78 protein-coding genes and 5 tRNA genes (1 of these 83 running past the window's edge) are annotated in these 103162 nt (G+C 36.8%); 44 read left to right on the forward strand and 39 right to left on the reverse strand.

The window, feature by feature from the left end:
* Nucleotides 1–1155 carry the 3' portion of a CsgG/HfaB family protein gene (locus tag BUC06_RS10760; RefSeq protein ID WP_073333625.1) on the forward strand. 210 nt of this gene lie to the left of the window's left edge, so the window shows 1155 of its 1365 coding nt (coding positions 211–1365); its start codon lies off the left edge, out of view; the stop codon is at nt 1153–1155.
* Between the two features lie 11 nt (nt 1156–1166).
* Nucleotides 1167–2678, forward strand: coding sequence for a carboxypeptidase-like regulatory domain-containing protein (locus BUC06_RS10765; RefSeq protein ID WP_073333627.1), 1512 nt, complete (start codon nt 1167–1169; stop codon nt 2676–2678).
* A 189-nt stretch (nt 2679–2867) separates the two neighbouring features.
* On the opposite strand, the gene BUC06_RS10770 is transcribed toward BUC06_RS10765, so the two are convergent.
* The 6 genes from BUC06_RS10770 to BUC06_RS10795 form a co-directional block, all read right to left on the reverse strand.
* A complete protein-coding gene (locus BUC06_RS10770; protein ID WP_228423698.1) occupies nt 2868–3518 on the reverse strand; it encodes a response regulator transcription factor in 651 nt (216 codons plus the stop codon).
* Between the two features lie 225 nt (nt 3519–3743).
* Nucleotides 3744–4214 (reverse strand): OsmC family protein, encoded by a 471-nt coding sequence (locus BUC06_RS10775; protein WP_073333630.1) that lies wholly within the window; start codon nt 4212–4214, stop codon nt 3744–3746.
* A gap of 91 nt (nt 4215–4305) precedes the next feature.
* The gene (locus tag BUC06_RS10780) at nt 4306–5754 is read right to left on the reverse strand and encodes a T9SS type A sorting domain-containing protein (protein ID WP_073333634.1); all 1449 of its coding nucleotides are present in this window, start codon (nt 5752–5754) and stop codon (nt 4306–4308) included.
* A 73-nt stretch (nt 5755–5827) separates the two neighbouring features.
* On the reverse strand, nt 5828–7387 hold the full coding sequence (locus tag BUC06_RS10785; protein WP_073333637.1) for an Rne/Rng family ribonuclease: 1560 nt from the start codon (nt 7385–7387) through the stop codon (nt 5828–5830).
* 368 nt (nt 7388–7755) lie between these two features.
* Nucleotides 7756–8046, reverse strand: a complete 291-nt coding sequence (locus BUC06_RS10790; RefSeq protein WP_002984212.1) for an HU family DNA-binding protein — start codon at nt 8044–8046, stop codon at nt 7756–7758.
* Nucleotides 8047–8184: 138 nt separating this feature from the next.
* Nucleotides 8185–8856, reverse strand: coding sequence for a response regulator transcription factor (locus tag BUC06_RS10795; RefSeq protein ID WP_073333639.1), 672 nt, complete (start codon nt 8854–8856; stop codon nt 8185–8187).
* Between the two features lie 180 nt (nt 8857–9036).
* On the opposite strand from BUC06_RS10795, the gene tssO reads away from it, so the two are divergent.
* The 14 genes from tssO to polA all read left to right on the forward strand — a co-directional run bounded on the left by tssO (nt 9037) and on the right by polA (nt 28788).
* The gene (gene tssO, locus BUC06_RS10800) at nt 9037–9567 is read left to right on the forward strand and encodes a type VI secretion system TssO (RefSeq protein ID WP_073333642.1); all 531 of its coding nucleotides are present in this window, start codon (nt 9037–9039) and stop codon (nt 9565–9567) included.
* A 15-nt stretch (nt 9568–9582) separates the two neighbouring features.
* The gene (locus BUC06_RS10805; protein ID WP_073333644.1) at nt 9583–10107 is read left to right on the forward strand and encodes a type VI secretion system transmembrane protein TssO; all 525 of its coding nucleotides are present in this window, start codon (nt 9583–9585) and stop codon (nt 10105–10107) included.
* Between the two features lie 48 nt (nt 10108–10155).
* Nucleotides 10156–11064 (forward strand): PKD domain-containing protein, encoded by a 909-nt coding sequence (locus BUC06_RS10810; protein ID WP_073333647.1) that lies wholly within the window; start codon nt 10156–10158, stop codon nt 11062–11064.
* Nucleotides 11065–11110: 46 nt separating this feature from the next.
* Nucleotides 11111–13510 (forward strand): type VI secretion system protein TssR domain-containing protein, encoded by a 2400-nt coding sequence (tssR, locus tag BUC06_RS10815; RefSeq protein ID WP_073333651.1) that lies wholly within the window; start codon nt 11111–11113, stop codon nt 13508–13510.
* 524 nt (nt 13511–14034) lie between these two features.
* Nucleotides 14035–14436 carry a type VI secretion system tube protein TssD gene (tssD, locus tag BUC06_RS10820; RefSeq protein WP_073333653.1) on the forward strand — a complete coding sequence of 134 codons (402 nt, stop codon included), beginning with the start codon at nt 14035–14037 and terminating at the stop codon, nt 14434–14436.
* A gap of 380 nt (nt 14437–14816) precedes the next feature.
* Nucleotides 14817–17312 (forward strand): ATP-dependent Clp protease ATP-binding subunit, encoded by a 2496-nt coding sequence (locus BUC06_RS10825; RefSeq protein ID WP_073333656.1) that lies wholly within the window; start codon nt 14817–14819, stop codon nt 17310–17312.
* Between the two features lie 84 nt (nt 17313–17396).
* Nucleotides 17397–18266 carry a lytic transglycosylase domain-containing protein gene (locus BUC06_RS10830; RefSeq protein ID WP_073333658.1) on the forward strand — a complete coding sequence of 290 codons (870 nt, stop codon included), beginning with the start codon at nt 17397–17399 and terminating at the stop codon, nt 18264–18266.
* A gap of 352 nt (nt 18267–18618) precedes the next feature.
* Complete coding sequence (gene tssD, locus BUC06_RS10835) at nt 18619–19029, forward strand: type VI secretion system tube protein TssD (RefSeq protein WP_181876102.1); 411 nt, start codon at nt 18619–18621, stop codon at nt 19027–19029.
* Between the two features lie 285 nt (nt 19030–19314).
* Nucleotides 19315–21432 carry a type VI secretion system Vgr family protein gene (locus BUC06_RS10840; RefSeq protein ID WP_394363680.1) on the forward strand — a complete coding sequence of 706 codons (2118 nt, stop codon included), beginning with the start codon at nt 19315–19317 and terminating at the stop codon, nt 21430–21432.
* A gap of 3 nt (nt 21433–21435) precedes the next feature.
* Nucleotides 21436–22512, forward strand: a complete 1077-nt coding sequence (locus tag BUC06_RS10845) for a LysM peptidoglycan-binding domain-containing protein (RefSeq protein WP_073333668.1) — start codon at nt 21436–21438, stop codon at nt 22510–22512.
* A gap of 2 nt (nt 22513–22514) precedes the next feature.
* Nucleotides 22515–23198, forward strand: a complete 684-nt coding sequence (locus tag BUC06_RS10850; protein WP_073333670.1) for a hypothetical protein — start codon at nt 22515–22517, stop codon at nt 23196–23198.
* A 7-nt stretch (nt 23199–23205) separates the two neighbouring features.
* Complete coding sequence (locus tag BUC06_RS10855; protein WP_073333673.1) at nt 23206–24543, forward strand: hypothetical protein; 1338 nt, start codon at nt 23206–23208, stop codon at nt 24541–24543.
* Between the two features lie 709 nt (nt 24544–25252).
* The gene (tssD, locus tag BUC06_RS10860) at nt 25253–25660 is read left to right on the forward strand and encodes a type VI secretion system tube protein TssD (RefSeq protein ID WP_175550373.1); all 408 of its coding nucleotides are present in this window, start codon (nt 25253–25255) and stop codon (nt 25658–25660) included.
* Between the two features lie 293 nt (nt 25661–25953).
* On the forward strand, nt 25954–28788 hold the full coding sequence (gene polA, locus BUC06_RS10865; protein ID WP_073333675.1) for a DNA polymerase I: 2835 nt from the start codon (nt 25954–25956) through the stop codon (nt 28786–28788).
* A 292-nt stretch (nt 28789–29080) separates the two neighbouring features.
* Here polA and BUC06_RS10870 read toward each other — a convergent pair whose 3' ends face one another.
* From BUC06_RS10870 to BUC06_RS10900, 7 genes are all read right to left on the reverse strand, one after another.
* Nucleotides 29081–29815 carry a hypothetical protein gene (locus tag BUC06_RS10870; RefSeq protein ID WP_073333678.1) on the reverse strand — a complete coding sequence of 245 codons (735 nt, stop codon included), beginning with the start codon at nt 29813–29815 and terminating at the stop codon, nt 29081–29083.
* Nucleotides 29816–29867: 52 nt separating this feature from the next.
* A complete protein-coding gene (locus tag BUC06_RS10875; protein WP_073333680.1) occupies nt 29868–30089 on the reverse strand; it encodes a hypothetical protein in 222 nt (73 codons plus the stop codon).
* A 43-nt stretch (nt 30090–30132) separates the two neighbouring features.
* Nucleotides 30133–30873 (reverse strand): DUF6000 family protein, encoded by a 741-nt coding sequence (locus tag BUC06_RS10880; RefSeq protein WP_073333683.1) that lies wholly within the window; start codon nt 30871–30873, stop codon nt 30133–30135.
* A gap of 32 nt (nt 30874–30905) precedes the next feature.
* Nucleotides 30906–31523 carry an FEKKY domain-containing protein gene (locus BUC06_RS10885; RefSeq protein WP_073333686.1) on the reverse strand — a complete coding sequence of 206 codons (618 nt, stop codon included), beginning with the start codon at nt 31521–31523 and terminating at the stop codon, nt 30906–30908.
* 125 nt (nt 31524–31648) lie between these two features.
* On the reverse strand, nt 31649–32125 hold the full coding sequence (locus BUC06_RS10890; protein WP_073333688.1) for a hypothetical protein: 477 nt from the start codon (nt 32123–32125) through the stop codon (nt 31649–31651).
* Between the two features lie 127 nt (nt 32126–32252).
* A complete protein-coding gene (locus BUC06_RS10895; protein WP_083564051.1) occupies nt 32253–32651 on the reverse strand; it encodes an immunity 22 family protein in 399 nt (132 codons plus the stop codon).
* 27 nt (nt 32652–32678) lie between these two features.
* A complete protein-coding gene (locus BUC06_RS10900; protein ID WP_073333693.1) occupies nt 32679–33233 on the reverse strand; it encodes a YdeI/OmpD-associated family protein in 555 nt (184 codons plus the stop codon).
* 143 nt (nt 33234–33376) lie between these two features.
* Here BUC06_RS10900 and BUC06_RS10905 point away from each other — a divergent pair, with 143 nt between their 5' ends.
* Nucleotides 33377–34024, forward strand: coding sequence for an MgtC/SapB family protein (locus tag BUC06_RS10905; RefSeq protein ID WP_073333695.1), 648 nt, complete (start codon nt 33377–33379; stop codon nt 34022–34024).
* Between the two features lie 29 nt (nt 34025–34053).
* On the opposite strand, the gene BUC06_RS10910 is transcribed toward BUC06_RS10905, so the two are convergent.
* Entirely contained in the window at nt 34054–34542 is a 489-nt protein-coding gene (locus BUC06_RS10910) for a copper resistance protein NlpE (RefSeq protein ID WP_228423700.1), read from the reverse strand.
* 337 nt (nt 34543–34879) lie between these two features.
* On the opposite strand from BUC06_RS10910, the gene BUC06_RS10915 reads away from it, so the two are divergent.
* The 3 genes from BUC06_RS10915 (at nt 34880) to BUC06_RS10925 (ending at nt 39163) form a co-directional block, all read left to right on the forward strand.
* Entirely contained in the window at nt 34880–37018 is a 2139-nt protein-coding gene (locus BUC06_RS10915; RefSeq protein WP_083564052.1) for a S46 family peptidase, read from the forward strand.
* 70 nt (nt 37019–37088) lie between these two features.
* The gene (locus BUC06_RS10920; protein WP_073333699.1) at nt 37089–38087 is read left to right on the forward strand and encodes a polysaccharide deacetylase family protein; all 999 of its coding nucleotides are present in this window, start codon (nt 37089–37091) and stop codon (nt 38085–38087) included.
* Nucleotides 38084–39163 (forward strand): GNAT family N-acetyltransferase, encoded by a 1080-nt coding sequence (locus tag BUC06_RS10925; RefSeq protein WP_073333702.1) that lies wholly within the window; start codon nt 38084–38086, stop codon nt 39161–39163. Before BUC06_RS10920 ends, BUC06_RS10925 begins: the two co-directional genes overlap by 4 nt.
* A gap of 284 nt (nt 39164–39447) precedes the next feature.
* Here BUC06_RS10925 and BUC06_RS10930 read toward each other — a convergent pair whose 3' ends face one another.
* Nucleotides 39448–42315, reverse strand: a complete 2868-nt coding sequence (locus BUC06_RS10930; RefSeq protein ID WP_073333705.1) for a M16 family metallopeptidase — start codon at nt 42313–42315, stop codon at nt 39448–39450.
* Between the two features lie 291 nt (nt 42316–42606).
* On the opposite strand from BUC06_RS10930, the gene BUC06_RS10935 reads away from it, so the two are divergent.
* The 10 genes from BUC06_RS10935 to BUC06_RS10985 all read left to right on the forward strand — a co-directional run bounded on the left by BUC06_RS10935 (nt 42607) and on the right by BUC06_RS10985 (nt 56011).
* Complete coding sequence (locus BUC06_RS10935; RefSeq protein WP_073333854.1) at nt 42607–43932, forward strand: sigma-54-dependent transcriptional regulator; 1326 nt, start codon at nt 42607–42609, stop codon at nt 43930–43932.
* A gap of 595 nt (nt 43933–44527) precedes the next feature.
* Nucleotides 44528–46222, forward strand: a complete 1695-nt coding sequence (gene kdpA / locus BUC06_RS10940; protein ID WP_073333707.1) for a potassium-transporting ATPase subunit KdpA — start codon at nt 44528–44530, stop codon at nt 46220–46222.
* Between the two features lie 171 nt (nt 46223–46393).
* Nucleotides 46394–48433 carry a potassium-transporting ATPase subunit KdpB gene (gene kdpB, locus BUC06_RS10945; protein WP_073333710.1) on the forward strand — a complete coding sequence of 680 codons (2040 nt, stop codon included), beginning with the start codon at nt 46394–46396 and terminating at the stop codon, nt 48431–48433.
* Nucleotides 48434–48443: 10 nt separating this feature from the next.
* Nucleotides 48444–49001 carry a K(+)-transporting ATPase subunit C gene (gene kdpC, locus BUC06_RS10950; RefSeq protein WP_073333714.1) on the forward strand — a complete coding sequence of 186 codons (558 nt, stop codon included), beginning with the start codon at nt 48444–48446 and terminating at the stop codon, nt 48999–49001.
* Nucleotides 49002–49014: 13 nt separating this feature from the next.
* Complete coding sequence (locus tag BUC06_RS10955; RefSeq protein ID WP_185116979.1) at nt 49015–50103, forward strand: porin; 1089 nt, start codon at nt 49015–49017, stop codon at nt 50101–50103.
* Nucleotides 50104–50439: 336 nt separating this feature from the next.
* On the forward strand, nt 50440–51549 hold the full coding sequence (locus tag BUC06_RS10960) for a histidine kinase (protein WP_073333719.1): 1110 nt from the start codon (nt 50440–50442) through the stop codon (nt 51547–51549).
* Between the two features lie 5 nt (nt 51550–51554).
* The gene (locus BUC06_RS10965) at nt 51555–53270 is read left to right on the forward strand and encodes an ATP-binding protein (protein ID WP_073333722.1); all 1716 of its coding nucleotides are present in this window, start codon (nt 51555–51557) and stop codon (nt 53268–53270) included.
* Nucleotides 53271–53317: 47 nt separating this feature from the next.
* Nucleotides 53318–53554 carry a hypothetical protein gene (locus tag BUC06_RS10970; protein WP_073333724.1) on the forward strand — a complete coding sequence of 79 codons (237 nt, stop codon included), beginning with the start codon at nt 53318–53320 and terminating at the stop codon, nt 53552–53554.
* A 548-nt stretch (nt 53555–54102) separates the two neighbouring features.
* Nucleotides 54103–55542 carry a hypothetical protein gene (locus BUC06_RS10980; protein ID WP_073333730.1) on the forward strand — a complete coding sequence of 480 codons (1440 nt, stop codon included), beginning with the start codon at nt 54103–54105 and terminating at the stop codon, nt 55540–55542.
* 7 nt (nt 55543–55549) lie between these two features.
* A complete protein-coding gene (locus BUC06_RS10985) occupies nt 55550–56011 on the forward strand; it encodes an omptin family outer membrane protease (RefSeq protein ID WP_139263346.1) in 462 nt (153 codons plus the stop codon).
* 98 nt (nt 56012–56109) lie between these two features.
* On the opposite strand, the gene BUC06_RS10990 is transcribed toward BUC06_RS10985, so the two are convergent.
* The 3 genes from BUC06_RS10990 to ligA form a co-directional block, all read right to left on the reverse strand.
* Nucleotides 56110–58728, reverse strand: coding sequence for a DUF7619 domain-containing protein (locus BUC06_RS10990; RefSeq protein WP_073333736.1), 2619 nt, complete (start codon nt 58726–58728; stop codon nt 56110–56112).
* Nucleotides 58729–58935: 207 nt separating this feature from the next.
* Nucleotides 58936–59103, reverse strand: a complete 168-nt coding sequence (locus BUC06_RS24435; protein ID WP_083564055.1) for a T9SS type A sorting domain-containing protein — start codon at nt 59101–59103, stop codon at nt 58936–58938.
* A gap of 26 nt (nt 59104–59129) precedes the next feature.
* The gene (gene ligA, locus BUC06_RS11000; RefSeq protein ID WP_073333739.1) at nt 59130–61136 is read right to left on the reverse strand and encodes an NAD-dependent DNA ligase LigA; all 2007 of its coding nucleotides are present in this window, start codon (nt 61134–61136) and stop codon (nt 59130–59132) included.
* A gap of 329 nt (nt 61137–61465) precedes the next feature.
* Here ligA and BUC06_RS11005 point away from each other — a divergent pair, with 329 nt between their 5' ends.
* The 5 genes from BUC06_RS11005 (at nt 61466) to BUC06_RS11025 (ending at nt 68392) form a co-directional block, all read left to right on the forward strand.
* The gene (locus tag BUC06_RS11005) at nt 61466–64564 is read left to right on the forward strand and encodes a TonB-dependent receptor (protein WP_073333741.1); all 3099 of its coding nucleotides are present in this window, start codon (nt 61466–61468) and stop codon (nt 64562–64564) included.
* A gap of 62 nt (nt 64565–64626) precedes the next feature.
* On the forward strand, nt 64627–65373 hold the full coding sequence (locus BUC06_RS11010; RefSeq protein ID WP_073333744.1) for a glycerophosphodiester phosphodiesterase family protein: 747 nt from the start codon (nt 64627–64629) through the stop codon (nt 65371–65373).
* A gap of 307 nt (nt 65374–65680) precedes the next feature.
* Nucleotides 65681–66394, forward strand: a complete 714-nt coding sequence (locus BUC06_RS11015) for a 3-ketoacyl-ACP reductase (RefSeq protein WP_073333746.1) — start codon at nt 65681–65683, stop codon at nt 66392–66394.
* A gap of 310 nt (nt 66395–66704) precedes the next feature.
* Nucleotides 66705–67532 carry a 50S ribosomal protein L11 methyltransferase gene (prmA, locus tag BUC06_RS11020; protein ID WP_073333749.1) on the forward strand — a complete coding sequence of 276 codons (828 nt, stop codon included), beginning with the start codon at nt 66705–66707 and terminating at the stop codon, nt 67530–67532.
* A 17-nt stretch (nt 67533–67549) separates the two neighbouring features.
* Nucleotides 67550–68392: an SH3 domain-containing protein gene (locus BUC06_RS11025; RefSeq protein ID WP_073333859.1), complete on the forward strand. Its 843-nt coding sequence runs from the start codon at nt 67550–67552 to the stop codon at nt 68390–68392.
* A 585-nt stretch (nt 68393–68977) separates the two neighbouring features.
* Here the strand turns inward: BUC06_RS11025 and BUC06_RS11030 are convergent.
* Nucleotides 68978–69051: transfer RNA gene (locus tag BUC06_RS11030), tRNA-Arg, on the reverse strand.
* A 32-nt stretch (nt 69052–69083) separates the two neighbouring features.
* Nucleotides 69084–69158: transfer RNA gene (locus BUC06_RS11035), tRNA-Pro, on the reverse strand.
* Between the two features lie 581 nt (nt 69159–69739).
* On the opposite strand from BUC06_RS11035, the gene BUC06_RS11040 reads away from it, so the two are divergent.
* Genes BUC06_RS11040 through BUC06_RS11050 form a run of 3 tightly spaced genes read left to right on the forward strand, consistent with a single transcriptional unit; the run spans nt 69740 to nt 77016 of the window.
* Complete coding sequence (locus BUC06_RS11040) at nt 69740–70171, forward strand: hypothetical protein (protein WP_073333752.1); 432 nt, start codon at nt 69740–69742, stop codon at nt 70169–70171.
* 24 nt (nt 70172–70195) lie between these two features.
* On the forward strand, nt 70196–76630 hold the full coding sequence (locus BUC06_RS11045; RefSeq protein WP_083564053.1) for an RHS repeat-associated core domain-containing protein: 6435 nt from the start codon (nt 70196–70198) through the stop codon (nt 76628–76630).
* A gap of 2 nt (nt 76631–76632) precedes the next feature.
* Nucleotides 76633–77016: a hypothetical protein gene (locus tag BUC06_RS11050; protein ID WP_073333757.1), complete on the forward strand. Its 384-nt coding sequence runs from the start codon at nt 76633–76635 to the stop codon at nt 77014–77016.
* A 98-nt stretch (nt 77017–77114) separates the two neighbouring features.
* Here the strand turns inward: BUC06_RS11050 and BUC06_RS11055 are convergent, their stop codons facing one another.
* The 8 genes from BUC06_RS11055 to BUC06_RS11090 form a co-directional block, all read right to left on the reverse strand.
* Nucleotides 77115–77894, reverse strand: a complete 780-nt coding sequence (locus BUC06_RS11055) for an ABC transporter permease (protein ID WP_073333759.1) — start codon at nt 77892–77894, stop codon at nt 77115–77117.
* Nucleotides 77887–78789 (reverse strand): ABC transporter ATP-binding protein, encoded by a 903-nt coding sequence (locus tag BUC06_RS11060; protein WP_073333762.1) that lies wholly within the window; start codon nt 78787–78789, stop codon nt 77887–77889. The genes BUC06_RS11055 and BUC06_RS11060 overlap by 8 nt, the downstream gene beginning before the upstream one ends.
* Nucleotides 78789–80066, reverse strand: a complete 1278-nt coding sequence (locus tag BUC06_RS11065; RefSeq protein WP_073333765.1) for an erythromycin esterase family protein — start codon at nt 80064–80066, stop codon at nt 78789–78791. The genes BUC06_RS11060 and BUC06_RS11065 overlap by 1 nt, the downstream gene beginning before the upstream one ends.
* Before the next feature lie 999 nt (nt 80067–81065).
* Complete coding sequence (locus BUC06_RS11070; RefSeq protein ID WP_073333768.1) at nt 81066–81728, reverse strand: hypothetical protein; 663 nt, start codon at nt 81726–81728, stop codon at nt 81066–81068.
* 6 nt (nt 81729–81734) lie between these two features.
* Nucleotides 81735–82370: a hypothetical protein gene (locus tag BUC06_RS11075; RefSeq protein WP_073333772.1), complete on the reverse strand. Its 636-nt coding sequence runs from the start codon at nt 82368–82370 to the stop codon at nt 81735–81737.
* Nucleotides 82371–82380: 10 nt separating this feature from the next.
* On the reverse strand, nt 82381–83013 hold the full coding sequence (locus BUC06_RS11080) for a hypothetical protein (RefSeq protein WP_073333862.1): 633 nt from the start codon (nt 83011–83013) through the stop codon (nt 82381–82383).
* A 51-nt stretch (nt 83014–83064) separates the two neighbouring features.
* Nucleotides 83065–83400, reverse strand: a complete 336-nt coding sequence (locus BUC06_RS11085) for a transposase (RefSeq protein ID WP_073333779.1) — start codon at nt 83398–83400, stop codon at nt 83065–83067.
* A 191-nt stretch (nt 83401–83591) separates the two neighbouring features.
* Nucleotides 83592–83981, reverse strand: coding sequence for a helix-turn-helix domain-containing protein (locus tag BUC06_RS11090; RefSeq protein WP_228423702.1), 390 nt, complete (start codon nt 83979–83981; stop codon nt 83592–83594).
* Nucleotides 83982–84604: 623 nt separating this feature from the next.
* On the opposite strand from BUC06_RS11090, the gene BUC06_RS11095 reads away from it, so the two are divergent.
* Nucleotides 84605–85585: a helix-turn-helix domain-containing protein gene (locus tag BUC06_RS11095; RefSeq protein WP_167367415.1), complete on the forward strand. Its 981-nt coding sequence runs from the start codon at nt 84605–84607 to the stop codon at nt 85583–85585.
* A gap of 115 nt (nt 85586–85700) precedes the next feature.
* Here BUC06_RS11095 and BUC06_RS11100 read toward each other — a convergent pair whose 3' ends face one another.
* The 3 genes from BUC06_RS11100 to BUC06_RS11110 are packed head-to-tail and all read right to left on the reverse strand — an operon-like array spanning nt 85701 to nt 89661.
* Nucleotides 85701–86201, reverse strand: coding sequence for a hypothetical protein (locus BUC06_RS11100; RefSeq protein ID WP_073333788.1), 501 nt, complete (start codon nt 86199–86201; stop codon nt 85701–85703).
* Between the two features lie 20 nt (nt 86202–86221).
* Nucleotides 86222–89023 (reverse strand): DUF8202 domain-containing protein, encoded by a 2802-nt coding sequence (locus BUC06_RS11105; RefSeq protein ID WP_139263347.1) that lies wholly within the window; start codon nt 89021–89023, stop codon nt 86222–86224.
* 11 nt (nt 89024–89034) lie between these two features.
* Nucleotides 89035–89661, reverse strand: a complete 627-nt coding sequence (locus BUC06_RS11110; protein WP_139263348.1) for a hypothetical protein — start codon at nt 89659–89661, stop codon at nt 89035–89037.
* Between the two features lie 435 nt (nt 89662–90096).
* Here BUC06_RS11110 and BUC06_RS11115 point away from each other — a divergent pair, with 435 nt between their 5' ends.
* Nucleotides 90097–91116 (forward strand): helix-turn-helix domain-containing protein, encoded by a 1020-nt coding sequence (locus tag BUC06_RS11115; RefSeq protein WP_073333797.1) that lies wholly within the window; start codon nt 90097–90099, stop codon nt 91114–91116.
* Between the two features lie 598 nt (nt 91117–91714).
* Here the strand turns inward: BUC06_RS11115 and BUC06_RS11125 are convergent.
* From BUC06_RS11125 to BUC06_RS11135, 3 genes are all read right to left on the reverse strand, one after another.
* Nucleotides 91715–91788: transfer RNA gene (locus BUC06_RS11125), tRNA-Arg, on the reverse strand.
* Between the two features lie 32 nt (nt 91789–91820).
* Nucleotides 91821–91895, reverse strand: a tRNA-Pro gene (locus BUC06_RS11130).
* 31 nt (nt 91896–91926) lie between these two features.
* Nucleotides 91927–92011 (reverse strand) — tRNA-Ser (locus BUC06_RS11135).
* Between the two features lie 135 nt (nt 92012–92146).
* On the opposite strand from BUC06_RS11135, the gene BUC06_RS11140 reads away from it, so the two are divergent.
* The 4 genes from BUC06_RS11140 (at nt 92147) to BUC06_RS11155 (ending at nt 96727) form a co-directional block, all read left to right on the forward strand.
* Nucleotides 92147–93172, forward strand: coding sequence for an N-acetylmuramoyl-L-alanine amidase (locus BUC06_RS11140; protein ID WP_073333799.1), 1026 nt, complete (start codon nt 92147–92149; stop codon nt 93170–93172).
* A gap of 70 nt (nt 93173–93242) precedes the next feature.
* Nucleotides 93243–94643 (forward strand): aspartate ammonia-lyase, encoded by a 1401-nt coding sequence (gene aspA, locus BUC06_RS11145; protein WP_073333802.1) that lies wholly within the window; start codon nt 93243–93245, stop codon nt 94641–94643.
* Between the two features lie 90 nt (nt 94644–94733).
* On the forward strand, nt 94734–95588 hold the full coding sequence (locus BUC06_RS11150; protein ID WP_073333805.1) for a glycosyltransferase family 2 protein: 855 nt from the start codon (nt 94734–94736) through the stop codon (nt 95586–95588).
* 92 nt (nt 95589–95680) lie between these two features.
* A complete protein-coding gene (locus BUC06_RS11155; protein WP_073333807.1) occupies nt 95681–96727 on the forward strand; it encodes a hypothetical protein in 1047 nt (348 codons plus the stop codon).
* On the opposite strand, the gene BUC06_RS11160 is transcribed toward BUC06_RS11155, so the two are convergent.
* The 5 genes from BUC06_RS11160 to BUC06_RS11180 form a co-directional block, all read right to left on the reverse strand.
* Nucleotides 96720–98219, reverse strand: a complete 1500-nt coding sequence (locus BUC06_RS11160) for a lipopolysaccharide biosynthesis protein (protein ID WP_073333810.1) — start codon at nt 98217–98219, stop codon at nt 96720–96722. The genes BUC06_RS11155 and BUC06_RS11160 overlap by 8 nt on opposite strands.
* Nucleotides 98220–98228: 9 nt before the next feature.
* Nucleotides 98229–99023, reverse strand: coding sequence for an FkbM family methyltransferase (locus BUC06_RS11165; RefSeq protein WP_073333813.1), 795 nt, complete (start codon nt 99021–99023; stop codon nt 98229–98231).
* A gap of 524 nt (nt 99024–99547) precedes the next feature.
* Nucleotides 99548–100375 carry an N-acetylmuramidase domain-containing protein gene (locus tag BUC06_RS11170; RefSeq protein WP_073333815.1) on the reverse strand — a complete coding sequence of 276 codons (828 nt, stop codon included), beginning with the start codon at nt 100373–100375 and terminating at the stop codon, nt 99548–99550.
* A 187-nt stretch (nt 100376–100562) separates the two neighbouring features.
* Complete coding sequence (locus tag BUC06_RS11175) at nt 100563–102431, reverse strand: hypothetical protein (protein ID WP_073333818.1); 1869 nt, start codon at nt 102429–102431, stop codon at nt 100563–100565.
* Nucleotides 102432–102510: 79 nt separating this feature from the next.
* A complete protein-coding gene (locus BUC06_RS11180; RefSeq protein WP_073333820.1) occupies nt 102511–103038 on the reverse strand; it encodes a hypothetical protein in 528 nt (175 codons plus the stop codon).
* Nucleotides 103039–103162: the final 124 nt, after the last annotated feature.

Raw genomic sequence — 103162 nt, forward strand, 5'->3', positions numbered from 1 at the left:
TATAAACCGTCCGAAAACGGAAATAACTGGAGTACGGCAGTCCCACAAGGAACCACCACCATTTTGATTAAAGCACTTGAGGACAGTCGGTGGTTTATCCCCATTGAAAGAGAAAATATTGCCAATCTTTTAAACGAAAGACAGATCATCCGGTCCACAAGACAGGAGTACATGAAAGACGCTGATAAAAACAGTCAGGCCCTTCCCCCTCTTCTCTATGCAGGAATTCTTCTGGAAGGTGGGGTGATCTCTTATGATAGCAATGTCATGACCGGAGGTCTGGGAGCAAGATACTTCGGAATAGGAGCTTCTACCCAATACCGCCAGGACAGAATCACTATTTACCTTCGTGCCGTATCGACCCTTAACGGTGAAATTCTCAAAACCGTCTATATCTCTAAAACGATTCTTTCCACCAGTGTGAACGGAAGCTTTTTCAGATATATTGATACAGAAAGGCTGTTGGAAGCAGAAGTTGGGCTTACCCAAAATGAACCCGTTCAGCTTGCTGTCACTGAAGCGATTGAGAAAGCAGTAAGATCTCTGATTGTTGAAGGAATCAGGGATAAAATATGGGGAAAATCATCTGAAAACTTAACGGGTTACCAGAGTTTGATCAATGATTACAATAAAGAGCAGGAGGAAAATGTCGGAAGAACGGTAGGGAATAAATTTCCTGAGAACTACAGACAGAAAATTTCACTTTTTGCGAATATAGAATCCCAGAAGATCAAAGATGATTATGTGAATCCTAAAATGAATGTCGGTGGAAAAGTGGGTGTAAAATATTTTATCAACCCTAATTTCAATATTGAAGCCAGCGGCAGCTATTTCACTTTAGAGAATCAAAATATTATTAAAAAAAATTACATAGTTCCTGAACTCAATCTTGAATTTCTTTTGTTCCCGAAATACAGATTCAGTCCATACGTGTACGGTGGAATGGGAGCGATGTTTTCAAAATACAAACCTCAGTACAAAGGACAGGTGGGTGGCGGACTTGAATATATGATCGGGAATAATACTGCAATCCGTGCTTCATCACAGTATGATATAGGCTTTAAAGATGACTGGGAAGGTCTGGTAAATGGAAAAAGAAAAGATCAGGCACTCCGGTTTGCACTGGGAATCAATTTTTACCTTGGAAACCAATAAAAACATGAACTATGAAAACTTTAATCAAAATACTCAGCCTGTTGATCCTTACTTGTTATCTGTTTTCATGCAGTGAAGATCTTGTGGATCAGGCTCAGACAGGAACATTGAAAGGAAAGGTAGTAAAAAGAGGGACCAACGTGCCTATTTCTAATGTGAAAATTTTTACAGCACCTACCACACAGACGGTTTTCAGCGGGACAGACGGTACATTCGAAATTGCTGCCATGCCGCTTGGAAATTATTCTGTGAAAGCAGAACTGTCCGGCTATATTACCACTTTTCAGGGGGTTAATATGCAAACCCAAAATCAGGTAGTCACCGTGGTTTTTGAAATGGATGATGATGAATCACTTAATTCTCCTCCTTCCGCACCGCAGTTGCTTAGTCCGGTAGACAATGCGGTGAATCAGCCTTTGAGTGTTGAACTTACATGGACCGCTACAGATCCGGATACGGCTGATGTTTTAAAATATAGTTTAGCAATTAAAAATAACCTCGATACTCATGTGATTCAGGTTAATGATTTGACAGCGAAGCATTATTCGCTTTCAAATTTGAAGTTTGGTGTTAGTTACTTCTGGCAGGTGTCTGTTTCGGACGGCATTCACCCGCCAGTTTTAAGTTCTGTCGGCAAGTTTACCACCAACACCGTGCCTGCAAACCGGTATCATTATGCACAGAAACAGAACGGAAACTTTGTTATTTTATCAAGTGACGGGCAGGGAAACAGTTTTCAGCTCACCAATTCATCGTACAACAGCTGGCGACCACGCAAAAATAATAATGCGGGACTGATCGCATTTCTGCGAACTGAAGGCGGAAGTACTCATATCTTCACTGCAAATCCTGATGGATCCAATCCTTTTAAAGTAACGACAGTTCCGGCAGCGGGCTTTAATAATTATGAGATGGATTTTGCATGGAGTACCAACGGGCAGGAAATTCTTTATTCTAATTTTAATAAATTATATAGGATTAATAAGGACGGAAGTGGCCTTACCCAAGTATTTACCACTCCGGACGGCAGCATGATCTCCGAATGTGACTGGAGCTACGATGGCAGCAAGATCGCCTTAAAAACGAATGATTACAGCGGCTACCATACGAAGATCTATATTATTGATACGACAGGAAGTGTTTTGAAAACCATTCTGTCAGGATCTCCGGGAGCTTCAGGCGGACTGAATTTCTCTGTGGACGGGCAAATGCTTGTATATACGAGAGATACATCAGGATACCAGGACGGAAGTGGAAATTACCGGCAGCTTGATTCTCATATTTTTATCTATAATATGACCAATGATACGGTATTTGATATTTCTTCGGAAAGCGAAAAACCATTGGGAACCAACGATCTTGATCCCAGATTTTCCCCAAATAACGCCCAGATCATCTTTATGAATACTTCGAACGATAATATTTCCCAGAAAAATGTAATGGTGATTGATCTCAATACGACCATGACCGATCTTTCCAGAGTCTCTCTTTTTACCAATGGTGAAATGCCGGATTATGAGTAGAGCGTGCTGTGGGTTTGAGAGTAGGAGGGTTTAAAAGTTTGACGATACAAATAGTAAAATCTCCTTTGATCTTCTTAATTTCAACCTTAGTCTTATACTGAAATCTAAAATCTAATAAAAAAGCAATGATGAAAGAATCCAAACCTAAGGTTTGGATTCTTTTTGGAGTTCATCGAAATTGGTTTTTTATCAATCAATAATGTGGTTTTCTAAGGCGTATTTTACAATTCCTACGGAATTTTTTGCGTTTAATTTTAAAAGAATCCTTTTGCGGTGGGTTTCTACGGTATTGATGCTAATGAATAGTTTTTCACCAATATCTTTGCTGCTGAAACCGTCGCATATCAGTCTGAGGATTTCCATCTCTCTGCGCGTAAGCGGTTCTTTGATGTGAGGATTCGGTTTTCCTTCCTCACTGCTGATAAAGTTGATCATTCTTTCTTTTGCGTTGTCGCAGATGTAGATCTCATTCAGAAGCAGAACGTTTATTGATTTTACAAATTCATCGTATCTGCTGTTTTTATCAAGATAGCTTTTGATGCCTTTGTTAAAAAGCTTCCGGATCTCAGTCATATCGTAACTATTGCCTATGACAATAATTTTGATTTCTTTGTTGGTGGAGGTGATGTCTTCTACAAGTCTGAAAATATCGGTAAGCATCAGCATATTGGAGCTTATAACCAGAATTTCAGGGGGATCTTCTTTTAATTGTTCAAATAAGGTTTCATAAGAATTACAAATGTCAATCGTATTAAAAATTTTGCTTTGTGAGAGCAATTTTGATAAACCTTCTGTATAGAGTAGAGGCTCATCAAAAATGGTTAATCTTGGTTTCATCATGGTTAGTTTTGTTTATATAAAAATATAAAAAAAACTTTACATTTTACGTAATAATAATAATTAATTGCAATTTTTTACATAATAAATGATCGTAAAATTGAAATTTTATTGATTATTTGATAAATAAATCTCTTTGCGTGGAGTTTTAGATTGAATTTTTAGAGTTATCATAGTAAAACTGTATTATTAATGGGACTTTTTGTAAGATTAAATCTGTGTTTAAAATTATTTAACTGCCACAGTGGGGATATGTTTTACCGGAAAATTCACCGACCTGGCCATAAAACAAAACTGGTTAGCCTTATGATGGAGTTCTTTAGCTTTTTCAATCATTGATTCTTCTGTAACAGTAATGGCAGGATGAAGGGTAACTGATGTAAAATGCCCGCTTCCATCTGCCGTTTCAGTCATAATTCCGGTTGCTTCGTCTGTATAATCGGTGACAATGATCCCTTCTTCAGAACAAAAATGAAGGTACCACAGCATATGACAGGAAGAAAGGGAAGAAAGGAACAGATCTTCCGGATTGTGCTTGGTTTTATCTCCCCGGAATGCTGGGTCAGAAGAGCCTTCAATAGCCTCTTTATTTTCAATATTGATCGTATGACTCCTCTCATAGTTTTTGTAGCTGCTGGTACCGGTCCCCTTGTTTCCTATCCAATGGATGGTTGCTTTATAGTGGTGTTCTTTGCCCATTCTGTAATTTTTTGTTTAAGATTAAAAATAAAAAAGGTATTTACCAAAATTAAGTAAATACCTTTCCATAAGAACGAAGATTATCTTAAAACTAGTTCTTAATAAGTTTTTTTACGGTTGTTTTTCCGTTTTCGAATGTAACTTTTGCTACATAAGTTCCATTTAATATTTCTGAAAGATCTGTATTTTTCTCTTTTAAAGTTTTTACGAGTTTTCCATCGACGGAATAAATTTCTATTTTACTTACTTTTTCTTTTGTGCTGAAAGTCAAGTTCTGTTTAACCGGATTTTCAAAAGAAATATCAGTATTTGTTTTTGCAATATCTTTTGTGGATAATGCGGGGCTGTTTAAAAGATATTTAACGATAATTCCTGTGTTTGTAATGATATTATTGCTGTTAACAAACATCTCGGGATAGAATGAATCATAAATGTTGGAATCCAAATAATAGCCAAAACTGGAATCTACTAAACCATTTTGGGCTATTTTTGAAATAAAATATGAACCATTTGCTGTGATTACAGGACTATATCCAACAATATAATAATATCCATTTTTTTCAATCATATTTGAAATGGAGGTGCCTGTACCGAAGCTTGCATATAAGTTATTCGTAAAAGTATTATCAACCGTTCCATCCGGATTTATTTTTAAAACTCCATTAGTATTTATATTTTCTACGAAAATAAACTTATTATTACTGTCCATAAATACATGATCAGCGGTTCCGTACTGACCAAAACCGTTAGCATCTGCTAATGATACAACTCCATTATTTCCGAAACTGGTCATTGTTTGTCCATTCGAATCAAATTTTTGAATAAAATTATTGTTGAAACAGTTGATATTAGATTGATTATCAATGAATAAATCCATTCTGGAAAAGGTGCTCCCCTGTGTAGGTGTAACCCCGTTGTTTCCGAAAGCACTATCAATCGTCCCATTTGCATTTAACCTGTAAATTAGATGGCGGTTATAGTGTTCAGACATACTATTGCCATTGATCCCATGAATAATTATTTTTTCATTCTGTAAAAGAAATCCGAAAGCGTTATAGTTCTGACCACTATTAATTTGGGGAATTACCGAAATGCCACCTGTTCCGAAAGTAGGATCTAATTGTCCGTTGGGAAGCATTCTGTACACCGTTGCTCCTTCTGTTTCATTGAAACCAAAAATCAGCAATTTACCATCTGTCAGTCTTTTTATCTTGTTTAGGCTGATATGGTGAGGCAATTGAATTCTTCCATTGGTTCCAAATGATTGATTTACAATTCCGTCAGGTGTAAGTTTTAATACAAAAGATTCTCGGGGTACTGTAGTGAGAGACACATCACCGGTACTATAGGTTACATATATACTGTTATCAGAGCCTTGGACCATTGACCAAGAGTCAGGATAGTTATAATAGCCGGTACTGCTAATGTTGAAAGGGATTAAATATTCTCCATTTGAAGCGAAAGAGAAATCTTTAGAAATAATTTGTCCAAAAGCAGTCTGTACTGCAAGAAGCAGCACAAGAAATAAATTTTTTGTCATTGTGTATATGTGTTTTAAGACTGCAAATATAACAAAAAAACCTCCAGACAAGCCAGAGGTTTAAAATTTTGTGTTAATTAGAATATCCAATCAATTCTTCTTTTTTCGAATTGTAAATCTTGTATTCTAAATATTTGAAAGAATCCCGGGGAATAATGGTGACCCATTTTTTATACTTTATAAACCATTTCATCTGGATGCTTTTAATACCTTTTGTAAGGTAAGCTTCCACGAAAGGGTGTACATGCAGATAAAGCTTTCCTTTATCTTTCTGTATAATATTTCTTATGGTTTCTTCCATTCTTTCCACAACAACAATTGGAGCTGTGATTTCTCCGTCTTTGTTTGGGTTTTCTTCTTTGGTTTCGATCTGTTTTTCCGGTCGGTTTCTTTGTCTGGTAATCTGGATCAATCCAAATTTACTAGGAGGAAGAATTTTATGACGTGCTTTGTCACGTTTCATTTCTTCTTTCAAATGTTCAAACAAATCTCTTCTGTGATCAGGGTTTTGCATGTCGATAAAATCAATAACGATAATGCCACCCATGTCACGAAGACGCAATTGTCTTGCGATTTCTGTTGCCGCCATTTTGTTCACGTTCATAGCGTGTTCTTTATTGGCTGAGTTTCCGGTCGTGATATTATTTCCGGAGTTAACGTCTATGACATGAAGAGCTTCTGTGTGTTCGATAACTAGGTAAGCACCTTTTGAACTTGGAATATTAACGTGTTTTCCAAAACTCTGTTTGAGCTGTTTTTCAACGTTGTAATATTCGAGAAGAGGGATGTGGGAATTATAAAACTGAACAATATTCTTTTTTTCAGGAGCAATGACCTCCACATAGTTGGCCATTTCGTCTACCATCTGCTCATCATCGCAAATAATACTCACGAAATCCTGATTGAAATTGTCCCTTAAAATAGCTGAAGCTTTATCTTCTTCGCTTAAAACTCTGGCCGGAACCTTACTTTTCTGAATGTTTTTGAAAGTGCTTTCCCATTTCTGGATCAGCTGATTCATATCATTGTGAAGGTCTGCTACTTTTTTTCCTTCCGCGACCGTCCTTATAATCACTCCAAAACCTTCAGGCTTGATACTGTCAATAAGGGTTTTCAGTCTTTCTTTTTCCTCAGTGGTTCTGATTTTTTTGGAAATAGAGACTTTGTTGTCGAAAGGGATCAGGACCAGAAAACGTCCTGTCAAAGAAACCTGGGTAGAGATCCGGGGACCTTTTGTGGAAATGGGTTCTTTGGTGATTTGAAGCAGAACGAGATCATCTTTTACAATGACTTTTTCTACGGTTCCGTTTTTGTCTATTTCGGGCTGTATCTCGAAATTTTTTAAGCTTGAAGTGCTCTGTTTTTTAGAAATAGTATCTTTTAAAAACTTCTTATAGGTAAGATACTGTGGTCCCAGATCCTGATAATGCAGGAATGCATCCTTGTCATATCCTATATTAACGAATGCGGCATTCAGGTTTGGTGCCAGTTTTTTTACTCTTCCTACAAACAGATCTCCAACTATAAATTCGCTTTTGTCCTCTTGCTCATGAAGTTCACATAGTCTTCCGTCTTCCAGCAGTGCAATCTTTGTAAGATCATCTTCATGCGAAACTATTAGTTCTTTCTTCATTTTGTTATAAGATAAAAATTATTAAGATCATAGGGAACTGGCGTATTTTTTAGCAGATAAATAATATTAAATATAAGAATTTAGAATGAAATTGATACATCTTTTTAAAAAATATCTGCAAAAGCCCTTGTTTTCCACTGGGATCTTATACTTGCAAACAAAAATATAGTCAGTGATCTTTAAAAAATTAAAACCACCAACTATATTATTATATTGTAAATCTCGAGAAAAAGAGATTATTTTTTCTTATGTCTGTTCGCTCTTCTTCTTTTCTTTCTCTTGTGAGTTGCAACCTTGTGTCTTTTTCTTTTCTTTCCGCTTGGCATAATTTTAATTTTTTAGTAACTAGTTAATATTCAGTTAATGTTTTATTTTACTGCGACTTTAGTTTTTACTTTCTCAACAAAAGATTTTGAAGGTTTGAAAGCAGGAATGTTATGAGCAGGAATCTCAATTGCAGTGTTCTTAGAAATATTTCTTCCTGTTTTAGCAGCTCTTGTTTTAATGATAAAAGATCCAAAACCTCTCAGATAAACGTTATCCCCATTATACATAGAAGTCCTGATCTCCTGCATAAAAGCTTCTACAACTTTCTGTGTTTCATTCTTTTCTGTTCCCAACTTATTTGAGATGGTGTTTACCAATTCTGCCTTTGTCATTTCCTTTTTTAATTTTAAATTTTAGGTGTGCAAATTTAGTTAAAAAAATTGAATACTAGCAAATTAGTGGTAAAATATTTTTGTTTAAAGAGTTGGAGTTTTCATGTTGAGTCTATATTAATATTACATTAAATCACCCTACATGCTGGAATTGTAGTAGCCATTCTCCACACAGAAACGGATGAGATGCAGTTTTGTCTTCAGTCCCAGCTTTTCCGTAAGTCTGTTGATATAGGTATCAATGGTCCGTGTGCTTAAGTTTAATTTTTCTGCAATTTCCTTATTGCTATAGCCTTCATAACAGAATTTCATCAGCTGAATTTCAGTAGGAGAAAGCTCTTCCTGTCCTTTTTTTTGCCTTTCCATGTAGTTCTGCACTGCGAGCGGCTGCTGTTCCCATTCTTTAGAATACTGTTCGTAGTCGAAGCTTTCGGAAGCAATACTCCCTTTGATAATATCTTTGATGATCGTGCTCTTTTTCTGGCAGTAGTAAATATTGGGGATTTTGGAAAGAATTTCTGCCATATCTTCCTGATACGTGTTGGAATAAGTGACAATAGGCGTTTCCTCGTTGTTTTTCCGGATATATTTAATGGCCTCAATACCGCTTAACACCGGCATAAAGAGTTCTATGATAAACACATCCTCCTGTCTCCTGTAAATCCTGTTCACAAGCTCATGCCCGTTGTTACAGTCATTCAGAAGCATATAGAATGGATTTTCCATCAGCGTTTTGATCATGATCTTCTTAAAATAGAAGTCACTGTCTGCTATAGAAAACCGCACGGTGTTTGATAATAGTTTACTCACTTTTAATATCGATTTGGTATAAGATATTTAAAATTCAGAGGCCTAATTTATGAAAAACTTATTAAAGTGGAAATTAAACTTAGGTTAAATAGGGTTTTCCCCAAAATACCTTAGGGAAAATACGTATTGTACATAATTTTTTTTTTTTATATTTTCACTGGCCAAACAAATCGCAAACATATGTCTACTAACAGGGAAAAAAAATTAAACAAATCTGATGTCCGAATAGGTATTTGGAGGTTTATTCTGTCTTTTGCCGTTCTATCGGTAGTATCTTTTGTGTGTTTATTCCTCTTTTTCAAAAGCTACAGTATTCAGCGGGAAGGAATCACCAGACAGGCAGATGCGTATAAAGAACTGATGGCCCGAGGTGACGTTCTTAAGACGCAGGTAGATAACATCTACGAGCAGATGAACCAGCTTAATATTAACAAAGTACAGAACGATGTTTTCCTTAAAACCAGAATAATGGATGAGGTGAGAGAGGTGAAAAATATCATGGGTAAAGACAGTGTGGATAACTTTAAGCATTATGCTGTTCTGATGAAGCAGATAGAGCCGATGTTGAATTTAAAGGGAGATATTATAAAAGTTGAGTACAACAAAAAGACTGTCCTGAGAGATCTTGAAGAATGTATGGGGAAAGTAGGGAGAGCAAATGATCAGCTTAAAAAAGATCCTACAAGAAATTTTACGGGTAAACGAAGATAATAAAAAAGAAAACATATGCAGGGACACATTACATTATCCAAAAAAGAAAGGCATTATCAGTTTCTTTATTTAATACTGATGCTTTTAGCAGCGTTGATATTCCTTGGAATTATCTTCTTAAAAGGATACGAATCGCCATTCTCCGATGAAGATGTGCGGGGACTTCAGAGTCTTGAGCAGAAAGAAGCATTTGAACGTCAGCAAAAGATTCTGCAACCTGAAATGGACAGTACTTATGTCATGATCAGTAAAATTACAGATAAATCTCCGGAACCTTTTGTAGAAAACAATATCTTTAATGGCATTAATGGTCTGGCGAGTTATTTTCATGGTAATGATGTGATGGATATTCGTAAAGATGCCTACCCGCAGATCGCCAAATTCTATAAAATGTATTTTGAAGACAAGAAAGTTATTTCGACGACGACGGAAGATGTAAAAAAATTCGAGAAAGATGTGGAAGACTGCAGAATTGGTTTTAAGAATACACAAGACCGTCTTTATGAAAGAAACAATGCTATGAGAGAAAGAACTCAGTAATCAAAAAAATAAACATTAAAGGAATAAACACATCACAATCACTTAATTATGAATTATTTTCAAAAAAACAAAAAAAACATTATTATTGGTGTTATCGCGACGCTGCTCATTGCAGCCCTCGTCGCGTTATGGCTACAGAAAAAGGTCATTCATTCTGCCGATGATATTGTAGGAGTAGTCTATCCTTCCTCACTATCTGTAGGAGATACCCTATTATTTGAGGATAAAACCCAGTTCGCAAAAACCAAGAGATGGAATTTTGGGGACGGGAAAACTTCCGATCAAAACAGAGGCATCCACTTTTATGATAAACCGGGATATTATTCGGTGAGTTTGATCATTGACAACAAGTATACCAAAACTTTTCCTGTAATGGTTTCAGCCAGATACGTGAAGCCAAAAGACAGTGCTAAGATGGCAACGATCATAGAAGCTCCTGCACAGGCTATGCAGAATGAGAATGTACAGTTTCGTGCAGTTTCAGATGCGACTCAGTTTGCATGGAAGTTTGGTGAAACGGGAAATACGGATGCCAAAGAGAAGATGACCATCTACTCTTATAAAAAACCGGGTGATTACCGCGTGACATTATTTACCGAAGAAAGTCAGGAGCCAATTTATCACATGATCAAAATTCTTCCGGCCTACAACTCCCTTGAGCAAGATGAAGTGCCGGTAGAAGATTCTTATAAAAAAATTGATGACGATTTCAAATATCACCTGCAGCAGATTGCTAATGGAAACAGTTTTAATATGCATTACAACTACCTGCTGAGAACTTACCTTTGTAACAATGAAAATACGGTGGTAAAAGTGAGCGACAGTAAGGCTAATAACTTCTACATGTACTGCGCAGGACTTCAGTTTGATAAAAACGTAGTGATCCAGAGTGTAAAAGTGAACTTAGATGATAAGCAAAACTGTGTAACTAAAGTTGACATCAACCAAAGCAAATAATACGATCCGGATTTCCGGACCCCACCAATCATAAAAATAAAATAGGATGAAAAATAAATTTCCTCTAGCAGCATATTATATCGGATTATCAGTATTAATAACGAGCTGTCAGGTGAAGCTGCCATCTAAAAGGACCCCTGAACCATCACAATACGGACAGATAGAGAACTCCCCGGTAGTGAACGGATATCCTAAAAAGGCCGTTCCATGGATCGTTATTTCAGACCGGTCAAGAAATACGGCTTATCTTGATAAAAGCGACGAAAAGTCTTACAAAGAAGTTAAATTTCTGGAACCTTTAATGGTTCTTAAGAATAGAGATGGAATGGTAAAAGTGGCGGAATACATTCCCGATGCTTTAATGAAAAAAGTTTCCTCAAAATCTATTAAGACCTATGGATGGATTCCTGAATCCGATCTTCTTCTATGGAATAATTCTTTAAAAAGCGAAAAAACAGGATATCCTGTAAGAGTCGCTGTAGTTCCGAATAACAGTGAAGTCATTCGAAGTGCCGAGAGATACTACAAGAATGATTCTATTATGGTGTTCAACTCACCAAGTCTTATAGAAACAGCCAACGTTAAAATTCCAAACGGACAGATGGTGTATGTTTATAAGCAGGCAGAAAATAACAAGAGATTTTTGGTAGGTAAAAAACCTTCCATTGATATAGACAGCATCAGTACTAATCTTTACGGATGGGTAAATGCCAACGTTATCTCTGCATGGGGTGAACGTTCTGCCATTAAATTGAAAAATGACACCAAGGTTACTGAATCTGCATTGGGAATCCATGAAGGGTATCCGGGAGCGGCAGATGCAGAGAGCAGAACTGCAGTTTTGCTTACAGAAACTCATAAAAGGACACCTCTGGAAAATATTTATCCGGTAAATCTTGCTTTGGATGAAGCGCCAACCCCTGATTCCAAGACAAAATATTTTACTAATATTTTAGACTATAGTAAAAACTATATATTTAATGTGCTTGGTGAGAAGATTATTTTTGACCGTTACAGAGAGATCACAGAAAGAGATAAAAATATAAACATTGTTTTTGCCCTTGACGTAAGTGCTCCTAATGCGCCCTATGCGCCGATCGTAAAATCTCTTCTTCAGGATCTTCAGCTTAGGTTTGAAAAGCCCTCTTACTTCAGCGGGGTAAAATATGGGGTAGTTTTGTATAAAAACAATCCATGTGGAGAAAATGTTTTGGTTTCGAACTTAAGTACTGATTATAGCAAGATCACAACATTCATTACCGAAAAGACCAATGAAATGAACTGTGCAAGTAACAGCGGATATCAGCCCGTAGGTGAAGCCCTGTCAGCAGCAGGAAATCTTCTTTCCAATGTTCCGGATGAGACCAATATCGTGGTGACGGTAGGTACTTCTGCCAACCAGAGCGGAAACATGTACAGTGTCATCAGCTCTCTTACGCAGGCACAGGCAAGATTGATCATGTTCCAGACCAGCGCAAGGTCATCTGATACCTACAATGACTTTGTATTGATGGCTGAAAACGTAGTGACCAATACAGCAAAAAATATTGCAGAACTTAAAAAAGAGAAAATCATTAATCAAAGTGATGTTCTTACGAAAAATAACTTCAGTCTTATAGAAGGTGATGCCGGGTTCTTCTCATTGGATTATCCAAAGCAGAGTATGTCCCAGGGATTTGTTATTTTCCCTAAAAAGGGTGATGTTGCAATGCCAGGTTATCTGAAAAAATCTGTAGACAGCTTGATTGCACAGGTAACTTTAGACAATCAGACCATTGACAAATCGCTTAATGAATATTTCCACTCTTCAGTAGGAGCAGGAAGAACAGATGTGGATTTAAAGTACAAATACCTGTTCCCTGGTCTTACCAATCCGGTTTCTGCTGGAATTGCTGCACAGCTGATCAATTATGGAAACCCATTCCTGGTGAAAGGATATATCCCTAAAGATTTAAAAGATTATAAACCGGGAATAGAAAAAGGAATTCTTATTTCTGAAACAGAATACGATAACTTGAAGAATTTCTATTCTGAAGTTTATCTTAAAACTGAACCCAACAGAGCAGATTTCAGTCAATCCAGAGCGATTAAAGAATACATCAAGCTTCTGAAAAAATATAATCCAACCTTAAAATTCCTTGATAAATCTGAATTGTATGAGAAGCCAATGTCTTATGCTGTAGGAATAAGTACCGGTTTTGATAATTCTGAAGATGAACTGATGTCCAAATACAAGCTGAAAGGCTGGAAAAAATCAAAAATCGTCTTAAATGAAAGGGTAAGAAAGTACTTCAAAGACTACAAAGAATTGGCAGACAGAATGCTTTCCCACAGAAACGACCCAGCAGTGAAAATCCAGCAGAACGGACAAACATTCTATTGGCTTAATGAATACTTTATGCCAACTACACAGACCGTTGATGCACCGGAATACACAAAACACTAATCAATAATTTTTTATTATACGAAAAGCAGGAGTACAACTTCTGCTTTTTTGTTTTAGGTAAGAATGAGGATGGTAGATTTCAGACATCAGACATCAGACGTGAGATTTTTAAACAAAGGTTATTTGATGTTTACAATATTCAAAGACCCCGTAATCCGTTATTTCTTATTCTGCAAACACGAAAACATACAACACATCATAAAATTTATCAAACACTAAAATCCGGAACGCGTTAAACTTTTAAACAAAAATTAGAACCTTTATCTTCCGAAACACAGTCTATTTCTCATTTAAGTGTAAAATATCCTTTTATTCCTTTGATGACAGATAAAAGTAAAACGCCTGCTCATGACCTGTAAGCGGGATTTTTAAATCCAAAGTCGTAGAATTACTACAAAAAGTCGTAGAACTACTACAAATTCTGAGATTTATATTCAAATGCTTTCAGAATACAAATAAGCACTTTATATTTGTTAAACAATCACCACATCACAAAATATTAATAACTGTTAAAACTGAAAAGCATGGCAGGAAATTCAAGAGGAATCTTAAAATTCAATGGCGGAGAAGGACAGAAATTATTGAAACTGAAATACAGTGTATCCAGATCTACGGACGTTTCAGGACGTGTAGCATCGGATCCGTCTAATGCACTGATTAAAATTACAGTTGAAGCAACCGAAAAATCGGATATTCTGGAAAGTTTACTGAATGGAAAATACAAGCCTACAACAGGCGAAGTTACTTTCAATAAATCTCACGAGGAAGGGACACTGATCACCTTAAGCTGGGAAAATGGTTATGTCATCCAGCATCAGGTAAGTTTTGATGCTATAGACGAGAACAGCATGCTGATTAGTTTTGTCATAAGCGCAGAAACAATCGACTTTGGCAATTCCAAGTACAGCGGAGCATGGCCATCTTAAATAAGACACTATTACACATCAACATTCATAGAAAAAGATCGTCCCTTAAAAGACGGTCTTTTTTGCCTAAAGTTGGGTGTAAACAAAGAAGGAAAGAACAATAAGAAAGCAGAAAAAAATATGATATCAGATTAATTGATCTGAAATGATAGAAACAAATTTTTCTTTTTAGACATCTTCTAAAAAAAATATATCAGTTTAAAAAGTAATCAGACCAAAAACTTATTACTTCTCTAATCAAAGAATTAACTATCTTTAACCCTATATATTTTTGTATAAAAAAGATATATTTGTAAAAAATGTATCTTTCAACAGATAACACCAAATCATCTGAAACTACGATCAGGAACACAAACATATTAATATTAGAAAAATTATAAATGGGAGTACTAGTAACCAACGAAACAGTAAAACAGCTATTTCATATTGCTCAGTCGATAGCGAAGGAAAATTATAATGCAACGTATGGCGGCCCTCATATTTTACAGGCTTTAATGCACAAAGATATTGGTCTTAATGAATTCCTTAAAAGCATAGATAAAGATCCAGGCTACTTTTATGAGTGGGCAGATGTCCGCATTGAAGATTATCCAAAGACTGCCCACCTTCCCGATGAGGTACGTCAGGATGAGGCATTAGACACTCTTGTTGAGGAAGCAGACGATATCCGCTTAAAATTAGGTCTGGATGAGATCACACCCATCTGTATCCTTACGGCTATCGTAAAGCCACAGGTTGTTTTTTCACTGCAGCAATTGAAATCACTTCCGCTCAGAGAACATGAAATTTTTAATTTATACAGAAAAGATACTCCTTTCGCCGTATCTGAAGACGGTGATTTTTCCTCAATTTTTTCAAACGGATCAGATTTTACAGATTCATCATTTCCATCCATCAAAAGCTATTGTGTAGACAGAACTGCGCAAGCCAGGAAAGGAGATCTGGAAAATATCATAGGAAGAGACAAAGAACTCAGAATGCTTGTTGAAATCCTTTGCCGGAGAAGTAAGCCCAATGTAATCATTATCGGTGAGCCTGGTGTAGGAAAAACAGCTTTGGTAGAAGGTTTTGCTACTGAAATTACCAAAGGAAATGTTCCTGAAATGCTTAAAAATGCCACCCTTCTTGAACTGGATACAGGCGCATTATTGGCAGGAACATCCTACAAAGGCGAAATCGAAGACCGTCTTAAAAAAGTCATCAATGAATGTAAGAAAATTGAAAAAGCAGTTCTTTTCATTGATGAAATCCACACCCTTTTAGATCCCAAAGGAAGTATTGGGAATGTAGCCAACCTCCTGAAGCCTGAACTGGCAAGAGGAGAAATTACAGTAATCGGGGCTACAACACAGGAAGAATATAGAAAAATTATTGAACCGGAACAGGCGTTTAACCGTCGTTTTGAAGTATTAACAGTCAATGAACCGGATGAACAAACCTGCGTAAAGATGATCGATGTCCTTCTTGATGGTTACAAAAAACACCACGGAATCGAAGTAGAAAAAACATCTATTCCAGAGTGCGTACGTCTGGCAAAAAGATATGCAAAAGGTAAAAAACTGCCCGATGCAGCGATTGACCTGCTAGACAGAACCATGGCCGCCATTAAAATGCTGGACGAACTTTCAGAAAAAGAGCTGGCAAGCTGGAAAGAAACTTATGAAACTATTGTAAAAGAAGAATATACCGACACGAAAGATCAGGCTAATGAACTGATCTGGAATTATAATCTTCTTAGGGATAAAATAAGCCCAATTCTTTGGGGATCATTAAGTGAGCAGCCTACTATCGATAATTCTATGCCTGTTGATCAGATCCATAAAATCATCGATGACACGTATGCAGAGCTTTTACAGCACGCGGCCAAAAAAAGAGAAAAAGTAGATCGTCTGGAGCTGGCAGCAGTGATGGCGGCCAAAACCAATATTCCAATCGGGAAGATTCAGGCTCAGGAAAAAGAAAAACTTCTGAACATGGAATCTCTTCTATTGAACAGAGTAGTAGGTCAGGATCATGCTCTGAAAATCCTTTCGGATGCCATTGTTGAAAACCGAAGCGGACTTAATAAACCCGGACAGCCTATCGGATCATTTTTCCTTCTGGGACCTACCGGGACCGGAAAAACCGAGCTGGCCAAATCTATGGCAGAATTGCTTTTCAACGATGAGAAAGCCATGGTTCGTTTTGATATGTCTGAATTTAAAGAAGAACATTCAGCAGCATTATTATACGGAGCGCCTCCGGGATATGTAGGTTACGAAGAAGGAGGAATGTTGGTGAATAAGATCAGACAGCAACCCTACACCGTCGTTTTATTTGATGAAATCGAAAAAGCACACCATTCCGTTTTTGATGTATTTTTACAGATCATGGATGAAGGAAAGGTTCATGATAAATTAGGAAAAGAAGGAGATTTCAGCAATGCGATCATCTTATTTACTTCAAATATAGGAAGTGAAGAGATTGTCAAACAGTTTGAAGAAGGTAAAGTTCCCGAATCATCTTCGCTGATGCAGATTATGTCCAATTCAGGAAGATTCAGACCTGAGTTTTTAGCAAGAATCACAGAGATTATTCCCTTTGCACCGATTACGGAATCTATTGCAGAAAGAATTTTCAATATTCAGTTGAAATCACTCCATACCTCACTTACAAGATTAGGAATGAGCTTGAAAATTACAGACGAAGCCGTGAAAAATCTTGCATTGGGAGGCTTCAGCAGTAAATACGGAGCAAGACAGATTTCCGGAGTAATCCGTGCCCAACTGGCGAGACCGATTTCAAAGATGATCGTAAGAGAAGAAGTGAAATCCGGACAGACGCTTCATGTAGACTGGAACAGCGAAGAGGAAAAAATAAGCTGGAAAGTAGATTAACAATAAACAAAGAAAGCTGATCAGTACAAGGACCGCATGTCTTTCATCTTATGAGCTTTCTTTGAAAAAACATAATGAATTAAAATGAGAATCCTATTCAAAAATATCTTTACAGGATTGATGCTGGCAGGGAGTTTTATAATGGTGAAGGGACAGTTTCTTGCCGCCTCAGATACTTCTGAAAACAGTGTAAGAAAGTACAATAACATTATAAATTCCAATAAGGAAATCGTTGAATTTATCGAATATTCATTGGTGCAGAAAGGTCTGCCCAAACATTTGAGAAATCTGGCGCTCATTGAGTCACATTTTAACAGGAATATCACCTCGGGAGCCGGAGCGGTGGGCGTATGGCAGTTCATGACCGCCCATGCCAACCAATATGGACTTACAGAGCAGAACCGTACAGACGTCTATAAAAGTACCAAGACTGCAGTAGTTTCCCTGGCTAACCTGTACAGAAAGTATGGTGACTGGATTACTGTAGTAGCAGCCTATAACTGTGGCGAAGGAAATATTGCCAAAGCGATGGAGTCTGCAGGTTCGACCCAATATCATCTATTTTCCAAATACCTCCCTGGAGAAACAATCAATCACGTAAAAAAATATCTGAATGCATGCTATGCAACCGGTGAGCTGGAAAGTGTTTTAAACAACTATAATTCTTCCAGGCTTAATAAGGTTTTCTTTACCGAGGGAGGAAGTAGCAGGAATTCTGGTGTATCTCTGCAGGAAACAGAGATCAATGCAGGATTTAATCTGGACATCATTGCTAATGAATTGAACATTGGAATGAGTGAAATTCTTGCCTGGAATCCTGGCATTGTAGAAGAACTTCAGAAAAAAGGGGAGAGCCCTCTTTATCTTCCAACGGATCTTATGCCGGACTTTCTTTTGAGGAAAAATAAAATTCTAATACGTTCTATAAAAGAAGGAAATCGGGTACAACAATAAACCCAAAAAGTATAAATAAACTTATAGCCGTTACGTTAGTGACGGTTTTTTTTATGTCTTTATATTACTTGGTAAAACGTCGGGATTTGTTATAATTCTTTTTCTTTATTTCTCCTTATAGTGTAAAAAAAGTACGTAGAATTAGTGTTTTTTATTGTGTTAATCGTTTTTAATTCAGGTTTTTAGGTTTTGTTTTAAATCAAAAGTCGTAGAATTACTACATCAAATCGTAGAATTACTACAAATTTTCAAATTTATATTCAAAAGCTTTATTATCAAAATATGACGTTATATATTTGCTATGTAATCAATCACCAAATCACAAAATATTAACAATTAAAATTTACCAATCATGGCAGCAAATTCAAGAGGAATCTTAAAATTCAACAACGGAGGAGAACAAAAGTTATTAAAGCTTAATTACAGTGTTTCAAGATCTACAGACGTTTCAGGACGTGTAGCATCAGACCCTTCCAATGCTTTGATCAAAGTAACAGTGGAAGCTACTGAGAAATCTGATATCTTAGAAAGCCTATTGAACGGAAAGTATAAGCCTACTACAGGTGAAGTTACTTTCAACAAATCTCACGAAGAAGGTACATTAACTACCTTAAAGTGGGAAAACGGATATGTTATCCAACACGAAGTAGACTTCGACGCTGTAGACGAAAACAGCATGCTGATCAGCTTTGTCGTAAGCGCGGAAGTGATCACCCTTGGTAACTCTGAGTATCGTGGAATGTGGCCTTCAGACGGAAAATAATCTAAACAATCACCTTAGTAAAAATAAATTGGTACAGGATAGTGTATTCGCAGGAATATGCTATTCTGTTTTTGCTATTTTTAGCCAATTGAACCTCCAAAAAAACGAATCCTGTAGGAATTCTTATTTAATTTTTTTTTAAGAATTGAAAATGAATCTTCAAAAAAAATTGAACATCCTGAAGCGATTCAATACGGATTCCTAATTAAAAAAACACATAATATGTTCAAGGATGATCAATCGATAAAAGGACAAAGCTCTAAAGGCAGTGTCAAAAAAAATATAATGGCATCACAACAGCTTAAAAATGCTGAAAATAATGCCGTACAAAAAATAGACGAAAAGCTTCATAAAGCAGATGAAGCTGTAAAAAAGTCAGCAAAAAAGGCTCAGGAAATCTATTCCGGTACTGCCCAAAACTCAAAAATGTTCATGAACCAAACGCTGGTTCCGAATAATCCATCCATTACCGAAAATAAGGTCTGGGCAAAACAGCCCACCTCAAAAATACACAATGCTGCCGCCATTCCTGAAAGCTTAATTGCCGGAATCAACCGCGTTGTTATGCTTGATATTGTCATTGAAGGACAGATTATTAAACATTTCAAGCATTTTAAACTGGCTCAGAGTGCCTCAAGGCATCATGAATTCAGCCTGACCCTTGCTCATGATACTCTGGGAAGTCCGGAAAATCATAATCTGCAGGAAGCGCAGAATTTTTTAGGCAAAAGAATTACCGTAGTATTTCAATATAAAGATATTGAAGAAGGGCCCGAACGTAACTTTGTCGGGGTTATCACAGAAGTAGGTTTCAGTCAGGAAAAAGGGAATCTTGGAAATATCATCCTTACCGGATTCAGTCCTACGGTTTTGCTGGATGCGGCACCTCATATCCAGAGTTTCGGAGGTGGGCAGGAAGTGAGCTTAAACAGTATTGCCCATCATGTGATCAAAGAAGGTCTTGGATCAAATAAATTTGATTTCAGGGTAGATGCCCAGCATGGAAATGTTCCCTACAGCTCTCAATACGAAGAAACGCATTATAATTATCTGGCAAGAATTGCCGAAGCATACGGAGAACAGTTTTATTACGATGGTGAAGTACTGCATTTCGGGAAGCTTCCGCCACAGGAAAAACCGGTGATGCTTACTTATGGCAGCAGTGTAAGTGATATTGCTATCAAAATGAAAGCACAGCATGTAAGTCCAAGTTTTTACGGTTACAACAGCAGTAAAAATGAAAAGCTGACTACCGGAAGTTCAAAGATCAGTCATACTTCAGATATTGCCAAACGGGCTTATGAAATATCAGAGAGAACTTTTAAGACGCCCTCATTAAGAGTAGCCCCTATTAAAGCCACCTCTTTTATGGATATCGATGCATCGCAGAAAGGCACAGCAGGTAGTAAGGCATCGGAAGTTTTCATTACTTCAGGAACGACTACCGTTCCGTTCTTATATCCGGGATGTACTGCAGATATTGAAATGCGTAAAGCAGATAGCAGTGATACGGCCTATTTTACAAAATTAATGATCATTGGAGTTACCCATGAAGTGGATGCAAGAGGTTATTATGAAGGCACTTTTGAAGCTATTGCTGCAGACACCGGATTTATTCCCCGCCCGGAATTTGAAATTCCAAAAGCAGAACCTCAGTTTGCCAAAGTAATATCCAACAGCGATCCTTCAGATCAGGGCAGAGTGAAAGTACAGTTTGACTGGCAGGCAGGGCAGGATACTACCGAATTTATCCGCGTCATGTCTCCTGACGCCGGAAGCAGTGATAAAGTCAATAAAAACCGTGGTTTTATGTCTGTTCCTGAAGTAGGTGATCAGATCATCGTGAACTTTGTTCATCAGCATCCGGACCGTCCTTTTGTGATGGGAGGAATGTTTCATGGAGGGATTGGTGCCGGAGGTGGAGCCGGGAATAATGTGATGAGTTTTAGTGGAAGAAGTGGCGCAGAATTGAAATATGACAATGGAGCCGGATCTATGAATCTAAAGGATCAGGGAGGGGCTAATATGTTTTTTGATGGAGCGGGGAATGTAGTCCACAATGCAAATAATGACAGTACAAAAACAGTTGGTAACAATAAAACGGATAAAATTGGTAATAATAAAAAACTCGAAGTTGGATGTGACCATATAACAGATGTAGGAAATACGCATAAGGTGGAGGTAGGAAAAGAGCAAAGTATATTTACAATGGATAACGCAGGGGTTATAAATTTAACAGGAGTTGATAAAATAACACTTAAGGTAGGAAGTAGTGAGATTAAAATTACAGGTACTAAAATTACAATAACCAGTGCTGAGGTAGAAATAAAAGGAACCGGGACAGCAAAAGCAATTTTTAATGGAAGTACTACTATTACAGGAACATCTGTAGATATAAATTAAAAAATGGAGTTTATAAAATACGAAATACAAAAAGGTGATACTTTAAAATCTATTGCTGAAAAATATGATTTGGATGCAAATGAGATGAAGATATTTCATAACGAAAATTGTGGAATAACTGGAATAATTTTAAATGACGATTTACCGTTGCATCTCAAGTATATATTAATCAACAAAAATATAATACATCAAAAAAAGAAGAATAAGGCAAAGAGCGGAGAATTAGATTTTAATCAACAAGCTAGATATAGATGTGAGCAAATAAATACTTCTAAATTTAATAATAATTTGGTTCATTATGTTGAACAACACTTTCAATATCTTCTTAAACATAACCTTTCTCTTGAAACAGGATATGTTAAATTGGAGGATTATAACAAAGAAATTTCTCCCAAATTTTTAGAAGAAACATTTGATTTTATTGAGAAAACCGATAGAATTAAAAATAATGTATTGTTTAATCTGGATATTGAAACGGGTAAACCAAAACAAATTTTAAATAAAAAGGAGATTAATGATAACTGGTTATATTTTAAACAGAAGGAGTTTTATAATATACCTTTCATAAAAAAAATTGGAGAAACGAATAGGGGAGCTGTTGAAGAATTATTAGATATGGGAGATCAACAATTCTCATTATCAGCTAACAATGAGGAAGAGTATTGGAGAGACTTCTTTTATTTTTGTTGTTTTGATCAATATCTCTTTAAGGAAAGCCAGTGGGAAAACGTAAAATTTGATTTTATATCAACAATTGTTCCGCCAATAATTATTCCATTAAACTTAAGATATGATAAGATAGATGAGAATGATGGAATTGTTTCAATTAGGAAGGTAGCAGAATATGAAATGTCCGAAAAACTACTAACTGAAATTAGAAACAGATACGATGAACTTCATAGGGCAGTTGTTAAATATGATTTTACTGCATACAAGATTATTTTTCGATCAACTATAGAAATGAATACTAAGACCAAAACTATTAATAACGCAAGAGTTGTTTTAAAAGAAGAAATTTCTGATAACATTGAGAATGAATGTATATTTACAGTTAAGAAATTAGAAAATTTTACTCCATAAGTATGAATAATAAAGAGTTCCGATTTCAAGGTCTTGATGCTAAAACAGAGCTTAAATTGGCTTTAATGTTAATTTTTCCAAGTCTAATGATTATGTTTGGAATATTATATGGCAGTCATATTTTATTTCCTAAAATATCTTTTCTCATGCCGCTTCTTTTTGGAGCTACAACAACGGTAGGAATAAGCATTATTATCTTAAAACAATTAACTAATCTGGTCAGAGAAAAAGAATGGATTATAAATATAGATGATAAATTTTTAAATCTGAAATTCAGAGGTATTAATCATCATATTCAATTATCTGATATTAAAATAATCAAAAACTTGGGAAATATTGGATTGCGTTATCTGACAATTAAGACGAAAAATAATGTAATTAAAATAAGAGTAGGTAATACAGGCTTGGCACCATTCTCTAAGCAAAAAGATATAGATGAATTAGATGCATTTGTTCAATATTTAAAACCTTATATTGATAAGCATTTTAATGAAAAAGTGCTTAAAAATATTGTACAACCTAATATTATTCCAAATTTTGGAGTTTATGTAGTAAAAGAAGAAAAGATAAAATACTCAATAATAAATAGAATGAAACCTTGGCAAGTGGTGGTATTTATTTTAGGAATATTAGTCTTAATAATGATACTTTTTGTAAATATTATGGAATATATTTTTTTTAAATAATATAAATATGGCAGTTTACTTACCTGAAAATGTATTTGCAGTTTGTACAAATCAATTAAACTCAGACTATAAACAATTTAATCTGAGCGATAACAGACAATTTAAATCTGTGAAATTAGGTACTCAAAATAGAGTTTTTCTGGTTAAAATTGATAAAAAGTTATCAGAGGATTTTGAATGTAAAAGCGGTTGGAGTTCTGGTTTAGGAACTGTAGCTTTTGGAGGAGGAGTTATAGGAGGAATGCTTTTAGTAGCTGCAACTGCAGCAACTATTCCCGTCGCAGGATGGATCGTTGGAGGGGCAATTGCAATTGCAGCCATTGGATATGGCCTTTGGCAAATGAGTCAACGACCAACGTGTAGTGAAATGATTGGCTTTGAGGAAAGTCAGTGGAAAAATCATCATACGACAGTACATTTTGATAGTAATAAAGTTAAAAATAAAGATATGTATTTGGCATTGACAAAGAATTCAATGCTAGCATGTAAGGAGGGTGGGGTTTTATTACCTTTTATCAGCCGTACTTCTGCAAATAGCGCAGCATATAGCATTTCTCTAAATAATAACACTGAAAAATGGGTTAATATAGGTTCTGGACTTATTGCTGGGGTTTTGTTTGGTTTTAGTATGGGTACCAGTTTGCCTGTCGGAGGTTTATTAGGAGGAGCGAGGTCTCTATATGTAGCAAAACAAACTGCAATTTTTTTAGGTTTCTTACCGATTGGGTATTTTTTAATAAATCCTTTAGCTTCATCCACTGCCACATCAATTAATGCGGGAATAGGTGATGGTAGCTATGAAAATGTTAAAGGAGCAGGTGAAAGTACAACAAACTTAATTCAGCCAACCGATAGTTGGGATCCATATTCGGTAGCTATGGATGCTAAAGATATCCCGAATATTAAACAGCGAATGATTGACAATAAAGCAACAAAAAGTGATATTGCAAAATTTGAAACCGGAGTTGCTGAAGCACAGAGGCAAGGAACATATTCACTTAAAAATAATCCTGATCTTAAGGAAATAATAATCAGGATGAAAAATGGAGATTTTGGGAGTGTTCTTAAAGACAAAATCACTAATAAAAGTGGTAATTTAAGGGGAATGGTTAATGAGCGGAATGTTGGAAGTGCAGTCAATATTCATCATGAAAATGGTAAAGCTTCGATTAAAGCTAACACATTATTAAACATTGAAACTTCCGGAAAAGTAGCGGGAGGTATAATTACTCTAATAGCACCTTTTGTCAGCAGTTTTTTTGCAGAGAATGCCATAAGACTTGCTGCAGAAGATTTTTCAAATGATAATACAGATAGTATCGCGGTCAATGCAAATGATGCATGAATTTTAAGTAATTTCTATTAGGAAGTATCAATCTATCTGTAAATGTCAAAAAACATAAAGATAAAAAAATTGGCTATTCTTCATGAGCAATTTTTGTAGCTGTACTATCTTTTTAGTAAGTGAATTTTTCATTACAAAATGCTATCAGCCAGAAAATGTGACAAAGTATTTGCACCCATTTCATAGATCAAATGTGTTTCATATGATATTTATCAACTGTTTAAAAAAGGGGAAGTCTTCAAAAAAGGGGAAGTTTACCATATGAAGAAGAGAAAGGGGAAAATCTTAAGAAATTTCTGAAGTCAGCTCAAATGGAATTGCATTTTTCAATGATGAGAAAGAAAAATTATCAAAGTGTCTTTTGGTATTCCAACCAAGATTAATAATATAGATTGTGAGCTGGATATTCGATATAATTAATATTAAATAATTCCCGCTAGCATACCCTCTTTCTTATTTCTATTATTTCCCGTAATGGGGTAAAATAATAGTAATTAATGGTATTTTAGATAGGGTTAAACCTTTTATAAATAGGTAATTAAGATATTTTTTTAAATCAAAAGTCGTAGAATTACTATATCAAATCGTAGTATTACTACAATATTTCAGATTTACCTCTAAAAACTTTTTCTTTACCTGTATCGGGTCTATCTTTGTTCTGTAATCAATCACTAATCACAATATTATATAACAATTAAATACACCAATCATGGCAGCAAATTCAAGAGGAATCTTAAAATTCAACAACGGAGGAGAACAAAAATTATTAAAGCTTAATTATAGCGTATCAAGATCTACAGACGTTTCAGGACGTGTAGCATCAGATCCTTCAAACGCTTTGATCAAAGTAACAGTAGAAGCTACTGAAAAATCTGATATCTTGGAAAGTTTATTGAACGGAAAATATAAGCCTACAACAGGTGAAGTTACTTTCAATAAATCTCACGAAGAAGGTACATTAACGACTTTGAAGTGGGAAAACGGATATGTAATTCAACACGAAGTAGACTTCGATGCTATTGACAGCAACAGCATGTTGATCAGCTTTGTGATCAGTGCAGAGGTGATCACTCTGGGGAATTCTGAGTACCGTGGAATGTGGCCAGGAGGTCAATAATTAATAGACCCAAGTCTTTTAATAAAAAAATAACATCAAGACAGAATAGCAGAAATGCTGTTCTGTTTTTTTATGAAATGCGATGAATATGCGTTAAGATTTTAGAGACCAGATAACAGATATTAGACTTTTAAGCTATTGATTCAATATTTAGAATTGTAAAATAATAAACGCTGTATTCATTCACCCTAAACCCCTTGTACTCTCACACTCCAGAACACATCCCACATAATTCATCACTTATACCTCCTGAAAATATTCCTATTTTCTTATATTTGTTCATTATAGATATTATGGACGCAACACAAGATAAAAGACTCTTTCTTATCGATGCTTATGCAATGATTTTTAGAGGATATTACGCATTGATCAGGAATCCGAGGCTTACCAGTACAGGACTGGATACTTCTGCTATTTTCGGTTTTACCAACTCTTTGATAGAATTGATCAGAAGAGAAAAGCCATCCCATCTGGCGGTTGTTTTTGATGTAGGACAGGCCAGTGTAAGAACAGACGATTATTCAGACTACAAAGCCAACAGAAGCGAAACTCCTGAAGCGATCAAAATTGCTATTCCATACATTCACAGAATTCTTCAGGCGATGCATATCCCGATTTTAGGGGTCGAAGGTTACGAAGCAGATGACGTTATAGGAACCATTGCCTGCAAAGCAGAAAAAGAAGGCTATACCACTTTTATGGTGACGCCCGACAAAGATTTTGCTCAGTTGGTAACCGATAAAATCAAGATTTATAAACCCGGTTTAAAAGGTGGAGATATTGAGATCCTTGGAGTAGAAGAAGTAAAAGCAAAATACGAGATTGAAGATCCGAAGCAGGTCATCGATTTCCTTGCGATGATGGGTGATGCTGTGGATAATATCCCCGGACTGGATGGAGTAGGAGAGAAAACGGCGATGAAATTTCTTAAAGAATTCGGTAATATTGAAACCCTTTTACAGAATACGGATAAACTGAAAGGAAAACTGAAAGAAAAAGTAGAAGCCTCCGCTGAACGTGGAATTTTATCAAAAAAATTAGCCACCATTATCTGTGATGCCCCTGTAGAATTTCATCAGGAACAATATGATCTTGATACGCCGGATTTCGATAAAGTAAAAGAAGTTTTTGACGAAATTGAATTCAGAAGATTATATGAAAACCTTTACAGAGCTTTTGCTTCTGCTCCTGTAGAAACATTAATCGTGAGTGAAGTTGAAGTAACCCAAAAACCTTCAGGCGCAGAAATAAAAGGACAAGCCATGCAGCTTGACCTGTTTGCCAATTTTGAAGAGCTGGATCAGGCAACCTCTACAAAATCGACAATAGAACACAATGATCACCTGTACCAGTTTGTAGATAATCCTAAAGCACAGAAAGTTCTGGTCAACAATTTATTAAAACAGAAAGCAGTCTGTTTTGATACAGAAACCACATCACTGAACGAACTGGAAGCAGAGCTTGTAGGAATGAGTTTTTCTTATAAAAAAGGTCTGGCTTACTACATCCCTCTATCCGAGGACAAAGGCGAAGTCCTTCAGACTTTGGAAATCTTCAGACCATTTTTTGAAAAAGAAGATTTGCTGAAAATTGCCCACAATTTAAAATTCGATTATAAAATATTAAAACAGTACGATATTACGGTAAAAGGGGCCATGTTTGACACCATGATCGCCCATTATCTGCTGAATCCTGACGGAAGACACGGAATGGATTATCTTTCAGAAGTTTATCTGAATTATAAACCCGTTTCTATTGAAACCATTATCGGAAAGAAAGGTAAAAATCAGGGAACCTTCAGAGATGCGGACTTGAGAACACAGACCGATTATGCAGCGGAAGATGCGGATATTACCTTCCAGTTGTATGAACTCTTCGCGCCACAACTTAAAAAAGAAAATTTAGAAGACCTATTCTTCAATATAGAAATGCCGCTGATGGAGGTACTCGCTAAAATGGAATTGTCCGGAATTTCATTGGATGAAAAATGGCTGGCGCAGGAAAGTATCGATCTGGAAAATGATCTGAGACAACTGGAAACCACCATTTTTGAGATTTCTGGAGAAGAATTCAACATGAATTCACCAAAACAGCTTGGAGAAATCCTGTTTGAAAAAATGCAGCTGGATCCAAAAGCGAAGAAAACAAAAACCGGGCAATATGCTACTTCTGAAGATGTTCTTCAGAAACTTTCCTCGAAGCATGAGATCATCAAGCATATTCTGGAATACAGAACCTATCAGAAATTAAAGTCGACCTACGTGGATGCACTGCCTTCACAGATCGATAAGCAGGACAGCCGGGTTCATACCAATTTCTCACAGACTACGGCTGCTACGGGCCGTCTGGCGAGCGTAAATCCGAACCTTCAAAATATCCCGATCAGAACCCTTCGTGGACAGCAGATCAGAGGTGCTTTTGTTTCAGGAGAAGGGAAAAAGATCATTTCTGCCGATTACTCACAGATCGAACTTCGTTTGATCGCCGAGATTTCAGGAGAAGATAATATGATCAAAGCTTTCCAGGACGGAGAAGATATTCATGCCTCAACAGCGGCCAAACTATTTAAAATTCCGTTGGAAGAGGTTTCTAAAACCCAGAGAAGCCAGGCAAAGACGGTGAATTTTGGAATTATCTATGGACAGGGAGCCTTTGCTTTAGCGGAACAAACCGGATTATCGAGAACCGAAGCGAAACAGATGATTGAAGCCTATTTTGAGACCTATCCGAAACTAAAGGAATACATGGCCGAGCAGGTGAGCAAAGCCCGTCAGATAGGCTATGTTGAAACTATTTTAGGACGAAAACGTCATTTAAAAGATATCAATTCCAATAATTTCGTGGTAAGAGGTCATGCAGAAAGAAATGCCGTAAATGCACCGGTTCAGGGAAGTGCAGCAGATGTTGTAAAGCTTGCCATGATCAAAATTGATAAAGAACTGGAAGCCCAGCAGCTAAAAACCAAAATGCTTCTTCAGGTACATGACGAATTGGTGTTTGAATCTCCGATAGACGAGATTGAAATCGCTTCAAAACTGATTAAAACTGAAATGGAACGTGCTTTAGAAACGCAGGTGCCATTATTGGTAGAAGTGGGCGTCGGAAATAACTGGCTGGAAGCACATTAATAAAAATGTTACAGAGATAAAATAAGGTGAGTTTCCAAAAACTCACCTTATTTTTTGTCTTAATTTAGTAAAGCAATTTAAACAAAAAGAAGACTAAAAATTTAGCCTTCTCAACTTTTTGCACTTCGCATAAAGTCTTTGTAATCATTTTTCACCTCATTGATCTTACCTTCGTTTTGTGTCTGTCAAAAGAATTATGCATTCTAATGATGAGGTAATAAAGATATAAAAGAAAAACCTTCTGTGAAATACTACTTTTGGGGTAGTTTTTGATGAGAATGAAAGAAAATATTTATTCGTGAACTGCATCATAAGCTTTCCTTACCACATCATCCGGAGACATTTTTTCAAATAAATACCTTTCTTTTTTAAGGTGAATCGTTTTAGATTTCGAAGGCATTTCCTCTTCCATGGTATTTATGGTTTCATGGATCAGCTTTCCCTTCAGAGGCTCGTAATAGAGAGCAGAATGAGAACCTGCTCCCATATTATAGGTTTCGACATAAGTAAGAACCAGATCGCCATTCAGATACTTAAATCTGCTGAATTGATTTCCGTTAGGCCCAATATCATATAAATTAATGCTCAGACCTCCATTTTCAATCGAAATGTCTTCCGGATCATGCATTTTATAGCCAAATTCGTTGTATTCATAAGGGAAAACGGTGTCTGATATCTTATCAGCACGATACGTTTTATCCGTATTCCTTAATAAAATTATCATCTTTCTGTCAGCCAGTGTATCTTCTTTTTTTCTAATCACCAATGCCATATCACTCAGTCCGTCCTGATTGAGATCTCCTTCCGCATCATACTGGATTTCATATCCGTCCGGAACAAGATCAGATGGTTTTTTTCCAAACTGAATAGAGTTTGTGTGCTGTTCAGGGAGCAGGTTGCTTGCAGTATCTTTTTGAATATTTTTTTCTTTGGTAGTGTCTTTTTTCTGATCTGCATTGGGTTTTTCATCTTTTTTGCAGGAATACAGAAAAAGAAACAGAGCCAGTAGAGGAAATAATTTTTTCAATGTTTTTTTAGTTTTGTGTTTGGGTAAATTTAAGTTTTTTTCATAAAATATTTTAATAAGACCCTATCATTCTAATCATAGCAAGGTCATCCGTTGGTTTTAATCCGTAATAATGTTCCAGTTTTTTGAGTTTTCTATTGAGCATTTCGTCGGTATCAATAAATGATCGCTCAGTCATCAGATATTGTGGAATATCTATTTTTTCTTCCGTATCTGTTTTTTTGATTTTAGTAAAACTTAGAATACCATCAGTAGCGATAGAAACATCCTTCAAATGGTCAAAAAATATTTTTTGCTGCAGACTTGTATACTAGTCTTCAAAATTCTCTCAATTCTTTAAGCAGGTGAATTTGTTCTGTAATCCATTCCGTATCTAAATTATATTTGAATTTAAAATTATTTGTAGCCTTTAGAAATTCTTCAGCTTTAACTTTTCCTTCCTGCTGCTTAATAATTTCTGCAGTTTGTAAATTTCTTATTTTAGAGATTTCATGTCTGTCTTGCAGCATCTTTTCCCATTGAGTTAGGTGTTTTGAGTAGTTATTGGTTCCATTGATTCCATCGAGATATACCAGTGTTTCCATTACCCTTTCCTGATCAAAATAAAGTTGAGGTTTTTGTAAATAATAATCCAGATACTGATTCAGGTAGTCAATGGTTTTCTGATTATTATAAAAAGCAAAAACAAGTGCGTAAAGATCTCCGGCATAGCATACCTCACTCTTAAGTAGATGTACACCAATAATATCGATCTGATTTTCATAATTTTTTATGGCAGAAAGATATGCTCCAACCGTTCTTGTTCTCCAGTTAAAATCTCCGAGAAGTGCCAATGTAACTTCTTCAGTGATTTCATCTTTAAGTTGTTTCATATCTTCAATCCACGAACCTGAAGTATGCCGCATTTCCATATAGAACGGTAAGACCCATTGGTCAATGAATTCTTTACTCAATTCAAAATCATTTTTATGGCTTTTCAAGTGATCAAAATCAGATCGGTGCCTTACAGTAGCGCCTGCTGAGTGTAAATTGATTTCGTTTTGCCTGTTTTCGTTCATGTTTCAATACCTTTATTTATTTTGTAGAGCTCCTAATTTTTCTTCACATCATGGATTGTTTTTTCCATTCTTTCTTCCCAACCTTTTCCATTCCTTCTGTCAAGATAAGCATGGGTTAATTCACTATATCTTTCCTGAGCTTTTTGATCAATTTTATCAATGACACATCCCGTGTTTTTATAAATGATGCCGTATCTTTTAGCGATGCTATCTACCTTTCTAGTTGTTTTCTCATTGTCAACAGGAAGAGAGAAGCCACCTGTATATCTAATTACAATCTGACCTTTTCTAATATCTTTTTCAGCTTCCTTGGTATAATGATCCTCTTGATTTCTGAGCCCTGTTTTGTTCTTTATAAACCCATCTGCAGCGATGTAAACAAAAAAAGCAAGAGCCAGAGCATTTAAAAGCGGGAATACATTTAAAAATTTACTTTTAAAGTTTAATTTTTTAAAATCCAGACTGCTCACCAGATAAGAAGCCAATGCAGTTACCGCAAAAATGGCTGGCAGGTACTGGAGCTGACACTCTTGAATGATGTACCACAGATTAAACTGCATAGGATAATTTATAAAATAATATACTGCAATATACGCAGCAGTCAACAGCAGTATGACCGCTAAATTGATGATAATAAGTTTTTTGTACATATCAGACAACTTTATTACTATTTAAAAATAAGGTTTTCCGCCGATACTCAACAGATGAAAGGTTTTATTTTTTTAATATTTTGAACTTTAAAAAGCAGAGGAAGCAGGAGAAGAAATGTAGAATTTTATTCATGATTTACTTTCCTGTAAATGATCTCATCGTCTTTCAATCCATAGACAGAGCAATTTTCTGAAGTAAGATCTATAAGATCAAAAAACAGGTGAAAACTATAGGTATGTTCATTGAGCAGTTGAGTATATTGGATGGTTTCTTTGACAGGAATGGTATAAGTAAAAGTCTGCCCGGGTTTTAGTCTTACTGTACTTTTAATGCAGTCTTTGAAACAATCTACGTCAGCAGTATAGTTGATTTTGTTACCAACATTGGGACTGCTTTCTGTAATTTTGATAAGCTGCATTCTGTAAGGTGAGAAATCTTTGTTGATCTTAACTTTCTTATTACCTGCATTCGTGACAGAAAGCTCTACAATCCCCGTACTTTGAAGATTGGAGGTGGTAGATTCAAGTTTTAGGGTACATTTTTTCTGCCCTGAAACAAAAAATACATCCAATATCAGTACAATAAACAGAGCTTGTTTCATCAATAAATTATTAATCCTAAGATAGTTAAAAAAAATAAATAGTTGAAGTACCTAAAAACAGAAAAAGGACCACAAAAACCTTCAGCAGATTTTCGTAGTCCTTTATCGAAGCCCTTTTCAGAGAAGGCTAGATATTGTATTCGATCTCACCGATGTAGTAGAGGGCATACTCCTCTTCATTCACAGAAACAGGATTGGGAATGACGTTTTTCGTGCCGAAAATAATAGAATTGACCGGAGTTTCCAAACCAAGTTCATTGATTTTTTGTTCCACAATCGGAAGCCATTGATCCGCATAAGAATAATCTGTAAATTTTTCATAAATCCCTAAATTTTCATCTTCAAAACCATATTCCAGAAAATCATAGTCGAACCATTGTATTTTCTGTGATTCAGCAAATTTTGAGACGTAAAGGTCTTCATTTTCTTCTTCAATATAATAACTTTCATCTTCTTCAGCAAAATCATTAAAGTCATCTTCATTTTTAAAATATCCCAACCAAAAGTGTGAAATCTCTTTCTCCATAAATTATTTTTTAAGTATACCGTATGTTTATTTTATTCTTCTCGAATGTTCGCTTTCGTTAATGACTTTTTCAAGTCTCGATTGTCTTGTTTTTTCCTGTTGGGCACTCATCAGCCAATGAATGATGGTCCTTTTATAAGAAGCAGCCTGCTTTTCAAAAAATTCCCATGCATTAGGATGGGTTTTAAACGCTTTTTCATACGCAGAATCAAGAATAAGCTCTTTTTCATGCGAATAGATTCCCGTTTTATCCTCCTTTCTTGCTTCAAATGCTTTTTGCCCTTCTGGGGTCATAAGGCCGGCTTTCGTAAGCTCCTCAACTTTTTTAATGTTGATTATGCTCCAGTTACTATTGGGTTTTCTTGGGGTAAACCGGTTATAATAACTTTCCGCATCTATGGATCTTCTTACCCCATCGATCCACCCGAAACATAAAGCCTGATCTACAGACTCAGACCAGTTCAGGGAAGGTTTTCCACTGTTCTTTTTGTAAAATCCCACCAGGATTTCTTTTTCTTTCGAATGATTTTCTTCCAGCCACTTTCTGAATTCTTCCTTTGTTGAAAAAAAAATTGGTGCCATGGCGAATCTTAATTAATCATATTAAAATGTAATATTACAAAACTTTTCTTTTAAATGAGAATCTGAGAGTACAAAGTCAGGTTGTCAAAAAACGTGATCATAAACTTTTTTATCGTAATTTTATTCAGGTAAAATTGTATACCATGGAATTTCTTCAGGATCATTATGTGGTCCAAAACGAGCTGCTGCTGATATTGATCTCAGTTCTTCTGGGACTTTTGATTGGTGCAGAACGCGAATATCGGAATAAATCTGCAGGGCTCCGTACCTTTATTCTGGTATGTTTCGGATCTTGTCTGTTCACCATCCTTTCCATTAAAATAGGCGTGCAGAATCCTGACCGTCTTGCGGCCAATATTATTACCGGGATTGGTTTTCTGGGAGCAGGGGTTATTTTTAAAGGAGACAATAGAATAGAAGGAATTACAACGGCTACAACCATTTGGGCCACTGCTTCTATAGGAATGGCCATAGGTTCAGGATATGTCTACCTGTCCCTTCTTGGAACCGCGCTGGTACTCATTATTCTGAGTGCACTGATCTATCTTCAGAATTTTATAGACAGCAGCCATAAAATCAGGGAATACAGAATAACAGTGGTGAGTCCCGAAGATATTAACCATTGCGAAACGATATTTGATGAACATCACCTGAAACACATGATGCTTAAATTACAGTATACTCAGGGGAACCTCTCTGTAACCTGGAGGCTTACCGGAAATAATACAAAGCATGATGAGGTTATAAAAAGTCTCATCAATGATCCTAAAATCACAGCTTATCAATTTTAGAACAAAGCAAAAAATAAAGGCCGGAGCCTTTATTTTTTCTTGAAAATATAAAGATCCTTGTTGGGTCCGGTAATTTCCTTGCCATCCATATCAAGCTGTATAAGAATATTTTCTCCCACTTTATATTTGTAACTGGCCGTTTTTCCTTTTAATGTAATGGAGCTTCCTGAAGCATCCCATTCAAAACTTCCTTTATCTTGGTTTTTTGAATTTCTGTCGATATATTCTTCCGTTATGCTGAACGTTTTGTCATTGTTTAAAGTCAAAGAAGTCTTAATTCCCGGACAGTCTGCACAAGGAACAACGGCTTCATAAGTACCCGGCCAATCCAGAGCATTTTCCGAAGTGTCTCCTGCAGCAGTAGGCGTTGCTTTTGTAATACTGTCTGCCGGTGTTGTGCCGACAGTGGCAGAATCTGTGGTCGTATCAGTTGGGTCAGTCGTTTTTTCTTTTGGATTACACGATGCTAAAAAGAGAGCCGATGCAATGCCAAGAATAAGCATTTTGCTATTCATCATAATGAAGTAATTTAGATATATTAATAATAAGGTGCTTTATCAGGAACAAAAACTGAGCCAGTAGAAGGGTTGAGGGGTTTCGGAATGCAACATCTTAGAGTTTGAGAGTAGTAAGGTTTTAGAATGAATGAGTTCAGCGTTAATTATGCAGATGTACTATTCTAAAAAGTCCGGGAATTATTGAATCAATACCTTAAAGTCTCATATCTCATGTCTTATGTCCGGGATCTTAAATCATGGCTCTTGTTTCTGAAATCTTGATTTTTACCTCCATATTTCAACGGCCACGTAAGGCATATATATAATATTCTTTGTAAATTGGGGCAAAATTTTGATTATGACAAAAAAGATACTTTTATCCGTATTTATTTTGCCGGCTGTTATGGCTTTCGCACAACAATATGGAGGAATGTGGATTCCGACAGAGTTGAATGAGAAGGAAATGAAGGATTTGGGAATGAAGATCTCTGCCAAAGACATTTTCAATACCCAGAAGCCGAGCATAAAAGATGCTGTTGTCCAGTTTAACGGTGGATGTACTGCGGAGATCATTTCGCCTAAAGGATTGCTGCTTACCAACCACCACTGTGGATACGGGCAGATTCAGGCACATTCTACGGTTCAGAATGATCTTCTTTCCAATGGATTCTGGGCTAAGAATCCGGACGGAGAACTTCCTAATCCTGGCGTAAAAGTAGACTTCATTGTAGACATCAAAGAAGTGACGGATTTTATTTTGGAAGGAACAGACAACCTTGTGGAGCCTGAACTGACTAAAAAGATCAATAAAAATATCGAAGTTTATAAGAACTCTCAGAAAATAGAATCCTACCAGTCGATCATTGTAAAATCGATGTACTATGGTAACAAATTTTATGCGTTTACTACCGAGACCTACAAAGATATCCGTCTGGTTGGGGCACCGCCTCAAAGCATTGGGAAATTCGGTAGTGATACAGACAACTGGGTTTGGCCAAGACATACAGGAGATTTCTCTATGTTCAGAATTTATGCAGGGAAAGACAACAAACCTGCTGAATATTCAAAAGATAATATTCCTTACGTTCCGAAACATTATCTGCCGGTGTCTATCAAAGATAAAGCTGAAAACGATTTCACCTTCGTATTCGGATTCCCTGGGAAAACTACGGAATATCTTCCTGCAGTAGCGGTAGAGAAGATCATGAAAGATATTGATCCTGCAAGAATTGCTGTACGTGAGGTTGCGCTTAAAACATTAGACGAAAAAATGCGTACAGATAGCGAAACACGTATCAAATATGCTTCAAAATATGCTTCCGTAGCCAACTACTGGAAAAAATGGATTGGTGAAGTGGAAGGCTTGAAAAAGTCCAATGCCGTTGAGAAAAAAGTAATGTACGAAGGTTCTCTGGTGGCAAAAAACCATGAAATCAAAACGACTTTGGACCAGCTGAATAAACTGTACAATGACCAGGCTCCTTATGCCCTGAACAATGCCTATTATACAGAAGTTGTAAAAAATGCAGAAACCCTTAAACTTGCAGGAGATTACTACGATTATATAGCATCTGTAGAATCCGGGAAAATGGAAGAGAAAGAGCTTACCAAATTAAAATCAAAGGTAACCTCATTCTATAAAGATTACAGTGCAGAACTAGATGCAAAAGTAACAGCGAAATTACTCGCATTATACGTAAATAAAACCGCACCCCAATTCTTACCTGCAGGATTCAGCAAATATAAAGACGAAAACCAGAATATCCCGATGATCGAGGAGATGTCTAAAAATTCAATCGTCACAGGAAGATCACAGGTCAACGGAGCAGCTCTGACAGGAGATATTGAAAAAGCATTTTCTAATCAGGACAAACTGATCAAGACTTTGAAAAAAGATCCTGTTTATCAGCTGTATGCTTCTATGAAGGAAACCTACATGAAAACTGCAGATCCCCAGTTTACTTCTCTTCAGGGAAAAATTGATGACCTTCAGAAGAAATTCATGGCCCAGCAGATGGCAACGGATAAAGACAGAAAATTCTTCCCTGATGCCAACTCGACCCTTCGTGTTACCTACGGAAAAGTAAAAGGCTCTACGCCGAGAGATGCTGTTTCCTACGGTTACCAGACGCATCTTGCCGGAGTGATGGAAAAATATATTCCGGGAGATTATGAATTTGATGTGCCTAAAAAACTGATCGATCTTTACAATAAAAAAGATTACGGAAATTATAAAGACAAAACAGGAGATGTTCCGGTAGGATTTACGGCGACCAACCACACCACAGGAGGAAACTCAGGAAGCCCGGCCCTTGATGCTAACGGAAACCTTGTAGGACTTAACTTCGACAGACAGTGGGAGGGAACGATGAGTGACATTAACTATGACCCGCGTTTCAGCCGAAACATTATGGTAGATACCAAATACATTCTCTTCATTATCGAAAAATTTGCCGATTCAAAATGGCTTATCGACGAAATGAAGGTGGTTAAATAATACATAAAAGTAATACCTTTAAGAATCTATTTGAATATCATTTAAATAGATTCTTTTTTATTGTACAGAGATGAAAGATAAGATCATCAGTTTACTTGCTGCTTTCGAAACCGGAAACATAGGCCTATCTTTTCCTATGGAATATTGCCTGCCTGTTTATCATTGTGTTTCTGATGAAAATTTACCCCACATCAGACACATCATTCAATATAAAAATACAAAGCAGTTTGAAGAAGATCTGGATGGTCTTTCAAAACATTTCCAATGGGTAAGCTGGTCAGAATTCAAAGACTTTGTCAACGGAAATTTTAAGCCTCGAAAAAAGATTGCTCTGCTCACTTTTGATGATGGCTTCAGGGAGTTTTATGATACCGTAATTCCTATTCTGGAACGGAAAGGAATCTATGCCTGCAATTTTATAAATCCTGCTTTTATTGACAACCAAGAATTGATGTTCCGGTGTAAGGCCAGTTTAATCATTGACGAAATCGGAAAGGCCCAAAAGATAAATCCTGAAGTGTACAGGATATTGTCATTAGACAGTCCAACCAGAGAGCAGCTTAAACAGTACATATTGAACATTAATTATCATCAAAAGGATCTACTGGATAACCTCACCCAAAAATTTGAGATCGACTGTACAACCTACCTAAAAGAGTATCGTCCATATCTGACAACCGACCAGTTAAAAACACTCACTCAGAAAGGTTACGGAATCTCTTCCCATAGCTGGGATCATCCAAAATACCATGAATTATCCTTGCCGGAACAAATAAAAACTACAGAACGTACCTTCCATTATTTAAAGGAAAATAACCTGATGTATGATAGTTTTGCGTTTCCTTTCACCGATTTCGGAGTGAAAAAAGATTTTTTTGATGAGCTGTTTAAAAATGAAGATCTGTTCTGCTGTTTCGGAAGTGCGGGTGTAAAGTTCGACAGTGTCGAACGGCTTTTTCACAGGATTCCAATGGAAATGGGTGAAAGCGGAGAGCAAACTTTAAAAAAAGAAATCGCTTATTTCAGATTGAAGAAGATCATCAACAAAAATAAAATAGTGAGAAGATGACAGAGCTGAAGACATTGAATAAAAAAGAACTTGACGATTTTGTTACATCAGGTGATTTCAGAAATTTTGATTTTCTTCCCATATCAGAACACAGGGCAGAATCCCATATCAGAAACCTGAAAGCTTTAGATGATCAGACCCTTTTGGTCCTTGCATTTTATGACGGAAAGCTTGCAGGATATGTGGGATGTTTTCCCGATAATTATCTTATAGATGGGAAAATATTCCATTATGCGTGGTTAAGTACATTGTATGTGAGTGAAGAATTCCGTGGAAAAAGAATTGCAAAAACATTGCTGAATAAAATGTTTGCTGAATATGACGGAAATATCATTGCAACCGAATTCACCAAAGAAGCGGAAACCCTGTACAATAGGTTAGGCGTATTCGAATACGTTTTTCCAAAACCGGGGAAAAGATATTATTTCCGTTCAGACGCAACCCATATTATTCCTGAAAAAAAGCCGGAAATAAAATCATTAAAGCCTGTTTTTAAATGGGCAGATGCGGCAGCCAATTCTTTGATTGCCTTAAAAAACCTGACGATAAAAAAACCTGACTTCAGATTCGAAATTCTTGATCATATTGATACCGAAAGTTCTGAATTCATGTCCAAATTCCAGAGCAGACGAAATGCAGATGAGATCAATATATTTATAAAAAATCCGTGGGTGCTGCAAAGTAAAAGTAAAGAAGACAAATATTTGTTTTCAAGCCATGCTGAGGTCTTCAGGTATTTCTGGATTAAAATATATGACAAAAATAATACTTTAACAACATGTTCACTGCTGCTTTTAAGAGACGGCTATCTTAAAATTCCTTACCTCTTTTCTGAAACCGGTTTAGACCGTTTCACTGATTTCTTAAGCTATTTTATCGTTAAAAATAAAGTAAAAGCACTGACAAGTTATCAGCAGGAATTAAACAAAAAAATTAAACAGTCAAAAACATTTCCCAAAATCTACGAACGTGATTTTGAAAGAAGATACCTTTTTCACAAGCAGCTTATTGAGCATCTTCCGAAAGGATTTGATCCCAGGTATCAGGATGGTGATGGAGATTGTATGATGACGTAGACGGATCTTGAGTTGGAGAGTTTGAGCATTTTTGTGTTTGCGAGTAACTATGAGATCAGTGGAAAATAGTAAAGACAGGAAATTGTGAAGCCAAAGCAACCAGTAGCAGTAGAAATGTCCGGTCTCTCTTTTCTGCAATCTTTCTTCTTTAGTCTTTGTTCTTTGTTCTTTCTTCTTGTCTCTAAAATACGATCATCATTATAGTACTATAAAGAGTATGGGCTTCGATATCTGCCCTCTTTCAAAAAAAAAACCGCCTCAATAGCTGAAGCGGTCTTTATTGTTTAATGTCCGAAAATATCGTCCAGGCTTAACTCTTTGAACGGGCCCATCTCGTTGACGGCATCCATATCCAGGTTTTCTTTCTTACCGATAATGGCGGTATTAAAATGAATCGGTTTGATGTTTGTCTGGTAGAATTCTCTTACATCTTCAAATTTCAGAGTTTCGATCTGTGCGTAAATATCTTTTCTGAAATCATGATAGATGTTCAGTTTCTTCAATCGTAAGGTATTGAAAAATATATTGTTCCGGGTAATTCTGGTGGAAGCGATCTGTTTCAATGCTGCATTTCTGGCATTTTCAAACTGTATGGGAACTTCAGGAAGTTCCTCCATCAGTTCACTCATTGTACTTACGGCAATCTGAAGTTTATCCGGCTGTGTTCCGATATACGTTGTGATATAATCCGCATGTCCCAGTTCAGAGTTAGCAGCATAAGAAACATAGGCTGAATACGCTAAGCTTTTGCTTTCACGGATCTCCTGGAACACAATAGAAGAAAGTCCTCTTCCGAAATACTCATTGAAAACATTGATCTTTCCGAAGTTTGAAGTGTTCACCTCATAACCTCTTCCTACTTTGCTCATTTCCATCTGGACCATATCGTAATCCGTGAAATAGACGTTTCCGTTCGTTTCAGGTTCAGGATATTGTTTGGGTTCAGGAATCTGTAAACTTGCATTTTCTACATATTTTCCAATATACTGTTTAAAGTTTTCAAGTTTTTTCCCGTAGTAGAATAGTTGGTAAGGATAGTTGAAAAGTTGTTTCATCCGATTGGTAAATACCTCAGGACTGCTGCTTTCCAGTTCTTCCTTTGAAATGATATCCGTGTAACGCGAAAAACTACCCAGTTTTGTATAGTTGGTAAGGGCAGTCATGATTCTGTTTTTATCTTTTTTCGAGGCCTGGCGGTTTTCCAGAACAGTTTCAACAAATTGAGTATAAATTTCCTGGTCCGGTTTCACCTCATACATCCAGTTTTGTAGAAGAGCAATGCCCTTTTCAATATTTTCCTCAAGCCCGCTCAGTGAGATGGTAAGCTGATCATGGGTTGTTTTAAAATCATTCGTAACCCCGATTTTAAAGAATTCCTGTTTTAAATCCTCAGCCGAAAGATTTTCCGTTCCAAGGTATTGGAGCAGCTGGGTAGAAATCCCAAGATCCCTGTCATGATCCCCTCCGAAAGGGAAAATAAAGTGAATTTGTGCAATATCATTGTACTTATTATGAACGAAGCTCAGTTTTTTATCCTTTATGATATATGTAAGAATTTCTTTCTCATAATCAATAAATTCGGGCTGTATATCCTCCGTTTTTTCTGACAGAATTTCTTTTAAAAATTCGGACTGTGCCTCCCGGTTGATTTTGATAGGAGTAATTCCTGGATTTTCAACCCGTACCAGTTGGTCATTAATGCCTTTCTCTTTATACACTTCAACATAATGATTCTTAAAAAAAGTCTGAGCAAAATCTACCACTTCTTCCTTTGTAAAATCCTGATATTCGTCCAGTTCATTCAGTTCCTGCTCCCACGATCTCCCTTTGATATAGGTATCATACAGATTGGTAGCCAGCCCATCAGCTGTTTCAAGTCCCTTCAGGCGCTGAATTTTAAAATCATTGATGATCGCTGGAAGAATCCAGTCCGGAAAATCGCCTTTTTTAATCAGTTCGATCTGTTCCAGAACCATTTCCTTCGCTTCGTCTAAGGTCTGGGTTTCTTTCGGAACAGCGACGATGGAAAAATATCCGTACTCCTTCAAACCTACAGAAAAAGCCTGCGCCCAAAGCATTCTCTGCGTTTGATTAATATTAAGATCAAGCAGGCCAGCTTCCCCTCTGTTGCTGAGAATGTTGGCTACAATATCTGCCAACATTGCTTCTCTCGTGCCATAACTGTCAGTTCTCCATGCCAGTTGAACCCTTGGAGTCGTAGGACTTTTTACCGTTCTTTTTATAATTTCCGTTAAAGGCTGTTCAATCACAGGTGTTTTTTTGGGAAGTTCTCTGTAAGGAATCGTTCCAAAATATTGATTAACCAGTTGAATAGTCTCCTCAAAATCCAGATCACCCACCAAAACCATCGCGTAGTTATTCGGAACGTAATATTCATCAAAATACTTGTGAATGGCCTTCATCGAAGGATTTTTGAGGTGTTCGGGATCTCCGATAGTTGTTTGCTGACCATTTGGGTGGGTAGGAAACAGCGCATCCATCAATTCATAATTGACCAATCTTGAATCGTTATCCTGTGCCCTGTTAAATTCCTCATACACTGATTCCAGCTCGGTATGGAAAAGTCGGAGAACAACTTCTGAAAATCTTTCCTTTTCTATTTTAAGCCATTTTTCGAGCTCGTTGTTCGGAACATTATTCTTATAAACCGTTTCGTCAAACCAGGTGTGTGCATTGGTTCCGGTAGCACCCAGTGAAGAAATTACTTTATCATATTCATTCGCGATCGCATATTGGCTGGCTTCCTGAGATACCTCATCTATTTTTTTATAAATCTCTTTTTTCTTGTCAGGATTCTGTTCCGCTTTATGCTCCTCATACAATGCCGAGATCTGGTCAAGAAGTTCCTTTTCCTTTTCCCAGTTCTGCGTTCCGATCTTAGAAGTTCCCTTAAACATCATGTGTTCCAGATAATGGGCAAGCCCTGTATTATCAGATGGATCATTGTTACTTCCCGTTCTCACGGGAATATAAGTCTGTATCCTTGGGGCATCAAAATTCTGGGCAAGAAAAACTTTTAAGCCATTTTTCAGGGTATAGATTCTTACCTTATTTTCATCATGCGTTACTGTAATATATTCGTAGTTGTTTTTATCTGTATGAACCGTCTCTCTGTATCTTTTATCAATCATAAGCTAACTCATTTCATCCTTTTAGATCCGAATGCACTACAAATGTAAGCAATCAAAAAAAATTCCAATACGTTTTTGTGACTATTACATCTATAGCTTCGATTTGCAACAACAAAAAGGTGATTTTTTCCTGATCCATCATTCACCATTCACTTGCGAAGCAAAATTCACCTTTACAGTTTCTTCTATCTCTTTCATTTCCCCAAGGTTTAGATTAAATTTCGTCCCACTACTGTTCATTTGGTGAAAAAAATCAATAAGTTTGCATCAGGTTTTCCAAAAACAACCATTATGTCCGGAAACATTCTGATCATCGATGATGAGATCAAACTCCTTAAATTACTGGGGATGATCCTTTCCCAAGAAAATTTTAGCGTTAAAGAAGCTTCTACAGCACGATCGGCAATGACCATGCTTGAGCAGTACGAATTTGAAGTCGTTTTATGCGATGTCCGCCTTCCCGATGCTTTCGGGGTAGAGCTTGTCCGCTCCATTAAAACCAAATATCCGCATCTCGAAATTATTCTGATGACTGCTTTCGGGAATATTATCGATGCTGTTCAGGCTATGAAAAACGGAGCGTATGATTATCTGGTGAAAGGAGATGATAATGACAAGATCATTCCATTGGTGTACAAAGCACTCGAAAAAGTAAAGGACAACCAATCTAAAACTGTTCAAAAACCAGCTGTATCAAAAGGGTTCGGACAGATCATCGGTACTTCACCTTTAATCCTTCAGTCCAAAAAACTGGCTGAAAAAGTAGCTTTAACAGATGCTGCCGTTCTTCTGACCGGAGAAACAGGGACCGGAAAAGAAGTTTTTGCCAATGCCATCCATGAAGGTAGCGATAGAAAGAAGAATAATTTTGTAGCCATCAACTGTTCAGCATTCAGCAAAGAAATACTGGAAAGCGAACTTTTTGGACATAAACAAGGGGCTTTTACAGGAGCTGTAAAGGATAAAAAAGGCCTGATAGAAGAAGCCAATGGCGGAACCTTATTTCTGGATGAAATAGGAGAGATGCCGATAGAGCTGCAGGCCAAACTGCTCCGTGTCTTAGAAACCGGAGAATTTATCAAAATGGGTGAAACGAAAGTTTCAAGATCTGATTTCAGGCTCATTGCGGCTACCAACAGAGATCTGGTGCATGAAATAAAGCAGGGCCAGTTCCGGGAAGATTTATATTTCAGACTGAACGTATTCGAGATCCATCTTCCACCATTGCGTGATAGAAAAGACGACCTGAAAATGCTGGCCAAAAACTTCATTGATATTTTCTCACGAAAACTTCATCTTTCCAACCTTCAGGTCAATCCGGATTATTATAAAATGCTGGAAAAAAACGACTGGAAAGGAAATATCCGCGAACTTAGAAATGCAGTGGAAAGAAGCCTTATCTTAATGGAAGACAATATTCTGGATGCCGGAAGCCTTCCGCATTACTCAGATAAAGCAGTTCCTGAAAGCGACTCTTTAAGTATAAGATCTCTGGAAAAGATACATATTCAAAAAGTTCTTCAATATACCAAAGGCAATAAAGCTGAAGCTGCCAGATTACTTGAAATAGGGATTGCAACGCTGTACCGTAAGCTGGAGGAATATGGTTTGAGGTAGGTGAATTCCTGGGTGCGTACTGCGAGGTTGAGAGTCGGACAGTTTGAGAGTTTTAGCTTAACGTTTAGTGGCTGGCTGAAAGCTTCTATAAAATAATCTCATATCTGAAATCTGATGTCTGATGTCTAAAGTCTGAAATCTAGTTTCTAACTTCTACTCCTTATCATTTCAATAAACGAGCCTATCATTTTGATAGGCTTTTGTATTTTGGTATCGTTGAGTTATTATTTGTAAGTATTTGCTATTTAGCTTTTTAAATATTTTGTTTTCAGAATGGGCCTCTTTTTGGCCTATAGGACGTGAATAAAATATTTTAAAAATGACAATTTCAAGAAAAACGTTCAAAAAACGTGAGCATGCGGGCTTCAGTCTGCTGATGGTATCGTACGTACTACTGACCCTATTAACCTTAATACTATCGATATGATGCTTATATGTTTGATCCTGCTTTTTGCAGTGATGTTTTGGCTTCTTTATAAATCTGTTGAATTTTTTGATAAAATATAAAAATATGTGGAGTTTATTTTTCCTTTCAATTCTGGCCTTCGTTTACATCTGCTACGTTTTGCTGAAACCTGAAAAATTTTAATCGGTCATGAATACAGAAATTTTAGGCGTTATTGCCATGTTTGTCATTACATTAGTCATTGGAATATTTCTGGGGAAATACATCGCTAATGTGTACGGGTACAAAAAGACCTTTTTAGATCCTGTTTTTGAACCTGTTGAAAAATTAATTTATAAAATATCGGGGATCAATCCAAACCGTCAGATGACCTGGAAGCAGAATATGTATGCCATGCTGACGATCAACCTGGTTTGGTTCGTGATAGGATTCCTGATTCTGATGACTCAGTCCTGGCTTCCCTTAAATCCTGACGGAAACCCGAATATGTCACCTGATCTCGCCTTTAATACGGCTATTTCCTTCTTGGTGAACTGTAACCTTCAGCATTATTCAGGAGAAACAGGGGTGAGTTATTTAAGTCAGCTTTATCTGATGTTCCTGCAGTTTGTGACCGCAGCTACCGGAATGGCCGCCATGGCTGTTCTTTTCAAAGCATTTAAAGATAAAACGACTACAGAACTAGGAAATTTCTATGATTTCTTTACCAAATCTGTGATCAGAATACTGGTTCCGATCAGTATCCTTGTTGCTTTGATTCTTTCTGCTAATGGAAGTCCGATGACTTTCGAAGGCAAAGATCATATCACAACGCTGGAAGGACAGAAAATTGATGTTTCAAGAGGTCCTGTAGCGGCTTTTGTGGCAATCAAGCATTTAGGAACCAATGGAGGAGGTTTCTTCGGAGCCAACTCGGCACACCCGCTTGAAAATCCGAACTATGTGACGAATATGACCGAGATGGTCACTCAGATGATCATTCCGTTTGCATTGGTTTTTGCCTTAGGATTTTATCTGAAAAAGAGAAAGCTGTCATGGGTGATCTTTACCGTAATGACGGTTGGTTTCCTGGCACTTGCCGTCCCGAATATTGTCAATGAAACAAACGGGAATCCTCTTATCACAGAAATGGGTACTGACAGCAGCCTTGGAGCTATGGAAGGTAAAGAAATCCGTTTCGGAAGTGCTTCTTCAGGATATTGGAGTATCGCAACGACGGTGATCTCAACAGGTTCCGTGAATTCGATGCATGACAGCACCATGCCGCTTTCAGGAATGAATGAGCTGCTGGCGATGATGATTAACTGTTTCTACGGAGGCTGCGGAGTAGGAGTCCTGAATTATTTCATTTTTATCATTCTCGCTGTATTCATCAGTGGTCTGATGGTGGGAAGGACACCGGAATTCATGGGTAAGAAGATCGAAGCCAAAGAAATGAAGATCGCAATGATCGTCGCTCTTTTCCACCCGTTCTTAATCCTTGTAGGAACAGCGTTAACTGCCTATCTGCCGGAATTTGGAGCAAAGACATTGAATAACCCGGGTTTCCACGGATTCAGTGAAATGTTGTACGAGTTTACTTCTTCTTCTGCGAACAACGGTTCCGGATTTGAAGGACTTGGCGACAATACTCCCTGGTGGAATATTTCAACAGGAATTGTATTGCTGTTATCCAGATTTATTCCGATCATCGGACCTATAGCGATTGCCGGATTATTGGCACAGAAAAAATTCATCCCGGAAAGTTCAGGAACCCTGAAAACGGATACGGCCACTTTCGGTTTTATGACGCTTGCAGTGATCCTCCTTATAGCAGCTTTGTCTTTCTTCCCGGCGCTCACATTGGGACCTATCGCAGAACAGATCCAGTATTTCTCTAAATAAATATTAAAAATTAAAATCAATAGTCAACCATTAGGAAGATTGAAATGTAAGGGAATCAGTCTATAACTCATCGAAACGTTCACCTGAATATATTATCCATTTCCACTCCTTTTAGTTTTATTCTTTCTTAATGGTTACCATTGATTACAATTATATAACTCTTTCAAAAAAATGAAAAATCAATCACAGACATTGTTTCAAAAAGATTTGGTGAACGAAGCGATTAAACAGTCCTTCGTCAAACTGAATCCGAAAATCATGTTTAAAAATCCCGTGATGTTCCTGGTGGAAGTCGGAACAGTGGTGATGTTTATCGTAAGTCTTTTCAGCCTTACGGGGGACAAATCACAGGGGAGTTTTGCTTATAACTTTACCGTATTCATTATTTTATTTTTTACGGTTCTTTTCGCCAACTTTGCTGAAGCTATTGCTGAAGCAAGAGGAAAGGCGCAGGCGGATACCCTCAGAAAAACCCGTGAAGAAACTCCCGCCAAAGTAGTGGTGGACAACAAACCCGGATTTCAGGTAGAAACCGTTCTGAGAATGTCTGCCGAAATGAAACTGGGTGATATTTTCCTTTGCGAAACCGGTGATCAGATTCCTATGGACGGAGAGATCATTGAAGGACTCGCTACCATTGATGAATCAGCAATCACAGGAGAAAGTGCCCCTGTGATCCGTGAATCCGGAGGCGATAAAAGCTCTGTAACAGGCGGAACAAAAGTACTTTCCGACAGAATAAAAGTGAAAGTAACCACTAAACCCGGAGAATCTTTCTTAGATAAAATGATTGCCCTTGTAGAAGGAGCGTCAAGACAGAAAACACCTAACGAAATCGCATTAACTATACTTTTGGCAGGATTTACCCTGACGTTTATTATCGTAACACTCACTTTAAAACCTTTTGCAGACTACGCGCAGACTCCCATTACTATTGCGGCATTTATCTCACTTTTCGTTTGTTTGATTCCCACAACCATTGGAGGTCTGCTTTCTGCAATCGGGATTGCCGGAATGGACAGAGCCTTGAGAGCGAACGTCATTACCAAAAGTGGTAAAGCGGTAGAAACAGCCGGAGATATTGATGTACTGCTTCTGGATAAAACAGGAACCATTACCATCGGAAATCGTAAAGCAACAGAATTTCACCCGGCAGACGGAATCAGATTACCGGATTTTATTAAAGCATCTGCCTTAAGTTCAGTAGCAGATGAAACGCCGGAAGGAAAATCCATTATAGAATTAAGCCAGCTGAAATCAGAAGACCTTCTTGTTCCCAACCCGGTCTATATTGATTTCTCAGCAGAAACCAGAACCTCAGGAATCGATTTTGAAGACACAAGGATCAGAAAAGGAGCGTATGACACCATAAAAAAACTGACTGAAAAAGCCGGGAATATCTTCCCGAAAGAAACCCAGGATGCCGTTACCAAAATTTCTGAAAACGGAGGAACCCCTCTTGTTGTAAGCGTTAATGAAAAAGTCTGGGGGGTTATCGAACTTCAGGACATCATTAAAACAGGAATCCAGGAACGTTTCCAGAGACTGAGAAAAATGGGGGTAAAAACGGTAATGGTAACCGGAGATAATCCTCTGACTGCAAAATTCATTGCTGAAAAAGCAGGCGTAGATGATTTTATTGCCGAAGCCAAGCCCGAAGACAAAATGAATTACATCAAAAAAGAACAGCAGGAAGGAAAGCTGGTGGCGATGATGGGGGACGGAACGAATGATGCTCCGGCACTGGCTCAGGCCGATGTGGGAGTAGCAATGAACAGCGGAACACAGGCGGCAAAAGAAGCTGGTAACATGGTAGATCTTGACAATGACCCTACGAAACTAATCGAGATCGTAGAGATTGGAAAACAGCTGCTGATGACCCGTGGAACGCTGACAACTTTCAGTATTGCGAATGATGTTGCGAAATATTTTGCCATTATTCCGGCATTGTTTATCACCTTCATTCCTTCACTTCAAAAGTTGAATATTATGAACCTTCACAGCCCGGAGACAGCTATCTTATCAGCCGTTATTTTCAATGCCGTGATTATTCCTTTCCTTATTCCATTAGCGTTAAAAGGAGTTGCCTATAAACCGATTGGTGCCAGTGCGCTCTTAAGAAGAAACCTTTTAATCTATGGTTTGGGTGGTGTTATTGTTCCGTTTATCGGGATCAAAATCATCGATTTAGTGATCAGTTTATTCTATTAAAATTAAAAAAATGAAAAATCATATTGTTGCAGCATTCAGACTGACTTTTGTAATGCTGGCTATTGTAGGAATTTATTTGCTTATCGTATACGGAGGATCAAAAGTATTGCCTACAAAAGGAAATGCAGAAATCATTACGCAAAACGGACAGAAGTTTTATGCGAATATCGGACAGGAATTTAAATCAGAAAAATATTTCCACGGACGTCCTTCATCTGTTAATTACAATGCGGCAGGAAGCGGCGGAAGCAATAAAGGTCCAAGCAATAAAGAATACCTGGAAACTGTACAGAAAAGAATAGATACTTTAAAAATGGAACATCCGGGAATGGCAAATACAAAAGTTCCTGTAGAACTGGTAACGGCCAGTGGTAGTGGTCTTGACCCTGACATTTCTGAAGAAGGCGCTTTGTATCAGGTGAAGAAAATTGCTGAAGTACGGAATATTTCCGAAGAAAAAGTAAGAGATTTAGTGAAAAACCAAACAGAAAAACCGTTTTTAGGACTTCTAGGTCCGTCAAAAATAAATGTACTGAAGCTTAATATCGCTTTAGACCAATTAAAATAATCTAAACATCATCGTGAAAAAATATATCATTACAAGTGCAGTATTATTCGGAATTTTTTTACCGAAAGCACAATCATCTGATTCATTAAAAACAGAAGGGAAAGTGACATTTTCTGCCTATGCAGAACTTTTTTATACTTATGATCTTAATGAACCTGCCAATCACCTTCGTCAGAATTTTTTGTACTCCTACAACCGACATAATGAGCTTAATCTTAATTTAGGATTAATCAAGACCAATTATCAAAGTGAGAACCTTCGTGCCAATGTGGCTTTAATGGCAGGAACTTACGCACAGGATAATATGGCTGCAGAACAGGATGCATTACGATATGTCAATGAAGCAAACGTGGGAATCAAAATTTCAAAGACCAAAAACTTATGGATCGATGCGGGAATTATGCCTTCCCACATCGGTTGGGAAAGCGCTATTGGAAAAGACAATATCAACCTGACAAGAAGTTTTGCTGCTGAAAATTCACCTTATTTTGAAACCGGAGCAAAAGTTTCTTACACCTCTGACAGCGGAAAATGGTTTTTAAGCGGATTGGTACTGAATGGCTGGCAACGTATCGCAAAGCCGGAAGGAAACCAAACCATTTCTTTCGGACATCAGATAACCTACAAACCCACTGAAAAGATTACGCTTAACAGCAGTTCATTTATCGGAAACGACAAATCAAAAGAGGAAAAAAGAATGCGCTACTTTCATGATCTCTACGGAAGTTTTCAGTTGACAGATCAATTCTCAGCCTTGCTGGGATTTGATATCGGGGCAGAGCAGAAAACAAAAGGAAGCAGCAGCTACAATATCTGGTATACTCCCAATGTATTAATGAAATACCAGCTTGACAACAAATGGGCTCTGGCAGGAAGGTTCGAATATTATAATGATAAAAACGGGGTCATCATCAGCACCAAAACTCCCAATGGCTTCCAGACCTTCGGGTATTCCCTGAATGTAGATTATGCGATTTTGAAGAACGTGGTCTTCCGTACAGAAGCCAGAGGATTTACCTCGAAAGATGCCATTTTCGTGAAAAATGATGAGATGAAACAAGGTAATTTCTTTATTACAACAAGTTTGGCAGCCTGGTTTTAGGAAGTGAAAAGTGAATAATGAAAAATAATTAACCACAAAAAGCACAAAAGCTTTTAACACTTAAGCTATTTGAAGTTTAAATGCTTTGAGAAAAGAAGTTCACATAAGTTCTCAAAAACCGAGGATTTTTATTCTGATGGAAATAATTATTAAGCCGACAAAAATTCCCCTCCCGTGGAGGGGTGTCGAAAATTCAAAGAATTTTTGACGGGGTGGTTCAAGGTGGTTCAAAAAAAAACTATTCAAAATAATCGTAACTTACTTATATAGTCTAAACCGGTGGAAAATAAACCTTTTGTGCCTTTTGTATTAAAAAAAATAAAGCAAAAAAAATCAATGTCATCAGCAAAACATTTTTTAGAATTGATCCAGAAATCCCGGAAAGGAAAATTCAAGATCTATATCGGGATGAGTGCAGGCGTCGGGAAGACCTTCCGGATGCTTCAGGAGGCACAATCCCTTCTGCGTAACGGCATTGATGTGAAGATCGGGTATATAGAGACCCACGACCGGGAAGAAACCGTTGCCCTTACCGATGGAATTCCGGAAATTCCCAGAAGATCAGTATTCTATAAAGGTAAAAATCTTGAAGAAATGGATCTTCAGACCATTATCAATGAACATCCGGAGGTCGTTCTTGTGGATGAATTGGCCCATACGAATGTAGAAGGTTCAAAAAATAAAAAAAGATGGCAGGATGTGCTGGAGATCCTTGATAACGGAATCAATGTCATCAGTGCCATGAACATCCAGCATATTGAAAGCCTGAATGAAGAAGTCAAGAATATAACGGGAATAGAAGTGGCTGAACGTGTTCCTGATAAGATCTTGAGCCTTGCTGATGAGGTAGTCAATATAGACCTTACTGCCGATGAACTGCTGACCCGTCTGAAAGAAGGAAAGATTTATAAAAAAGAAAAGATACAAACCGCATTAACGAATTTCTTTCAAAGCGGACATATTCTGCAACTCCGGGAACTTGCTTTAAAAGAAGTCGCTGCGCACGTCGAAAGAAAGGTTGAAACCGAAATTAAAACGGAGAATTTTAAACCCATAAAATTTCTTGCTTGTATCAGCAGTAATGAAAAAATTGCTAAAAATATCATCAGAAAAACAGCCCGTCTGGCGAGTTACTACAACAGTCAGTGGACCGTGCTGTATATTCAGAAGCCATCAGAAAATCCTGAAAAAATTGCCCTCGATAAACAGCGGTATTTGATTAATAATTTTAATTTAGCACAGGAATTGGGGGCGAAAGTGGTGCGGGTAAAAGAAAGCAGTGTCCACAAAGGAATTCTGGAGTATGTGATCGCCCATAATATCACGACGGTATGTATCGGAAAACCCCACGCTGAGCTCTGGCAGCGTCTTTCCGGCTATAGCTGGATTTATACGTTGATGAACAGGCTCAATGAAAAGCAGATAGATATTATTATTTTATCTTAGAAGTAATGAAACTTAAAACAAAACTCACCTTAGGCGTAGGTCTTTTATTTTTACTGATCGTTCTCATGTCAGTGATCGGATCCGTCTATATCAATAAACTAAAATCCGATACGGAGAAGATCCTTACTGCTAATTACAACAGTCTGGAATTTTCCAAAAATATGCTTCTTGCCCTTGATAAAATAAGCACGGACAGCGCTATTGCCGTGAATGATTTTCAGAAAAATAACAAGCTGCAGGAGAAAAACCTTACTGAATTTGGTGAAAAGGAAGCCACTCAAAGTCTGAATCTTCATTTCAACAGTTATCTGAAGCAACCTTCTCTGGAAAAGGAAAAGCTGATCCGTGAAGACCTCGCAAAAATCATGTCCCTGAATATGAAAGGGATTGAAAGAAAAAGTGATATAGCCATCATTACCGCTGAAAATGCCACTTTCTGGATCGTAAGTTTGGGAACGGTTTGTTTTCTGATTGCCTTTATTCTGCTGTTTAATCTTCCCCAGACGATCGCGGAACCTATCAACCAGCTGACATTCGGTATCCGGCAGATCGCCGCTAAAAATTATAATGAAAGGGTACATTTCAAAGGCAGTGAAGAATTCAACAGTCTTGCGGATTCTTTCAATACCATGGCGGAAAAGCTCCAGGAGTACGAAAGCAGCAGCCTTTCTAAACAATTGATGGATAAAAAACGAATTGAAACGCTGGTGAATAATATGCATGATGCAGTGATCGGTCTGGATGAAAATCACTTCATCTACATGATCAATGATGAAGCCCTAAAAATAACCAACCTGCATAAAGAGGAAATCATCGGGAAAACAGCTCATGAAGTAGCGATCAATAATGATCTGTTGCGGGAGCTTCTTAAAAATATTGACCATCCGGTAAAAGAGCCGATCAAGATCGTTCGTGACAATAAAGAAAACTATTTTGAACAGGATATTATTCCCATCAATATTGTAAAAACAGGAGAAAAAGAGACCAAATACATCGGAAAGGTCATTCTTCTCAGAAACATTACCCCTTTTAAAGAACTTGATTTTGCTAAAACCAATTTCATCGCGACCATTTCGCATGAGCTCAAAACACCAATATCTGCCATAAAAATGGGGGTGCAATTACTCGGAAATCAGAAATTCGGAGCACTGAATGAGCAGCAGCAAGAACTGCTGAAAAGCATCAATGATGACGGACAAAGACTGCTCAATATCACCGGAGAATTGTTGAATCTTTCACAGGTTGAAACCGGAAATATCCGCCTTACCGTTGAGAAATGTTCTCCAAAAGAAGTAGTACAGGCTGCCGTGAAGAACGTAGAAAAACTAGCGGAGCAGAAAAACGTTTTGATCAATACTGAATATCTTGCAGGCGATCATGATTTCGTGACTGCCGATTTTGACAAAACAGTCTGGGTGATGAATAATTTCCTGACCAATGCCGTAAAACATTCTTTTCAGGATGAAAATATTGATATCAAAGTAGAAAAGGTGGATTCAATGATCCAATTCAGCATTACCGATACCGGAAGCGGAATTGATGAAAAATATCACCGTCAGATCTTCGATCGTTATTTTCAGGTTCCCGGAGAGCACCAGAACGGAACAGGACTGGGATTGGCTATTTCCAAAAATTTTATCGAAAAGCAAAATGGCGAGATAGGAGTGAAGAGTTCTCCGAATCAGGGAAGTACTTTTTATTTCAGGCTGCCGATTGTTTAAACAGATTTTAAATAAAATTTTTTAAATTTGAATGAAAATCACACAAGATGAATACATCAGGTCCAAAAGCTGATTTGATTAACAGAATCAGTCAGTTAAAAGAAAAGAAAATTATGGAGGAGATTCAAAAACTGTTAGATTTTGAATTAAATGAAAACGAATACGTTCTTACTAAACCTCAAAAAAACAGAATTGCTGAGGCACAGGTAGAATACAAAAACTCAGCCTGTCTTACAGAGGATAAAGCCAATCAGGATATTGAAGGATGGTTGGGAGAAAAATAACCCAAAAGACATTAATTTAATAGCTATCAATGTTTGATCATATCTTTGATTTACTTCCTTCTCATCTGTTTTGCATCAGCATTTCTACAAGCGATATTTTTTTATTTTCAGAATAAAAAAATAATAACGAAATACAAACAGCCTGATTCCAGGGAATTAAAAAAAATTAGAGGAAAGATTGTTACAGAAAAGGGGCTTTTAAGAAAAAATATCCGTTGGTGTAGCTTTGAGATTCTTCTGAATCCAAACTCTGTTTTTTTATTTCCGTCCGACTTCTATTTTATTTCAAGCCGTTTCATTAATCTTACTTTTAATTCCGATAAGAAAAATACGAAAAGTCCTACTGTATTAAGAGCATTTAGTTTTAGTAGAGGTACACTGATCTTGGTATCGTATCCTGATTTTTGGTTAATGGGAAACGGACCATCTACTTGCAGAATCTTACTCCAGAACAGATTATGCTTTTTCAGGAAGCTTTAAAGAATAGAATGCCTTCTGCTCTTCATTAGCAAAATTCTTTTACATTTACAAAAAAGTAAAACCATTCCATGAAAAGCCTCATCAGCCTGTTATTTTTCTTGTTCTTCTTTTGCGCCTTTTCGCAGGTTTCAAAGAGAACCGCGACTATCATTAAACCTCTTGAAAAAGAAATATTATTTTATTCAAGTGAAGACAAAGAGATAAAAAAAATAGAAGAATTACTGTTTAAAGAAGCGAGTCCGAAAGAGCTTGTCTACTTAGCAGAGAAAGGCAAAAATGTTCATATAAAAGCAGTAGCGATTGATGTTTTGGTTCATAAAAAAGAGGGTGATAAAATACTCGAAGTTTTTAGGAAAAATCTTCATTCAAAGGATAAATTAGATTATAGAGGAGGATGTATTGTAAGTGAACATCTTTTATCTGCATATATTTTTGAATCAGTTTCTGTAGGTGATAATTTTTCAGAAAAAGAACAAGAGAATCTTCACCGCGAAATGATATCAATTGCTCTGAATGCCCAACCTGTTAATGCGGAGCTTCTGGAAACTCTGACCTATGACCTGCCGCTGGATCATGATAGCTATACCAAAATCAGAAGGCTGGTGATGGAAACAAAATCACCCATACTCCTTGTGAATCTTGCAAAATATAAAAATCCTAATGATATAGAACTGATCAAAAGTTTTGGAAAACAAGCTTATCCGGCTATTCAAGAGTTTCCGGACCCGGCGTTTCTGCCGATGATGAAGCAACGTATTAATGATTCTTCTGATTTTGCTTTCATGTTTGCCTTATCTGAATTCTGCGGTGAAGAGGCTAAAGAAATCGTAATCAAAGCTATTGAATACAATAAGAAAATCAATAAAGAAAAGGATTGTGGCGGTAATTGCCTGGCTTTCCTGTATCAGCAGATTTCCATAAAAAAATGTACACTGTATGATTCTGTGCTGGCCGATCTTTGGGGAACAGATAAAATCATTTCTTTTGATATTCTGGAGGCCTATGAAAAAACGCACACCCCAAAAGAAACCGCAAAATTTTTGCTGGACGGGTTTTTGAAACAAGGACAAGCAGAAGTGATTGCAGTGAATGCATACGATATGGATCATGTGGAGGATGATGTTTCCGGTGAAATGACTTTTGATGATAACTTAAGACTTGTTACCCTATTGGAAAAAACAAAAAAGATTTCCAAAGAAACTTATGAAAAAGCAGTAAGAAATTCTCTTCAGTATCTGGATGATCTTGATTTGAACCGTTTCATTTCAAAACTGAAAGACAATAATACCGTATTTCAGCATAAGGATGTTCTTCTGGACAGGGTTAGAAATAATGAAAATGCTTATGGTGCCCTGGATATCATGGATGGTCTGAAAATGCTGAAAGATGAAAAGCTTTTCAGTGAAGGGGCGGCTATTATTGTCAGCAGAAAAAAAGAGTTTAAAAAATTTCCGGTCTGGGAAGAAAATTATAAAAATTTTATCCGGGAAAATAACATCAAAGAATAATTAAAAAATGAATACGATAAAAATAATGTTGATCAGTATGTTTTGCACCCTTATGCATTCACAGCTTGCAGGGCAGGCATTCAAAGTGGAAGAGCTGGCCGCATTCAATAAGCTTGATAGGGCTGCTTTTAAAACAGAAATTAAGAAGTATCAATATACTTTCTATGACAAAACAGAAAGTCCTGCATTTATTCTGTTCGAATATGACAGTCCGGATTTTACCTATAAGATTGGGAAGTTTGAATATACGGAAGACAAATCCCAGGATCATATAGAATTTCAGTTCAAAGAAAAAAAAGAACATGATAGCTATATAAAAACAATTCTTGCGGCAGGTTATCAACAAACAGAAAAGGGAAAGGTTCTTACCGGTGAAAATTATGTGGATTACTTTAAAAATAAAGCACAGATCAGAATGGTTTATCCCAAAACTACGCAGGATAACTACACGATTCTCGTTTTCAAATAAACTGATGGTTTATATTACTTGTTATCTCTTTTGTGGTATAAAGAAAAAAGGGCTGTGAAAAAATTCACAGCCCTACAGATATAAATAAGATGATTAGTTTAAATTTTGATAAACTTATGAGTCACAGTCTTGTCTTTGGTAAACAGTTTAATAATATAGTTTCCTTTAGTTAATTCGCTAACGTTGATAGAACTTCCTGTTACACTTGCTGAGCTGATCATTCTTCCGTTGGCATCATAAATTTCCGCTTTGATCACCGTGTTTTTAGATTGAATATTCAAAATATTCTGTACAGGGTTAGGATAGATAGTGACCATGTCGTTTCCTTTGCTTACTTCTGATGTTGCCAGTACATTCTTTACAGTCGTTGTGAACGTGTTGGTTACGATAGGATGATTGTAATCAAAATAAATTTTAGCGGTATTGCTGAAGCTGTCACCCATTGTCAGGGTCGCTTTTGTTTTAATTTTAAATGAAATATATCCGTCATTAGTAGCATCGTCAAAAGGCAACTGAATATTTTCAAAAATAAATTCGATTACATTAGAGTTGCTTATTCTTGTGGTATAACCATGACTTCCCGATAATGGAACTACAGAAGCAATATCAAATTTTGACAGGTCGATTTCATCTTTTACCACAATATTCTGGGCATTGGCCGTTCCTTTATTTTCAAATCGGATCAGGTAATGAACATAGTCTCCCACTTGCACCTGGGCGATGGATGTTCCTTCCAGACAGGTTTTATCATTCGGATCAAAAGAATTGACAACGGTTTGATGGAGCACAAAATGATTATCAGCAGGAGTTTCATCAGTTGCTCCTGTGATTTGGGTGGTGTAATGCAGAATTTCTCCGCCATTTAATGCTGGTATTTGTGTCGGAGTATTGAGTTTTAAACTAACGGTGATTTCCTTTTTTTCAAAAGGTAAAAGATTCGTGAAACTCCAGTTGAGAACGCCCGTTGAAAGGGAAGTGGGAACAGTGGTTGAGCTTAGATAATCTGTCAGCGCGTCATCGTAATTAAATACTAATGTTCCAGATTGGGCAGTTGTTCCTTTGTTTTTATAAACAATCTTGTAGAGAGAAGTGAATCCCGGTCTGGCATTGTTGATGGGAATGATGACAACTTCTAAATCATGATGGGTGCCGTTTGCACTCACGCAAAAGTTGTTAGTTAATGGACTCACCTGTGCCGGGAAATCCGCTGTTATACTGGCTGGAGAAATAGTAAAATAAGCAGGATTTTCAACAACCGGAGTGATCATGTGTAGTCCTTCCAGAACAGAAATAGAATAATTTCCGGAGGCATCTGCTATATAGCTCCCGGAGTTAATTCCGTCTGTGATATTAAATTGTTGGAATGCTTTATTTACATCATTGGTATCACAACCATTATTGTTGGAATCATACTTTGTATTTCCCTGAATTGTATACGTTGTTCCGCCTGGAGCGAATGAGCAATAACTGTTGACTTCCACATGATTTTGCCCCTGACTGATCAGCATATTGGAAAATTGCTGTACTTTATCTGTATCGCAGCATATATATGCCAGATTTGGTGAGTACGTTGATGATCCCGCGTAAAAATTCAAATTTGGATTTCCATTTTTAACATTGATGTTTTTGATACCGGTTCCACTTACGGTGGCGCCTTCTAATTCTGTATTTTGGCTTAAATTTATGCTTGTTACTCCGTTTTCATTAAAATTGAAAGCTTTTAATCTTAGAACAGGAGAGACGTCAAGAGCGGTCAGTGCATTGCCACCGATGCTCATATTGATAATTTCCGGAGTTCCTGTAAAATCAAGGGACGTGATATTTGTTCCGCCTAAGCTTAATGAGGAAAGGTTCGGCTTGTTTTGAAGGGCAACGGATGTGATTAAAGGACAATTCAGTACCTGTAAACTTTCCAAATTATTTGTGTTCTGGATATTTAATGAACTCAATAAAGGATTGGCATCCACTACTAGATATTGCAACAGAGCCGCATTGCTTAGATTGAGGGAGGTCAGTTTTGTATTTTTAATATTGAAATGGATAAGCTGGTTTAAAGATCCTAATGTTAATGAGTTCAGATTAATCTTGTCAATGACAATTTTTTTAAGATTGACATTACTGGTAAGATTCAAACTTGTAACGGTGTTGGGATAAATAGTGTTGTCACTGAGTTCAATTTCTTCAAGACCGGTAAGCGTTGAAATATTGACACTGGCTAAGTGGGCATTGTCTCTGATGGTTAATTTTTTTAAAGAAGAATTCTGTAAAAAATTCATGTTGGTCACATATCCTCCATTAAACGTAAGATTGAAATTTTCAAGCTGGGTACAGCCTTGAGTGTTTATTATATCTACTGCATTGTTAATCACACTTAGAGTTTTCAAGCCAGTCATATTGCTCACATTGATTTCATCGATGTAAATATTTCCCTGTATTGTAAGCATTTTTAGATTAGCAAAATTTTGAATTCCGGTAAGGTCGTGAATCTGGGTTTGATTTAAGGTGATGCTCGAAATATTCAAAGCCTCACTGACTTGAATTTCACCATCATTGTTGGTGTCAATAACACTCGTATTTCCATTGAGATCCTGCGCAAAATAATTCCATTGACTTGCTGAAACAAGTTTCGCTTTAAATTGTGGATCCGGGAAGTTAATAATCTGTGCACTGAGTGACAGATGTGCTAGAAAAAGTACAAAAAAGTAAAGTATATTCATGGTTTGGTGATTTGTTTTGTTAAATGTACAAATAAAATATTATTATGTGATATATTTTATTTTTATAATATAAAGCGTTGATTATTCATGTTTAGTTAAAAATATTACTGTTATTTGATTTAATTAAAAATATTATTTCTATCATTAAGAACAAAAAAAGACTGCCCTGGAAAGAAGCAGTCTTAAATTTCAACAAGTTTGTTTCAATTAATTTTTAATCAATTTCTGACTTACAGCTTTATTTTTTGTGAATAATTTAATAATATAATGACCTTTTATAAGTTCAGAAACGTTGATGGAATTTCCACTTACAGCCTTTGAGTTGATAATTCTTCCATTGACATTAAAAATAAACCATTGGAATCTAATCCCAATGGTTTAATTATAATTTGTTAAAGAGATTATTGTTTCTCTATCAGATTCAGAAACTCTTGTTCGTCAAGAATCTCGATGGTTCCGATATCCTGAGCCTTTTTTAGTTTGCTTCCTGCCTTCTCACCAACCACAAGGAAATTAAGGTTTTTAGACACTGCAGAAATATTTTTTCCCCCGTGTTTTTCCACCATTTCTTCTGCTGATTCTCTTGTGAATAGTGATAACTTTCCTGTGAAAAGGAACGTTTTTCCTTCCAGAATATTCGATAAAACTTCATTCGTACTTTCCCCTTTTTCAAGCTGAACTCCATACGATTTCAGACGCTCGATCATCAGGATATTTTCTGAATTTTTGAAAAATTCCACGATACTTACAGCGATTTTCGCCCCAATATCTTCCACCTGGCAAAGCTCTTCTACCGTCGCTTCCTTCAGCTCATCAATAGTAGCAAAGTTTTTCACCAGTTTTTTGGCAACCGTTTCTCCCACATGCTTGATCCCGATTCCGTAAAGAACTTTTTCAAACGGAATTTCTTTGGATTTTTCAATTCCCGAAATAATATTCTGAGCAGATTTTTCAGCCATCCTTTCCAATGGAAGAATCTGTTCCTTCGTTAAGGCATAAAAATCAGCAGGATTTTCAATTAATTTTTCCCTGTAAAGCTGTTCTATGGTTTCACTTCCCAGATTATCTATATTCAAAGCCTTTCTCGAAACATAATGAATCATTCTTCCCACAACCTGAGGAGGGCAATGAAGCTCATTCGGACAGAAATGGATCGCCTGGTCCACAATTTTCACCAGCTCGGTTCCACATTCAGGGCAGTTGGTGATATATTCAATTTCTTTACTTTCGGAAGTTCTTTTTTCAGTGTTCACTCCCACAATTTTCGGAATGATCTCCCCTCCTTTTTCCACATACACAAAATCATGCTCATGGAGATCCAGCTTTTTGATGATATCTTCATTGTGAAGTGAAGCTCTTTTAACGATCGTACCTGCCAGCAAAACAGGTTTTAAATTAGCCACCGGTGTAATCGCTCCCGTTCTTCCCACCTGATAAGATACACTTTGAAGTTCAGTTTCTACCTTTTCAGCTTTAAATTTATAAGCCATAGCCCATCGCGGCGATTTTGCTGTATATCCCAACTGCCTTTGTTGTTGTAAAGAATTCACTTTTAAAACAATTCCGTCAATTTCAAAAGGAAGATGGTGGCGCTCCGTGTCCCAGAAACTGATGAACGCCTTCACTTCATCCATGGTTGTGCAAAGTTTAGCCTGCTGTGACGTTTTAAAACCCCAGCTTTGTGCTTTCTGAAGCAGTTCCCAATGCGTTTGTGCAGGAACATCTTCAGAAATGAACTGATAAAGTACAGAAGACAGACTACGCTTTCTTACTTCCGCGCTGTCCTGCATTTTTAAACTTCCGCTGGCTGTATTCCTTGGATTCATAAACGGATCCAATCCTTCCTCTTCACGAAGTTGATTAAGCTTATCAAAATTTTTTCTGGTCAGATAAATTTCTCCTCTCATAAAAAAAGAGGCTGGAAAATCACCTTTCAATGTCAGGGGAATATCAGAAATGGTTCGGACGTTTGAAGTGATTTCATCGCCCTGGAAACCATCTCCACGCGTGACCGCCTGAACCAGTTTTCCGTTTTCATAAAGAATAGAAATAGAAGCACCGTCATATTTCAGCTCTGCAACAAATTCTACAGGATCATTGATGGTTTTGATGATTCTTTTCTCCCAATCTTCAAGATCATCAAAATCATACGAATTATCAAGAGAATACATTCTGAACTTATGCTGAATCGTAGGAAAAACCTTTGTAATTCCTCCTCCTACACGGACTGTAGGTGAATTCTCATCATAAAATTCCGGGTGCTTGGCTTCCAGATCCCGAAGCTGCTCCAGAAGCATATCAAACTCATAATCAGAGATCGTACCAGCATCCAGATGATAATAATTTTCATTGTGCTGATGAAGCTCTTTTCTTAGCTGTTCTATTTTTTGCTGTATATTTTCAGACATTCCTTTCTATCTTTTGAGCAAAAATAGCTAAACTAATTTCATTAAAAAATACCGCAATTAAATATTATAGAAAGATTAAAAACACGTAATATCACATAAGTTACTGATTGAATATAATTTAAAATACTTGTTTAAACTAATTTAACATATTGTTATGATTTAATTGAAAATTTGTTAAAACTCCCTTAAACACTCAGCCCGGAAAGTCAAAATACCTTTGCACATCTGATTTGAAGAAACCTGTATCATTCTAAAATGATATGATAAAAATAAAAATTATACAGGTTCCTGAAGATCATAAAAATTAAATAAAAAGATTTTCGGAAGAGATGAGAAAAGTAAAGATTGTACTAGGATTATTGTTTTTGGGATTTGGAACACTGGCTTATGCGCAGACTACGCAGGCATCTATTGTGGGAAAAGTAACCGGACTGGGCAGTACCGCTCAGGAAAAAGTGAAAGTAACGATCGTGAACGAGTCTACAGGGTTCAGGACGGAAACAGAAACCAATTCGAAAGGAGAATATATTTTTAAAGAAATTCCTCTTGGCGGTCCGTATACGGTCATCGTGAATGAGGATAAAAAAGAAGGATATAATGTCAACTTCGGAGATCAGGTTACCGTAAATATGAGCTTGGGTGGTGGCGAAAAGCAGATTGAAGAAGTAGTAATCACCGGAAACCTTAAAAACAAAATCGGAAACCTTGGAGCAGCCACTGCCATCTCTGCCAAGAATATCAGCATGCTTCCGGTGAATGGAAGAAATTTCACCAATCTTACTGAATTATCTCCATTAAGCGGAAAAGGCGGAAACCTTTCCGGACAACTGGGATCTTCAACCAACTTTACCATCGATGGGATGACGGCCAAAAATCCAACTTCTGCCGGATCTACAACAAGCCGGAGCGGCGCACCGTTTTCTATCTCGATAGAAGCAGTCCGTGAATTTAAAATAACAACCAACCAGTACGATGTAACACTGGGAAGAAGTGGAGGGGGAACAGTAAGTGCCGTTACCAAATCCGGAACAAATAAATTTTCAGGAAGTGCCTGGGAATATTTAAGAACCAACTGGCTTTCCAGTCCATATGATATCAGAGGAAACAAAAGAGAAAATGATTTCTCCACTTCCCAGTTTGGATTTTCATTAGGTGGACCCATTATTAAAAATAAATTACACTTCTTTGTGGCATGGGACCATCAGCTGGACTCAAGACCTTTGCAGATTGCAGATATCAAATCTGTGGATGATGAGAAAAGACTGAATACAACCACGCAGACGCTGAATCAGTTTCTTGATATTGCCAGAAAAAAATACGGGGTCGGAAATACGCCACAATTCGGAAGTTTTGATAAAGTAAGAAATTCAGATGCCGGATTTTTACGTCTGGACTGGCAGATCAGTCCTAAGCATTTATTGACCTTAAGAAATAATTTTACCTACGATCTGAATAAAAACGGATTGGCAGATAATACCGCGATCAATTTCTTTGAGTCTTACGGGAATGATAAAAATATCGACAACAGTTTACTCTTAACCTTAAGATCAAACTTAAAGCCCAACCTTACGAACGAGTTAAAGGCTCAATATCTCTACACTTTCCAGAAGAGTTATCAGAATGATGAATTAGGAAGGCCTGTTCCAAGAGCCATTGTAGAAAATATTGTAACCCCTGGATTGGGAGCTACCAATATTCAGATCGGGGGACACCGTTTCGGGCAGGAAAGTTTTAGGAATAATGTGATCCAGATTGTAGATAACTTATACTACAATACGGATAAGGTAAAATATACTTTCGGTGCAGACCTGATGTATACCCATGCGAAATCAATATATGGAAGTGAGGTGAACGGAAGATTTCAGTTCAGGGAAGATCCAACATTAGGATTGGGTAATCTGTATAATTTTGATAACCTTATCGCATACAGGTTTTACAGAGAAGTACCTTTAATGGAAGACCCGTCTGTAAGATCCAATATATGGAATATTGGTCTTTACGGGCAGTTTCAGACGAAGATCGGGGAGGGTCTTGATTTAATGGGAGGTTTAAGATTTGACTATGGAGGATATCCGAAAGCTGAGTTTAACCAAAAACTGTATGATCAGATGGGCATAAGAACAGATAATAAAATAAAATCTTTTGTGATCCAGCCAAGATTCCAGTTCGAATGGAACTTCAACGAGCAGAATAAAGACTTCCTGAAATTCGGAGCGGGAATCTTCTCTTCCGATATCAATAATTATATGGTAATCAACAATCTTGTGTTTGACGGAAAACATCTGGCAACAGTAGATGTAGATCCTGCTACAGCAGGTCTTACACCGGATTTCTATAGATACAGAAATGATTACAGTTCTGTTCCTTCACTGGCGCAGTATCAGATTCCTACGATCAACTACACCGGGGAAGATGCAAAGATTCCTATCGTTTATAAAGCGAATATTTCCTACACCCATTTCTTTAACGAAAGATTCAGAGCAGGAATTGCAGGATATATGGCTTTGGGAAGAAATAATTACTTCTATTATGATCGAAATATGGTGTCTGATCCTTATTTCACGCTGGCTAATGAAGGCGGAAGAGGAGTGTATGTTCCAGCGGCATCGATCAACGGAACGAAAATAGACTGGAAAAACGGAAGAATCAATAATAACTTTGGAAGAGTGCTTGAGCTTGTAAGTGATGGAAAAGTGAACCAGTACTCATTTGTAGTGGATACCAGCTACCGTTACTGGAAAGATGGAGAGATCACGGCAAGTTATACCTGGTCGGATATCAAAGACAATACCTCATACAACGGAAATGTAGCGAATTCAGCAACATTGTCCACGATGGTTCAGGGAGATCCGAGAGATTTGAGAATGACCTATTCTGATAATCAGTTCAGAAATAAGATTGTAGTGTACGGTAATTCACCTACCATCGCAGGATTTACTTTGGGAGTAAGGTATTCAGGAATCGGAGGAACCCGTTTCTCGGTAACAGCAGGTGGAAATGTTAACGGAGATTTCGTAGACACGAATGATCTTGCTTACATCTTCCCGGAAATCATTACCCAGCCGCTTCTCAATGATCCTGAAGTAGGGCAGGCCCTGAAAGATTATGTAGAGAAATACAACAATGCCATAGCAGAACGTAACGGTGGTAAAAACGGATTCTTCGGAGTATGGGATGTTCGTGTTGCCAAGAAAATCAAGTTTGAAAAAATCGGCGCCTTTGAAATTTCTGTAGATATTTTCAACCTGGCGAATCTTCTTAACAAAGAATGGGGTGTTAATAAGTCCTACGGAAATATGGCACTTTACAGAGCACCAAAATTCAACCAGGCTACCAGACAGTTTGAATACGTTAAAAATACCAGCGGTTTAGCCCCTCTTTCAGGAAATCCTTACCAGATTCAGATCGGTGCCAAATATAGCTTTTAACATTTAAACACTACCTTTATCAAACGTTTTTAAGATTTTTATTTAATTATCTCAATTGTATTATGAAAAATTTTATCTTAGGGTTAGCAGTTTTAAGTACAGTCCTAATGAAGGCACAAACCCAGATTATCGCACACAGAGGCTATTTCCAGGCACAACCGCCTACCACGGAAAATTCTATTCAATCTTTAGAAAATGCCCAGAAATTAAAAATATACGGATCCGAATTCGATGTGAGAATGACCAAAGACGGCGTTCTTGTGATCAATCATGATGAGCATCACGGTGACATGGAGATTTCTGAAACTTCTTTCAAAGAATTGGAAGCACTGAAGCTGTCGAACGGCGAAAAATTTCCTACACTGAAGGACTACCTGAAGCAGGGAAAAAAAGATCCCGCTTTAAAGCTGATCGTGGAGATCAAACCTGCCAAAACGCCGGAAATAGAAAACGAAATCACCCGGAAAACCCTTACAATGATTAAGGACATGAAGCTGGAAGGTCAGAGTGAATATATTTCTTTCAGTCTAAACATCTGTAAAGAGATCAAAAAACTGGAACCGAAATTCAAAGTGCAGTATCTGAACGGAGAATTATCTCCTGAGCAGATCAAGAAAGAAGGCCTTGACGGGATGGACTACCATTACAGCGTTTTTCAGAAAAACCCTACATGGATCTCAGAAGGTAAGGCTTTAGGTCTTATCACGAATGCGTGGACAGTGAATGATCCTGCAGTATACGACCAGTTAAAAAATCAGGGGATCGGTTTTGTGACCACCAATATTCCTGATCAGTTAAAAAATAAATAATATTTTTTTATTACTCAAAATTAACGACCTGTCTCTTGGAGGCAGGTTTTTTTATAAACCACCCGTCAAAAAATCTTTGCATTTTCGCCACCCCTCTGCGGGAGGGGAATTACTGTTTGTTAATACAAGAACTTTCAGTTTAGAAATATCAAATTTTAAAATAAAGCAGATTAATAAAATTTTGCTCCTTTTGAGGTTAAAAAAATTGAGCTAGGTGCTATTAACTATTAAAATTCTATTAAATCCATATTCTCTGGGGCTTGTCAAAATGTTCTTTCGTAAATTTGTCCTAAGAAACAATATTATTATGAACATCAACGGAAAAAATGCCATCGTAACAGGTGGTGGAAGAGGACTTGGGAAAGCGGTTGCATTAGCTTTGGCTAATGAAGGCGTACATGTTGCGGTTACCGGTAGAAATGAAGAGAACCTTAAAAATACAGTGGAAGAAATCAAAGCGCTTGGAGTAAATTCTGCCTATGCGGTTTTCAGTATTGATAACGAATCTGAAGTAAAAACGGGGATTGAGTCCCTTGCAAAACAACTTGGTGGGGTTGATATTTTAGTGAATAATGCAGGGATCGGAGACTTTGGAAGCATCGAAGACATGCCTTCTGAAACCTGGGAACAGGTCATTAAAACGAATTTATTTGGAGTCTACTATGCGGCTAAAGCGGTTCATCCGTTTATGAAAGAAAATGGGGAAGGTGATATTGTCAATGTAGCTTCTACTGCAGGTTTAAAAGGGGGGCCTAATATGTCTGCGTATGCGGCTTCAAAAGCGGCAGTCGTTTCTCTGTCTCAGTCCATGATGGCAGAATGGAGAAAACAGAATATCCGTGTGATCACCCTGACACCAAGTACCATTGCTTCCGATATGAGTATTCAGGGAGGACTTACAGATGGAAATCCGGATAAAGTTCTTCAGCCGGAAGACTTTGCAGAATGGGTAAGAGATATTCTGAAAATGAACAGAAGAGCGTTGATTGCCAATGCTTCTATTTTCTCTACAAATCCTTAAGAACAATTGATTGGTAGTGGTTGCAGATCATACGAAGTGAAGTAATCATGCAATAAAAATATTCAATAGAAGCGGGCTTTTGCTCGCTTTTTTTAATTGATACCAGTGGTCATATGTAAAAATTACTTTTATTTTTCCAGCCTCTGCTGAGCGAAGTACCTTCGATCTTAAAAATCAATCGATAAATTCAAAAACTTAGCGTCAAAGACATTAAAATAAAAATAAAATCAAGAAAAAAATAGAACGGATAACGGTTCCGTTTTTTTTACCGTAATAACATTCTTATTTTTGCAGTAAATTACTTACGCACATGCAAAATTATTTAGAATTCAATTTCAAGATTTCTCCATTACAGCCATGGAATGAGATATTAATGGCAGAGCTTATCGAAATAGGTTTTGACAGCTTTACAGAAGAGATCGACGGAATTTTAGGATATATTCAGAAAGAACTGTTTAAGGAAGAGGATCTTAAGACCCTTCCGCTTTTTGAAAACGAAAATGTGGAAATCACCTATTCTTTTGAAGAAATGCCCAACATCAACTGGAATGAGGAATGGGAAAAGAACTTTTCACCCATCAATATCGATGATAAAGTAATGATCAGGGCAGAATTCCATGAATCTGTACCTGGAATGCATGAAATCATCATCCAGCCTAAAATGTCTTTCGGAACAGGCCATCACCCTACGACCCATCTGATGATCCAGCAGATGATGGATATTGATTTTAACGGTAAGAAGGTACTTGATATGGGATGCGGAACTTCTGTACTGGCGATCTACGCAAAGCAGCAGGGAGCCGGAGAGGTAAAAGCAATTGATATCGATGAATGGTCTGTGGAAAATTCAAAAGAAAATGCTGCAAGAAATGGTGTGGAATTGGATATTGAACTGGGAACTGCAGAAAACTTAGGAAAAGAGAATTTTGACATTATTCTGGCGAATATCAATAGAAATATCCTGATCTCTGATATTCCTACCTATGTTTCTGTCATGAATGAAGGTGGCAAATTGCTTCTTTCCGGATTATGTTTCTTTGATGTAGATGATATTCTTGAAGTATGCAAAGAAAGCGGACTTGAACTGAAAAAGAAACTTCAGCGTGAAGAATGGGTAAGTTTGTTACTTGAAAAATAATGAAACCGACTATTAATATGAAATCCTTACTAACGGTTATAGGGGTATTGTTCATCCAGCTTTTTTCAGCGCAGGAAGACAATATGACCTATCCTGATGGCATTTTCAGCTTTGAAGAAAATAAAACCCAGAAAATTTTCACAGACTGGACCAGAGTAAGAAAGGAACCCAATGTAAAATCAGAGGTAACCGACTCCCTGAACACCAATCAGCAGATAATGATCCTTAAAAAAGAAGAAGCCGTTCTGAGATTGGGTGAAAGAGGCGCCAACTGGTACAAGATTTCCTATCAGAAAGGAGATGCTGTCTCTGAAGGGTACATCTGGGGTGGTAACCTCTCTGTAGGCTATCGTAACAAAAATGGATATGACTTCCTTTTTGGATTATCAAAAACGATAGACCGCAAGAGTAAAGAATATAATGGAACTGAAAAGCAGAATATCGCAGGGATAAAAGTGATGGAGGGAAATACGCTGATCGATGAGGTGTATTTTGATACTGGAAGAGGCGAGGAGCTGAGTTATGGCACATTTACCATTGAAAGTGGTCATAAACTACAAAATGTAGAATTAACCCTTAAAGCGATGGTGTCCGGCGAAGCCTGTGGAATTGCAAGCTATGACCAGTATGTGCTTTTTAGAGATAAAAAATTGGTTGCCCTTCCTCAGCTTACCAATGTAGGTGATGCTGATGTATACTATCACAGTGAGAAATTTGTATTTCCTAACGACCAGGGAGGAATTCCGAATGCCTTTATCTTTAAAATCGAGGAAATGGAAAGAGATGATAAAGACAGGGAAAAGAAAAAACGTTCATCCAAAACCTATCTCTGGAATGGAAGTTCTTATCAGCTCAAATAAGCTTTTAAATAAAAATAAATGTAACCACTGTATGAATTGCAGTGTTTTTTTTATGAGTTTTTTTTAATAGGAAATTTCAATGATGTCCATTTGAGATTTACTCAATTTTGATATGACGTATAGCGCAAATAAGTCCCGCCAGTCTTTGAGTGTTCAATACAGATTAGAAACTGATCCTCTTGTTCTTGATAGAATCAATTGTAGTACCCTAAAAACGCAGGTGAATATGACTTTACTACTGATAATGGGAATATATATAAAGATATAGAGAAAGGATAAATGATGTTTAGTCTCACACTGTCCATTTAAAGGCCGAAAATGACTTAAATACCCTTGTTCCGGATAACCTTGAAGCATATCATTAGTTTTGCCTTAAATGAGGTGTATAGACGGCAACATCGTAAACTGAAAATTAAAGTCACAATACCTAGAGGATTTGAGGGAATGACTTGGTCTTTCCTCTGGATCTTATGAAGAATGTCCGATGTAGTATTGGTCTAAAGATTCTCAATAGAGTCTGAATAGATAGCACATGGAAGTAATACAAACAAAAAAGACTTTACAAAAATGTAAAGTCTTTTTAAGTGAGCGCGAAAGGATTCGAACCTTTGACCGTCTGCTTAGAAGGCAGATGCTCTATCCAGCTGAGCTACGCACCCATTAAATAATTTTGAAAAAATTACTAAAACTGTCGGGGCGGCAGGATTCGAACCTGCGACCTCCTGGTCCCAAACCAGGCGCGATGACCGGACTACGCTACGCCCCGATTATTAGGTCATCTTAACGAATTTTACTTCGTTTTTGCGAGTGCAAAGATAGAAAATTATTTTGAATAAAAAAGACTAATGTGAAAAAATATTTAATAAAATTTTCCTGCATTAAAAGGGTAAAGCCAGAAATATAGGGCTGTTTTCCGAAAGAAATGATCATTGATTGTTTAATATCAGTGTTTTACATTTATAGCTATTCATTTTTTGCTTCCCTTGGACGTAGTAACTTTTTTTAGCAGTAATTTTTTTCTGCACACACGAATAAAAAATTCCTGTCACAAAAATAACTTAGCAGTATTAAAGTCTTAAAGCCACTCAAAAGAAATAATGTACGATGCTTTCTTTGATCGTTTCGCATATTAAGAATATAGCTCTATTCTATGGGGATCGCTATTTATTGGAAAATTGTGAGCTTATTTATTAAAATGAATTCTATAAATGATTCCTTATTTTGTAACGTTTAGGATGAAATTGAGCGAAATACTTTTCATTATCAATTTTAAATTATTAATATGGAATTAAGATGATGCTATTGTCAATATTAACTATTTCACTATTTTTGGAGAAAATTAATTACATGAAAAACTTTTTACTCATTTTACCTGTAGTTTTTTTTCAAAGCGTAGTGGCACAGACCCTAAGTTTTGAACATGATACAGGTGGAAACCAAAAAATCAGGAAGTATTGTGCTACCTGCTCTCCATACAGTAAAGTTGTAAAACAGGAGCTGATCACCGCGGAGAAATTTGTTCCCTCAGTTGATCAAATTAAACTTTATCCCAACCCTACAACAGATAAGGTTAATTTGGTTTGGAGCCCTGAACTGGGAGACCGGATCGAAAAAATTGACTATGTTACCTATAATTTTACCCAGATCCGACCGCTACCTTTTAACAAAAGAGAAGGTAAAGTGGTACTGGATCTTTCAGATCAGCCAATAGGAATGTACGTTATTATCTTCTATCTGAACAACGGAGAAAAACTTACTTACAAAGTACTGAAACACTAACCATATAACTTAAATTATTGTATAATGAGAAAAAAACTCTCACTATTTGTCGTGCTTTTAATAGGCATGGCAAACCTTGTGAATGCTCAGGGTATAGGACAGACTGCTGGGGCTTTTTCCGTATCCTTAAGTGGAGGAGCCAGCTATTCTATTCCTATTAAAAATTTACCGGGGATAAAAGATGTTGCGCCCAGTATTTCCCTGGATTATTCCAGTCAGTCTGGAAACGGTATAGCCGGATGGGGATGGAACATCAGTGGACTGTCTTCCATTATAAGAACGACATCCAACAGATTCCATGACGGAGGAGTAGACCCGGTGGATCTGGATGAAAAGGACAGATTTGTTATGGATGGGCAGAAGCTGATTCTGAAATCGGGAACCTATGGAGGAAATGCTGAATACCAACTTGAAAACTATTCCAATGTAAAGGTAGTTTCTGTTGCTTCTTCAGATCCGTATACACCGTCTTATTTTTTGGTGTATCATCCTAACGGTTCTGTGGCCAAATATGCCTGGGACTACGGTTCAGATGTATTTAACTACAGAATGGTTTCTATGGAGGATGCACAGCATAATACCATCAGCTTTACGTATTCTGTAGGATATATTGAAGCTATAGATTATGGCGGAAATTCCTCTGCGGGAACTCCTAATATCAATAAAATAAAGTTTTCTTACAACAATGCCGCACGTACTGAAAATACTCAGTTCTATGGGGGAATGTCTAAAAATATTTCCAGAAAGCTTGATAAGATAGAAGTGCTGGCCAATAATCTGCTTTTCCGTAAATATCAACTGGAGTATAACACCACATCACTGAATTATGACCGTCTTATAAAAGTTCAGGAATATAACGGCAGCAACGAATCTATTGCACCTGTAACTTTTGAATATGATACAACGGATAACGGAATCACAAATAATTCCAAAACAATTACCAGTGTTTCTCCGGCTTTTGATAACGGAAGCTGGCAGTATGTTTCCGGGTACTTTGATCATGACGGTGCTCTGGATTTTATGACCTATCCGAATTCTAAGGATAAGCTTTACCGGTTTAACTCCAGCCAGCTGATGAATTCTACCTCGAATGTAGCGGGAGGAATGATCAGTGTGCCAAAATTTTCAGATGTATTTACCTCTAAACTGGTACTCAGCAATAATAAATTTTACAATCTTGATGCTATTACTACGGTTTCAGACGGTATTCTTGCTATGGATCAGGAAACTGTTAAATTGAATAATTATATTTCAAATACTTCTTACAGCTCTTTGGATCTGGCCTTTACTAATACCTTTATTTTTCCTGCAGCTTACAATCAAAGATGTTATCCTATAGGGGGAGATGATGTGTATTATTCAAGAATTCCTAAAAGATATATCAGTGGAGATTTTGACGGAGATGGAATTACAGATGTTTTGGCTATATCTCTTCCTTATACGGTATATTATCCTACAATATGCAGTGGAGGACCTTCAGGACCTGTTATAGATCCCAATCCTTTTCCGGGAGAAACCATTCCTACGCACTGCTGCCAGGAAAGTTACACCATGTCCGGATCCAGCGCTTACCTGCTAAAACTTAATGCTACTGATTCTTCAGATCAGCAGCCAATGAGTATTGGATATACCAATGCGATCAGTTCAGCATCAAAATTATACGTTGCTGATTTTGATGGGGATGGGAAGTCCGATCTGTATGTGATCAACAGCGGAAAGATGTATGTCTTTACGGTAGAGGATAACGTTTTTAAGCTGGTTCATGAAACAACAGACAGCTACTTAAACAGTCAGTTAAATTCAGATTTACCAGTTTTTGTAGCAGATTTTAACGGAGACGGTAAAACGGATGTCGTTGTTCCGAGAGGAAATGCCAATACCACATGGTTCTTCTTTACGGCGAACGGAAAGCATTTTAACGGGTCTTCAAAAGATATCGGCATGAACTATTACAAACCGCAGGTGATCAATACATGTTATCCTGATGGTTCTGGCGGTAATTTATGCGGGTATATGCTTCAGCAGTATTTTTATACTTTCGCAGATATTAATGGCGACGGCAAAGCAGATGCTTTCTACCATGATATTCTTACCCCATATAACTATCCACAGGGAGGACAGGCTTATAATTATCCTTATCTGCATTATGGAGATAATTATTCTATCAGGGATAAAGGAGGCGTAAGATATAATATAGGAAGCGATGCCTTCGGATTGCCTAATTTTTCCGGATATATTGACGGATGGCAGAACAATTTCACTTATGGAGGAGCAATTAACAAAGGAACACCAATTTTCCTGAGCAACTCAAGTGTTACCAACCAAAATCTGGACTATGCCTTTTTTGGTGGGGATAAAATCAAATATGTTTCTTTCAAAAAAGATAACCGTATTGATACATCTCTGAAAAGGATCAAAGAAAACGGGATTACAACCACTATTACCTACAGTCCTCTTGTTGATAATGGCAGTGGTATTTATACGGCGGATAACGAAGAAGTATATCCTTTTGCGAATATTAATATTTCACCGTCTACACAGATTGTAAGTAAAGTTACCAAAAGTGCTAATGGGGAAGAAAAAATCCAGGATTATAAATACAAAGGCGCGGTAACCAATCTGGATGGTTTAGGTTTCCTTGGATACAAAGGAATAGCTACTTCATCAGTTTACGGTGGTGATATCACGAAAAAACTATGGACGATAACAAAACAGTCGCCTCAAAAAAGAAGCGCAAATGTTGAATCTTATCTTCTGAATGATTTTGTTGATTTTAATTCACCTTCAAATTTTATCACAAAAAGTACAAAAGTTTATAATACCTCTTTATTGCCTAATAAAGTATTTGTCAATCTTGTTTCACAGGCTGCAAAAATTGATAATTTAACAGGAGTTACCAAAACTACTTTTTATGATATCTACGACAGCTTCAATAACCTTACCAAGCTGAGAGAAGTTGCTCCGGGTGGAGAAAAAGTAACACTTTTTGAATTTGATAATAATCAGGCGGGAGTTTCCAATCAGTATTATATAGGAAGACCTACTAAGAAAAACGAAACACAGACACTGGGAAGTGAATCTTATTCTACCGAACAGGTCTTTGTATACGCCAACAACCTTTTGAGCCAGGTAAAGAAAAAAGGAAACAATACGGATTATGTAACGGAAGATTACGAATATGATGCCTTCGGAAATGTTAATAAAAAAACTTTAACAGCAGTGGGAATAGTACCGAGAATAGAAAAAACTCAGTACGACCCTTCCGGAAGATTTGTAACAAAACTTACCAATACAATTGGCTTTGAAGATAACATGACCTATGATACGAACTTCGGTCTGTTGCTTTCTAAAACCAATCATCTTAACCAGGCAATCACCTATTCATATGATGGCTGGCAGAAGAAAACTAAAGAAACAGATTTCTATAATAAAGAAACCAAATACTTCTATGACTGGATTACGTCAGGTGAATTTGTAAACGGAATCAAGCTGAGAACGGAAGCACCTACAGGAGCTGTAAAAGAAACATTTGCGGATATCTGGGGAAGAAACCGTGTAGAAAGCGAATTGAGTATCAATAACAAATGGATCAATGTAAAAACAGAGTATGATATACTGGACAGAGCATATAAAGTAAGTGACCCGTATTTCTCAACATCTTCTCCTACAAGATGGACATCCACGGAAGTAGATGATTATGGCAGAGTGAAAAAAATAACACTGCCTACCGGAAAAACGGCTTCTTCAACATACAGCGGCCTGTCAGTAACAGTAACAGAAGGACAGAAAACGCAGACCATTACAAGTGATGCATGGGGGAATAAAGTTAAAATGGTAGATAATGGCGGTGAAATTAACTATACTTATTTTGCTAACGGTAATGTAAAGTCCTCTAATTATGGCGGACACGTTGTTTCAACAGAGCAGGACGGATGGGGAAGAAAAACCAAGCTGACAGATCCGTCTATAGATGGTGACCGTACTTATACCTATGATGCTATCGGGCAGCTTACCAAAGAAGAAGATTCTAAAGGTAAAACAACATATGTGTATGACCAGTACGGAAGAACTGTTTCCAAAAAGATTCTGGGAGACAATACAGACATCAGCATTAATTATACCTATAAGCCTAACGGATTGCTGGAATCAGAAATCGGAACGGCAAACGGAATGCCTAATTCATTCACCTATGAATATGATGACTATTTCAGAACCAAGACAAAAGTAGAAGACCTTGCCCACATCATTGTTACAAAAAAATATACATATGACGGCTTTGGAAGAATAGGAACAGAATTTACGGAAACCAAATCAGGGAGTGCCGTAAGCTTTGTGAATATTGAGAAACTATATGCTTCATGCGGAATTCTGGATAAGATCAAAGACATTACTTCAGGAGTGATAATCTGGAAAAAGAATCAGATCAATGAGAAAGGACAGATTCTGAGTGCTACATTAGGAAATGGAGTACAGATCAATAACTCGTACGATTCCAATTATTATTTGTCAGGTATTAATCATATGAATGCCAATAATATTGCTGTTCTGGATAATACCTACAACTTTAATGCACTACTGGGAACATTGGCGTCAAGATCCAATAACTCAATTCAGCCGGGAGGTTGGAATGAAACCTTTGAGTATGACAATTTGCAGCGATTGGTTTCATGGACGGATCCTTCAGGAACCCAGACTCAGAGCTATGACAACTATGGAAGAATCAACAATAGCAGCAACGTTGGTGATTATAAATATGACGCAGCGAGCAGATATCGTAAGAAAGGAATCAATTTAAATGCGATAGGAGATTCTTATTACAGCGTAAATCAGCTTCAGGAAATAGAATATAATGCGAACAGGCTACCGGTACATATTTCTCATGACGGAATTAAAAAGATGGTATTTGGCTATAATATCCATGAGAACAGATCGTCTGCAATGTCAGGCTACGAACCTGGATTCCTGATTTATACAAAGCATAAATATTATTCTGATGATAAAAGTGTTGAAGCTTACAGTTTTAACCTGATAGGCAGACCTAACGGGACTTTTGTTAATAAAAAGATTATTACTTACATAGGTGGGGATGCCTATTCGGCTCCGGCAATGCAAATTCAGGAGTTTACAGTTTCCGGACTTACTAAAACCAGTATCCACTATCTGCACAGAGATTTTCAGGGATCATTACTTGCGATCACCGATCAGAATGGAAATGTACAGGAAAGAAGGCATTTTGATGCATGGGGTAATCTGGTTAAGTTAACCAATGAGGCAGGTGCTACTATCCGTTCCAGAAGTATGATCATCGAAAGAGGATATACAGGGCATGAGCACTTATTTGAGGTTGGCCTTATTCATATGAATGCAAGGCTTTATGATCCTAACCTGCATACGTTCTTATCTACGGATAATTATATTCAGGATCCGCTGAATACACAAAGCTACAACAGGTATGGTTACGTTTTAAATAATCCGTTAATGTATACCGATCCTAGCGGGGAGTTTGCCTTTATCCCTATTCTGATAGGAATGGCATACGGAGCGCTTGTAAGTGCTGCCATTGCAGTGGTAACTTATTCTATTCCTGCCTTATTAAATGGTTCATGGAATCTGAAAGGACTCGGGACTTCTGTTTTATATGGAGCCATTTCCGGGGCTATTACCGGAGGTATAGGGGCCGCCGCCGCCCAGATGGCAGGATCTTTCTGGCAGAGTGCTACGATGAATATGCTGACAAGTGTTGCTTCTCAGGTAGGTACCGGAGTAGCTATGGGAGACAGCATTGGCTGGGGAACTATTGCAGCAGGTGTTGTAAGCGGTTATATGGGAGCGAAAATGAGCGAATGGCAGGCGATTGATGGAAACTGGCTGGCTAATGCAACCGGAGAACTTGTATATAATGCAGGTAAAGGTGCTATATTAGGAGGTGTGTCAGGTACTGTGGCTGCTGCCTTAAGCGGAAAAGATATGGGAGAAGGCATGAAGAGAGGAATGATTAATGGTGCTTACGGTGCCGCTTCTCAGAGTTTTGCAATGACCGTTACCTTTGGAGCTACATTTATTCCAGATAAAGCGAAACTTGAGCAGGTGGAAAAAATGTCCAAAAAAACGGGTGTTTCATCGGAAGGAGTAAGATGGAGAAAAGGAGGACTTTATCAGGTTTTACAGCCTCTTTGGACAAGTGGTGGAGGTAAGAGAGAAGTGACATGGGGAAATAATGTCGCTGTATTCAACAGTACAAATTCGGATACTTACGGGCATGAGTTCGGACATATCATTCAGGTTAGAACCCAAGGCTGGTCAGTAATGCAAGGGAACGGGATCTGGGATCAGGTAGTTACCGGGCAGGACAGCTACATTACACCTGGAACTAATGAATATGGAGCAGAAAAAGCCCTTCAGAATGTAGGAGGATGTACTGTTTTTGCTAACGATGGCAATTGCTATAGACTTAAGTAAAAATGAAAATAATATTTAAAATCAGCGCTTTTCTGCTTGTATGCTTATCATTATGTTCATGTCCCGGAGGAAATTTTAATAAATATTTTCCGGTGGGATCAGACAGGGAAAACCATTCAGAATATGATAAGATTGTGAATAACTCCGATACCATTCAGGTAAAGGTCGGGATTGTGGATGATTTTACCAGTGATAAGAAAATTTACTTAATCGCAAGATTTAAAGAGCCGAAAAATGCTGATTTTAATGTTATTTCAACACAGTACGGAATACTTCACCCGGATCAGGAAAATCCGCAGGTATTCAGAACTGAAATAAAATCGTATAAAAAAAAGGATACGGTAATTCTGTCAAAAGACCGGCAGAAATATTATTTTACACGTTAGTGTAAGAATTCAGATTAATAGAATCCGTCTCACAAACAATTTGTGAGACGGATTCTTTTTTATTTGGCAAAGCACCAGATTTAGCCATTTTATAAAAATCAAACTCCCTTCTTCCTCACAAACAAATAAAAACTCACTCCCGCAAAAATAAGCACTGCAGCTATATTACAGTAATCCAATCTTTCAAAAGAAATGTTTTCAGACATTAAATTTCCATACAACTTATAACCTCCCGTATACGCCAGAAAATCAGAAAACTTTTTCTCATTGGCAAGCCCTGAAAAAATCAGCATGAACACACTAAAACCTATAGGATAGATAAAGCTTTTGAAAATAAGACTCAGAGTCAGCTGAATCATGGTGATGGCAGAAAGGGTAATGGTGAATTTTAAGAAAACATAAAATATCACCTCTCTGAAATCATAATTCTGAAATCCGAGTTCCGGGAAAATAATACTGAAAAGATAACCACTCAGAAGAAAAACAAGGTATGTCAAAATCATAGAAAACCAAACCGTCATCAACATGAAAAGGACTTTTGAAATATATATTTTCGACTTTGAAACAGGGATGGTAAAAAGAATTTTATAATTGTTATTTTGGTACTCTACATCACAACAGGCATAGACAAACAGAGAAACCAGTATTGGGTACAGCATATAAAGAAACAGAGATACTGACTTTCCCAAGATCAGTTTCCACGGATTGGATGTTCCTTCTATCACTCCCGTTCCGCCGTCGGTAACAATGCTGTAGACGTTATAAAGGTCGATAGCGAATATGATAAGGGCGGGAAGCAAAAGGATACCGAAAATTTCCTTATTCTTGGAAAGTTTGTATTGCTCGGAAGAAAAAGCTTTGTAGAAAGTATTAGTCATGGCTTTTAGAAATTAAATTAATAAAGATCTGTTCTAGATTTGTGCTCTGAGATTCTATATCGTAGATCTCAATTCCGTTTTCAATAACTGTTTTTAAGAGTAAATTAAATTTTTCATCACCACTTGCCTTTACTGAAATCTTATTTAGACTGTGTTGCGAAACGGAAAAAGATTCCTTCAGGACGGAAATTGCTTTTTCGCTGTTGCTGATCTTTAGGATATGATCTTTTTCCACTTGGCTCAGGAGTTCGTTCTTGGTTCCCTGGAAAACCATTTTGCCGCCTTCGATAATTCCGATGTGAGTAGCTGTTTTTTCCAGCTCGCTCAGGATATGACTGGAAAGGAAAATCGTTTTACCCTTTTCATTCAGATGTTGGAAAAGTTTTCTCATTTCAAAGATTCCCTGGGGATCCAGACCGTTCAGAGGCTCGTCCAGGATCAGCAGTTGAGGATCATGAAATATGGCCATGGCAATTCCCAGTCGCTGCTTCATCCCCATCGATAGCGCGTTGGCTTTCTTTTTCTTTTCCTTGTGAAGATCTACCAGCTCCAGAACTTCATCAATTCTTTTATTTCCTTTGCCGTAGATAATATCCAGATATTTTAAATTTTCATGAACCGTCAGTTTCGTATAAAAACAGGGTGATTCTATCAGATTTCCCGTGGAGGCGAGAATTTCTGTTCGGTTTTGTTTTAAACTCTTACCTTGGATGAAAATTTTATCGTCCGTCTCTTCCAAAAGTCCCAGAAGCAGCTTTATAGTCGTGGATTTTCCGGCTCCGTTTCTTCCCAGATAGCCATAGACACTGCCTTCCGGAACATTTAAACTGATATTGTTTAAAATAGCTTTAGAACCTATGGTATAGCTCAGGTCTTGAGTAATAATACTTTCCATTATTTCTTGATTGGTGTTAAAACGATATTGGTGTCTATATAAAATATTCCGTCAAAAGAACGGCTCCAGTTCTTTTTCATATCCATTCTCTGGTTGATCGTAGATACAAATTCTTTCTTCAGGAATGAGTTTTCCGGAACATTTCTTAGGTTAAGAAAGAAATAGGGGCTTTTTGTCTTGTGAAATATATTTTCAATCGCAAACTTTCCTGGTCTGTCAGAGATACTTCCATTGTTGTATTGCTGGGCGTATGATGAAAAATCAATGATATATGATGATTTTCCGTATTTATTTCTGATATAAGAACCTAGTGGAAGATAATCTTTACTGTATCTTTCTGCAAAAGAATGAATGTTGGCACACCATACAATTACCTTTTTGTCTTGATAAACAGAATCGATTTGATACATGAGATTCCGGGCCATCAGGGAATCCCTGAAATGCATGCTGGGCATAGATCCCGGTTTGTATTTCCAGTTTTTAGTCATATTATCTTTTATGTCGTGAAAATATCGTGCATACATTGTATTTTCTGGTGCTTTATCCAGCCTTAAAACAATCTGTTCAAGTCTGGTGATCTCTTTGAGGAATTCATTTTTTTGATTTCCTTTTAACACCCTGTTCACATACTTTGGATACATAAATTGATTGAGCTCACCGGTATGTTTATTTAAAATAGGAAAAGTAGTACTATCGATCTTATTTCGGCTTAAAAATTCCTTTAACAGCTTTCCGCGTTTGGATGCTAATGCGCTTCCCGAAAACTGGATGTCAAAACCTCCGATTTCAATAGGATTAACGGATGTTTTCGTTTTTTGATAATACCGGATCAGTGGCTGGGTTTCTTTGGCGTTCCACCAGAATTCGAAAAGTCCAAGGCCTCCGATCGAATCTGCAGAAGTTTTAAGTCTGTGGTGATTCATTTCATCGTTCATGATCCAGGTATCATACTGTCCCGCTTCATAAAGCACAACACTATAGTTCATATGTTCGTGAAGATATTTAATGAGTCTGCTTTTTGCTTCAAAGGTGGAGCCGTCATAATGAGTATTTTCTCCAAGTATGAGTACTTTATTGTCCTTCAGAATAGAGTCAAATATTGTCAGATCACTGTTGTCAGTGTATTCCATAGAAATACTTTTTACAGGATGTTTGTAACGCTCAATTTCTGACAATTGTTCTTTGGTATCCTTCTCCGGAATTTCCTGATATATCATTTGGTTAAGCACAAAAATGGCCATTACAGAAATGATAAAACTATAAAGTATTTTTCTCATGAATTAAAATTTACAGATTGATAAATTTTATTTTGTTTTTATTGATAAGTGCTGTTTTGTTAAATAATGTTACGGTTAGGTATGAATTATTTATAAGAATAATGAAAATAGTGCCATTAGATAAAGTTGTGACGAATTGTCATTGGCTATTTCAGGCAGTAAAATAAATTAATGTTAAACGGAAGCAGAACTATTTAATTAAAAGTGGAAGAGAGGTCAGGTGGAAATGGATCATTTGAAATAGTTGACGAAAAATAGAATACTCTTTTTTTAGCACAAAGTATAATTTTGATACTACGAATTATAAGGAGTACAAAGAGAGAAGGAATTTCACAGATGATTAACTGATCCAGAAAAAGGAATCACTATAAAAAGAAGAAGGCTATATAATCAAAAAAGACTTTACATTTTTGTAAAGTCTTTTAAATGAACTTCTTTGGACGACTTTCAAACCTCTTTTTAGAAGATCTTGAATCTGTTTTAAATGTATGTGGTTGATAATTATATGGTTGAAATTATTTTGTCTTGGCTTCCAGTTGGTTTTAGTTTGATCTAATCTAAAAATAAGATGTTCTTAAATGTAAGGATCTCGGGATGCATTCCCTTTATTGATAACATCTAAAATGATTTCAGTGGTAAGCTCATTATTCAACAAAATTGATTGAAATAATTGGTTGTTCATAATTTGGTGACTTGCAAAGGCAATTTCCGCAAGTTTTTTTCTATATTCTATATTCTATATCATAAAAAAGTTATTATGTATTCCTTCATTTTTATTGAAATAGTATCTACGCAAAAATAAATCGATTTTGTAGGTTGAAAAGTTATTGTATTCCTGTTTTGAGAAGGTCAGAAAAAAACTTTTTTTTCATGAGAAAGCTATAATAATTGCCATATAGCTTTTCAGAATTTGATGGTTTGGACTAGCGAATAAAACGTTGTTAAAATGCAGTTAATGGTATTTTTTTTCTTTACTTATTTTAAATAAAGTACTGAATATTAAAACCCGGAAGGTTTATTTAAAGCCTGTGTAGACCCGTTGGTGCCTCCAAGATCTTGGGTATCATCATTGATATTTTGCTTGGTTATAAGATATTTATAAGCCATTAAATACAGATCAACTTTAAAATTGTTGTAAGTGCCATCTGGATGTAAATAATCCATTAATTTACTGTCGATAAAATTAGCTCTAATGTGCCAAGTTCCGTTGCTTTTAAATGTATTGACATTGGGAGACCCTTGTTTATTATCATTAATCCCGTTACTACCATAATCAAGAGCAACTTTTGTAGAGCCATTATTAAGCTGAAAAGAATAATTATGCACAACCACTAAAAATTTGGTAGCATCTATTTTCGTGTCATAATCTGTGATTCCCGTTGCAGGAACTCCTGAAATGGTAAGCTTTATATAATTAAATAATCCGCTGCTTTCAAGTGTTGGATCATACAGGTCCAGTGTATTTTTAGAAGTGGCAAGAAAATGTCCGCCTGTTTTATCAGGTTCACCGGGATTTCTAAGGTATAAAGAATTGGTATAGCTTGAGCCATTTACATCCAGTGTTTCTGTTGGGTTTGCTGTGTTAATTCCTACTTTTGTATTCTGAGCATTAATGAACAATCCTATAAAAATGATTATTACAGTATATATTTTTCTATTCATGATTTTTTATTGAAGCCCTATGGGGGTGTTAGTTGAAACTCCTGTAAATGTGTTGTTTATATTTCCTGTATAGGTTCCCCAGTCTTTAACAAGTGCTTTTTCATAAACACAAAGGGTAAGTGACCAGGTTCCGTTTTGGGCAGATGTTGTGCCTGCTCCCTGAAAGCTTAAGGTAATTGCATTGTAGGTTTTTCCTGCGTTTGTGATGGAAGTTACTTCTGTGGAATACGCGCCAAATGATTTGATGCTTGTTGTTGTATTGATGCCCGGTGTGGCATCTGTAAAAACGGCACCTGTGATGGCAACGATATATTTGCTTGTTTCCAATCCTGTATTTAAGTTGACAACATCATCCTGGCTTACATTTTTAAGAATAATGTTATAGGTATTAACAGGGGCTACGTTTCGAAGGGCAATATCAAGGAGTTTTACTTTACCTATTGGCATTGTATCTTTTGAACGGGTAAGAAGATAATAGTTCCCCGATGCATATGAATTTACAGTATCAATTACATAGGATTCTATCAGAGATGCTCCTAAAACATCCAGTGTTCCCTGTGGAGTCTTTGTATTTATTCCAACTTGTGCGCTAGTATGGAAACAAGTACATGCAGCAAATAAAAATGTGGTTATCTTTTTCATACGATCTGAATTATTGGATTAAAGGAGCAGTTGCAGCACCTGTTCCGGCGGTATTAATGGTTTGTGCAGAATTGAATTCTCTAGCATAAGCTCTGTCGAAAACCAATAAGTTGAGTGTCCATACACCTTTAGGAAGAGTATCATCGGTTGAGAACCCTACATAATCCGCCCTAAGCTTCCAGGTGCCATTTGAACTGTAAGCAAAAATATCGGGCATAGGAGTAATCCACTGTGCAGTAACTGTATATATCGGCTGAGTAAATCCATGGGAAGCTATGACCACTAAAAACTTGTTTGAATTGATTTTAGTATCATACTCATCTATCCAGTCTTTATCATCATTATTGCAGGTGATTTTAAACTGAATAAGATTAATAGGTGCCGGAGTAGTAGGCACAAAAGAATCATTATAAGATGTGATCTTGTTCTGGGGAGACGGAGATTTAATTAAAAAAGAATAATTTTCATCTGGTCCCAGTTTTTCAATCGGATCTTTTAATGTCATCCCCGACGTTTTCATGGTGCCATTCACCGTCAGTTCCTTTTCAGGAGTAGATGTGTTGATCCCAACATTTCCTGCGCTTTGAGCATGCACAGAAATCATAGTACCGAGTAACAGTACTGTCGAAATAATTTTAATCATTAATTTTTGTTTTAAAATTTTTTTTTTATTCTCAGTATTCAAATGTAGAATCTAAACTTTGAATTTGCTTTTCCATTTGGCGATGGTATTTCGGCTTAGTTTAAAATGAATTGACAATTGTGTATTATTGAGGTTGTGTTTTTTTTGATAATTGAGTATTTTGAGAATAGATGGATCATCATAAGAACGAAGCCGCTGATTCTCTGAAAATATTTCATGGTTGCCAAAAATCCTTTGATTAAGCTGAATAATGTCCAAAACACTTAATTGCTTTTTTGATAGTATAGATTCGCATTCGTTGAGCTTATCGGGAAATTTTTTAGCAAGGATGTCAGAATATATTTTTTTATAGTAGGGTGGGTTTACTTCGTGTTTTCCTTTTTTCATTCTTGTGGGGCGGTTTTTAGATCTATTAATTCTTCAAGAGTTATTATTTTACCTCATTTTATTTAAATAGTTGATAATCTGTGTTGTGATTTTTGTTAAAAATAGATTGATGGTGATGAGGGCTCTCTTAAAATACTTCATTGCTCCAGAATTTTTTTCGTTTAAGCTGAATGATTTTCAGCAATATTTGTTTATTTTCTGTTTTTCTCTATCCACTTGTACAAAGTAGTTTTAGGAATATTGTACTCTTCAATAATTTGCTTTTTTGTTTTCTCTCTCTTTTCAACCATTTCAAGCATAAAATCAATTACCTCTCTGGTATATATATTTTTACGAAAATGATGCATTTTCGAATTTTCTTTATTCTTTTTATTATCTGCTGAAGCCGGAGAATAAAGAATCAGGTTTTGGGAATAAAATCTGAAAAAATCATATTCCAGAATTTTGGACCATTTCAAAAGAATTTCAGAATCAAGGCTTTTAGAATTATACATAGCTAAAATATCCTCGCTGGAACACTTGAAAAACTTGCAAAGCTGGGTAATGTCTACATCACATTCCAAAACTCGTTTACTGACCATGAGGCCAATGTTGATATCTTTAAAATTCATTAAAATAAATCGTATTAAAAAGTAAAAAAGACTGCTACAGTATTAATACATGGCTAAAATTTTCTTGAAAAATACTAGAGGGGGTGAAAAGTACTGTGTAAAGTCTTTATTGTAGAGAATATTATATTATTTGTGTTAGACGTACTTTATTGTCCGTTGTAAAATAGTTCTGGCAGAATTTATTGCTTATTTATATCTCCACTATTCATTTAAGTTTTTTTTCTGTAAATATTTGTATTTTCATTTATAAGTGTTTTTTTTGTCTGATAGACTATAGGTTTCATAATATTCTTTCCCTATATAAAGAGTTATATATAAGAAATTGAAAAATGATTGATATTTTTCATTATTTTAAATGTCCTCATATATTATTAGATTTGTAACTTACTTTTGCAAAATTAGTTGATAGAAACAATCAAAAATTTCAACCCTAAATTGAATTTTAAATTTCATTATAACTTTTAATATGTTGTAAATCAGTGTTTTGTATAAGTTGTTTTTTGAAATACATTATGATGGTCACTAATAACGAATTGATAAATACATCTGTGGATGCATTAAAGAGAAAATTGATTTCTCAGTATGTGAATTTAATGTCAGGAATATTACTAGGATACTCTTTGGTATTTTATTTCGTTATTAAAGATTCTTTTTTTGCAGCCTGTACGTTGGCTTATTCCGTTTTAATGTTTTATACATTTATGATTATCCGTAAAAGCTACAATATTAAAGTCCTTGTGCATCTTTACATGACGTATGCACCGTTATTTGCAGGATTTATCATGCTTGACTTTTGGAGATATTCTGCTGCTACTGCAATGTGGCTGTTACCGGTGCCACTGGGAGCTCATATTTTTCTCGGTAAAAAATACGTTTATGTTTATGCGGTATATATATTTCTGATCATCGTTGCAGTGAGTATTCTTAACAGATTTTTTACGTTTGATTATTTCGCGCTAAACGATGTAAATGTTATTGTAATTTCTGACACCTTTGTTGGCTTGGTGAATCTGGCTGTATTCTTAGTTTTATTGTATTACAATGAAAAAATCATGAAAGTGAAAATAGAAGAGAATACCCATAATAGGATGGGATTTTCTTATACGGACAATCAGAATAAAGTGGATGTTAATTTTACAAATGATGCTCAAGTGGGCATACCTGCTGAATTCATTGAAAAAGATAAGGAGATTTCCTCAGAGGACGAGAACATAGACAAGTATATAGCTTTATTTGAAGAGGTGAAAAACATGGTAGAGACGAAGGCTTATTTTAAAGATGTAGATTTTACGATTTCTCAACTCTCTAATATGTTGAAATCTAATAATTTATATGTTTCTAAATCAATTAGATTAAATGGTTTTTCAAACTTCAATCACTACCTGAATACCTGCAGAATCGAGAATGTAAAAAAGCTGATTCATGAAAATGATATCAGCAGAGTTACTTTGATGTACATCTACACAGAATCCGGGTTTTCAAATCAATCTACTTTTAACAGGGTGTTTAAGCAAATCGAAGGAATAACCCCATCCGAGTTTATAACGATGATCAAAACAAAGGAAAACTCATAATCCGGAAAGTCTGTAGCTGTTGATTAATCTTCAATTATTGACCAAGGTTTTACATTATATTCCAAAAAAAGGTCGGCATATTCGTGCCGACCTTGCTATTGCTATGAGAATACTTTTATTTCCAAAAGCTCCATTTCAATCCATCAAATACAGCGATTGTTTTACTTACTATATCGTAGCATATCGTTCCTGCGACAGGACTTTTCATACTTGTCACAGGATTATTAACCTTGGGTAAAACCAATGCTTTGCTAGCTGATTCAAGCACCAATACTCCTTGTGCTGGAGAGCTTGCAGCACCAATAATGACACCTCCTCCTGCTTCCGCAGAAGCATTGGCCATTGTGCCCGTAAGACTTCCGGCATCGGATAGCGATACCCACAAATCATTTTCACGCATTTTTACTCTAAGATCTGTTTTGTCCAGCAAAAATGTTCCATTGCTTGCCGCAGTTCCTGTTGGAAGAGTATCTACCATAGGAAGGATAATTCCTGTATTGGATAAAGGAAAATCCAGAATAGCATCTCCATCTACAGAAGCTTTGCCCATGCCCACCTGTGCTGTAAGGCAAGAAAAGCTGGCCAAAATGATTGTTGCGATTATTATTTTTTTCATTTTAATTAATTTAAAAATTATTACTCATTACAGCTTCTCACGACACAATGCCAACTTGTTCCGTTGTAAAGTTTCATGCATTTATCTACTATGTCGTACATAAGCATACCTTCTACAGGGTTTGCCACAAGAGAACTTTGAGAACGTGTAACAACGAAACCTCTTGTTTTTGATTCCAGAGCTACAGCACCATTTGGAAGGTTTTCCGGCCATCCGCTTTGTTTAGTCTGAATGGTAATACCGATTTTTGTAATGGTATCCGCAGGAGAGGTATTCGGGTCTTTTGTACAGAAGCTGAATTTTGCAAACGTAAAAAACTTTCCGTTTGGAATTTGGATCCCGGGAGTAGCGTTGCTTGTTAAAGGTATATTCACAACATTCGTAGTGATGGCAGCATCATCCGCATAAACCAGATAAGTAGCCTGAATGTCGGAGGTCTTGATATACAGATTCTGTGCTGTTCCTGTGGATTGTACTTTCCATCTGCGGTTCATTATGTTCTGCGCATTGTAGGTTGTTGCCGCACCGTTGTTCCCCGTTATGAAATAGAACTGATCATTAGCAATATCTGTGTGATTAGCACCGCTGTTTGCGGTGGTAAAATCATTGTTGGTACTCATGGTAATAATATCTGCTACAGCATCCTGTGATTTTGAAATTCTCTGATGCAAACCTTCAATATCGTCTCTTGCTATACCAATCACGTTGGTCTGATAGGAACTGGCAGCTGTAGACCATACATTGGTAGCGTTAGTACTTGTATAATTCACAGGAGATGCAAAGGTGCCTAAAGTAACACCATATTTAATTGCAAGATAGCTTTCAATTCTGTTCTGCTCAGCAGAAGTTATCTGTCTTTCATATCCAATAGTTTCCTGATAGTCAAATCCTCCTCTTTCCAGACCTCCGTCCGTATCTGTATTCAGGTGAAAGTTTCTACCTGTAAATAAGGGAGGTGTATAACTGGCTGGAACATCACTTTTACCATTTATTTTGTAGGGATAAGCACTTGCCACTCCTGTAATATATGCCCAACCTAAAATATTGTTATTGGATGGATTGAATAAGTTAGCTACTGTTCTGTCTATACTTGTATTCCACGTAAATAAGCCTGCAGTAGTAGCATTACTAATATATGCTCCCATTTCTGCAGCGTTATATGGTGAAATCACAGATAAATTTAATGGAGCTCCGCTTACATTCATTTGTACATTATAACCAACTGAAGGAGAACCTCCGGCACCTGCTTTAGATACACTGTAGAATGTTCCTCCGGTTCCTGTTGCTGTTGCTGTTGCAGAAAAAGCATTGAGCATTCCTAATCCTGCACCCGCAACCATTCTTACTGCCGGATTGAAATTGGACCCCAAATTCATGTAGGTAGGACTTGCACTATGATTGATGAATCCCGATAATGCCTGGAGCTGTCCGCCAACGGCTGCTGAATTGTTCCAGGATGTTACTGTACCGCCTTCGGTGGTTGTATTTGTTCCAAAATCGGCTTTATTCCAAACCTGAAGGTTATTAATGACTCCTCCGGGAGCATATATCTGAGCCGCAAAAGTAAAATACTGTCCATCTGCTAGCGAAACATCAGCATAGTTGTAAACAACTCCGTTGATAGTCTGCGTATTGGCCAACATATCGGTAACGGTATTACCTACAGCAAAGGTAGGATCTGAGCTATTCTGAACAAGTTTTAAATTATTCAATCCTTGAGGCCACATAATTCTTACTGTGCCTACTGACGAGGTATTCTGAACTTTCCAGACTGCGTCAAAGCGATAATTAACTCCCGGAATACCACTGATTGCAACCGAAGGTGTTTTTGCCAACCCGTTATCTCCTACAAGAAGAAATTGCCGATCGGTCAACGTTCCGGAATTGGAAGCATTGGTATTGGCCATACCTGTAAGTCCAATCAGTATCTGCTGCCCTGAGTTAATACTCATCGATTGTTTTTGATACAATAGAGAGTTATCATCTCTACCAATTCCGGTGATATTACTGAGGTACCCCGCGTTGGTGACGGCATTCCAATAATTTGTTGTTCCATCCGAGGCAATGTAATTACCAAATTTTGTAATTCCGTACTTCAAAGAAAGATAGCTTTCTATCTGTAGACGTCCTGTAGTTTGTGTTGTATTGTAAATGATAATTTCAGCAATATCGGCATTAGCAAACTTATTGATACTGGTACCTTCGGCTCCCACCCAGAATCTTGCGGATCCTGCTATATCAGTACTATTGTTAAATGTAGTGGATATTGGATTTCCATTAAGATATGCCGTAGCTGCGTTAGAAGTTCCATTGAGTGATTGAAGGCGGGTTTCATTTATAGTTGGAGCTGTTGTGATAATGCTGCGGTTTGTGATTAACATCCCACCGTCTGAATTGCCACCCACATTCCAGGTTCCTCCGGCACCATCGGAATGATTGTAGATAGGATTCATTGCTGAGCCCAGTTTCCGATAAACAACATATTGCGATGTTGTATAGGGAGCTGAAGCTGTAGTTGTTACAGTTTGTGGAATATTAGAGGCTGTGGCTAAACGGTCATCTGTACCGTCAAATCTTATGGACGGATTAAAATTAATCTGACTTGACGTGGGCAAAGTAGTGGCTCCGCCCTGTTGAACCAAATTATATAAAGCAGAAGCGCTGTTGTTCCATCCAATCACATTGCTTCCGGCAGTTATTATTCCAGCATCACCTTTATACCATAGCTGATGTCCGGCAATTCCACCGGGACTTTGCGCTTTTGTGAGCATGGGCATATTCATCATCAGGAATATACCCATTAAAGTATTTATTTTTTTCACCTTAATTTTCTTTAAAATTTTAAATATTGAGAATATGTTTCTTTAAAATAAAATTCAGAAGGTGGAGGACGGGTCATATACTGTGACAAATGATAATCATTAAAAAAAAGAAAAGTATTATTGATTATTTCATTGTTGATATGGGCGGAATATCCTTGTAAGGCTTTTAATATTATATTTTCATTTAAAAACTTCGGATCATATTTAATATTGGAAACAGATGTTAAAATCGCTACCTCTTCCTGATAGGATGAAAAGAAATTATAAGGGAAAGACTTTATAAATTCAGAGGCTTTTGCTTTTTGGTAGGTTTCATCTCTTTTTTTGGAAGATTTTGAAAATGATTGCTTTTTCTCTTTCTTTGGATTCAGATTTGATTTTATAAGCTGTGTTGTTTCACTTAAAGGGTGGTTTATTATTGAAATTTGCCCTTCAAAATCCCTCAGTCTTTCCTGGCTTATTTTTCCGGAGTCTGTAACAAAGAATGTTGTGGTTTCATCAATTGTGATTTCAGTACCTTTTACAAAATAAAAAGACTGAGCATTGAGCGTCTGTGTGGCTGAAATTAAAAACAACAACAGTGAAGCCCTTTTGTATAAGGGCAAAATAGGCTTCAACAGTTGTAATAAGGGTTTCATTATGTGTGCTTTATTATAGTAAAGGACAGGGTTTATATGTCTCAATACTTTCTGATTCAGAATATTTTTGAATCAGATTGGAAATGAGGGAATTAAGGTTTTTTCTTATGAATATGTAGGGTGGTTAAATATGGTATTTTAATGACCCAAATAATGTTCTATTGAAAATTACAGGTTAAGAGGTGGGATTTTGATATTTATATTGAGGTTTTAAAATTAATATCATAAGTAAATGCAATATATTTATTGTATTTTAATTGAAAAGTTCAATTATCATCTTATTGTAAGCAAAATATATAGTTTTTATCTTTACATGCAAAGATAGTTGCTTGTGACAGTCATAATTTATGAGCATAAATCAGATTTTTAAATTAGTTTAAAATGTATTAACTGATTTAAAACCAGATGATTAATTAAGTCAAATTTTATATTTATATGATTTTGAATAATAATAGTATATCTGAAAATACCGAAGATGATTTAAAGAGGCGCTGCATATCTTTAATTGTATATCTATTATGTGTTGCTTTATGCCTGTATTCAATTATAGTTTATGTCACGTTAAAGGATGAAAATTTTGCACTGGTTACATTCATTTACTTTCTTGTTTTATTGTATACATTTCTTCTAAGAAGAAAAACCTATCATATTAAGACATTGGTTCATCTCTATTTAATTTTTGATCCTCTCTTTTCCGCTTTTATAATGCTCTATTTTTGGAGATATTCAGCTGGAACAGCATTGTGGGTAATGCCTGTTCCTATTGGTGCATATGTATTTCTGGAAAAGAAATATGTATATGTGTATACATTGTACGTTCTGTTGATTGTTATTTTTGTAACCCTTATGAGTAAATTTTTATGGTTTGAAACTCCAAGTTACAATAGCACTGATTTTTCAGATGCATTAGTGGGATCTACAAATATCATTATTGTTGTTTTGCTGTTATATTATAACGATAAAATAAAATCCGTGAAAATTGCTGCAAATTTTGAAAAGGATATAAATTCTACTAGCATTGGAGAATCTAAATTGGAGATTAACAGGAATGATAATAATGAAATTTTAAAACAGGATTTTTCCAGTGAAAAAGATTTTAATAAATATTCTGAAATTTTTCAAAATGTTCAAAACATCGTTGAAAAACAACTTAGTTTTAAAGATGCTGATTTTACTATTTCACAACTATCTCATCTGATAAAAGTGAACAATTTATATATTGCAAAGTCAATTAAACTAAACGGATACTCAAGTTTTAGTCATTATATCAATTTTTGTAGAATACAACATGTTAAAAAATTGATCAACGAGAATGATCTCAGTAAAATTACCCTTATGTACATTTATACATCATCCGGTTTTAGTAGCCAATCAACTTTCAATAGAGTTTTTAAGCAAATAGAAGGTATAACCCCCACTGATTATATTTATAATTTACAAAAAAATGCAAAATAGATTGTTGGACCAAATGAGAATTATGAAGAAATTCGAAGCCTTTCTGAATAACTTGACAGGTTTTGAACTTTTGCTTCTAAGGAATATATGATTTATTAAAAAAAAATGATTTTCAGTGTTTTAGAGCAAGTTCAAATCCTGTTTGAATCATTTTGTTTTTAAAGAGTTTTAGCCTCAAGACAAACTGAAAAAGATAAAATATTTGTTTTCATAAATAAAATGAAACCATTTGGCCTAAATTATCCTAATGGTGTTATTAAGTGAGCGCGTCAGGATTCGAACCTTTGACCGTCCCGATTATAAATCGGGATGCTCTATGTTGGTTGATGTATCAATTAGTTTTCTGATTTTAGACTTGCTTTTCCATGCTTTTATTTCTTGTTCTCTCTTGTATGAATTTAGAATTTCAGAATAGACAATCGCCCAATCTTTGGCTTTTGAAGTAAATCCTTTGTGATGTGAAGGGGTTTCCTTAGCGTTTCCTTCAGATCTTCTGAAGAATGTCCAACATAATATTGTCTGAATAGAGTATGTATAGATAGCACATGGAACTAATAGAAACAAAAAAGACTTTACAAAAATGTAAAGTCTTTTTAAGTGAGCGCGTCAGGATTCGAACCTGAGACCGTCTGCTTAGAAGGCAGATGCTCTATCCAGCTGAGCTACGCACCCATTAAATAATTTTGAGAAAATTAATAAAACTGTCGGGGCGGCAGGATTCGAACCTGCGACCTCCTGGTCCCAAACCAGGCGCGATGACCGGACTACGCTACGCCCCGAAGTATATATTGATAGTGTAAGAAAAAATAGCGGAGGGTAAGGGATTCGAACCCTTGCGACGCTTGCACGTCGACAGTTTAGCAAACTGCTCCATTAACCACTCTGGCAACCCTCCTTTTTTCTTATTTTTTAATGATCGTTGTTCCGTTATTGCGAGTGCAAATATAGAACAGATTTCTTTATTTACCAAATAAAATTCAAGAAAAATTTGCGTATTTTTGAAGTGATAAATGGTTAAAAAAATAAACTGATGCGTAAGACATTATATATCATCGGATTAAGTACTTTTGTTTTTTCATGTACTTCCCAGCAAAATGTAAAAAAAAATACTTACAAGCCGAAAACCCCGGTATCACAGGCCAAACCTGGAGTTAAAACTCCGGTAGCCGAAACTCCGAAACCTAAAATTACCAATGAACACGGGGTAGAATTCTTTACCACCAATCTGGCAGATCCTGCAAAAAATGATAACACCGCAAGTTACGGTTCTATCGTTTCAGCGAAACCCATCGGATATAAAGTAGTAAAGACTTATTTTCCTGCCATTGCACAGAATTTCAGACAGCGATACCTTATACTGCATTATACAGCACTTCCAGACGATAAATCCATTACTGTACTTACCCAGCAGGGCGTAAGTTCCCATTATCTGGTTAATAATACCGGAGACAATGAAATCTATCAGCTGGTTGATGAGAATAAGCGTTCTTATCATGCAGGCGTAAGTGCATGGAGAAATGATAAAAATCTTAATGATACCTCTATAGGCATTGAAATCGTTAATACAGGATATACATCTGATGCTGCAGGAAAAAAGATATTCGCAGCCTTTAGTGACGATCAGATCAGGAAAGTGGCCGCTCTTGCTAAAGATATTGTAACAAGATATCAGATTCCGGCAACCAATGTACTGGCCCATGCAGATATCGCACCTACAAGAAAACAGGATCCGGGACCAATGTTTCCCTGGAAAAAGCTTTACGATGAATACCAGCTTGGAATGTGGTATGACGAAACGGCAAAACAAAACTTCCTCACTCTTTCACAGGCAGATTTTTCTGTAAGATATATCGATCCGTCGTTTATCTTTGTTGTTCAGACTGCATTGCAGAAATTCGGATACTATTTGGATTTAAGTGGAAAATGGGATGATGCAACGAAAAAAACAATCGAAGCTTTCCAGTATCATTTCCGTCCTCAGAATTATGACGGGATCATGGACGCCGAAACATGGGCGATCCTTCAGGCTTTAAATCAAAAATATCCAGCGAAATAAAAATTCAAACGCATCGGTTAAGATGCGTTTTTGTTATATCTAAAAATAAAAAACAGCTAAATTATCTGTAATGGAAAATTTCAGAAAAGAAAGCGATCTGTTAGGCGAATTAAATGTGCCTGCAGACGCTTATTACGGGGTACAGACGCAAAGAGCGATCGATAACTTTAAAATCTCAGGACAGCTTCTGTCTTCCTATCCGGATTTTATCAAAGGTTTGGCTTTTGTAAAAAAAGCCGCAGCAAAAACCAATTATGAATTGGGTCTGCTTGATGAAAACCTATATTTCAAAATAGCGGAAGCCTGTGATGAAATTGTAGCAGGAAAATACCACGACCAGTTTCCTGTAGATATGATTCAGGGAGGGGCCGGAACTTCAATCAATATGAATGCGAATGAAGTGATTGCCAATATCGTTTTAGAAAAATTAGGAAAAAATAAAGGAGAATACGAATTCTGCTCACCGAACGACCATATCAACCTTTCCCAATCCACCAACGACGCGTATCCTACAGCAATCAAAATGGGCTTGCTGCACATGAACATTGGCCTTGTGGACAGACTGGAGAAAATTGTTGCAGCTTTTCGTGCAAAAGGAAATGAGTTTCATGACGTGATCAAAATGGGCCGTACTCAGCTTCAGGATGCCGTTCCAATGACTTTGGGACAAGAATTTGAAGCGTATGCTGCCACATTGGAAGAAGATATTTCTAAATTAAATAACAATGCAGACCTTTTCGTAGAAGTGAATATGGGAGCTACGGCGATCGGGACAGGATTAAACGCTCCGGTAGGCTACGCTACACTTTGTGCGAAAAATCTGGCTCAGATTACCGGTTTTCCGGTTGTTTCCGCACCCAATCTCGTTGAAGCAACACCAGATACAGGTTCATATGTAATTTATTCTTCTGCTACAAAACGTCTTGCTGTAAAGCTTTCAAAAATCTGTAATGATTTAAGATTACTTTCCTCAGGACCTAGAGCCGGATTATTTGAGATCAATCTTCCTCCGATGCAGCCGGGATCATCTATTATGCCTGGAAAAGTAAACCCTGTTATTCCGGAAGTGGTCAATCAGGTTTGTTTCAAAGTATTCGGAAATGATCTTACCGTAACTTTTGCCGCAGAAGCAGGGCAGTTACAGCTTAACGTCATGGAGCCTGTGCTTTCTCATGCGATCATGGAAAACATTAATTTCCTTTGCAATGCATTGGATACGCTTCGTGATAAGTGTGTGGTAGGAATTACAGCCAATAAAGAGATCTGCCTGAACATGGTAAAACACAGCATCGGTATTGTAACGGCATTGAATCCTTACATCGGATACAAAAAGTCTACAGAGATTGCAAAAGAAGCCCTGGAAACCGGAAACAGTGTTTATAATCTTGTTTTAGAGAAAGGTATTCTTTCCCAGGAAAAATTAGATGAAATTCTAGATCCTAAAAACATGCTGACACCGCATAACAAATAGAAAAACTATGAATGATCAATGATGAATGATACTTCTGTGTCAGGAATTTATCATTGATCATTCATTTTTCATCACTCATAACTTAAACACGTGAGGTTTTTAATCATCATTCCTGCCCATAACGAAGAAGAAAATCTTCCCTTCACCCTGGATTCTTTACAGCAGCAAAGCTTTAAAGATTTTAAAACGGTGATTGTTAATGACGGGTCTACGGATAAAACACAGGAAGTCATCCGGAAATATACCGGTCAGGATTCCCGTTTTGAAACGGTAGATCTTCAGAAATCATCACATCAGCCAGGTTCTAAAGTCGTCCATGCATTTAAAAACGGACTGAAAACCCGGAATATAAATGAATTTGATATCATCTGTAAATTTGATGCCGATATTATTCTTCCTGAAAATTATCTGGAGACCATACAAAATGCTTTTAAACACAACCCTGAATACGGACTTGTTGGCGGCTTGTTGTACGTGGAAAAACAGGGAGCTTGGGTGTATGAAGGCAATTCAAATAGACATCATGTAAGAGGCCCTGTGAAAGCTTACCGCAAAGAATGTTTTATCCAGATGGGCGGAATAAGGGAAACATTAGGATGGGATAATATGGATTCCATTCTTTTGGAAAATCTGAACTGGAGAGAAATCGTCCTTCCCGAACTTCAGGTAAAACTGATCAAAGTGAAAGGAGCTGACTATACCATCAGGCCGGCAGATTATTACGGCAGATATTTTTATTTTTTAGGACTGAATAGGTTCCTCGCCTATATTGCTGCCTCAAAAGAAGCGGCGAAGAGTCAATCTGTTTCTTTTTTCTTTAGCATCATCAAAGTTTACGAAGCCTGTAAAACAGAAAAACTGGAACTGAAAATCTCAAAAGACGAGCAGAAAGCCATCAACGCTCAACGCTGGAAAACACTCAGGAAAAAATGGCTTAAAATCTAAAAATGATAGACTAACATTCATTAAAACCATTTACCTTTACTAATCTCTAATCTCTAATCTCTAATCTCTAATCTCTAATCTCTAATCTCTAATTGAAAAAAATTGCCTACATCGAAATAGACACCCACGCAGAAATTGCACAGGCCTTCATGGATATTATGAAGGACTCTTCAGAATGTAATGTAGAGTATTATTTTTCGAAAAAGATAAAAGATAGAGTGGAGCAGACTGGAGAAACCGTTTTTTTATCAGACAGTTCGATGATTATGGAACAGCTGAAGTTGAAAAAATATGACTTGATCATTATTGGAACTGTTCACCGGTATTTCAATACTTTCCACGCATTAGTCCAAAAATACAATACCGCAGTCATTGTTCACAATATCAATTTTTCAGTCGCCTCCAAAGGTGCTTTGATGAAAAGTATTTTTAAGGGCGATGTTGTGTATCGACTGAAACTTTGGTGGAAAGAAGGTTTGTTTTATACATCGAAAGTCTATCGGAATGCCAAAAATCTATTGATACTGGATGAAGAGCTTTCATCAGATAAGTATAAATTTCTGCCTCTTTTTTACAGCGAAAATTTCGAAAAAGCGGAAAATAAGCATCTTACCGTTGTTATTCCCGGAGGAGTTTCTCAAAAAAGGAGAGATTATCACCACGTTTTTGAAACCATTCAACATGTAAAAACAAAAGAAAAGTGTGAATTTATATTTCTGGGAAAAGCGACAGACAGTGAACTGAAACAGCTTCAGAAACTATCTCAGCAACTTCCTGAAAACATCTCCGTACACTATTTTTCTGACAGAGTTTCGAATACCGATTTTCAAAAAGGAATGCAGAAGGCAGATATTCTCTGGTGTCCTATTCAGCAGAAAGCAGAATTTTTCAGCAGGGAAGAAATATACGGCCGTACAAAAATGACGGGAAACCTGGGAGATGCCATCAGATATTCTAAAATAGCCGTTTTTCCTAAAGATTATCCTTCCCAATTAGAATTTATTATCCCTGAGAAGGAAAATGTTTTAGAGCAGTTTAAAGAGCTTAAAAACACCCGTTTCGATTTCCAGAAAAATTACAACAGAAATTCAGTGCTGAAAAAGCTTGAAAAGGTCCTTTCCGGATTGATTGCTATTTAAATTTAAAAATACTCTTAATAAATTTTGCATTCACATAATCCTCGATCGGGAAAACTTTAGTGAAATGATTTCCAATATAAATCAAGATCAAAACAACGCTTGGTTTGTAGACTAAATTGATGAAATTATTATTGAAAGTAGGTAAAACAATCGCTACGGTAATCGCTAAAGTACAGATGATTGAAACGAAAATCATTTCGATCGTCAACGGAGAAACTTTAAACACAAAGTAATTGAATACAATTTTTACTACATTATATGTTGTGAGAGAAATAGCGGTGGACAAAGCAACACCAATCAACTTCAGATCTGTATTTTTTAGAAAATAGAAATTTAAACCAATGGTAAGTCCTGCCAGAAGAAGCATCACCAGAATATTGAATTTATAATACTTGGAAAGTGAAATGATATTTCCGTTAAATCCCGTTGCCAAATCAACCAAAACAGCAGATCCCCAAATCCAGACTACAGGTTCGTATTCTCTTAACATGACTCCGTTTTTTGGCATAAAATGAGTAAGATAAGGGAAGCCTACCATAATGCATGAAAAAAGGACCGCACCTAAAAAATACAAAGATAAAGATGTCTTTTTGTGAAATCTGTCGAGTTCATCCATATCACGGTCAGCCAAAGCTTTACTGATGATCGGAGCAGAAATATTAAACAGTCCTAACTGTGGAACAGAGATTAATGAAATCAGAGCGTAAAGAATAGAGTAGATTCCAACTTCTTCCATTCCCAGAAATTCTCCAATCATAAAATTGTTGATTGCAAGATAATTTCCAAAAGTCCCTAAAAATCCAAAGAAACTATAAGCGGCAAATTCCTTGTAAAAATGATCTTTTTTAAAGTATTCCGTACTAAAATCAAATTGAATCTTTTCCAGCTTGTTCGTGTAAAAAATATAACCGATAAACATTAAAAAAAACATTCCGAAGAAAAATAGCAATGCTGTTTTTTCAGGTATCGATGAGGTTGCCGGATAGTGTGAGACCAGAGATATGAAAATCAGGAACGCGCCGAGATTAGCAATTTTGGGAAAAAGATTATCAAAAATATTGGAAACAACAATCCGTTTATAATTTGAAATATATTTATTGAAAATAGCACAAAATGAAAGCATTAATGTAAGAGGAAGGATGATTTCCTTAATCTTCCAGGCTTTCATATTCTTAAATCCCGGAAAAACGTAGGGGAGCAGAAAAAAAATGAACAAAAATAAAATGAAATTGATAAAAACGGCAGCCAGCGAAAGCGTGAGCATATTGTGCCGTTTTCCATCCTGATCTACTTTATGGAAAAACTTCACATTGGAATAGGAGATCCCGAAAACGACAAAAGGAACCAGCATTTCTGCGGTTGGCATAATGTATCTTAATGTTCCGTAGAACTCAAGATTATTCGTGAAAATAAATATAGAAAAGGTTCCCAGCAAAAAACCAATATAACCTATGATAGAATATTTGAAGCCCTGTCTCGCTACTACACTCATAATGTTCTTTTAATGGTTTTTTGGCGTAAAAATGATATTGTTTATATAGCTGGTTTTGTTTTTTTCATCGTTGGTATTGTGTATTAAGATCTCTTCCGTCAGAAGTTCCAGCTTAAAACTTTTACGGTTAAGATATTGGGCTTCATATCCCCAGTTTTTAACTTCAGAAATATCGTTCCAGATGGGATTGTCGTGGTGTCTCTGTTCCATTTCGACCATTAAGGTCGGAAGGAATCGTGTGATGATTTCTTTAGCGCCGGAAAGGGTTTTCATTTCATTTCCCTCCACATCTATTTTGATAAAGTCCAGTCTGTCGAAATGTTCTATAGCAGCCCAATCATCCAGTTTGATCACCTTCACCTCCTCGGTGTAGCTTTTTTCCTCACCTTTTTCTTTGTATGATGTGTTTAAAGTGCCCCGGGAAGCGATCTGTCTGCCATTAATGATGGGAACTTTAAATTCTGCAGTAGTGTTTTCGTCAGAAAGAGCTAAGGGAAATACCCTCATTGCCGGAAAAAGTCTTTTCAGACGTCGGTAAAGCTTTTTGTTCGGTTCAAAACCATAAATATTTTCATGATTCAGTTTATTCTCCAACTGATAAAGAAAAGTTCCTACATTAGCTCCGATGTCCAGAATTACAGCATTTTTGGGAAGGTATTCCTTGATCCATACCAGTTCCGGTTCTACATTCCGTACCGAAAAATTAGCTTGAGTAAGATGGTTTAAATTCTTAAAATATCTTTTCTTGTAAAAACTCGGACTTATATATTGTAGTTTTTCTGCAATTTGTTGATATAAAGACATCCTTGATTGTTTGACGAAAAGCAAAGATAAGCAAAAATGTTAAACTAATGTTAAAAAAAGACAAATATAACCGTTTGATTATCAATTCGTAACTGGAAAGTTACTTTTTGTAAAAAATTGAACTCTAGCAGGTTGGCGATTTGTCATAAAGACGATTTCGGAAGAACCATTCAAAAGTAGTATTTCTTTTGAATTGACTGAATTCATTATGAACCGAAGTGCTGTTTAAATTGATTTAAGAATAAAATCTGATATCCACTATAATTTTATTACAATCATAAAATTTTTTAAACAATTCAGTTATTTTTAAGTTGGAAAGCATTGTGAAAAAGATCACTTAAGGTCTAAGAAAATCTTTGATCTTCATCATAACAACTATTGAATGGGCAACAATTCCCCTCCCACGGAGGGGTGTCGAAAATTCTTTGAATTTTTGACGGGGTGGTCACAGCGTTCACAAAAATAATCCTAACAGATTTCACAAAATCCTCTGAGAGATCTGCGCCATCTGTGGGGAAAAATATTTAATCTTGAGAATATTTTACATAAGCCTTCACCAGCTTTTCATCATATTTATTTTCCTTATATCCGGATCCATTATATACCCTGGCAAAACCCGCCCAGTTTTTATTTCTGAGATGTACAAGACAGTTGTTCTTCTCCAGAAACTTTCCAAATGCTTTCAAATGTTCCCCTTCGTTGACTTCCATTTGCGAAACAAAATGATAAACATCGGTATAGCCTAAATTTTCAGCATGATAACCCATGATCTGAAAACTGCCCCAGGAAGCGGAAGATAATGCAGCCTCTTCAAAATCAGGGCTGTTGTCCAGACCAATCGCTTCATTAAGTCGGTCGTATTCTTTAACGCCGCCTTGATAATGTACTCTTGTCCATTTCGGATAAAGAACATTCTGACTGTTTGCATTATAATAAGAATTAGGATCAATGCCCCTTTTCTTAAGTTCGTTCCAGAAAATATGTCCTTCAAACAGAATTTTAGGTTTGTTATTGATCAAAAACCCTTTTCCGCTGCTTTCAATTTCATTCACGGCTTTTACTGCAGCCAGTTCAAGGCTGTATTCATCTGCGAAACTCACAAGATCGCTTTCTTTGAGAAATTTGTCAGTCTGACTTAAAGGTCTTTCGTCTTTTTCAAACAGGACAGCCCAGGTTTTCACGCCTACAATTCCATCTACAACCAAAGAATTTTTACTCTGAAAATCTTTCACGGCGGCATCCACCTCCAAAGTGAATGCATTAGAAATCTTAATGCTGTATCCAAGTTTGTACAGGATCTCACATAAGGTGAGTACTTCCGGTGCTTTTGTATAATATTTTAAAAGTTTCATGGGTATGTTTTTTTATAAATAATAGTGAATAGTGAATAGTGAATAGTGAATAGTGAATAGTGAATAGTGAATAGTGAATAGTGAATAGTGAATAGTGAATAGTGAATAGTGAATAGTGAATGATATTAGATAAACATCAGAATCTGAAAATCTTCAGGTCTTGTGTCTCATGTCTGAAATCTAACGTCTAATTAACAGGTATCCGCGGCATTCTCTCACAAATCATCCCAATTAAAAAGTATGATTTAAATTTTACCTCCTCCCTCTGTAGTTTGTATTCCAGGTTAAGCGGCAATATGTTGGTGATGCTGAAGTTTTGATTTAAAATTGCATAATCATCTATTCTCAGCTCAATACTATAATCCCCGGGAGGAATGAGTTGACTGATCATGCCCGCTTCATTGCTTTCAATCTCAAAAATCCTGTTGTTATTGGTTCCCTTGATGGAAATAGCACATTTGTAAATGGGATCATTATTGATCTTATCCGAAACCCTGAACTGTACAACGGCTCCTTCCGGCGGCAATGAAACCGGGATAGGAATTGGTGTAGGCGTTGGAATAGTTGGGAATTTCGGTACCCAGGAACCCCAGGGTACTTTAATGGGGTTTGTGGGTTGATTTACAGGCTGAACCGGACTCGCTCCGTGAGGCACAGGATTAAGGGGCTGTAAATTTTTAACAGCATTAATCATATTTCCCCTATTTGTCTTTCCGGAGAAAGAAGCATGGGTTGCTGTCTTCATAGTTTCTGCAGGTTCAGATCCGATAGCTGTTTTAGCGTTGAAGCTGCTGATAATGGGTGCTTTATTTTCTGCAATGACTGTTTTCTTTGCTAAATAATTAAGTTGGTCAGACTTGATGGTTTTTACATTCGTGATCGCTTTCAGAAACCTTTGGTTATTGTTTTTGTTGATAAAGACCTGCTGTTTCATCACCATCGGGCCAAAATAAATAAGTTGTTCGGTATTGCTCACACTGGCACTGACAATAGATGGATCCAGAATCACTTTCAGATTTTTAATAAGAATCATGGTTTTCGGAAAGGCGGGAAGCTTAAAATCATTAGAAATTGTTTCTCCGTCTGCTATTTTTTTAGGTTCTTTCCATTCAAAATAATCAGAAAGCATAAAATTTTTGTTGAACCAGTTTCTTTTTAAATGCACAAAAGAATAATCCAGTTCTACAGCCTGAATCATACTTTCATCATAATCGATGGATAAAATCTCAGTAGGGATATTTTCATTACTGTTTTTAGCTTCGGCATGAAGTCCTTCCAGTTCAGATTTTTCAATACGCAAGCTGTTCCACCCGGATTCATTTTCCATAAAATCATACGGAATGAAATGAATATCATGAATCGAAGAATTGCTGATCACATCTGTTTTTTCCGCGGCTTCAAAAGTTTGTTTCGCATTCTGCGCCATGGCAAGATAGAGGTCGGCATCAGAAGATTTGTTGATCCTTGCCAGTTCCTTTTCAATATGGTCTTTACTGCCTTTTACTTTCCATTCAGAAAAAGTAAGTTCTTTAAGATTATTAAGATTGATAAGTTTGTCATTCCAGTTGCTTTTTTCTTCATCAGTATCAAGACCCTCAAACTGTACAAGGTGATCAGTTATTTTATTCACAGCCTCTTCAAATAGCGTTCTGTATTTTTTATAAGCTTTAAATTCCTTTGTATCACTGTTTTTAGCGTCGAAAAGAACAGGACTTTTATGATCCAGAACTTTGTCCAGATTTTCCTCCAGGTCTTTAAGGTTGTTTTTGTCAAGAATATCTCTGTAAATATCAAATAAAGAATTGTTAGGATTCAGATCCCAGAAATTCGGTGAAATAGGAACGGAGTTGAGTTCATAAGCGACATTCTGCTTTTTAATGATTGAAAGTGCTTTTTTCTGTTCATCGTTCAGCAGACTCTGAGGTTTCAGAAGTTCCAGTTCCTCGTTATCATAAACTCTAAGAGAAGGGCAGATCATCGGCAGGTCATTTTCCATCGAACTCTGCGACATATAGATATTCTTAAGTTTCTGGTAGACGGCTACAAAATATTTCATGGGTATAGTTTTTGGTTTAGGTGAATAACCGGCAGAAAAAACTTCCGCCGGCTATTCTTATTGAGAAGGATCTATAGGATTATGATTTTCCGTCTGCCCATTTCTTGATTTCTGGATTTGGGTTGGGAGATTTAGGGACGATGTGGCATTTGTATCCGATGATGTAAATTCCTTTCGAGACAAGCTTTTTGCCTTCCCATTCATAGCTGGACTTTACGTTCTGATTGTCGTAGCTGTAGTTTCCTCCGATCACAAAAGGTCCTATTCCTACCGCGCCGCCTGCAGATATCGAATTTTTAGCCTCGGTGTATGCCGAACTGCTGTCTTTAAAGTTCAGAGAAACATCTTTTGCAATGATCAGTTCCGTGATGATCGATGGCATTAATCCTTTACCTTTTCCATCGCTGATCATATCGCCGTTCAAAGTTTGAGGAGACTGTTCGTGCAGCTTCCAGTATTTAGATTCTATAAACTGTTGATTGAACCAGCCTCTTTCTACTCTTACCTTTCCGATTTTGAAGGAAATATCCATGCTTGTATAATCTGAATTGATCTGGGTTCTTTCGTTTTTTCCTCCGGCTTTAGCTCCGATAGAGAATAATCCCATGCTAAATCCTCCCGCTGCACCCCAGTTATGGGGTCAGTCGACGAAAAGTAAAATTTTGTACGTTAAGGATAAAATCTATTAAAAGGTTTTGTTTTAATAGATTAAACTGATTTAATTAATCGGT

Origin of the sequence: Chryseobacterium carnipullorum, assembly GCF_900142785.1 — a bacterium.
Classification (GTDB): domain Bacteria; phylum Bacteroidota; class Bacteroidia; order Flavobacteriales; family Weeksellaceae; genus Chryseobacterium; species Chryseobacterium carnipullorum.

What these genes read in the sequence shown, in the direction of transcription:
- BUC06_RS10765 (WP_073333627.1), top strand. Translation starts at nt 1,167, where the DNA reads ATGAAAACTTTAATCAAAATACTCAGCCTGTTGATCCTTACTTGTTAT.
- BUC06_RS10770 (WP_228423698.1), bottom strand. Translation starts at nt 3,518, where the DNA reads ATGATGAAACCAAGATTAACCATTTTTGATGAGCCTCTACTCTATACA.
- BUC06_RS10775 (WP_073333630.1), bottom strand. Translation starts at nt 4,214, where the DNA reads ATGGGCAAAGAACACCACTATAAAGCAACCATCCATTGGATAGGAAAC.
- BUC06_RS10780 (WP_073333634.1), bottom strand. Translation starts at nt 5,754, where the DNA reads ATGACAAAAAATTTATTTCTTGTGCTGCTTCTTGCAGTACAGACTGCT.
- BUC06_RS10785 (WP_073333637.1), bottom strand. Translation starts at nt 7,387, where the DNA reads ATGAAGAAAGAACTAATAGTTTCGCATGAAGATGATCTTACAAAGATT.
- BUC06_RS10790 (WP_002984212.1), bottom strand. Translation starts at nt 8,046, where the DNA reads ATGACAAAGGCAGAATTGGTAAACACCATCTCAAATAAGTTGGGAACA.
- tssO (WP_073333642.1), top strand. Translation starts at nt 9,037, where the DNA reads ATGTCTACTAACAGGGAAAAAAAATTAAACAAATCTGATGTCCGAATA.
- BUC06_RS10805 (WP_073333644.1), top strand. Translation starts at nt 9,583, where the DNA reads ATGCAGGGACACATTACATTATCCAAAAAAGAAAGGCATTATCAGTTT.
- BUC06_RS10810 (WP_073333647.1), top strand. Translation starts at nt 10,156, where the DNA reads ATGAATTATTTTCAAAAAAACAAAAAAAACATTATTATTGGTGTTATC.
- tssR (WP_073333651.1), top strand. Translation starts at nt 11,111, where the DNA reads ATGAAAAATAAATTTCCTCTAGCAGCATATTATATCGGATTATCAGTA.
- tssD (WP_073333653.1), top strand. Translation starts at nt 14,035, where the DNA reads ATGGCAGGAAATTCAAGAGGAATCTTAAAATTCAATGGCGGAGAAGGA.
- BUC06_RS10825 (WP_073333656.1), top strand. Translation starts at nt 14,817, where the DNA reads ATGGGAGTACTAGTAACCAACGAAACAGTAAAACAGCTATTTCATATT.
- BUC06_RS10830 (WP_073333658.1), top strand. Translation starts at nt 17,397, where the DNA reads ATGAGAATCCTATTCAAAAATATCTTTACAGGATTGATGCTGGCAGGG.
- tssD (WP_181876102.1), top strand. Translation starts at nt 18,619, where the DNA reads ATGGCAGCAAATTCAAGAGGAATCTTAAAATTCAACAACGGAGGAGAA.
- BUC06_RS10840 (WP_394363680.1), top strand. Translation starts at nt 19,315, where the DNA reads ATGGCATCACAACAGCTTAAAAATGCTGAAAATAATGCCGTACAAAAA.
- BUC06_RS10845 (WP_073333668.1), top strand. Translation starts at nt 21,436, where the DNA reads ATGGAGTTTATAAAATACGAAATACAAAAAGGTGATACTTTAAAATCT.
- BUC06_RS10850 (WP_073333670.1), top strand. Translation starts at nt 22,515, where the DNA reads ATGAATAATAAAGAGTTCCGATTTCAAGGTCTTGATGCTAAAACAGAG.
- BUC06_RS10855 (WP_073333673.1), top strand. Translation starts at nt 23,206, where the DNA reads ATGGCAGTTTACTTACCTGAAAATGTATTTGCAGTTTGTACAAATCAA.
- tssD (WP_175550373.1), top strand. Translation starts at nt 25,253, where the DNA reads ATGGCAGCAAATTCAAGAGGAATCTTAAAATTCAACAACGGAGGAGAA.
- polA (WP_073333675.1), top strand. Translation starts at nt 25,954, where the DNA reads ATGGACGCAACACAAGATAAAAGACTCTTTCTTATCGATGCTTATGCA.
- BUC06_RS10880 (WP_073333683.1), bottom strand. Translation starts at nt 30,873, where the DNA reads ATGAACGAAAACAGGCAAAACGAAATCAATTTACACTCAGCAGGCGCT.
- BUC06_RS10885 (WP_073333686.1), bottom strand. Translation starts at nt 31,523, where the DNA reads ATGTACAAAAAACTTATTATCATCAATTTAGCGGTCATACTGCTGTTG.
- BUC06_RS10890 (WP_073333688.1), bottom strand. Translation starts at nt 32,125, where the DNA reads ATGAAACAAGCTCTGTTTATTGTACTGATATTGGATGTATTTTTTGTT.
- BUC06_RS10895 (WP_083564051.1), bottom strand. Translation starts at nt 32,651, where the DNA reads ATGGAGAAAGAGATTTCACACTTTTGGTTGGGATATTTTAAAAATGAA.
- BUC06_RS10900 (WP_073333693.1), bottom strand. Translation starts at nt 33,233, where the DNA reads ATGGCACCAATTTTTTTTTCAACAAAGGAAGAATTCAGAAAGTGGCTG.
- BUC06_RS10905 (WP_073333695.1), top strand. Translation starts at nt 33,377, where the DNA reads ATGGAATTTCTTCAGGATCATTATGTGGTCCAAAACGAGCTGCTGCTG.
- BUC06_RS10910 (WP_228423700.1), bottom strand. Translation starts at nt 34,542, where the DNA reads ATGATGAATAGCAAAATGCTTATTCTTGGCATTGCATCGGCTCTCTTT.
- BUC06_RS10915 (WP_083564052.1), top strand. Translation starts at nt 34,880, where the DNA reads ATGACAAAAAAGATACTTTTATCCGTATTTATTTTGCCGGCTGTTATG.
- BUC06_RS10920 (WP_073333699.1), top strand. Translation starts at nt 37,089, where the DNA reads ATGAAAGATAAGATCATCAGTTTACTTGCTGCTTTCGAAACCGGAAAC.
- BUC06_RS10925 (WP_073333702.1), top strand. Translation starts at nt 38,084, where the DNA reads ATGACAGAGCTGAAGACATTGAATAAAAAAGAACTTGACGATTTTGTT.
- BUC06_RS10930 (WP_073333705.1), bottom strand. Translation starts at nt 42,315, where the DNA reads ATGATTGATAAAAGATACAGAGAGACGGTTCATACAGATAAAAACAAC.
- BUC06_RS10935 (WP_073333854.1), top strand. Translation starts at nt 42,607, where the DNA reads ATGTCCGGAAACATTCTGATCATCGATGATGAGATCAAACTCCTTAAA.
- kdpA (WP_073333707.1), top strand. Translation starts at nt 44,528, where the DNA reads ATGAATACAGAAATTTTAGGCGTTATTGCCATGTTTGTCATTACATTA.
- kdpB (WP_073333710.1), top strand. Translation starts at nt 46,394, where the DNA reads ATGAAAAATCAATCACAGACATTGTTTCAAAAAGATTTGGTGAACGAA.
- kdpC (WP_073333714.1), top strand. Translation starts at nt 48,444, where the DNA reads ATGAAAAATCATATTGTTGCAGCATTCAGACTGACTTTTGTAATGCTG.
- BUC06_RS10960 (WP_073333719.1), top strand. Translation starts at nt 50,440, where the DNA reads ATGTCATCAGCAAAACATTTTTTAGAATTGATCCAGAAATCCCGGAAA.
- BUC06_RS10965 (WP_073333722.1), top strand. Translation starts at nt 51,555, where the DNA reads ATGAAACTTAAAACAAAACTCACCTTAGGCGTAGGTCTTTTATTTTTA.
- BUC06_RS10970 (WP_073333724.1), top strand. Translation starts at nt 53,318, where the DNA reads ATGAATACATCAGGTCCAAAAGCTGATTTGATTAACAGAATCAGTCAG.
- BUC06_RS10980 (WP_073333730.1), top strand. Translation starts at nt 54,103, where the DNA reads ATGAAAAGCCTCATCAGCCTGTTATTTTTCTTGTTCTTCTTTTGCGCC.
- BUC06_RS10985 (WP_139263346.1), top strand. Translation starts at nt 55,550, where the DNA reads ATGAATACGATAAAAATAATGTTGATCAGTATGTTTTGCACCCTTATG.
- BUC06_RS10990 (WP_073333736.1), bottom strand. Translation starts at nt 58,728, where the DNA reads ATGAATATACTTTACTTTTTTGTACTTTTTCTAGCACATCTGTCACTC.
- ligA (WP_073333739.1), bottom strand. Translation starts at nt 61,136, where the DNA reads ATGTCTGAAAATATACAGCAAAAAATAGAACAGCTAAGAAAAGAGCTT.
- BUC06_RS11005 (WP_073333741.1), top strand. Translation starts at nt 61,466, where the DNA reads ATGAGAAAAGTAAAGATTGTACTAGGATTATTGTTTTTGGGATTTGGA.
- BUC06_RS11010 (WP_073333744.1), top strand. Translation starts at nt 64,627, where the DNA reads ATGAAAAATTTTATCTTAGGGTTAGCAGTTTTAAGTACAGTCCTAATG.
- BUC06_RS11015 (WP_073333746.1), top strand. Translation starts at nt 65,681, where the DNA reads ATGAACATCAACGGAAAAAATGCCATCGTAACAGGTGGTGGAAGAGGA.
- prmA (WP_073333749.1), top strand. Translation starts at nt 66,705, where the DNA reads ATGCAAAATTATTTAGAATTCAATTTCAAGATTTCTCCATTACAGCCA.
- BUC06_RS11025 (WP_073333859.1), top strand. Translation starts at nt 67,550, where the DNA reads ATGAAATCCTTACTAACGGTTATAGGGGTATTGTTCATCCAGCTTTTT.
- BUC06_RS11040 (WP_073333752.1), top strand. Translation starts at nt 69,740, where the DNA reads ATGAAAAACTTTTTACTCATTTTACCTGTAGTTTTTTTTCAAAGCGTA.
- BUC06_RS11045 (WP_083564053.1), top strand. Translation starts at nt 70,196, where the DNA reads ATGAGAAAAAAACTCTCACTATTTGTCGTGCTTTTAATAGGCATGGCA.
- BUC06_RS11050 (WP_073333757.1), top strand. Translation starts at nt 76,633, where the DNA reads ATGAAAATAATATTTAAAATCAGCGCTTTTCTGCTTGTATGCTTATCA.
- BUC06_RS11055 (WP_073333759.1), bottom strand. Translation starts at nt 77,894, where the DNA reads ATGACTAATACTTTCTACAAAGCTTTTTCTTCCGAGCAATACAAACTT.
- BUC06_RS11060 (WP_073333762.1), bottom strand. Translation starts at nt 78,789, where the DNA reads ATGGAAAGTATTATTACTCAAGACCTGAGCTATACCATAGGTTCTAAA.
- BUC06_RS11065 (WP_073333765.1), bottom strand. Translation starts at nt 80,066, where the DNA reads ATGAGAAAAATACTTTATAGTTTTATCATTTCTGTAATGGCCATTTTT.
- BUC06_RS11070 (WP_073333768.1), bottom strand. Translation starts at nt 81,728, where the DNA reads ATGAATAGAAAAATATATACTGTAATAATCATTTTTATAGGATTGTTC.
- BUC06_RS11075 (WP_073333772.1), bottom strand. Translation starts at nt 82,370, where the DNA reads ATGAAAAAGATAACCACATTTTTATTTGCTGCATGTACTTGTTTCCAT.
- BUC06_RS11080 (WP_073333862.1), bottom strand. Translation starts at nt 83,013, where the DNA reads ATGATTAAAATTATTTCGACAGTACTGTTACTCGGTACTATGATTTCT.
- BUC06_RS11085 (WP_073333779.1), bottom strand. Translation starts at nt 83,400, where the DNA reads ATGAAAAAAGGAAAACACGAAGTAAACCCACCCTACTATAAAAAAATA.
- BUC06_RS11090 (WP_228423702.1), bottom strand. Translation starts at nt 83,981, where the DNA reads ATGGTCAGTAAACGAGTTTTGGAATGTGATGTAGACATTACCCAGCTT.
- BUC06_RS11095 (WP_167367415.1), top strand. Translation starts at nt 84,605, where the DNA reads ATGTCAGGAATATTACTAGGATACTCTTTGGTATTTTATTTCGTTATT.
- BUC06_RS11100 (WP_073333788.1), bottom strand. Translation starts at nt 86,201, where the DNA reads ATGAAAAAAATAATAATCGCAACAATCATTTTGGCCAGCTTTTCTTGC.
- BUC06_RS11110 (WP_139263348.1), bottom strand. Translation starts at nt 89,661, where the DNA reads ATGAAACCCTTATTACAACTGTTGAAGCCTATTTTGCCCTTATACAAA.
- BUC06_RS11115 (WP_073333797.1), top strand. Translation starts at nt 90,097, where the DNA reads ATGATTTTGAATAATAATAGTATATCTGAAAATACCGAAGATGATTTA.
- BUC06_RS11140 (WP_073333799.1), top strand. Translation starts at nt 92,147, where the DNA reads ATGCGTAAGACATTATATATCATCGGATTAAGTACTTTTGTTTTTTCA.
- aspA (WP_073333802.1), top strand. Translation starts at nt 93,243, where the DNA reads ATGGAAAATTTCAGAAAAGAAAGCGATCTGTTAGGCGAATTAAATGTG.
- BUC06_RS11160 (WP_073333810.1), bottom strand. Translation starts at nt 98,219, where the DNA reads ATGAGTGTAGTAGCGAGACAGGGCTTCAAATATTCTATCATAGGTTAT.
- BUC06_RS11165 (WP_073333813.1), bottom strand. Translation starts at nt 99,023, where the DNA reads ATGTCTTTATATCAACAAATTGCAGAAAAACTACAATATATAAGTCCG.
- BUC06_RS11170 (WP_073333815.1), bottom strand. Translation starts at nt 100,375, where the DNA reads ATGAAACTTTTAAAATATTATACAAAAGCACCGGAAGTACTCACCTTA.
- BUC06_RS11175 (WP_073333818.1), bottom strand. Translation starts at nt 102,431, where the DNA reads ATGAAATATTTTGTAGCCGTCTACCAGAAACTTAAGAATATCTATATG.
- BUC06_RS11180 (WP_073333820.1), bottom strand. Translation starts at nt 103,038, where the DNA reads ATGGGATTATTCTCTATCGGAGCTAAAGCCGGAGGAAAAAACGAAAGA.